Source organism: Pseudomonas nitroreducens, assembly GCF_010994165.1.
GTDB classification, from domain to species: Bacteria; Pseudomonadota; Gammaproteobacteria; order Pseudomonadales; family Pseudomonadaceae; genus Pseudomonas; species Pseudomonas nitroreducens.
This window is the reverse complement of sequence record NZ_WMBX01000003.1, coordinates 223673-339015: the sequence shown is the minus strand read 5'-3', so window position 1 is coordinate 339015 and position 115343 is coordinate 223673. Positions and strand designations below refer to the sequence as shown.

The window sequence follows — 115343 nt, the reverse complement described above, 5'->3', positions numbered from 1 at the left end:
TGCTCGCAAAGAGCTCCGCACCAACGTCACCAGGTTCGTGAGCAAGGTCGCTCCTACAAAAACGCGGGTGCACCTGAACGATTGTGGCGGCGCAGGACGCGTCGCCAGTGCTCCGTCGCCCGGGAGGCGGATGCACAAAGGGGCGCCGGAGCGCCCCTTTTCCTGCGGAGCGGCCAGGGATGGCACTCCGCAGTGAACTCTCGTGGGATCAGAGGATTTCCAGCAGCTCGACGTCGAACACCAGCACGCTGTGCGGCGGGATGCTGCCGACGGACTGGCCGCCATAGGCCAGCTCGCTCGGCACGTGCAGGCGCCATTTGCTGCCGGCGTTCATCAGTTGCAGGGCCTCGACCCAGCCGGCAATCACGCCGCCCACCGGAAATTCGGCCGGCTGGCCGCGCTCGTAGGAGCTGTCGAAGACGGTGCCATCGACCAGGGTGCCGTGGTAGTGGGTGCGCACGGTGTCTTCGCGGGACGGCTTGGCGCCGTCGCCGCTGACCAGCACTTCGTACTGCAGGCCGGACGGCAGGACAGTGATGCCTTCGCGCTTGGCGTTTTCCACCAGGTACTCGCGGCCAACGGCGGCGGCGGCTTCGGCTTTGGCCTGGGCTTCGGCCTGCATGCGCTCGCGGATTACCTGGAAGCTGGCGGACAGGGCTTCGCCCGGAACACGGCTTTCGGCGCCGGCGTAGGCGTCGGACAGGCCAGCGAGGATGGCGTCGAGGGTCATGCCCGGGACCGGGTTCTCGCGCAGCTGGTCGCCCAGCTGACGGCCGATACCGTAGCTGACGCGGGCTTCGTCGGTGGAAAGATTGAGTTCGCTCATGGCGGCGCTCCGCTGGGGGTTCAAAAAAGGGCCGCCAGCCTAGCACAGATGCACCGCCGCCCCCACCGCGCGAGCCTCGCGCAGCGGGACGGGCCCAGCGCCCGGAACCTAATGCAGCGGGATGGTCACGCCCGCGCCGATGTCGCGCTCATCGTCCATGCCGCACATCTCGTCATGCACCACGGCATGCACCAGATGGAAAGGAACATTGGGCAACGCACGGAGCACTTCTCGCGCATGGGCAACGGAGCGCACGCTGATGACGTGCCCGGCCTCGTCCTGAACCGGATAGAAACGGGCTCCCATGCGTGCTTCCAGCACGTAGATATCCCCCTCCAGCGACACCAGGTTGATCTCGTCGATGTCGCCGGCGACGGAGCGGCTGGTCAGTTCCTGCAGATTCATGTGCTGCACCTCCTGCGGATTGATCCACGCGGAAAGTCTTGACCAGCAGGCGCTCACCGCAAGGTGAAAACGCAACCGCCCGTCCGTTTTGCAACGGCCGGGCGGCGTGGATGGCGCAGCAGGGCTTCAGTGGTCGTGGCGCGTGGCCTTGTCCAGGTAGCCCATGGCGAAAGCCGAGAGGACGAAGGTGAGGTGCATGATCACGTACCACATCAGCTTGTTGTCTTCGATGTTCTTGGCGTCCATGAAGATGCGCAGCAGGTGGATCGAGGAGATCGCCACAATGGAAGCCGCCACCTTGTTCTTCAGCGAACTGGCGTCCATCTTGCCCAGCCAGCTGAGCTTTTCCTTGCCTTCGTCGATATCCAGCTGCGACACGAAGTTCTCATAGCCGGAGAACATCACCATCACCAGCAGGCCACCGACCAGCGCCATGTCGATCAACGACAGCAGCACCAGGATCAGGTCCGCCTCGGCGATGCTGAAGATGCTCGGCAGGATGTGGAAGATTTCCTGGAAGAATTTGATGGTCAGCGCCAGCAGGGCCAGCGACAGGCCGATGTAGATCGGCGCCAGCAGCCAGCGCGCGGCATACAGGGAGTTTTCGACGAAGCGTTCCATGGTTCTCGCAGGAATGGTCGTTGGGAAAGGGGCGGCCGCAGTATAGCGGATGACCTTTGCGAGTTATCCCGGCTTTCTATAGATAAATATGTCTGTGGATAAATAGGTAGGCGGCCGCGGTATGAAACCGTAGCGCCCAGGCGCCCCGCGGCTTTCAGTGAATCGTGCAGGGACTGCGCAGCTCCTCTCCCGGCCTTGAAAGCCTCAACCCTCGGGGCGGAACTGGAAGTTGCCGACATGGCACGAGCGCTCGCCGTTCAGGCGGCGCAGTTCGCCTTGCAGGTGCAACTGCCAGATGGGGGGATCGTCCGCCACGATGTAGCCCTGCTGGGCCAGGCAGTCGGAGATCGCCTCGAGCACACCTTCGGCCACGAAAGGCCCGCAGAACGGGCCCTGCGCCTTGATGGCGGTGGGCTGCGCACCGGACATGCCGGCGGCGCACAACAAGGTCCAGAGTCCATTCTCTCCGGCCAGCGGCCTGATCTCGCACTCAATGCGCGTGGTCAGCCCCAGACAGGGGCGGATAAGGCAGAGGTTACGCGGCATGGCGGCACCCTCGCGGTTGTCCTGAGATTGAGACTACACCCAGGTTCCGACACGCGAAAGTGCGGATTTATCCGGCCATCTTGCGGGCAACGGCGTGAAAATGGCGCCGGTGGAATGTCCCGCCCGGCGCCCTGCCCTGGCCGCCCTCAGTCGACGTCTTTCTTCTTGCGGGCGCGCTCTTTCTCTACGGGGGCCTTGTCCACCGGCACCTTCTCCACCTTCGGCTTGCTGACCGGCTTGGTGGCTACTGCCTCCTTCGCCGGCTTCTCCTTCTCGTCCTCATCCATGCCCAGCTCGGAAATTTCCTTCAGGCGCTCCACGACGCGGGCGTTGACGCTGCCCTTGGGGAAGTGGCCTTTGGCATCCGGCGCCCCCGCGGGCTCGCCGACCAGCAGACTCAGCGCCTCGTCGGCCTGGCGCACGGCATAGATATGGAACTGACCGTTGCGCACCGCCTGCAGCACACGCTCGTCGAGCATCAGGGTGGCGACGTTGGCGCGCGGGATGATCACGCCTTGTTCGCCCGTAAGGCCGCGGGCCTCGCAGAGGCGGAAGAAGCCTTCGATCTTCTCGTTGACCCCGCCGACCGCCTGTACTTCGCCGAACTGGTTGATCGATCCGGTGATAGCGAAACACTGGCGCAGCGGCGTGCGCGACAGGGCAGAGATCAGCGTGCAGACCTCGCCCAGGGAGGCGCTGTCGCCGTCCACATAGCCGTAGGACTGCTCCAGCGCGATGCTCGCGGAAATCTCCAGGGGGAACTCCTGGGCGTAGCGGCTGCCAAGGTAGCCAGTAAGGATCATCACGCCCTTGGAGTGGATCGGCTGGCCGAGGTTGACCTCGCGCTCGATGTCGACGATGCCGCTGCCGCCCGGATAGACGGTGGCGGAAATGCGCGCCGGCATGCCGAAGGCCGAGTCGCCGACTTCCAGTACGGTCAGGCCGTTGCACTTGCCCACCGCGGCGCCTTCGCTGTCAATCAGGATGATGCCGGCGAGGATGTCGTCGAGAATCCGCGCCGAGACGCGACCAGTGCGGGTTTCCTTGGCTTTCAGGGCACGCTCGATGTGGCCCAGGTCGGTCACTTCCTGGCCGGCCAGCTGGCGGATGAAGTCCGCTTCGCTGACCAGTTGGAACAGGTCGCCGATGCGCGCGGAAAGGCGGCCCTGGTGTTCGGCCAGGCGGGCGCTGTAGGTGGCCAGACGGGCCACGGCCTCACGGGTGAGCGGCGCCAGGCCCTCCTCCGAAGTGCGGGTCTTGAGCAACTGGGCGAACTGTTCGAGGCTGTCCTCGGCCAGCGGGATGTCCTCGTCGAAATCCACCAGTACGCGGAACATCTCCTGGAAATCCGGATCCAGGTCCTGCAGCGTGTAGTAGATCTGCCGCGAACCGATGATGATCACCTTGATGTGCAGCGGGATCACCTGCGGCGTCAGGCTCATGGCGGTCAGGCGGCCCAGTTCGGCCAGGGGCGACTCCATCTTCAGCTGTCGCGATTGTAGCGCGCGCTTGAGGGCATCCCAGACGAATGGCTCACTGAGCAGCTTCTCCGCCTCCAGCACTAGGAAACCGCCGTTGGCGCGGTGCAGCGCACCGGGGCGCAGCTGGCGGTAGCTGGTGTAGAGCGCGCCCTGGTCAGAGGCGTACTCGATACGGCCGAACAGGTTGTCGTAGGTCGGGTGAGACTCGAACACCACCGGCGCGCCACCGGTGGCATGGTGGGCGATCGCCTGGTTAGGCGCGTACTGCTCTTCCAGGCTCTGCTTGCGCTGCGGGTCGGTACGTTCGGAGTCCACCAGTTGGTCGACCACGGTCTTCAGCAGGTTGAGCTGCATGGCCTGCAGGTAGGCGCTGACCCCGGAGTTGTTGTTGTACTTCTCCACCAGCGGCGCCAGCAGCGGCTGCAGTGCGAGGGTGATGGTCTCCTCGTTGAGCTGGCGCAACTGGTTGCTGGACTCGCGCTTCCACTGCGGCAGGCTGGAGAGCTCCTCGTTGAGGTGTTCCTCCAGGTCGGCGATGTCGGCGTGGAAGCGCTCGCGCTCCTCTTCCGGCAGTTGGGCGAACTCGGCCTCATCCAGCGCCTTACCGTCCTTCATCGGGGTGAACGCGATGTTGGCACTGTCGCGGTACAGGGCGACTTCCTTCTCCAGCGCCAGGCGCTCGACGGTATCCAGGGCCTTGTCGTAGCGCTGGTTGAAGGCGCGATCGATGGCGCTCTTCTTCTGCTGGTAGGCCGGGTTCTCGAACACCGAGGGGAAGGTGGACAGCAGGTTGTCGATCAGGTGATCGATATCGGCGCCGAACTCGGCGGCACTGCCCGGTGGCAGCTCGATCACGCGCGGTTCGCGGGAGTCGTCGAAGTTGTTGACGTAGACCCAGTCGGCCGGGGTCGGCAGGCGCTTGCCCTCGGCCTTCAGGTAGCGCTGCACGAAGGAGAAGCGGCCCGTTCCGGGCTCGCCCATGACGAACACGTTGTAACCCGGACGCGGCATCGCCACGCCGAACTGCAGCGCCTCGACCGCGCGCTCCTGTCCGAGCACGCCCAGGAAAGGCTCCAGTTCTTCGGTGGTCTTGAAGGGAAACTGTTCGGGAGTGAAGGGACGGGTCAGTTCATCGGGCGCCAGGCGCAGGCCGGCAGCAACGGAATCGGGCATTGGAGGTCCTTGCTTCGAGCGGCGCGAGGCCGCGGAGATTCGTCCGCATTCTCGCGCCGCCCGCGCGCCACTGGCAAGGCAGTATTGGTGACAGTGTCAGTCCACTGCGTCGGCGCAGCGCAGGCAGTGCTCAGCGGCAGGAAGGGCACGCAGGCGCCGCTCCTCGATGGCCTCGCCGCAGCGCGCGCACTCGCCATAGGTGCCGTCGGCCAGGCGCAGGCGCGCCATGCCCACCAGGCGCATGCCCGCCTCCGCCTCGGCCAGCAGGGCGCGCAGGACATCGTCGTTCTGCCGCTGCTGGGCCTGCTCGGCGAAGTCAGGCGAGTGGCTGCGACCCAGGTCGCGGCGAATGGCTTCGGCACGCTTGGAATACTCGGCCGCCAACTGGTCCAGCGCTGGCCGCGGATCGAAATCGACCATGACTACATCCTCGCAAGGGGAACTGATTCAAGTGTGGTCGGTTCCAAGACTTCCGCCGCTGATGCCGATCAACAGCAAGCCATCCGAGCCCTTCAACCGGCCCCGGCCATACTGACTGCAGCAGCGGTTGCCTTGACACCCGCAAGGCATTGGAGAAAAGCTCTGGCAGGCGCTGTTTCGCTGTCAGCGACTGTTCAATGGTCCCCGACCTCAAAAAGAGAGAAAAACGATGAAAAGGATTCTGCTCGGTACCCTCCTCGCCACCGCCTCCCTGAGCGCTCTCGCCGATGCCCCCGGCAGCGACGGCTGCGGCTGGGGGAACATGCTGTTCAAGGGCCAGCGCGGCACTGCGACCCACGTCCTCGCCGCCACCACCAACGGCACCAGCGGCAACAACACCTTCGGCATGACCACCGGCACCAACGGCTGCCACACCAACGGCGCGCTGACCTATGGCGGCAAGCCGATGATCGTGCTCAGCAGCATGATGGACGAGCTGTCCGAAGACATGGCCAAGGGTGACGGCGAAGCGCTGACCACCTACGCCGTGGTACTGGGCGTGAAGCCCGAGGACCGTGCGCACTTCGCCCAGGTCACCCACGAGCACTTCGCACAGATCTTCAACAAGTCCGACGTCACCGCCGAGGACGTCTACGCCAACACCCAGGCCGTCCTGAAACAGGACAGCACCCTGGCCAAGTACGCCGAACAGGCCTGATGGCCAACGCGAGCCCGCCCGCTCCGGGCGGGCTCACCCTTCCCTTCCAGTAGCCCATTCGATGCCCAAACGCCTGTTGCCCTGGATGGCGCTGTGCGCCTGCACCCCACTGCTGGCTTCGCCGGCGATCGACCCACAACGCCTGCAGACGCTGGCTGACGAACCCTACTGGCTGGCCCTGGGTCACTACGAACACGCCAAGCTCGGCGGTTGGCGCAGCTTCGTCGACGACCCGAAGTTCTTCCTCGCCAAGGACGGTGATCGCCATCCGCAATCGGAACTGGCCGCCACCGTGAAGGCCCTCTACGCCCCGGCCAGCCTCGGCGACAAGCATGCCCAGTGCGTCTACCCGGCGCGCACCCGCTGGCTGCGCCAGCAGTTGCAGCTCGATGACCTGCCGGCGGTCGAGTGCAAGGAATTCACCACCTGGTACCACGACATCAACCCGCACAGCGCCGTGCTGGTGTTCCCGGCCGCCTACCTGAACAGCCCCTCCTCGATGTTCGGCCACACCCTGCTACGCATCGACCAGGCCGATGTCGACTCCGACAACACCGCCCTGCTCAGCTACGCGCTCAACTTCGGCGCCTACATCGAGGGCATGGACAACAGCATCCTCTATGCCTGGAAGGGCCTGATGGGCGGCTACCCCGGCCTGTTCGCCCTGGTGCCCTACCGCGAGAAGCTCTCGGAATACAGCCGCCTGGAGAATCGCGACCTCTGGGAATACCGCCTGAACCTGACGCCGGAAGAAACCGCGCGCATGGTCGAGCACGTCTGGGAGCTTAAGCAGATCCGCTTCAAGTACTACTTCTTCGACGAGAACTGCTCCTTCCGCCTGCTGGAGCTGCTGGAGATCGCCCGTCCCGGCACCGAGCTCACCGACCACTTCCCGCTCACCGCCATCCCCACCGACACCGTGCGCGCGGTGAAGGACGCCGGGCTGATCGATCGCGTGGACTACCGCCCCTCCCGCGAGCGCGAGCTGCTGGCCCGCGGCGAACCGCTGAGCCACGACGAGAAGGTACTGGCGCGACACATCGCCGACGACGACAGCCAGCTGCAGAGCCCCGAATTCGCCGCCCTGCCCCCTGACCGTCAGGCCCTGGTGCAGGACACCGCCTTCCGCCTGGTGCGCTACCGCGCCACTGGCCAGGAGCGTGACCAGTCCACCGCCTCGCGCAGCTACAACCTGCTCAAGGCGATCAACCGCAACCCGCCGCCGGCACTGGAGGTGGAGCGCCCCGGCCAGCCGGAGAACGGCCACGAGTCGCGCACCTGGCAACTGGGCGCCGGCAGCCGCGACGGCGAAGCCTTCGCCCAGTACGGCCTGCGCATGGCCTACCACGATCTCGACGACAACGCCTACGGCTTCCCGCTGGGCGCACAGATCGAGATCGGCCAGCTCAAGCTGCGCCAGTACGAACGCAACCGCTGGCAACTGCAGCAACTGGACCTGGTCACCATCCGCTCGATGACGCCACGCAATGAGCTGCTGAAACCGCTGTCCTGGCAGGTCGCCGGCGGCTGGGAGCGGGTGATCGGCAAGCACAGTGACAACGACCACGACACCCTGGTCGGCCACCTCAACGGCGGCGCCGGTGGCAGCTGGAAGCTCAGCGACGACCTGCAGGCCTACGCCCTGGGCACTGCGCGCATCGAGAACAACCCGGACTTCGCCGCCACCCTCGCCCCGGCCATGGGCTTCGACACCGGCGTGCTGTGGAGCAACCCGCTGGGCAATCTCAGCCTCGAAGGCAAGGGCGACTTCTTCCACAACGGCGAAGTGCGCCGCACCCTGAGCTTCGGCCAGCAGGTGGAACTGGGCCGCAACCTGGGGCTGCGCCTGTCCGCCCAACGCGAGTTCAGCCACGAGGCCAGCCCGCGCAACGAGGTGATGCTGGAGCTGCGCTGGTACCACTACTGAGGCGCATTGCGCCTCAGCCCCTCAACGACGCCCAATCCAGACCGAAGCGGGCCAGATACTTGCGCAGGCGATCGGCGTCGTTGGGGTTCTGCTTTTCCTGGCGCGAGACCGCGAACAGCTGACGACCGGCGTCAGACAGGCTGCGTGCCTCCCGACAGACGCCGATTACCGCTTCCAGTTGCAGGCGGTCGAACAGGTCCAGCGCCTCGGCGCCCTCCCCCAGCAAAGGCTGCAGCAGGCTTTCCGCCTGGGTGGCGCCCCAGGAGCGGCGTAGCCGGCCGATCTCTTCCTCGACCAGCGCCTCGTCGACCCGCCCGCTGTCGGCCAGGGTCGCCATGCGCGTGATGGACGCCGACAGCTCGCGGAAGTTGCCGCTCCACGGCGCCTGCGGCGAATTGGCGAAGGCCAGGTAGCGCATGCGCGCTTCGCGGTTGAAGCGCACCAGCCGGCCCTGCTCGCGAGCGTGGCGCTCCAGCTCGAAATCGATGTTCGGCTCGATGTCCTCGCGGCGCCCGGCCAGGCCCGGCAGGTCGAAGGTCCAGAGATTGATGCGGGCGAACAGGTCCTCACGAAACAGCCCTTCGGCGACGCGTTCGCGCAGGTCGCGGTGGGTACCGGCGATCAGCTGGAAATCGCTGCCCACCTCGCGGTCCGAGCCCAGCGGGAAGAAACGCTTCTCCTCGATGGCCTTGAGCAGCATGGCCTGCTCGTCCAGACCCAGCTCGCCGATCTCGTCGAGGAACAGCATGCCGCCGTCCGCCGCACGCAACAGCCCTTCGCGGGCGTTCTGCGCGCCGGTAAAGGCGCCTTTGGTATGACCGAACAGCGCCGACATCGCGCCATCACCGCGCAACGTCGCGCAGTTCACCTCGACGAAACGCCCCTGGAACTGGTGCCGCGCGCGCTTGAGTTCGTAGACGCGGCGGGCGAGGAAGGACTTGCCCGCGCCGGTCGGGCCGATCAGCAGCATCGGCGCGCGGGAACGCCCGGCAACCCGCTCGATCTGCTCGATGGAACGATTGAACTCGGCATTGCGCGTGGCGATACCGGACTTGAGGAACGCCAGGCTCTCCTCCTGCTCACGGCGGAAGCGCGTGGCAATGCGGTCGTACCGCGACAGGTCGAGGTCGATCACCGCGACCGTCCCTTCCGGCTGCCGCGCCTCGTCCTTGCGCCGTGACGGCGAGGCCTGCACCAGCCGCGCAGGCAGGTAGCGCGCCTCGGTCAGGAGGAACCAGCAGATCTGCGCGACGTGGGTCCCGGTGGTGATGTGCACCAGGTAGTCCTCGTGCTCGGTATCGAAGGCATAGCTGCCGACGAAATCATGCAGCGCGCCGTAGACCTCCTCGAAGTCCCACGGGTTGCGTAGCGCCATCGGCTGCAGGCGCACCTCGGTTTCCGGAGAGATATGCCGCACGTCGGCGGCGATGCGCTCGGCCAGGCTGACATCCCGCGCATCCAACCCGTGGATCAGTTCCAGGCGGTCGATCAGCAGGTCCTGCTGCTGGCACAGCCCGACCGTGGGCCGCCACTTCTGCCAGCGCGCCGCACCCTTGCCGACGCGGTCCAGGGTTGAACCGAGGAAGCCGATGGCGACCGTTTTCTTGGCTTTCATCTTTTATCCATCAAGATAAACAACGATCTCAGAATATCCATAAATATCCATAAATATCCATATCGACCAACCAGAGAAATCAGAAACACATGTGATAAAAATAAATAAATCGTTATTTATCAAAAAGTTATAAAAATACATCGCCCACCAAAAGCAAACCTGGCACGCCCCTCGCTATATCTCCCTCGACCGCATCGCTGATGCAGCCCACGGGCAGGGACTTCCACTCCCGCCGGTGCCCGAGCCCACCCCTGGTGTCGGCTTCGTGCATGCCGCTGCAGCAGTCACGGTCGATGGCGCGGTAGCTCAGCCTGGTAGAGCACTCCCTTTCGAGGGAACCGTCGCAGGTTCGAATCCTGCCCGCGCCGTTCGATAGCTCAGTCCGGTAGAGCAGCCATCGAAGGAATGGCCTGTCGCGGGTTCGACTCCCGCTCGAACACTGCCCTGTTAAGGCAGCTACTCATGAAGGCAACACCCCGCCGGTGGGCGACGGGACAGGCGCAAAGCGGCCAGGAAGGCCGGATATGCCAGGGACCCGAAGCCACCGCCGGCCCGCCCGGTACGAGGACCGGGCCTGCGACAAGACACGTGCTGGCCGATGGATTCGGCGCAATGGACAGGAAGTCCGCAGTACCTGGCTCTCGCAGGCTCCCTCCTCGCCACCCGACGGGCCGGCGAACACCGGCACCCAAGGGCAAAGAAAAGAAGGAAGAGAACGAGATGAAACTGCTGAAGCGCTTTACCGTGAAGAAGAACGAACGTGGCCTGCTGTACTCCGAGGGCGATTTCCTGGCGATCCTCGAGCCGGGTATCCACCGCCACCTGGACCTGTACAACCGCCTGAGCGTGGAAACCTTCAGCCTGAACACCCCGTTGTTCGAGCACCGCCTGGCCGGCTACCTGCGCCAGTCCGAACCTGCGCTGGTCGAACGCTATTTCACCCGCATGGACCTGGCCGAGAACGAGGCCGGCCTGCGTTTCGAGGACGGCGTGCTGGTGGAGATCCTCGCACCCGGCAGCCGCCAACTGTACTGGAAAGGCCAGACCGAGCAGCGCCTGGAACGCATCGACCTGAGCCAGGAGTACCGCGTCGCACCGTCGCTGCTGCAGCAGATGCAGGGCAACCTGCGCGGCCGCAGCGTGATCGGCGCCGAGGCGCTGCTGGTAACCCTGGTGCCGGCCTACCAGGTCGGCGTGCTGAAGGTCGATGGCGCGGTGATCGAGTTGCTGCCGGCCGGCCAGTATGGTTTCTGGCGCTACAACCGCCAGGTGAGCGTGGAGCTGATCGATACACGCATCCAGGCGCTGGAGGTCAGCGGGCAGGAAATCCTCACCCGTGACAAGGTGAGCCTGCGCCTGAATCTGGCCGCCAACTGGCGTTACAGCGATGTGCTGAAGGCGTTTTCCAGCCTGTCCAAGCCGCTGGAGCACCTCTACCGCGAGCTGCAATTCGGCCTGCGGGCGGCGGTGGGAACACGCACGCTGGATGAACTGCTGGAAAACAAGCAGGTGATCGACGAGTCGGTCGGCGCCTACTTGAAGGAGCGGCTGCAAGGCACCGGCATCGAGGTCAACGGCCTGGGCGTGCGCGACATCATCCTGCCGGGCGAGATGAAGACCCTGCTGGCCCAGGTGGTGGAAGCGGAGAAAGCCGCGCAGGCCAACGTGATCCGTCGCCGCGAAGAAACCTCGGCGACCCGCTCGCTGCTGAACACGGCCAAGGTGATGGAAGACAACCCCACCGCCCTGCGCCTGAAAGAGTTGGAAGCCCTGGAACGGGTGGCCGAACGAATCGACCGCATCTCGGTATTCGGCGGCCTGGATCAGGTATTGAATGGACTGGTAACGCTGAAGCAGGCCTGACAAGGGCCTGCTCGGCAACGAAGGAAACGGACATGAAAGAGAAAACCTTCCAACTGCTGGAAGTCGCCAACGGCAAACCGATCAAGCTCTGGACCCAGGGCGTGCCGGTGGAAGAAGACGCCAAACAGCAACTGATGAACACCGCGAAGATGCCCTTCATCTTCAAGCACATGGCGGTCATGCCGGACGTGCACCTGGGCAAGGGCTCGACCATCGGCAGCGTGATTCCCACCAAAGGCGCCATCATCCCGGCCGCCGTGGGCGTGGACATCGGCTGCGGCATGATCGCCGCGCGCACCTCGCTGGTAGCCGCGGACCTGCCGGATAACCTGCACGGCCTGCGCAGCGCCATCGAGAAGGCCGTGCCCCACGGCAAGACCTTCGGCCGCCGCGACCAGGGCGCCTGGGAAGACGTGCCCGAGCACGCCGATGACGCATGGCGTGCGCTGGCCGGGCGTTTCAAGGTGATTACCGACAAGTACCCGAAGCTGGAGAAAACCAACAACCGCAAGCACCTGGGAACCCTGGGGACCGGTAACCACTTCATCGAGGTCTGCCTCGACGAAGCCAACCGCGTCTGGTTCATGCTGCACAGCGGATCGCGCGGTGTGGGTAACGCCATCGGCAACCTGTTCATCGAACTGGCCCAGGCCGATATGCGCCAGCACATCGCCAACCTGCCCGACCGTGACCTGGCTTACTTCGAGGAAGGTAGCCAGCACTTCGACGACTACGTGGAAGCCGTCGGTTGGGCTCAGGACTTCGCCCGGCAGAACCGCGAACTGATGATGCGCGCCGTGATCGCAACGGCGCGGCAGGTGATCCGCAAGCCGTTCGAGGCCAGCCTGGAAGCGGTGAACTGCCACCACAACTACGTGCAGAAGGAACGCCACTTCGGCGAGGAGGTACTGGTAACGCGCAAAGGCGCGGTGTCAGCGCAGAAGGGCCAGCTCGGCATCATTCCGGGGTCGATGGGCGCCAAGAGCTTCATCGTCCGCGGCCTGGGCAACGAGGAAGCCTTCTGCTCCTGCAGCCACGGCGCCGGCCGGACCATGAGCCGCACCAAGGCCAAGAAGCTGTTCAGCATCGAGGACCAGGTGCGCGCCACCGCCCACGTCGAGTGCCGAAAGGATGCGGATGTGATCGACGAGATCCCGATGGCCTACAAGGACATCGACGCCGTGATGGACGCCCAGCGCGAGCTGGTAGAAGTGCTGCACACCCTGCGTCAGGTGGTGTGTGTGAAGGGATAAAGCGAGTCGGGCGCAAACCGCCCACCTCGACTGCAAGACAAGGAACAAGAACATGAACAAGGAAGACCGCCATCCACTACCCGACGCCATGCGCGAGCGAGTACTGGAGGAACTGACAAGACTGGAACAGGAGCACGAAGTCACCGTGCTCTACGCCTGCGAATCAGGCAGCCGCGCCTGGGGCTTCGCCTCTCCGGACAGCGATTACGACGTACGCTTCGTCTATGTGCAGCAACCGGACTGGTACCTGCGTGTGGACGAGCCGCGCGACGTTCTGGAGCGCCCGCTGACCGACGAGCTGGACCTCAGCGGTTGGGAATTGCGCAAGACGCTGCGCCTGCTGCGCAAATCCAACCCGACGCTGCTGGAGTGGCTGGACTCACCGCTGGTGTATCGCTGTGAATCCGCGACATCCGAGGGCCTGCGCCAACTGGGACGGGACTTCTACTCGCCCGCTGCCGCACGGGCGCACTACCTGTCGATGGCGAAGAAGAATTTTCGTGGCTACCTGCAGGGAGAGGAGGTTCGCTACAAGAAGTACCTCTACGTGCTGCGACCCTTGTTGGCGGTGCGATGGATCGACCAGGGCCTGGGCATGCCGCCCATGGTCTTCGAGACACTGATGGAGGCAACTCTCGACGATGCCGCGCAGCGCGCCGAAGTCGAGGAGCTGCTGGTGCTCAAGCGTCAGGCGGTCGAGGCCGAATACGGCCCGGCGCGCCCGGCCCTGCACCGGCTGATCGAGCAAGAGCTGCAGCGCGCGGAAAACCTCGGCGCGCCCCGCGGCGGTTGCCACAACACTGAACGCCTGGATCGCTTCCTGCGCGAGCAAGTAAGGAAACACGAAAGATGAAAAGCGACCTGATCGAACTCGACGGCGCCGAAGGCGGCGGGCAGATCCTGCGCAGCGCGCTGAGCCTGTCGATGATCACCGGCAAGGCGCTGCGCATCGTCAATATCCGTGGCCGGCGCTCGCGGCCGGGACTGCTGCGCCAGCACCTGACGGCGGTGCGCGCGGCGGCGGAAATCTGCGGCGCGGCGGTGGAAGGCGGCGAGCTGGGCTCGCGCAGCCTGACCTTCCGCCCCGGCGCGATTCGCGGCGGTGACTACCGCTTCGCCATCGGCAGCGCGGGCAGTGCCGTGCTGGTGCTGCAGACGCTGCTGCCCGCCCTGCTGTTCGCCGATGGCCCCAGCAGCCTGGCGATCAGCGGCGGCACGCACAACCCGCTGGCGCCACCGGCGGACTTCATCCAGCGCAGCTGGCTGCCGCTGCTGCGGCGCATGGGGGCGAAGGTGGACTTAGAACTGCTGCGCCATGGTTTCATGCCGGCGGGCGGTGGTGAACTGGCGGTGCGCGTGATGCCAGGTGAACTGCAACCGCTGCATCTGCCGGATGCGGGGGCCGAACGCTCACGCTCGGCCCGTGCAGTGCTGGCCGCCATCCCCGGCCACGTGGCGGACCGCGAACTGGAGAAGGTGAAGCGGCATCAGGATTGGCACGCCGCTTCCGTTCAGGTCGTCCGCCTGCCGGAGGATCAGGGCCCGGGCAATGCGCTGCTTTTGGAAATCGAGTGCGAGCATCTGAGCCTGGTGTTCTGCGCCTTCGGCCAGTCCGGGGTCAGCGCCGAGCGCGTCGCCAGTCAGGCGCTGCGCCAGGCGGACGAATGGCGCCGCAGCGGCACCAGCGTCGAGGAGCACCTCGCCGACCAGCTGCTACTGCCCATGGCATTGGCCGGCGGTGGCAGTTTCACCACGCCAGCGCTGAGCGATCACCTGCTGAGCAATCGCGCAGTGGTAGAAGCCTTCCTGCCGGTGCGCATCGACTGCACGGCACGGGCGACAACCGGCCAGCACATCCGTATCACGCAAGCTTGACGCTTTCCTCACCAAACGCCGGATAGAGTGCCGCCCAATCACCCTACCCGGCGCGTGTGCCCGCCTCCCCGGCACATGGGAGTCTCCATGGCGCACCGCGCCGCCCTCGCCCTGCTCTGCGCCGCGTTGCTCGCCGGCTGCGAAACCACCCACGAAACCCTTATCGCCCAGGGCTATCCGCCCGCCTACGCCGACGGCTATGACGACGGCTGCGGCAGCGGTCGCCAGGCGGCTGGGGCGATTACTGGTGAGTACCGCAAGAACGTGCCGCGCTACCTGGACGAACCCAAATACGCGCTGGGCTGGAACGACGGCTTCCAGCAATGCCAGGCGATGCGCGTGAGCCAGGAGCGCCAGCAGTACGAAGAGCAGCGCAACAGCGACCGGGACCGCGACTGGGAGCAACAGAAGGACCGCGCGCTCGGCCGAGCCCTGCGGGAAAACTGAGACTGCGTCAACATTCCACAGACGGCATGAACGCCCGTTTGATTTCGGTCAAGCCGGCGGCTGGCGCGCTGGCCTCTCCTTGGACTCGGAAAAACACCGAAGCCTGAGAAAAGGAGACTCCACATGCAGCCCATCAAACTGACCCTGGGCAGCCTGCTGCTGGCGGTAAGCACGGCGGCAGCCCATGCCGATGCCGACCCCCTGCGCGACCAAGCCAACAGCATCTTCAAACCGATCCCCGAACAGCCCAGCGACAAGCTCGACCCGAACCAGGTCGAGCTGGGCCGGCAGTTGTTCTTCGAGCCGCGGCTGTCCGCCAGCCATGTGATCAGCTGCAACACCTGCCACAACATCGGTACCGGTGGCGCCGACAACGTGCCCACCTCCAAAGGCCATGCCTGGCAAAAGGGCGCACGCAACTCGCCCACCGTATTCAATGCGGTCTTCAACGTCGCGCAGTTCTGGGATGGTCGCGCCAAGGACCTGGAAGAACAGGCCAAGGGCCCGGTGCAGAACCCGGTGGAAATGCACAACTCGCCGAAAAATGTCGAGGCCACGCTACGCAGCATGCCGAAGTACGTCGCCTCCTTCGAAAAAGCCTTCCCTGGCGAGAAGCAGGCGGTCAGCTTCGACAACATGGCCCGCGCGCTGCAGGCCTTCGAGTCGACCCTGATCACCCCGGACTCGCGCTTCGACCTCTATCTCAAGGGCGACGAAACCGCCCTCGACGCGAAGGAGAAGAAAGGCCTGCAGACCTTCATGAGCGCCGGCTGCATCAGCTGCCATAACGGCGTGAACCTGGGCGGTCAGGCGTACTTCCCATTCGGGCTGGTGAAGAAGCCCGACGGCAAGATCCTGCCCACCGGCGACCTGGGTCGCTTCGAGGTGACCAAGACGCAGAATGACCAGTACGTATTCCGCGCTGCGCCGCTGCGTAACATCGCCCTGACCGCGCCGTACTTCCACAGCGGGCAGGTCTGGGACCTGGAGGAAGCTGTAGCGATCATGGGCACCGCTCAGCTCGGCAAGCAGCTCAACGCGGAAGAAATCGGCGACATCGTCGCCTTCCTCAAGACCGCCACCGGCAAACAGCCGAAGGTGGAATACCCACTGCTACCGACAAGCACGGCAACTACCCCGAAGCCAGAGGATTGAGCGCGAGCGTCAAGACCTCCTTGAGACCAACGGCCCCTCACCCTGAAGGAGATGACCGGGGTGAGGGTGATGCATAGGCACGGAGCTCATCTTCGGCCACCATGAGACCGAAAAGAAAAACGGGCCCATAGGGCCCGTTCTTCCTGCTGGTTGAGCGGTCAGACGACGCCCTGGGCCAGCATCGCGTCGGCCACCTTGACGAAGCCGGCTATGTTGGCGCCCTTCACGTAGTTGATCCGGCCATTCTCCTCGCCGTAGGCGACGCAGGCATGGTGGATGTTCTGCATAATGCCGTGCAGGCGCTGGTCCACCTCACCGGCGGTCCAGGCCAGGCGCATGGCGTTCTGGCTCATCTCCAGGCCGCTGGTGGCGACGCCGCCGGCGTTGGAAGCCTTGCCCGGTGCGTAGAGGATGCCGGCCTCGAGGAAGATATCCACAGCCTCCAGGGTGGACGGCATGTTCGCGCCTTCGGCCACGCAGATGCAGCCGTTGGCCAGCAGGGTGCGCGCGTCGTTGGCGTCCAGCTCGTTCTGGGTGGCGCAGGGCAGCGCGATGTCGCAGGCGAGCGACCACGGACGTTCACCGGCAATGAAGCGCAGGCCGGGGCCGGTCATCTCGCTGAGGCGGCCGCGACGGACGTTCTTCAGCTCCATGACTTCTTCCCACTGCTCCAGGGTCAGGCCAGCTTCAAAGAACAGCGTGCCTTCGGAATCGGACAGCGAGATCACCTTGCCGCCCAGCTCCATGACCTTCTGCGCGGCGTACTGGGCCACGTTGCCGGAACCGGAGATGGCCACGCGCTGGCCGTCGAAGCCGCTCTCGCGGGCCTTGAGCATTTCCTGGGCGAAGTACACGCAGCCGTAGCCGGTGGCTTCCGGGCGGATCAGGCTGCCACCGTAGGACATACCCTTGCCGGTCAACACCGAGGTGAACTCGTTGGACAGGCGCTTGTACTGGCCGAACAGGTAGCCGATCTCGCGGGCGCCGACGCCGATGTCACCGGCCGGTACGTCGAGGTCCGCGCCAACGTGACGGAACAGCTCGCTCATGAACGACTGGCAGAAGCGCATGACTTCGGCGTCGCTCTTGCCCTTCGGATCGAAGTCCGAGCCGCCCTTGCCGCCACCCATGGGCAGCGAGGTCAGGGAGTTCTTGAAGACCTGCTCGAAGGCCAGGAACTTCAGTACGCCAAGGTTGACCGAAGGGTGGAAGCGCAGGCCGCCCTTGTATGGGCCGATGGCGCTGCTCATCTGGATGCGGAAACCGCGGTTGACCCGCACTCGCCCGGCGTCGTCCACCCACGGCACGCGGAACAGGATCGCGCGTTCGGGCTCGACGATGCGTTCGACGATGCCGGCCTGCAGGTAATGCGGGTTGGCTTCGAGGAAGGGCCAGAGGGAGCGCAGCACCTCTTCCACCGCCTGGTGGAACTCGGGCTGATCGGGGTCGCGCCGCTTGAGGCGCTCGAGGAACGAGTCAACGGATTGCGTCATGTCTACACCGGTACTTTTCTGGTTATGTGATGCTTTTTGCCGGCAGACTCTAACAACCCAAGCCGCACTCAGATAGTGCAGCGTGACGCTTTTATGAATCTTTATGGTGCAAAAATATAAATCCCACCGCTGCCGGACCAGCAGAAAACCAGATTTTTGTATACAAAATCAATATAAAGTTGCACTCAAACAACGCAACCCCTCCAGGATGATTCCGATGCACGCACGCCCCTTCGCGCTCCTCGCCGCTCTCACCTGTGCCTTCGCCCTGCCCGCCCAGGCGGCCATGAAACTGGGCAACTTCACCGAGTCCGGCGCCCTGGTGGTCGCGGATACATTCGATAGCGAAGTGATCCACAAGTCGAACTTCAGCACCGACGACCTGCAACGCATGTCGCGGCAGTTGGAGGAGCAGCAGCGCACACTGCAGGACCAGGCGCGGCAAATCGACACACTGCAGCGCCAGTTGGAGGAGCAACGGCGCACCCTGGACGATCTCAAGCGCAGTCGCTGAATAAGGCACAGAAATGAAAACGGGGCCCGAAGGCCCCGTTTTCATGGCGAAGTGGCTTACGCCAGCTTCTTGTAGCGCACGCGGTGCGGCTGCGAGGCTGCGTCGCCCAGGCGCTTCTTGCGATCGGCTTCGAACTCGGTGTAGTTGCCTTCGAAGAAGGTCACCTTGCCGTCGTCCTCGTAGGAGAGAATGTGGGTCGCGATGCGGTCCAGGAACCAGCGATCGTGGGAAATCACGATGGCGGCGCCGGGGAAGTCCAGCAGCGCTTCTTCCAGCGCACGCAGGGTTTCCACGTCGAGGTCGTTGGACGGTTCGTCGAGCAGCAACACGTTGCCGCCCTGCTTCAGGGTCAGGGCCAGGTGCAGACGGCCACGCTCACCACCGGAGAGGTCCTTGACGAACTTCTGCTGGTCGCCGCCCTTGAAGTTGAAGCGGCCGACGTAGCTGCGCGACGGGACTTCGTAGTTGCCGATCTTGATCTGCTCGAAGCCGTCGGACACCTGTTCCCATACGGTCTTGTTGCCTTCGAGGATTTCACGGCTCTGGTCGACGCTGGCGATCTGCACGGTCTCGCCGATCTCGATGGTGCCCGAGTCCGGTTGCTCCTTGCCGGTCAGCATGCGGAACAGGGTGGATTTGCCCGCGCCGTTGCCGCCGATCACGCCGACGATGGCACCCTTGGGGATGCTCAGCGACAGGTTGTCGATCAGCACGCGCTCGCCGTAGCCCTTGGTGACGTTGTGCAGTTCGATGACCTTGTCGCCCAGGCGCGGACCGGCCGGGATGTAGATCTCGTTGGTCTCGCTGCGCTTCTGGAATTCCTGCGACTGCAGTTCCTCGAAGCGTTGCAGGCGGGCCTTGGACTTGGCCTGGCGGCCCTTGGCGCCCTGGCGCACCCATTCCAGTTCGGCCTTCATGGCCTTGGCGTGGGAGGCTTCCTGCTTGGCTTCCTGGGCCAGGCGGTTGGCCTTGGATTCCAGCCAGCCGGAGTAGTTGCCTTCGAATGGAATGCCGTGGCCACGGTCCAGTTCGAGGATCCAGCCGGCGACGTTGTCGAGGAAGTAGCGGTCGTGGGTGATCGCCACCACGGTGCCGGGGAAGTCGTGGAGGAAGTGTTCCAGCCAGGCGACAGAGTCGGCGTCCAGGTGGTTGGTCGGTTCGTCCAGCAGCAGCATGTCCGGCGCGGACAGCAGCAGGCGGCATAGCGCCACGCGGCGCTTCTCACCACCGGAGAGGTGTTCGATCTTGGCGTCCCACGGCGGCAGGCGCAGGGCGTCGGCGGCGACTTCCAGCTGGCGCTCCAGGTTGTGGCCGTCGGAAGCCTGGAGAATGGCTTCCAGCTTGGCCTGCTCGGCGGCCAGGGCGTCGAAGTCGGCATCCGGCTCGGCGTAGGCGGCGTAGACCTCGTCCAGGCGAGCCTGGGCGGCCTTGATCTGGCCGACGGCCTCCTCGACGATCTCGCGCACGGTGGCCTGCGGGTCGAGCTTGGGCTCCTGCGGCAGGTAGCCGACATTGATGCCCGGCATCGGGCGGGCTTCGCCTTCGATCTCGGTGTCGACGCCGGCCATGATGCGCAGCAGGGTGGATTTACCCGCGCCGTTCAGGCCGAGCACGCCGATCTTGGCGCCGGGGAAGAACGACAGGGAGATGTCCTTGAGGATTTCACGCTTGGGCGGCACGACCTTGCCGACCCGGTGCATGGTGTAGACGTATTGAGCCATGGATACCTGACTTCTGGGATGAATTGACGATCGGGATGGCCGGAACGGACGACGGCAGCGCCGGCACTTCGGGCCGGAACGGTGGCACCGTGGGCCACCGGAGGGCGCGAACGGCCGATGGACGGCCCTTCGCGCGGGACTCTGCGGGGATGTACTTTATGCCCCGAACTCTGGCCGTACATCACGCGCGCGTGCGGCAAAGCTACCGGAATGAGTCGGGAAGGGCAAACGACGCTCGTCGGCCATACTGGCACTTAGCCGCCTTTCCGGGCATCCTAGCCTGCGCCGAATTCAGCCGTATCGCCCCAGGTCCCTAAGTCCGTGTCTATTTCTCCCCGTACCCTTCCGGACGCATTGGTCAGGCCTGGCCGCGTGGCGACCCGGACAGCCCTGGTGCTGCTGGTGCTGTTCATGCTCGGTCTGCTGGGCTGGCAGTTGCACCAGGAGCTCCGCAGCCAGGAGCGCTTCGAGCGCGAGCGGGTGGTATTGCACGGCGAACAGATGGCCCAGCGGATCTCCCTGACCCTGGAGCTCAAGGCAGTGGCGGCCCAGGCCCTGCTGCAGCAGGAGCTCTCCCGCGACCACGGCGACATCCGTGCCACGCTGATCACCGGACTCAAACACATCTATCCGTCCTTCCACAGCCTGGTGAGGCTGGATGCCGGTGGCGCCCCCCTGAGCGACTCCGCCAGCAGCATCAAGGACACGGCATTCATCGAAGCCCTGCGTCAGCGCAGTGCACAGCAGCCTTATCACTATGCATTCAGCGAGGAGAACGGCGGGCATTTCTATGTCTGGCTGAAGGCCACCGAGCCCGGTGAAGAAGACAGCGTCATCCGCCTCGACGAAAAAATCGCCCGGCGCGGCTGGGCGGCACAGATCCGCCCCGAGTCGCCGGACTGGATACTGGTCGACAGCGTCCAGCAGAAGGTCCTCGGCCGCTCCAGCGGCTACCGTCCCGGCCCGCTGTCCGCCGCCTCGCCGCTGGAGCAGGCGCAGAGCCTGGACGGCCTGGAGATCCAGAACACCGACTGGCAACTGCGCCCGCAATTCGACGACCGGCAGATCCGCGCCACCCTGCTACCGCGCCTGGGGGGTGAGCTGGCGCTGCTGCTGGTGCTGGCCGGCATCGCCGGCGCCGCCCTGCTGCGCCTGCAACGCGAGCAACAGAACCTGCGAGCGCTGACCGTAGAGTCGCAACAGAGCCTGCGCCAGGCTGCACAGGCCCTTGGCGCCATCGACGAGCGGGTGCTGGTGACCCGCGCCGACGGTCGCCTTGCCTACCTCAATCCACAGGCCGAGCAACTGTTCGGCATCGCCGCCGGCAAAGCCGGCGAGCACCACCTGCTGGAACTGCTACCCGGTCTTGGCGGCCTGCTGGCCAGCAGCGACACCTCGGCGGACAACGGCTCCGAGCTGGTTCGCGTCAATGATGCCGGCCAGGCACGCCTGTTCGCCGTCAGCCATCACTCGCTGGACGACAGCCCCCTGGTCGCGGAGCAGACCTGGGTCCTGCGTGGCAACCTGCCCCAGGGCGGACAGGTCTGGGTACTGCGCGACGTCACCGAGGAACAGCAGGCGCTGCACATCCTCGAGGAAACCCGCCGACGCTACCAGGACATCTTCGACGGCGTCGGCGTCGCCCTCTGCGTGCTCGACCTTTCCGCCCTGCGCCAGAGCCTGGTGGATCTCAACCTGCGCCGGCAGAGCGACCTGCGCGACTGGATCGCCTCGCAGCCCGAACGCCTGCCCTGGCTGCTGCGCCAAGTGCGCATCACCGAGATCAACAATGTCGCCAAACGCCTGATGCGCGTCACCAACACCGAACAGGCCTGGCAGGTGTTGATCGGCAGCGCCGGGATGCGCCCGGACGGCGTGCGCAGCAAAGTGCTCGAAGCCGTGCTGCACGGCCAGGGCATGGTCGAACTGGAAGCCTGCATCACCACCCGCCAGGGCGAGCAGCGCCATCTGTGGCTGCAACTGCGCGTTCCGGAGATGATCCAGGACTTCCACGCCGTCACCCTGAGCCTGTCGGACATCACCAGCCGCAAGCAGGTCGAGCTGTCGCTGATCGAGCGCGAAAAGTTCTGGTCCGATGCCGTGCGCGCGGTGCCCGACACCCTGTACATCCACGACATCGCCGCCCGCCGGGTGATCTTCACCAACCACAACCTCGGTTACCAGTTGGGCTACAGCGGCGACGAGCTGCGCGACATGGGCGAACGCTTCTGGGAAAAAGTGCTGCACCCGGACGATGTCGAGTACTACTGGCGCGTGCGCAACCTGCAACAGGTCGTCGGCGATGGCCTGCTGCTGGACAGCCAGCTGCGCTGGCGTCATCGCGACGGTTCCTGGCACTGGTTCGACATCCGTGAGCAGGCCCTGACCCGCGACGACACCGGCCGCGTGGCCCGCCTGATCGGCGTGGCCAAGGACATCACCGATACCGTCGAAGCACACAACTCCCTTCGTGAGAGCGGGCGCCGCTACCGCATGCTCGCCGAGAGCATCAGCGACGTCATCCTCTCCACCGACGCCCAGGTGAAGCTCAACTACATCAGCCCATCGATCCAGCAGGTGTTCGGCTACAGCCCGGAATGGGTGCTGGCCAACGGCTTCCAGCAGGTGGCCGCCAACCCGGCGCAGCTGGAGCGCCTGGAGGAGCTGCTGCACCGCGTACAGGGCGCCATCGGCGAGCCCAAGCGCCTGGCCGAATTACGCGAAAGCGCCGAACCGCAGCTGTTCAGCCTCGACTGCCTGCACGCCGACGGCCACAAGATCCCGGTGGAACTGCGCATCGCCCTGATGTGGGACGACCATGGCCGCTTCGAGGGGCTGCTCGGCGTCGCCCGCGACGTCAGCCAGCAGCGCCGCGCCGAGCGCGAGATGCGCATGGCGGCCACGGTATTCGAGCACTCCACCGCGGCGATCATGGTCACCGACCCCGCCGGCTATATCGTGCAGATCAACGACTCCTTCAGCCGCCTTACCGGCTATTCCGCCGAAGAGGTGCTGGACCAGTTGCCGCGCCTGCTCACCGCCGACCGCCAGGAGGCCAACCAGCTCAAGCACGTGCTGGAAAGCCTGCGCAAGAGCGGCAGCTGGGAAGGCGAAATCCTGCAGAAGCGCAAGAGCGGCGAGCTGTACCCGAGCTGGGTCGGCATCACCGCCGTGCACGACGATGAGGGCGATCTGGTCAGCTTCGTCTGCTTCTTCAGCGACATCAGCGAGCGCAAGGCCAGCGAGCGACGCATCCACCGCCTGGCGTACTACGACGCCCTGACCCACCTGCCCAACCGCACGCTGTTCCAGGACCGCCTGCACACCGCCCTGCTGCAGGCCGAACGGCACCAGCAGTGGGTCGTGCTGATGTTCCTCGACCTCGACCGCTTCAAGCCGATCAACGACTCCCTCGGCCACGCCGCCGGCGACCGCATGCTCAAGGAAGTGGCCGAGCGCCTGAGCCATTGCGTCAGCGACGACGACACCGTGGCGCGCATGGGCGGCGACGAGTTCACCTTGCTGTTGCCCGGCCAGAAGGACCGCGAGAAGGCGCTCCGGCAGGCGATCCAGGTGGCCGAGCAGATTCTTTCCAGCCTTGCCCGCCCCTTCACCCTGGAAGGCCGCGAGTTCTTCGTCACCGCCAGCATCGGCGTGGCGCTCTCGCCGCAGGACGGCGCCGAGCTCAGCCAGTTGATGAAGAACGCCGACACCGCGATGTACCACGCCAAGGAGATGGGCAAGAACAACTTCCAGTTCTACCAGGCCGAGATGAACGCCCGCGCCCTGGAGCGCCTGGAACTGGAAAGCGACCTGCGCCGGGCCATCGAGCAGGAAGAATTCATTCTCCACTACCAGCCACAGTTCACCGGCGACGGCCGCCGCCTGACCGGCGCCGAGGCGCTACTGCGCTGGCAGCATCCCAAGCGCGGGCTGATTCCGCCGACGGAGTTCATCCCGGTGCTGGAAGAGCTGGGCCTGGTTGCCCAGGTCGGCGACTGGCTGCTGGAGCAGGCGTGCCTGCAACTGCGAGCCTGGCACCGCGACAAGGTGCGGGTGCCGAAGATTTCCGTGAACCTCTCGGCCCGGCAGTTCGCCGACGGCCAGTTGGGCGAACGCATCGCCAGCATCCTCGCCGACACCGGCATCGCCCCGGCCTGCCTGGAGCTGGAGCTGACTGAAAGCATCCTGATGAGCGATGTTTCCCAGGCGATGCAGATACTTCAGGGCCTGAAACGTCTGGGCCTGGCGATCGCGGTCGACGATTTCGGCACCGGTTACTCCTCGCTCAATTACCTCAAGCAGTTCCCCATCGACGTACTGAAGATCGACCGCAGCTTCGTCGACGGCCTGCCCCACGGCGAACAGGACGCGCAGATCGCCCGCGCCATCATCGCCATGGCCCACAGCCTGAACCTGATGGTGATCGCCGAGGGCGTGGAGAGCCATGAGCAACTGGAGTTCCTGCGCGAACACGGCTGCGACGAGGTGCAGGGCTTCCTCTTCGGCCGCCCGGTGCCGGCGGACCAGTTCGCCGCGCTGTTCGCCAGCAACGCATTGTTCCTGCTCGGCTGACCGCACGGCGCAGCAGGCGAGCGCCCTTGCAGGATGGCGTATTCATCCTGCACCTTCGACAAGCGGCTATCCACCCCACTCTGCCGCTCGTCTCTCCCGCGATCCTGGCCTTGAACCCCGCTTGTCAGCCACATGACCGCCTTTCATGTGCCAGCACCGGCGCCTTGAGTTAGAATGCGCGCCTTTCCCCAGCACCCGATCCTTAAGAGGACCGCCATGTTCAGCCGTGATTTGACCCTCGCCCGCTACGATGCCGAACTCTTCGCCGCGATGGAGCAGGAAGCCCAGCGCCAGGAAGAGCACATCGAGCTCATCGCCTCCGAGAACTACACCAGCCCGGCGGTGATGGAAGCCCAGGGTTCGGTGCTGACCAACAAGTACGCCGAAGGCTACCCGGGCAAGCGCTACTACGGTGGTTGCGAGTACGTCGACGTCGTCGAGCAGCTGGCCATCGACCGCGCCAAGGAGCTGTTCGGCGCCGACTACGCCAACGTCCAGCCGCACGCCGGCTCCCAGGCCAACGCCGCCGTCTACCTGGCCCTGCTGTCGGCTGGTGACACCATCCTGGGCATGAGCCTGGCCCACGGTGGTCACCTGACCCACGGCGCCAGCGTTTCCTCCTCCGGCAAGCTGTACAACGCCGTGCAGTACGGCATCACCGACGCCGGCCTGATCGACTACGACGAAGTCGAGCGCCTGGCCGTCGAGCACAAGCCGAAGATGATCGTCGCCGGCTTCTCCGCCTACTCCCAGGTCCTGGACTTCGCCCGCTTCCGCGCCATCGCCGACAAAGTGGGCGCCTACCTGTTCGTCGACATGGCCCACGTGGCCGGTCTGGTCGCCGCTGGCGTCTACCCGAACCCGGTGCCGTTCGCCGACGTGGTCACCACCACCACCCACAAGACCCTGCGCGGCCCGCGCGGCGGCCTGATCCTCGCTCGCAAGAACGAAGAGATCGAGAAGAAGCTGAACTCCGCCGTCTTCCCGGGCGCCCAGGGTGGCCCGCTGGAGCACGTGATCGCCGCCAAGGCCGTATGCTTCAAGGAAGCCCTGCAGCCCGAGTTCAAGGCCTACCAGCAGCAGGTCCTGAAGAACGCCCAGACCATGGCCAGCGTGTTCATCGAGCGCGGCTTCGACGTGGTTTCCGGCGGTACCCAGAACCACCTGTTCCTGCTGTCCCTGATCAAGCAGGACATCACCGGTAAGGACGCCGACGCCGCCCTGGGTCGCGCTTTCATCACCGTGAACAAGAACAGCGTGCCGAACGACCCGCGCTCCCCGTTCGTCACCTCCGGCCTGCGTATCGGCACCCCGGCTGTCACCACCCGCGGCTTCAAGGAAGCCGAGTGCCGCGAGCTGGCCGGCTGGATCTGCGACATCCTCACCAACATGGGCGACGAGTCCGTGGTGGACGGCGTGCGCGAGAAGGTCAAGGCCATCTGCGCCAAGTTCCCGGTCTACGGCGCCTAAGCCGAACCCGCGAACCGCGAAACGAAAAAGCCCGGCAGATGCCGGGCTTTTTCATGGGCTCAGTCTCCGCTGGCCGGCGGCGAGTTTGCCGCATCACGCAGGACACAGCGGATATCCCCGTGATTCTTCGCCTCCTGGCAGTAGCGGGCGATCTCGGCCTCTGTCTGATATCTGGGTTTGGTTTCACTCGCGCTCTTGAGCACCATCGCCGCCACGACAGTCAGGGCTATGAACAGGAGTACAACGATATGCAGGTAACGCTGGTAGCGCGACCATAGCCTCGCCAGCAGTCCGGTGACTCTCCCAATGAGGCTGAAGTACTTGAACAAGTGCAGGCTCAGCAGCATTCCCGGCGCGATGATGAGTGCCTGCAACCACAAGTCAGGCAGCCTCAGCCCCGAAGCCCCGCCAACAGCCAGGGCCAGCACATAGCTGATTGCACCATGCCAAAGCGGATGGATACCCGCGCCATGCTGGTGCCAGCTCGCCGGCAAAAAGCCACTCAAGCGGTAGTCGAGCTTGGCCAGCGCGTTGCCGCTCATCCCTTGGAACCACCCGATCACCCGGTTCAGCACCCAGGCCAGGACGATTGACACCACGGGAAGGCCGATGAGCAGAACCCCATAATCCGGATTCTGCTTGGCCAACTCGGCCGGAGCCACAGTTAGGCCGCAGAACACCAGGAGGGCACCCCACAACACAGGAGTTCGCCCTACCCATGGTCCGCTCTGCTCCAGGTCACGCCAGAAGTCCTCATCCAGCGGTGCACCAGGCAGACGCTCCTGCAAGTGCGGATAGCGATAGACGAACGCCCTGGCGATGGTCGTGCCGTGTTGCCGTTCTTCTTCTCCGAAGTCAGACATGAAACGACGCCGCTGAAGTCTATCCATCGGCGCAAGCACCAGCCGGGCGGCCCGGCACTCTGCCGTCAGTTCCCAGCGTCTGGCGTTGTCCAGCACCCGCGCGTAGTAACGCTCGGCATCCCAGCGCTCCAACAGTTCGCGCCATTGATAGTCAGGGCAATTTGCTTCCCGCTGGCCTTCCTGCCAGGCGAACACGGCAGCCACCTGATCCAGGGTGTCACAGGACCAGAAGGGCATCTCCAGCAGCATCGACACCACCGCGCGCTCCAGCAGCGCCCGGCCGTCGTAGCTCTGCAGCCAGATCTGATTGAGCAGTGTCTTCAAGCCTTCGATTAGCTCTCCCGGTTCGCCACGATTGTGCAGCGAGCGCAGGCTGGCGAGGTGGGCATCCACTATCCGCTCATATACAGGCAACCGTTCGGCGGCGCTCAGAGCGGGCGCTTCGCGCATCTCCAGCCAGCCATACTCGGCGCAGGCGGCATCGCGCAGATAGGAGCCCCACTCCGCCTTCAGGCACTCGCGCAGCACGCCACGCTCGAACTCCACCGCCAGTCCGATCTTTTCGGCCTTCAGGCGACGCTCGGTGAGCAGCGAAGGTTGCAGGTCCGCCAGCAGCTCAGCAAGTTGACCCAGCCGCTGATCGACCTCCGCCACCGGGGCGACAGGCTCAACCACCGGCCGAACGGCCACCACCAGATCGCCCGCATCCACGGCCTCGATGAGGGATTCGTTTGCCCCCTCTCCCGCCCCGGCCCGCCATTGCACCCAGCACAACGCTTGCTCGTAGGCTTCCCGCAGCGCCTGGAAGGCGACGGGGTCCTCATCGGGTCGGGTGGACTTCAGCAGCCGTGCGTATTGGCGCCTGATGGCGCGCTCATCGGCCTCTTCCTCGAGACCGAGAATTTCCCAGCAGCTCATGAGTACTTCCTTTTATTGCCAGGGTGAGCGTTCCAGCTCGTCGAGTCGTTGTGCGATGTCCGCGCGCATCAGCTCAATGCGTTGCAGATCCTGGGTCGCCAGCACCTGCTGGAAACTGCCAGCCATGCTGCCAAGCATCTCCCGCACCTCGCCCAGGTGCTCCTGATACAGGCGTTCCAGGCGCGCCAGCAGCACAGTGTTGACCAACTGCTCGCGGGGATGGACCTTCAACTGCGCCAGTTCGGCGAGACGACGGCGCACTTCCTCCGGCGACAGCACGCCAGGGCTCTTCTCGATCACCAGGCTGTGCACCTCGTCGGTGGCGGGGATCTTCACTTCCGCCTCGAGGATGCCGTTGTTGTCATAGGTGAAGCGCACATCCAGCTCCACCTCGCCCGCCGAGCGCGGCGGAACGGCAATGCTCAACTCGCCCAGGGCGATGTTGTCCTTCACCATGCGGCTTTCACCCTGGAATATCTTCAGCAGCACATGGGTCTGGTTGTCGTGCAGCGTCTGGATGGTCTTCACCCGGCTGATCGGCACGACGCAGTTGCGCTCGATGATCGGCAGGTAATGGCCAGCCTCGTACATCCGTCCGAACTGCGCCGTGGTCTCGATGCCCAGCGAGTAGGGGCAGACATCGGTCAGCACCACCTCCTCCAGCGCCGCCGCCCGCTGCTTGAGCGCCGCCTGGACCGCAGCGCCCAGCGCGACGACCTCATCCGGGTTGATCTGCATGGCCGGGAAGCGCCCGAACAGGCCCGCCGCCAGCTTGCGGATCAGCGGCATGCGCGTGGCACCGCCCACCAGCAGGATTTCGTCCAGATCGGCGACGCGGATGCGCGCATCGCGCAGGGCCCGTTCGATGGGGCCGCGCAGGCGCTCCAGCAGTGGAGTGCAGAGACGCTGCAGGTCATCCTGGGTCAGCGTCAGCTCCCATTGCCGGCCGTCGTGGGCCAGGCTGAAGGTCGCGCTCGCCTGCTGCCCGAGCGCGTGCCGCACACGCTCGGCTTCCCAGCGCAGGCGGTTGCGCAGGCCGGGCGCGTCGAATTCGGGAAAGGCCTTGTCCTGACGCAGGCTGGAAACGAAATGCTGCACCAGCGCGGCGTCGAAATCCTCGCCGCCGAGGAAGTTGTCACCGGCGCTGGCGCGAACCTCCATCACCCCTTCGAAGAGCTCGAGGATCGAGACGTCGAAGGTGCCGCCGCCCAGGTCGAATACCAGGAACGAGGTCTCCCGGTCCTTCTGGTGAACACCGTAGGCCAGCGCCGCCGCCGTGGGCTCGTTGACCAGCTTCTCGACCTTCAGCCCGGCCAGTTCGCCGGCGATCCGCGTCGCCTTGCGCTGGGCATCGCTGAAATAGGCGGGAACGCTGATCACCGCCTCTTCGACCGGCTCGCCAAAAGCCCGCTCGACATCTTCCTTGAGGCTGCGCAGGACCAGCGCGGACAGTTCCTCGGGGCGGAACCGGCGAGTGCCGAGGCTGATTTCCTGGGCGCTGCCCATGTGCCGCTTGAACAGCGCCGCGGTCAGCTGTGGGTGCGTCTGCAGACGCTCGCGGGCGGCCTGGCCGACCAGCACCTGGCCCTGCTCGTCCAGCCCGACCACACTGGGCGTGATCACGCTCCCCAGGGCGTTGGCCACCAACTGCGGGGCATCATCGCGCCAAACGGCGACAAGGCTGTTGGTCGAGCCGAGGTCAATGCCGACAATCATTCTGGCGCTCTCCTTGCGGGGCACAGCGAACCCGGTCGCCTCACTGCCCGATCCATCGGAATGTAAAGCCGCTATTACAGCGATTCCCCCCTACCGGGTAAAGCCCGGCGAGGTCACATCAGGGTTGCCCTCCGGCCCCCCTGCTCCGGCTGCACCGGCACATCCCGCAAGTCGTTGAGTCGCCGCACCAGCGTCTCCGCCTCCGCCTGGCTGGCAAACCCCTTGAGCATCACCTGGCCGTCCGTCACCACCCGCGTCACCTGGGGTAGCAGTCGCAGCTGCCCGTCGATCACCACCGCCAGGGCCTTGCCCTGCTCATCCTCGGTCAGCCTGGCCAGGCGCAGGCTGGCCTCGGGGGTGAACAGCACCCGCACCGCCGGCTTGCCGTCAGCCACGCTGGCCAGCTCGGCGCGCTGCACATCGTGCTGGGTCAACACCGGATGGGTTTCCAGCAGCACCGCCTTGCCCTGCGGGTCGGCCAGGGTGCGGGTACTGGCCGTGGGCTTCTCGGCCAGGGCGTGGACATCGAAGGTGTGCTGCGGCGCCGACGGCGGTGCACCGGCGCAGGCGCCCAACAATGAGGCGAGGAGGATCGGAATAGAGCGTTTCATCGACTGCGAATCGGATCGAGCGGCCCGGGCGGGCCAGGGTTATGAAGGATCAGACCACCGTCAGCGCACAAGTTGCACTCCCTTGGTCGGCACCCGCGACTAAGCTTGCAGACGAACGGATGCTGGCGGTCCGGTCAGAAATTCTCCGGCTCAGGGCAAGCTGGTATCATGCGCGCCTTTTGCCGGCCACAAGAAAAGGCGCAGGGCCCACCTGGGCATGTACCTTGCTTTTCCCGGCCAGAACGATAACGGCGCAAGAGCGTCACGGGGAGCCAAACATGCTGGAAAAGCTGTTCCAACTCAAGGTACACAACACCAATGTGCGCACCGAGATCCTGGCGGGTATCACTACCTTCCTGACCATGGCCTACATCCTCTTCGTCAACCCGAGCATCCTCGGTGAGACGGGCATGGATAAAGGCGCGATCTTCGTCGCCACCTGCCTCGCCGCCGCCATCGGCTCGGCGGTGATGGGCCTGATCGCCAACTACCCGATCGCCCTGGCTCCCGGCATGGGCCTGAACGCCTTCTTCACCTACACCGTGGTCCTGCACATGGGCCACACCTGGCAAGTGGCGCTCGGTGCGGTGTTCCTCTCCGCGTGCATGTTCTTCATCATTTCGATCTTCCGCATCCGCGAGTGGATCATCAACAGCATCCCGCTGGCCCTGCGCTCGGCCATCGCCGCCGGCATCGGCCTGTTCCTCGCGCTGATCGCGCTGAAGGAGTCGGGCATCGTCGTTGCCAACCAGGCCACCCTGGTGGGCATGGGTGATCTCGCCAAGCCCGCACCGCTGCTGGCGATCCTCGGCTTCATCCTGATCGTCGCCCTGGAAGCGCGCCGCGTGACCGGCGCGGTGATGATCGGCATCCTGGTCGTCACCTTCATCTCCATCGCCATCGGCGTCTCCCAGTTCGGCGGCGTGGTATCGATGCCGCCGTCGCTGGCGCCGACCTTCCTCCAGTTGGATATCAAGGGCGCGCTGGACATCGGCCTGTTCAGCGTGATCTTCGCCTTCCTCTTCGTCGACCTGTTCGACAACTCCGGCACCCTGATCGGCGTGGCCAAGCGCGCCGGCCTGATGGGCAAGGACGGGCACATGCCGAAGATGGGCCGCGCGCTGATCGCCGACAGCTCCGCCGCCATGGTCGGCTCGCTGCTGGGCACTTCCACCACCACCAGCTACATCGAGTCGGCGGCGGGCGTTTCCGCCGGTGGCCGCACCGGCCTGACCGCCATCGTGGTCGCCGTGCTGTTCCTGCTGGCGCTGTTCTTCGCCCCGCTGGCGGGCAATGTGCCGGCCTTCGCCACCGCCCCGGCGCTGTTCTTCGTCGCCGTGCTGATGGCTTCGGGCCTGGCCGAGATCGACTGGGACGACCTGACCGTCGCCGCCCCCGTGGTAGTGACCGCCCTGGCCATGCCGCTGACCTTCTCCATTGCCAACGGCATTGCCTTCGGCTTCATCACCTGGACCGCCTGCAAGCTGCTGTCCGGCCGCTTCCGCGAACTGAACCCGGCGCTGGTGATCCTGTCGATTCTCTTCGTGATCAAGCTGGGCTGGTTCAACGCTTGAGTGAAGGGGGCTGCTGCGCGTCGGCCATACTGCGTTGCCAGGTCAATCCGGAATGCTCATTTACAGCCGTAAACTCCGCTTCCGAATCGACCTGGCGCCTTGTCTGACCTAGCTCGCGAGTCCCGACAGTTTCGAGTTGTCCTTAATGAAAAGCGGCCCAGCGAGTCCGGGCCCCTTGAAGAGCGTTCCCCATGAGCAGTCCGCGTTTCGATCCCTCCCACTACGACAGCCAACTGGCCGACAAGGCCGCACGCCTGCGCGAGCTGCTGGCTCCCTTCGCCGCGCCGGAACCGGAGGTGTTCGACTCGCCCCGTGAGCATTACCGCCTGCGCGCCGAGTTCCGCCTGTGGCGCGAGGGCGAGGCCCGCCACTACGCGATGTTCGAGCAGGGCGACAAGCACACGCCGATCCTGATCGAGGAATTCCCCATCGCCAGCCAGCGCATCAACGAGCTGATGCCGCGCCTGAAGGCCGCCTGGGCCGAGCCGACGCTGGGCCACAAGCTGTTCCAGGTGGAGTTCCTCACCACCCTGGCGGGCGACGCGCTGATCACCCTCTGCTACCACCGTCCGGTGGACGCCGCCTGGCAGGCCGCCGCCGAGAAGCTGGCCGCCGAACTGGGCGTGAGCATCGTTGGCCGCTCGCGCGGCAAGCGCCTGGTGGTGGGACGTGATTACGTCAGCGAGGAGCTGACCGTTGCCGGCCGCACCTTCCGCTACCGCCAACCGGAGGGCGCCTTCACCCAGCCTAACGGCGAGGTCTGCCAGAAGATGCTCAACTGGGCTTACGAAGCCCTGGGCCAGCGCGATGACGACCTGCTGGAGTTGTACTGTGGCAACGGCAACTTCACCCTGCCGCTCGCCACCCGCGTGCGCAAGGTGCTGGCCACCGAGATCAGCAAGACATCGGTGCACGCCGCACTGGCCAACCTGGCCGACAACGCCGTGGACAATGTCACCCTGGTGCGCCTCTCCGCCGAGGAGCTGACCCAGGCGCTCAACGAGGTTCGCCCGTTCCGCCGCCTGGCTGACGTCGACCTGAAGTCCTACGAGTTCGGCAGCGTGTTCGTCGACCCGCCGCGTGCCGGCATGGACCCGGACACCTGCGAGCTGACCCGCCGCTTCGACAACATCCTCTATATCTCCTGCAACCCGGAGACCCTGGCACAGAACATCGCCCAGCTGCACGACACCCACCAGGTCAGCCGCTGCGCCCTGTTCGACCAGTTCCCCTACACGCACCACATGGAAGCCGGCGTGCTGCTGACCCGCCGCTGAGCCCCCGCTACCACGACGGGCCGCCCAACCTAGGGTTGGGCGGCGCCTCCGGGTTCTGCAGCTAGGCTTGCGGAACAACGACAAGAGGCACGCCCATGTCCCGCCTGATCCTTCCCCTGCTGTTCCTGCTGCTGAGCGCCTGTGCCGGCAGCGACCCCGCCGATATCAGCGTCTCCCCCGCCGCCAATGGCCGACAAAGCACCTTCTTCATCCAGGCCGTACGCGCGCAGGGCCACCGCGAGGATCTGGAGGATCGCTTCGATCTCGCCGTACGCCGCGCGCTGGAAGCCAAGGGCTATGAATTCAAGGAAGGCTCGGGAGAGCTACGGGTGATCTATGCCGTCGGCCTGGACAGCCAGACCGGTATCGTCCAGCGACCGGTGGCGACCAGCGCGGGCGTGATGACCCAGACCCAGTTCACCGATCAGGAACAGGCGCGCCTGGCGCTGAGGATTCTCGACGAGGCTACCGGGCAGGTGCTGTACCAGGCACAAGTGGCGCGCCAGCTGCACGACCCGAAGATCACCCAGCAGGCCGTGGACGAAGGCATCGCCCGCCTGCTGAAGGATTTCCCCGCACAGGCGGGGAACTGAGGATCAGCTGAAGTTCGACGGCGACTTGCGCACGAACTTGATGCTGTACTTGAAGTCGGCCTTGCGCGTGACGCTGATGGCGCGGCGAGTGACGGTGTCGATGGTGATGTTCCAGTTGCCGGTGCTGGGCACCTTGATCTTGGCCGGGAACCGGTCGAAGGCGCCGCCGTGGTACGAATGGCGGCCACCGTTCTTGAAGCTGCGGAAGTTCGCATCGGTCATCAGGCGGATGTTGCAGGTCATGGAACACTCGATGACGACCAGATCGCCTTCGTTGAGGTGTTCACGTTGATGGACGAACTTCATGCTGGCTCCGCTGCTGCTACCGCAAAATCAATACGATAGCACGGAGCGGGGTCGGCCCGGCAGCGCCGCTGCTTGCTGGCGACGCCACTCATCCGAACTCACAACCCCTCGAAGTCGGCCTTGCGCTCCTCGGGCTCCGGCTCTTCGCGCACCACCACCTGGCGATTACGCGACTGCCGCTCCAACCAGTAGAGAGCGAAGATCGCCAGCGCCGAAATCACTCCGCGGTAGACCACGCCGGCCAGCTGTGCGTCCCACTCCATGCCCCCTTCGGTCCAGGCGATCAGCAGGCGCGACAATGTCAGGGTCAGTTGCACCAGGATCACCAGGATCAGCGCCGGCCGCACCAGCAGGCGGCGACGCAGGGCAAAGACAAGGAACAGCGCGAGGGCGAACTGATGGCCGCCATAGAACACGCGAGCGTCGCTCACCGACGACGGCTCCATCAGCAACATGCCGCTGAGGTTGGCCATCTCATAGGGACGAATCCAGTAGAGCAATCCCAGGCCACCCCAGACCAGAGCCTGGACCAGCAGGACGAGACGGGCGAAGAGCATCCGATTTCTCCTTGGCCATGCAGCCATTGCCGAGCGTCCAGACCTGCGACCGGGAGTCGCGGACGCACCACCGATCAGCTAAAGACCCCGCACGGCGCGGCAAGTTCGGGCAAGCGCGTCATATGGGGAAACAAACACCGGGTGGGGGCCGGGTACACTGGGGAGTATGCTCAATCGCGTTCGAATTTCGAGGTTCCAACCATGCGCACCCTGCTTCTGCTAACCGCCCTCGTCGCCGGCGCCGCCCAGGCTGCCGAGCCGCTGTCCATCGACGTGCACCGCGATGCCAACTGCGGCTGCTGCAAGGACTGGATCAAGCACCTGGAAAGCAACGGCTTCACCGTCAACGACCACGTCGAGGCGGACATGAGTGCAGTGAAGACCAAACTCGGCGTCCCGCACAGCATGGGCTCGTGCCACACCGGCGTGATCGACGGCAAATTCGTCGAGGGCCACGTGCCGGCAGCCGATGTGCTGAAGCTGCGTGAGCGTGCCGACCTGATCGGCGCCGCCGTGCCGGGCATGCCGATGGGCTCGCCGGGCATGGAAATGGGCGACCGGCACGACGCTTACCAGGTGGTCGGGCTGACCAGGAGCGGTCAGCGCGAAGTGATCGCCGACTACCCGGCACACTGACGCCAGGGCTATCCCTCACCCCTGAGCGCTGGCGGAGGTGGGATGGGGCTTCCGGCGCGCGGGGCACTCTCCAGGTTCCCGCGCGGCAATGCTCCGCGAGCAGGATGGGGTGGGGGACTCCAAACAAAAAGGGCGACCATTGGGTCGCCCTTTTTCATTCACACACTCGTCATTCGGCTTTGGCCGGCAACAGCCCGTCGGCACGGAACATCGCCTTGATCCCCCGCACGGCCTGACGCAGGCGATCACGGTTCTCGATCAGGGCGAAGCGCACATGGTCATCGCCGTAGTCGCCGAAGCCGATGCCGGGCGATACGGAGACCTTGGCGTCCTTGAGCAGCTTCTTGGCGAACTCCAGCGAGCCCAGGTGCGCATAGGGCTCGGGGATCTTCGCCCAGATGTACATGGAGGCCTTGGGGTTCTCCACCATCCAACCGGCTTCGTGCAGACCTTTCACCAGCACATCGCGGCGCTTCTGGTACTGGTCGGCGATGTCGCGCACGCACTGCTGGTCGCCTTCCAGCGCAGCGATGGCCGCCACCTGCAGCGGGGTGAAGGTGCCGTAGTCGTGGTAGCTCTTGATCCGCGCCAGGGCCGAGACCAGCTCCGGGTTGCCGACCATGAAGCCGATGCGCCAGCCGGCCATGTTGTAGCTCTTGGACAGGGTGAAGAACTCCACCGCGATGTCCTTGGCGCCGGGCACCTGCATGATCGACGGCGCTTTCCAGCCATCGAAGGTGATGTCCGCGTAGGCCAGGTCGTGCACCACCAGCACGTCGTAGCGCTTGGCGAGGTCGACCACGCGCTCGAAGAAATCCAGCTCCACGCACTGCGCGGTGGGGTTGGAGGGGAAGCCGAGGATCATCATCTTCGGCTTGGGGATCGATTCGCGGATCGCCCGCTCCAGCTCGTTGAAGAAGTCGATCCCCGGCACCAGCGGCACCGAACGCACCTGCGCGCCGGCAATCACCGCGCCGTAGATGTGGATCGGATAGCTCGGGTTGGGCACAAGAATGGTATCGCCGTGGTCCAGGGTGGCGAGCATCAGGTGCGCCAGGCCTTCCTTGGAACCGATGGTGACGATGGCTTCGGTTTCCGGGTCGATCTCGACCTCGTAGCGGTCGCGGTACCAGTGCGAGATGGCGCGGCGCAGGCGCGGAATGCCACGGGACGTGGAGTAGCCGTGGGTGTCTTCGCGCTGGGCGACCTGGCAGAGTTTCTCGACGATGTGCGGCGGCGTGGCCCCGTCCGGGTTGCCCATGGACAGGTCGATGATGTCCTCGCCACGGCGGCGGGCGGCCATCTTCAGTTCGGCGGTGATGTTGAAGACGTAGGGGGGCAGGCGATCGATGCGCGCAAAGCGACGAGCTGAACGGGGTTCAGTCATGGTGTCCTCTGATTAACGTAGGCGCCCGGAACCGTCCGAGCGACGCCGGCCACTGCGGTGGCCTGGAAAGCACGGCGCTGTGACCTGCGCTTTCTTGTCGGCGAACATATAGCTCGCTAGGCTGGCTGTCGAGTTTTTCTTTACGCCGCTCAAGAGCGGTATCTGGAGGCCCATGTCCGCGCAACAGTACTGGCAGCTCGACGTCTTCGCCGACCAACCGCTCACCGGCAACGGCCTGGCGGTGTTCCCCGACGCCCGCGGCATACCCGCCCAGACCCTGCTGGCGCTGACCCAGGAACTGCGTCAGTTCGAGTCGATATTCCTGTTCCCCTCGGCCACGCTGGACACCCATTCGGCGCGCATCTTCACCGTCGACGAGGAACTGCCGTTTGCTGGCCACCCGGTCCTGGGAGCCGCTGCTCTGCTTCACCACCTGCACCAGCGCGGAGAGGAAGAACACTGGACGCTAGAGCTGCCGGCGAAAGCCGTGAAGGTTGCCACCCGCCGCCGGGGCACAGGCTTCCACGCCGAGATGAACCAGGGCGCGGCTGATTTCGGCACCGTGCTGGATGACGAGGCGCGCCGCTGGTTCGCCGAAGCCTTCTCGCTGAACGCCGAGGACCTGGCCGACTATCCGGCGGCCGTGGTCAGCACCGGCCTGCCCTACCTGCTGCTGCCAGTGCGCAGCGAAGCAATGGGCCGCGTGCGCCAGCGCACGGATCTGACGGCCGAGCTGGCAAAACTCAACGCCGCCTTCGTCTTCGTACTGGATGTGGATAATCGCGAGGGCCGCACCTGGGACGGCGTCGGGATCATCGAGGACGTTGCCACCGGCAGTGCTGCCGGCCCTGTCGCGGCCTACCTGGTGGAGCTGGGCAAGGCGCGCCGCGGCGAGTTGTTCCAGCTGTCCCAGGGTCGCTTCGTGGGCCGCCCCAGCCGTCTCGACGTGCAGGTCGGCCAGGACGACGAAGTCCGCGTCGGCGGTGATGTCCAGTTGCTTGCCCGCGCCGAACTGCTGCATCGATTCGCCTGACCACTGGATAGATCGGCAGTACAGAGAGACAAACCTGGAACATCATCCCAGGAATCGTCTGATCAATATTGAGGAATCGCCTTCCTCTAAGAGTCCGATCAGGTCCGGATAATCGCGCTGACTATTTCGGAGCGCCTCGCGGCGCACCTTCCAGCAGATTTTCAGGACGCCTTTCATGTTGAATCTTTCCAATTACCGCCGCGTCGCCGTTGTTGGCGGAGGAAGCGCTGGATGGTTCGCCGCGCTCGAGCTCAGGAAACTCTTTCTCGACAATGTCGAGGTTGTCCTGATCGAGTCCGAAACACTGGGCATCATAGGCGCGGGAGAAGGCAGTCTGCCCAACTTCAACCGCGCGCTCGATCGCTACGAGATCGACCGGGCCGAGTTCATGCGCGAGACCCGATCGACCTACAAGCTTGGGTTGACGCTGGAGGGGTGGCGCACTGGAACAAAGGACGACATTTTCTTCCACCCGTTCTCGTTCCACAGCGATGGTGTGGATCTGAACGCCTGGGTCGAGCCCAACGGCAGTTATCCACTGGCCTCCATACTCCTCAACCAGAATCTGCAGCTACACCACTTCCCCGATGCGTGGCGCCTCTACCGTGATGGGGCCAGTCAGCAGCAGGCCGAGACTTACCTGCAGGAGCAGCTGAAGTACTTTGCCGTGCCGCCGATGGCTTTCCATTTCGATGCGCGAAAACTGGCGGTATACCTGCGCGAAGTGGCCCTCAAACGCGGCGTGAAGAAGATCAACGCGCGAGTCGAGTCAGTACGTTTGAACGAACACCGGCACGTAACCGACCTGATTCTGGAGAACGGTGAACTCGCGGTCGACTTCGTCATCGACGCCTCCGGCCTGCATCGTTTGATCATCGACAAAGCCTTGCACTCGCCGTGGGAGTCCTACTCCGATCATCTGCTGCTAAATCAGGCGTTACCCTTTTTCATTCCTGCGCAGACTGCCCACCCGTCGCTGGTCACTCGTGCCATCGCCATGAACAACGGCTGGATGTGGTGCATCCCGACGCAAGATCGCCTTGGCGTCGGCTATGTCTACAGCAACCAGCACACCGACAAGGAAGGCGCGCTCCGCGAAGCCCAGGCCTACTGGGGAATGGAAATCGAACCGGTCAATCACTTCGCCTTCTCACCTGGCCACTTTAAGCAGGTATGGATCGGCAACGTCATGGCCGTCGGATTATCCTCCGGCTTTGTCGAGCCCCTGGAAGCCACGTCCATCGGCCAGACACTCATCCAGCTCGCTCGGTTCAATCAGGTGGTCAGCGCCTGCGACGGCTTCATCCCACAGCAGTTGATTGACCAGTTCAACCGAGACATCACCCGTCACTGGGACGGCATTCGCGATTTTCTTTTCCTCCACTACGACACGCCGCGCCAGGACACCGAATTCTGGAGGGCGGCAAGCAGTGCCACGCCTCCCCCGGCCTATGCAGAACTCAAGCGGACGTTTGCTCTACGCCCACCCCGTGACTTGGATCTCGAACCTTATCGCGGTGGTACCTTCAGTCTTTTCGGACCAACCAGCTGGATGTCCGTAGCAGCGCCTCTGGGCGTATTGACCCGGCAAGCAACGGCTGCAGACTTGATACGGCTCACAAAAGAACAGCGCTGGAACATTGGTGAGTTCCTCGCCAAGGTGGAACCGCGCATGAGTGCGGAAGCCGCCATGACGAACTCGGGGAAAGCCTAGGGCCCTGCAGCAACGATTGCCGGTGAGTTGCAGGGAGCGCTGCGTGTCCTTGCGGGGTAGCTGTGGAAACACTTGCAGCGCCCTCTGCTTCTTGCCGATCGGCAGCGAATCAACCGAACCCGTGCGCCAAAGCTCGAAACTGGATGTTGAGGGGCAAGGCGCAACCTTACCGCGACGAATCCCCTGGCCAATTGCAAGCCTTCTTCGGCGTCACGGCATACCTCATTTTCTCAAAATAATTCCCACATATATCAAGAGCTTTTCACCAATTAAATTCCGGAAATTCTTACAGCCTCTGTTAGCGTCCTGCTCTCTTCATTTTCGCATCGCATACGGATGATGGCGGGATAGCCGGAGTGCTGCACCGCACTCCATCCCGTAGCATTCCAGGAAGTCAATGATGTTGAATTTATCCAACTGCCGCCGAGTCGCCGTAGTAGGCGGAGGAAGCGCCGGGTGGTTCGCCGCGCTCGAACTAAGGAAGCTCTTTCTCGACAAGGTCGAAGTCGTCCTGGTCGAGGCAGAATCGTTGGGCATCATTGGTGCTGGCGAAGGCAGCCTGCCGAACTTCAACCGCGCTCTGGAGCATTACGGGATCGACCGTAGCGAATTCATGCGCGCAACCTGCTCCACGCACAAGCTGGGACTGGCGCTGGAGGGTTGGCGAAGTGGCGCAAGGGACGACATTTTCCTGCATCAGTTTTCCTACAGCCACGACGGTATCGACCTGACATCGTGGGTCGAGCCCAATGGCAGCTATCCCCTGGCCTCGATCCTGATCAACCAGGGCTACCAGTTACAGCACTACCCCGCGACCTGGAAGATGTGGCGAGAGGGGGCCAGTCAGGCCACCGCGGAGGCTTTTCTCCAGAGCCTCCCGGCCAATACCCCCATGGCCTACCATTTCGACGCCCGCAAGCTGGCCTCCTATCTGCGAGATATCGCGATCAAGCGAGGAGTGCGGCACATCAACTCAATCGTCGAGAACGTACGCCTTGACGCGCGGAAGCACGTCACTGCACTGTTGCTGCCAGATCGTGAAATCGCGGTCGACTTCGTCATCGATGCCTCTGGCCTGCATCGCTTGATCATCGGCAAGTCGTTGAATGCCCCTTGGCAGTCCTATGCAGAACACCTGCTGTTGAATCGGGCCCTCCCCTTCTTCATCCCTTCACAGACGGAACACCCACCCCTGGTCACCCGCGCCATTGCCATGAAGCATGGCTGGATGTGGTGTATTCCAACCCTTGAGCGTCTGGGAGTGGGCTATGTGTATTGCGACAGGTACACCGACAAGGAGGCCGCGACAAAAGAAGTCCAAGATTACTGGGGCATGGACATCGAGCCAGCCAACGACTTCGCCTTCGAACCCGGCCACTACGATCAGGTGTGGCTGGGCAATGTCATGGCCGTCGGGCTCTCGTCCGGATTCGTCGAACCGCTGGAGGCGACGTCCATTGGACAGACACTGGACCAGCTCGCGCGATTCGGCGAAATGGTCGTGGCCTGCGACGGCATAATCACGCAACAACTGATCGACCAGTTCAATAATGAGGTCTCGAGCTATTGGGATGGCATTCGCGACTTCCTGTTCCTGCACTACGACACTCCGCGTAACGACACCGAGTTCTGGCGCGCGGCGAGCAGTGCAACCGCGCCCTCCACGTACAAGGAGCTCAAGCGAACCTTTACCCATCGCCCACCACGGCAGATGGACCTGGAGCAGTACCGCGGCGGGCCGTTCCGCATGTTCGGTGTGCCCAATTGGATGTCAGTGGCAGCTCCGCTGGGCATCGTACCCCGTGAGGCAACCTCAATGGATCTGCGCTTTCTGTCGGACGAAAAGCGCCAGCGCCTGGGCGCATTCCTCGCCAAGGTGGAAAGCCGCATGAAGGCAGAAAACGCAGCCTCCGTCTAACCCGGACATACGCCAATCTCGCCAGCCATGCAGCATTGGACGTCGCCTGTTTTGCAGGGACGTCCAGCGTACAGTACGAATACCTGCCCAGTGCCGATCCCAAAGCAATCCCTGAGATCAAGCGCAATGCCTCACTCGCCATTTCTTCTCCAGCTGCTGGTCATACTGGCCGTTTCCCGCTTGTGCGGCCTGTTGCTAGGGTTACTGAAACAACCCACCGTGATCGGTGAAATGGCCGCTGGAATAGTGCTGGGGCCGATCGTGTTCGGTGCGCTGTTCCCGGCGCAGCACGCCGAGTTGTTCGAGCCCCATTCGCTTTCGGCGCTGTCCTCCCTGTCACAACTGGGGCTGGTACTGTTCATGTTCGTCGTCGGCGCCGAACTGCGCACGCCGGATGGTGCACGTGCCCAACTCAAGTCAGCCAGCCTGGTGGGTATCCTCAGCGTCCTGGTACCAATGGTTCTCGGCTTTGTCGCGTCCGCCCTGCTCCATTCCTCCCTGGCCCCGGCCGGAGTAGGTTTCTGGCCCTTCGCGCTGTTCATGGCGGCAGCCATGTCGATTACCGCCTTCCCTGTCATGGCGCGCATCCTGAAAGAGCGCGGCATGACCCAGACACCCATGGGGCGCCTGTCGATGGCATCGGCGGCTATCGCTGACGTGCTTGCCTGGATCATGCTCGCCGCGGTCGTCGCACTGACCGGAATCGATGGCTCTACCGCCATCGTGAAGACGACACTCGGCCTGGTCGTTCTCGTGGCCGTCATCTTTATCCTGTTCAAGCCATTGTGCGCATGGCTGCTGCGGACCTACGTGAAGGACGGTTGCCCTGGATTGATGATGCTTTCGGTCCTGGCCGGCGGTGCGATAGGCTGCGCCGCTTTGACCCAGTGGCTGGGCGTCCACGCTGTGTTCGGCGCCTTCCTGTTCGGGGCCTGCCTGCCGCGGGATGATCGCCTGCTGAAAACGCTGGTCGAACGCCTGGAGTTTCCTGCGCTGGTCCTGTTGATGCCCGTGTTCTTCGCGATTGCCGGACTCAGCACCACCACCGACGCATTCACCCCGACTCATATCGGAGCCCTGATACTGGTTATCCTGGTTGCAGTCGCCGGCAAGGTACTGGGTGGCGCTGCGGGAGCTCGCGCTGGCGGACTCGCCTGGCGGGACAGCTTTGCAGTTGGCTCGTTGATGAACGCCCGTGGCCTGATGGAACTGATCGTCATGAAAGTTGGGCTCGACGCAGGCCTGATCGGCCCCGAGATGTTCACCATGTTGTTGGTGATGGCGATTCTGACCACTGCCATGACCGCCCCGTTACTCAGCCTGTTCAGTGCATCCGCCCGACTGCCCTGAACACAGAGCCGACTGGAGTGCCGCAGGGCAGATCGGGCTCAGGCGAATCGCGCAGACTTGGCATCGGCCACACGACTGAGCGATATCAGTGCATCCTGAGCTCAGTCCAACGCCTCGCCTGACGATCGGGCTGGCGGCAAACGCCTCCCAAGACAACACTCAACCCACTTATTCGATGGAGATGCCGCCATGCTCTGGCGCAAAGGACGACGCAGCGACAACGTAGTGGATGCCCGCGATGAAACCGGCGGAGGCATGGGCGGTGGCGGAGGCATGCGCATCGGCGGGCGTGGACTGAGTCTGGGCGGCGTGGCTATCGTCGTGGTGATCGGCCTGCTCTCCGGACAGGACCCGATGACCATCCTCGGCTCGCTGCTCGGTCAGATGGATGTTTCCCAGCAACAGGCACCGAGCCGCCCAGTGCAGGGCAAGCCGGCCACCGGCGCCGACCCGCAGGTGGAATTCGTCCAGTCGATCCTCGGCGATACCGAAGACACCTGGGGCGAGATCTTTGCCCGCAGCAACCAGCAGTACGAGCAACCCAAGCTGATCCTGTTCAACGGCGGGGTGAACTCGGCCTGCGGCTTCGCTTCCTCGGCGGTCGGCCCCTTCTACTGTCCCGGCGACCACCGGGTTTACCTCGACCTCGGATTCTTCCGCGAGATGGAGCAGAAGTTCTCTGCCGCCGGCGACTTCGCCCAGGCCTACGTGATTGCCCACGAAGTCGGGCACCACGTGCAGAACCTGCTGGGTATCTCCGCCAAGATCAACGCCGCACGCCAACGCGGCGCGCGCATGGAGGGAGCCAACGGCCTCTCGGTGCGCCAGGAGTTGCAGGCCGACTGCTTTGCCGGCGTCTGGGCCAACCATGCCCAGCAGCGCCTGAACTGGCTGGAGCCGGGCGACGTGGAAGAAGCGCTGAATGCTGCCAATGCCATCGGCGACGACCACCTGCAACGCCAGGCGCGCGGCACAGTGATGCCCGACTCCTTCACCCACGGTTCCTCCGCGCAGCGTGTTCGCTGGTTCAAGCTCGGCTTCGAAAGCGGCTCGCCGGGCAAGTGCGATACCTTCAAGGCGCAGACGCTGTAAGGCACCGAGACGTATCGGCTTGGAGTCTGCGCCTAGAAACTGCGGCTTAACGCGCTCACGAACAGCACTGGATCCACAGGTTTAGGCAGGAAGTCCAGCACGTTCAGGGGCGGCTCCAAGCGCGATTCACCGAGCGGCATCGGCGCGGACAGGACGATGATGGGCAGAAAGCTGCCGCTCCGGTTCAGTTCGCGAATGAACGCAAGTCCGGGGCCATCGGGCTCCAGGCCCAGGCCGCTGACCAGCAGGTCGAGGGCCGACTCATCGCGGAGAATGCGGCGCAATGCCTCCGCTGCACTGCTGGCCGTCACGCAGCGCATTCCGGCGCCCTCCACCAGCCGGCGAAGCCGGGCCAGCGCGGCGCGATCATTGTCCACCACCAGGATCACCGGCTTGCGCGGTGCCACGGAGGCGATATCGCGCAGCGCTTCGAGTTCGTCATCATCGAGTGAATGGCGGTTGATCATGGCGCGATACGACCAGTAGAGGCACGGTGCCATTATCTTAGATGGCAACACGTCTTTATTCCTGCCGGACCAAGGTTGGGGCGATGTATGGGCAAGCCGGGCGGACAAAAAAAGGGCCGCAACGCGTGCGGCCCTGGAAATACGCCGGTCATGCCGGCGTCGTGGGATTTCAGCCGGCCTTCGCCAAGCCTGCCTGGCCCAGGCGCTCGGCGATCTCGCCGAGGATGGCTGGATCATCGATGGTCGAAGGCGGCACGTAGCTTTCGCCGTCGGCGATCTTGCGCAGTACGGCGCGGAGGATCTTGCCCGAGCGGGTCTTCGGCAGCCGCTTCACCACCACCGCACGCTGGAAGCAGGCCAGTGCGCCGAGGCGCTCGCGCACCAGCGCCACCAGCTCACGCTGCAGGTGGCCCTCGGTGACCTGTACGCCGTCCTTGAGCACCACCAGTCCCACCGGTACATGGCCCTTGAGGTCGTCCTGCACGGCGATCACCGCGCACTCGGCGACAGCATCGTGCAGCGCCAGCAACTCCTCCATCTCACCGGTGGACAGGCGGTGACCGGAGACGTTAATCACGTCGTCGGTGCGCCCCATGATGTAGACGAAGCCTTCCTCGTCCACGTAGCCACCGTCGCCGGTGTGGTAGTAGCCGGGATAGGTCTTCAGGTAGGCCTGCAGGTAGCGCGGATGATCGTTCCAAAGCGTCTGCGCACAACCGGGGGGCAACGGCAGGGCGATGACGATGGAGCCCTGTTCGTTCGGTCCCAGCAGTCGGCCTTCGTCGTCCACGACCTTCACGTCGTAGCCGGGCACCGCGCGGTTGGTGGAGCCGGCGCGCAGGTCGTGGTCGCCATGGCCCGTGCAAGGCGCCGTCACCGGCCAGCCGGTCTCGGTCTGCCACCAGTGGTCGTGCACCGGTTTGCCGGTCAGCTCCTCGAGCCAGTGCTGGGTGGTGCTGTCGAGCTTCTCGCCGGCCAGGAACAGGTGCCGCAGCGAGCTCAGGTCATGGCGCTTGAGCAGCTCGCCCTGCGGGTCTTCCTTGCGGATCGCGCGGATCGCCGTGGGCGCGCAGAACAGGCTGTTGACCTTGTGCTCCTCGATCACCCGCCAGTAGCTGCCGGCGTCCGGCGTGCGTACCGGTTTGCCCTCGTAGAACACCGTGGTGCAGCCGTTCATCAAGGGGCCGTAGACGATCAGCGAGTGGCCGACCACCCAGCCGACGTCGGAAACGCCCCACCAGACATCCCCCGGCTGCAGACCGAAGATGGTCGGCAGCGCATAGCTCAGCGCCACGGCGTGGCCGCCGTTGTCACGCACGATGCCCTTGGGTTTTCCCGTGGTGCCGGAGGTGTACATGATGTACAGCGGGTCGCCGCTGGCCACTTCCACCGGGTCAGCCGGCTGCGCGTGGACCAGTGTCTCGCGCCAGTCCAGGTCTCGGCCGGCGCGCAGCTCGGCCATCGCCTGCGGACGCTGCAGCACCAGCACGTGCGCCGGTTGATGGGTGGCCAGTTCCAGGGCCTTGTCCACCAGCGGCTTGTATTCGATGACCCGCTCGAACTCCAGCCCGCAGGAGGCGGTGAGCACCAGCTTGGGCCTCGCGTCATCGATACGCAGCGCCAGTTCGTGCGGCGCGAAGCCACCGAATACCACCGAATGCACGGCGCCCAGCCGGGCGCAGGCCAGCATCGCCATGGCCGCCTGGGGCACCATCGGCATGTAGATGATCACCCCGTCGCCTTTCTCCACGCCGAGCGCGCGCAAGGCGCCGGCCAGGCGTGCGACCTCATCGCGCAACTCCAGGTAGCTGAAGCGCTGCTGGGTCTGGGTCACAGGGGAGTCGTAGATCAGCGCGGCCTGGTGGCCGCGGCCCAGTTCGATCTGCCGATCGAGGGCGAGGTAGCAGGTGTTCAGGCGGCCATCGGCGAACCAACGGTGGCTGCCGTCGGGCAGGGCTTGCAGGGTATCCTGCGGCGCGCGGTACCAGGCCACGCGGCCGGCCTGCTCGGCCCAGAAGGCGGAGGGATCCGCGATGGAACGGTCATGGGACTGCCGGTAACTCATCGTCACTGCCTCTTATTGTTGTTATCGAGGTCGAACAACGAGTATGGACGGGGATCGCGGCCCCACCATCAACCTTTGGTCGTAGTTCCGTCGTCGCCCTGGTAGCAGATCCGGCGCCATTGCTTTTCAGGATTTTTCAGCGAAGCGGCACGTCGGCGGCCGAGGCTGTCTACCACGGGGCTGAAGGAAGAATCGGGCACGGCGCCACCGCATGTCGGCGACCACAGGTCGCACCTGCTACCGCCATATGACAGGACTACACTGAGGGTCCCTTTTCACCTGACTGCACAGGGGTGAGCACCATGAACATCCTCGTCCGTCCGTCCAGCCTCCGCAAAGACCAGCCGTGGGAAGTCTGCCTCGACCAGCAGGCGGTACGCTTCCGCAGCGAGCTCGAGGCGCGAAGTTTCGTCGCTACCCTCGAGGCGCGCCTGAAGGCGCCGCACCAGTTGCCCGAGTTGGTGCAACGCGCCAGTTGATCAGGCGGCGCGCTCGCTGATCTGCCCGCTCAGCCAGCCCAGCACCGCAGCCACCAGGCTGCAGGTGGTGATGACGACCGCCATGGGCAGCGCGGTGCCGTCGTGCAGCGCACCGACCAGCGCCGAGGCGCCGGCCGCTACGGTGAACTGCAGGCTGCCCATCAGCGCCGAGGCGCTGCCCGCGTGGCGGCCCTGGCTGGCCATGGCGCAGGCCGAGGAGTTGGGCATCAGGAAGCCCAGGCTGGCAATGGCGCCGAAGAGCGGAATCAGCAACGGCCACAGGTGCTCGGGCCGGAACAGGGTGATCACCAGCAGTGCGGCCCCGCAACCTAAGTACACCCACACCGCCCGGCGCAGCCAGAATCCCGGCCCGCGATAGCGCAGCAGCCGTGCGTTGACCTGTGCCATCAGGATGAAGCCGGCGGCATTGCTGCCGAAGATCCAGCCATAGTGCTCGGCCGGCACGCCGTAGAGTTGGATGAAGATGAAAGGCGACCCGGCGATGTAGGAGAACATCCCGGCGATGGCCACCCCGCCGGTGAGTGCATAGGTAATGAAGGAACGGTCGCGGAACAGCGCCCGATACTGCCCCAGCGCGCCCCGCAACGGAGCGCGCGGCCCGGCCGGAATCGTCTCCGGCAGCCACAGCGCGATGGCCCCACCAGCGAGGGCGCTGAACAGCGTGAGCGTCAGGAAGATCGATTGCCAGCCGGACAGGCTGAGCAGCAATCCGCCTCCCAATGGCGCCAGGATCGGCGCCAGCCCCATCACCAGCATCAGTTGCGAGAAGGCCTTGGCGGCGGCGACCGGGTCGCACAGGTCACGCACCACCGCCCGCGAGATCACCATCCCCGCGCAGCCGCCCAGTGCCTGGACGAAGCGCGCGCCGATCAGCCATTCCAGATTCGGCGCGACGGCGCAGGCAACGGACGCCAGGGTAAAGATGCTCACCCCCAGCAGCAGCGGGATGCGCCGGCCGACGCGGTCGGCCAGCGGGCCGTAGAGCAATTGGCCGATGGCGAGGCCGGCGAAGTAGGCGGACAGGCTCAACTGCACATGCTCGACGTCGGTACCGAAAGCCTGCGCCAGCGTGGGGAAACTGGGCAGGTAGAAGTCGATGGCCATGGGCCCGAAGGCGCTCAGGGCGCCGAGGATCAGCAGGATGCGGAGGTTCATGGATCACCTGATCACGCCGGGTCGCCGAATGGCGCTGCGCAGCGCGGGCAGTTCGGTGTGGATAACGGGTTGGCGCGCACGGATGGCGCAGCGAAGCCATGCATTGTGGCGAGCGCCGGGAAATTAGCAAGCTCCCTAAGCAACTCCCGGAACAAAGGGAGGGACAGGCCCGGCTGGCGCAGCCGGACCTGTCGGCACCTCAGGCCTCGTGCGCCCCCTCTGCGGCGGGCTTGGCCTTGTTCTTGCGGCCGCTGAGTTTGTCGGCAGCCGACTCCACCAGCATGTAGAACATCGGGATGAGGAAGGTGGCCAGCAGGGTCGCGGCCAGCATTCCGCCGATCACCCCGGTACCGATGGAGTGGCGGCTGGCCGAACCGGCCCCGGTGCTGATGGCCAGCGGCACGCAACCGAGGATGAACGCCAGCGAGGTCATGACGATCGGGCGGAAGCGCAGCTTGGCCGCCTCCAGTGCCGCTTCCATCGGGCCCATGCCCTGCTCTTCGCGGCACAGCACGGCGAACTCGATGATCAGGATGGCGTTCTTCGCCGCCAGGCCGATCAGGGTTACCAGGCCGACCTGGAAGTACACGTCGTTGTCCAGACCACGGATCCAGATCGCCAGGATCGCCCCGAATACCGCGAAGGGCACCGCGGTGACCACTGCCAGCGGCAGGGTCCAGCGCTCGTACTGCGCCGCCAGGATGAGGAACACCAGGATCAGGCCGAAGATGAACGCGGTACTGCCCGAGCCCTGGGTCGCCAGTTCCTGGTAGGCCGAGCCGATCCACGCCAGCGAGTAGTCCTCGCCCAGCACCTGGTCCGCCACCTCCTGCATCGCCGCCAGCGCCTGGCCCGAGCTGTAGCCCGGCGCCGGGCCGCCAAGCAGCTTGGCCGCCGGGAACACGTTGAAGCGCGCGTAGGAATCCGGACCAAGGACGCGCTTGACCGAGACCAGCGTCGACAGCGGCACCAGATCGCCGGTGGAGGCACGCACGAAGACCTGGCTCAGGTCCTCCGGCTTACGGCGGAACTCCGGCTCCGACTCCAGGGTGACCTGCCAGGTCCGCCCGTAGAGGGTGAAGTCGTTGACGTAATAGCTGCCGAAGGTGGACTGCATGGCGGTGAACACGTCGTTGATCGCCACGCCCAGCGAACGCGCCTTGGTGCGGTCCAGATCGATGTAGTACTGCGGCACGTTGGCGTTGAAGGTGGTATTGACCCCCGCCAGCTCCGGGCGCTTGGCCGCGGCGGCGAGGAACTTCATGGTCACCTCCTCGAGCTGCTCGGAGGTGCCGCCGCTGCGGTCCTGGATGTAGGCCTCGAAGCCGCCGGTGGTGCTCATGCCGGTGATGGGCGGCGGGTTGAACGACATGACGACGCCGTCTTCCTGCGAAGCACCCATCTTCATGAATTCATGGGTCAGGTTGCGCGCGTCGGTTTCCGGCGTGGTGCGCTCTTTCCAGTCCTTGAGCGGAACGAAAGAGACCCCGGCGTTGCTGCGGGTGCCGAAGGTCAGGATGTCGAAACCAGCGAAGGTCACCACGTCCTGCACCGCAGGATTCTTCATCAGTTGCTGGGTCACGTCGCCGGTGAGCTTCTCGGTGCGGCTCAGCGAGGCGGCCGGCGGCAGGAAGTAGGCGTTGATCACGTAGCCCTGGTCTTCATCGGGGACGAGCGAGCCAGGCACGCGGCCGAAAAGGACCACCAGCAACGCCACCATTCCGGCGAACAGTACCAGGCCGAGGATGGCGCGCTTGAGGAAGAACTGCACGCCCGCACCGTAACCGTTGGTGGCCCGCTCGAACACCCGGTTGAACCAGCGGAACGGCGCGGCAGGCTCCTTGTGCTCCGGCTTGAGGATCAGCGCGCAGAGCGCGGGCGACAGCGTCAGAGCGACGATGCCGGAAATCACCACGGAAACCGCGATGGTGATCGCGAACTGCTGGTACATCTGTCCGGCCAGACCGCCGAGGAAGCCGACAGGAATGAATACCGCACAGAGCACCAGCACGATGGCGACGATCGGTCCGGTCACTTCCTCCATCGCCTTGATCGCCGCCTCCTTAGGTCCGAGCTTCTCGGTGCGCATGACCCGCTCGACGTTCTCCAGCACCACGATGGCATCGTCCACCACGATGCCGATGGCCAGCACCATGCCGAACAACGACAGCAGGTTGATGGAGAAGCCCAGCAGGTACATGCCGGCGAAGGTGCCGATCAGGGACACGGGAATCGCCAGCACCGGGATCAGTGTGGCGCGGAAGCTCTGCAGGAACACGTAGACGACGATCATCACGAGGATCAGCGCTTCGATGAAGGTGTGGATCACTTCCTCGATGGAGACCTTCACGAAGGTAGTGGTGTCGTAGGGAATCTTGAAGGTGATGCCCTCGGGAAAGCGCTTGGCCAGCGCCGCCATGTGATCACGCACGGCCTGGGCGGTGTCCAGCGCGTTGGCGCCCGGTTGCAGGTAGATGCCGAAGGCAGCGTTCTGCTGACCATTGAGCGAGGTCACCAGGGAGTAGTCCTGCGCCCCCAGCTCCACCCTCGCCACGTCCTTGAGCAACAGGCTGGCGCCAGTCTGGTCGCTGCGCAGGATGACGTTCTCGAACTCCTTGGGATCGGTGAAACGACCCTGGGCCGTGGCCATGTAGGTGAAGTCCTGCGGCTCCTTCATCGGCTGCTGGCCGAAGCTGCCGGCGGCGAACTGCGAGTTCTGCTCGCGGATCGCATTCACTACATCCGTGGGCGTCATATTGTACTGCGCCAGCTTGTCCGGCCGCAGCCAGATGCGCATGGAGTAGTCCTTGGAGCCGAACTGGCTGACATCGCCGACGCCGGGGATCCGCTTGAGGTCGTCGATGACGTTGATCAGCGCGTAGTTGCTGATGAAGATCGGGTCGCGGGAGTTGTCCGGCGAATACAGGGTCACCACCTGCAGGATGTCGGAGGACTTCTTCTCCACCTGCACGCCCTGCCGGCGCACTTCCTCGGGCAGCTTGGCCAGCGCGGCCTGCACCTTGTTGTTGACGTCGATGGTGGCCTGGTCGGGATCGGTGCCGACCTCGAAGTACACGGTCAGACTCATGGCGCCGCTGCTGTCGGAGTTCGACAGCTGGTAGATCATGCCTTCCACGCCGTTGATTTCCTGCTCCAGCGGCGCAGCCACGGTTTCGGCGATTACCTGGGAGCTGGCGCCGGGATAGGCCGCGGTCACCGAGACCTGCGGTGGCACGATTTCCGGGTACTGGGCGATGGGCAATGCGCGCATGGCGACAAGGCCGGCGAGCAGGATCACGATGGAAATCACCATCGCGAACACGGGACGTTCAATGAAGAAGCGCGAGATCACGATGAGCGCTCCTTAGGACTGTGCCTGGGCGGGTTGCGGCGCGGGTGCCTGCGGTGCTGCCTCGCTGGCCTTGACCGGCTGGTCGGGCCGCACTTTCGGAATGCCCTCGACGATGACGTGGTCACCGTCATCCACGCCGGCATCGATGATCCAGCGACCGTTCACGGTCTGGTTGGTGGTCACCTGGCGCACACGGGCGAAGCCGTCCTTGTCCACGACATAGACGAAGGTGCCGCGTGGCCCCTGGGCCAGGGCGCGCTCGGGAACGGTCACGGCGGCCTTGCGGGTGATGCCCTTGATCAGCACGCGGACGAACTGGCCGGGAATCAGCTGGTTATCCGGATTGGGCACCACGGCGCGGGCATTTACCGTGCCGGTGCCGGTGTTGACGAAGCTGTCGGTGAAGTCGACCACGCCGTCGATGGGGTATTTGCTGCCGTCGCCGAAGCGCAGCTCAGCCGCCAGCTTGCCCCCGCTCGGCAGACTCAGCTTGCCGCTCTGCACCCCGTCGCGCAGGCGCGCGGCCTCGGTGTCCGGGTAGGCGAAGTTGACATAGACCGGATCGAGCTGGGTGAGCTTGGTCAGCAGGCTGGAATTGGGGTCGGCGGCGGCCACCAGGCTGCCTTCGGAGCGCACTTCCTTGCTCGCCATGCCGGAGATCGGCGCGGTCACGGTGGTGTAGTTGAGGTCGATCTGCTTGGCCTGCACGTTGGCGCGGGCGGCTTCGACATCGGCCTTGGCCTGCTCGAAGTTGGAGATGTAGCGATCCAGTTCGCTCTCGCTGGCGAAGCCCTTCTTCTGCAATTCACGGATGCGCCGCAGGTCGCGGTCGGTCTGGCGGTAACGCGCCTGGGCCTGGGCCAGCGAGCCCTGGGCCTGGCCGAGCGCCGCCTGGTATGGGCGTGGATCGATACGGAACAGTACTTGCCCCGCCTTCACCGGCCGACCTTCCTCGTAGGTACGCCGCTGCAGGATGCCGCTGACCTGCGCCCGCACTTCCACCTCGCGATAGCCGGCGGTACGTGCCGAATATTCCAATGTCATCGGCACCGGCGCGCTCTTCGCCACTTCGATGGTCACCGCGGGAGGGGGTGGTGCCGCTGCTGCGGGCTTGTCGTCCGCCCGTACTCCGCTGGCGAACAGGACTGGCAACCCAACGACAACAAGCGCGACGGGCAAACGGCGGGCAAACGGCATGTAACCTCTCCATGGAATTGACTGACGGCGGAACTCAGAAGATCGACGATTGCACGACGTTTACCTACGCCAGTGTCTGTAAAGCACTGTTCGCGCTATAAAATCAGTAAACTGCCCGTCACTCAGTGATCCTAGCCTGTATACCAACAAGCGCCATGAGAAGAACTAAAGAAGATTCGGAACGTACACGCCAGACGATTCTTGACTCGGCTGAGGGCCTTTTTTTCGAGAAAGGCGTCTCCAATACCAGCCTGGAAGAGATCGCTCGCGCCGCCGGAGTTACCCGCGGAGCGGTGTACTGGCATTTCCAGAACAAGGCGCATCTGTTCAACGACATGCTCAACCAGGTTCGCCTGCCACCGGAGCAACTCGCCCAGCGGTTGTCCGGTTGCGATGGCCACGATCCGATCGAGTCGTTGTTCCAGCTCAGCGTGGAGGTCGTCGAGAACCTCGCCCGCGACGAGCAGCGTCGGCGTATCCTCACCATCCTCCTGCAACGCTGCGAGTTCACCGACGAGCTGCGCGACGCGGAAGAGCGCCACAATCATTTCGTTCGCCAGTTCATCGAACTCTGCGAGCAACTGTTCAGCCGCGAGGATTGCCGCACGCGGCTGATGTCGGGTGTGACGCCCAAGATAGCCTCGCGCGCGGTGCACGCCATGATCTTCGGCCTGCTCAGCGATTGGCTGCGCGACCCAGCCCTGTTCGACCCACTGCAGGAAACCCGCGAACTGTTCGACGCCGTGTTCCGTGGCCTGGTGCGCGACTGGCACCCGGCGCTGGCATAAGGGCCGGCAGGACGCCGGCCCGGAAAGGATAAAGCCTCAGGCCGCCTCGGCCTCGTAGCCCTCCTCGCGGATCGCCGCGAGGATCGCGCTATCGTCCAGCCGGCTGGCCACCCGAACCTCGCCGGCGCCCAGGTCGACCTGTACGTCCGCCGCAGCGTCCAGCGCCTGTACCGCCTGGGTGATAGCCCTGACGCAGTGACCGCAGCTCATGCCTTTGACAGTGAAGGTATGCATGGAATGTCTCCTCTGATGGGTTGAAGCACTGGATGCAGTCTCGACCTTGCCACGGTGGCAAGGTCAAGCCTTTCTCGTCGACGTCGTCTTGTACTTGTCCTACGTCAGGCTCTAAGCCAAGCTGCGGAAAAAGCTGACACATCGGAGAACGCCCATGCGCCGTTCCCTTCTGCTCGCAACCGCTTTCGTCGCCACCCTGCCCTGGTTCGCCTGCGCCGATGGCATGCCCGACGAACCCGCCGCGCCCGCAACACCCTCGGCTCCGCCAGCGAGCACGCCCGGCTCCTGGCCGGTACCCGACGCCCAGCCGGTGGCCTACGCCGTGCTGATCGTCAGCCGTGAACGGCTGGATACCGGTACCGCCTGCGACATCGACCTCTACGTGCAGGACGAAAAGGTCTCGCGCCTGCAGCCTGAAGGCGAAGTCGCCCTCAACCTGCCACCGGGCGAAGTCTCCCTGCGCCTGCAGACAGCCAACTCCGGCCTCTGCCGCAGCGGCATCCAGCCGCTGCGCGCACAATCCGTCCAACTGCATGCCGGCGAAGTGCGCAAGTTCCGCATCGCCAACAGCGAAAGTGGCCTTTACCTGATGCCGGTCTCCAGCGGCAGTTGATAAAGGGGCAGCTGAAATGCGGCCGCGGATTTGACCTGCGGCAAGATGACAGCGAACGAGGGTTGACCTTACCCTCGTGTCAAGGTTGATGCTATCGGGGAACTTCAGGGAGAAAGCCCCATGAGCAGCGCCAACCCCATCGAACTCGACCTGCCCGTCTCCGGGATGACCTGCGCCAGCTGCGCCGGTCGGGTCGAGCGCGCCCTGCGCAAAGTACCCGGCGTGCAGGAAGCCAGCGTCAATCTCGCCAGCGAACAGGCCCGCGTCCAACTGGCCTCGCCGTCCAGCGATGCAACACTGCCGGCGCTGGTCGCCGCGGTCGAGCAGGCCGGTTATCAGGTGCCGTCCCACGGCCTGGAGTTGGCTATCGAGGGCATGACCTGCGCCAGTTGCGTCGGTCGTGTCGAACGTGCGTTGAACAAGGTTCCTGGCGTGCGCTCGGCCAGCGTCAACCTGGCCAGCGAACGCGCCCACGTCGAGTTGCTCGGCGCCGTGGATACCGCCACCCTGATCAGCGCCGTCGACAAGGCCGGCTACAAGGCCCGTCCGATCGAACCCGACCAGCCTGCTGTGGACCCCGCCGTGGCCCGCCTGGCGCGCGAGCGCTGGTGGCTGGCCGCGGCCATCCTGCTGTCGCTGCCGCTGGTGCTGCCGATGGTGGGCGACTGGTTCGGCCAGCACTGGATGCTCCCCGCCTGGGCGCAATTCCTCCTCGCCACACCCGTGCAGTTCCTCATCGGCGCGCGCTTTTATGTCTCGGCCTACAAGGCAGTGCGCGCCCGCAGCGGCAACATGGACCTGCTGGTCGCCCTCGGCACCAGCGCCGGCTACGGCCTGAGCCTGTACCTCTGGTACGCCGCCGCTCCGGGGCAGATGCCGCACCTGTACTTCGAAGCCAGCGCCGTGGTGATCACCCTGATCCTGCTCGGCAAGTACCTGGAAAGCCGCGCCAAGCGCCAGACCGCCGCCGCTATCCGAGCACTGGAAGCCCTGCGCCCCGAGCGAGCGACCCGTGTGCGAGACGGCATGGAAGAAGACGTCGCCATCGCCGAGCTGCGCCTGGGCGACGAAGTGCTGGTACGCCCCGGTGAGCGCTTCCCGGTGGACGGCGAAGTCCTCGCCGGCCAGAGCCATGCGGATGAAGCCTTGATCACCGGCGAGAGCCTGCCGGTGCCCAAGGACATCGGCGACCCGGTCACCGGCGGCGCCATCAACGGCGAAGGCGTGCTGCGCGTGAAGACCACCGCACTGGGCGGCGAAACCGTGCTCGCGCGGATCATCCGCCTGGTGGAGGACGCCCAGGCCGCCAAGGCGCCGATCCAGAAGCTGGTGGACAAGGTCAGCAACGTGTTCGTCCCGGTGGTGATCGGCATTGCGCTGGTCACCCTGGTCGGCTGGCTGATCGCCGGCGCCGGCTGGGAACACGCACTGATCAACGCCGTGGCCGTGCTGGTCATCGCCTGCCCCTGCGCCCTCGGCCTTGCCACACCGACCGCGATCATGGCCGGCACCGGCGTGGCGGCCAAGCACGGCATCCTGATCAAGGATGCCGAGGCCCTGGAGGTCGCCCACGCGGTGACTGCCGTGGCCTTCGACAAGACCGGCACTCTCACCTCCGGTCAGCCGCGCATCACCAATCTCGCGGCGCCAGGCGACGAAGCCGAAGCCCTGGCCCTCGCGGGCGCCCTGCAACGCGGCAGCGAGCATCCGCTGGCCAGGGCCGTGCTGGATGAGTGTGCCGAGCGCGGGCTCAACCCCGCTGCTGCCGAGGCTACCCAGGCGCTCACCGGGCGCGGCATCCAGGGACGAGTGGGAGACCGCCTGCTCGCCCTGGGCAACCGGCGGATGCTCGACGAAGCGCAGTTGCCACCCGGCGCGCAGGCCGACTCCGCCGCGCAATGGGAAGCAGAGGGCCGCACCTTGTCCTGGCTGATCGAGCGCGAGCCGAAGGCCCGCGTGCTTGCCCTGTTCGCCTTCGGCGACAGCCTCAAGGAAGGCGCCAAAACCGCCATCGACGCCCTGCGTGAACGCGGTATCGACAGCCACCTGATCACCGGCGACAACCGTGGCAGCGCCAAGGTCGTGGCCGATGCCCTGGGCCTGGACGATGTGCACGCCGAAGTACTGCCCGGCGACAAGGCTGCCGTGGTCGGCGCGCTGCGCAAGGAAGGGAAAGTCGTGGCGATGGTCGGCGACGGCATCAACGACGCCCCGGCACTGGCCGCGGCGGACGTCGGCATCGCCATGGGCGGCGGCACCGACGTGGCCATGCATGCCGCCGGCATCACCCTGATGCGCGGCGACCCGCGCCTGGTCCCGGCGGCGCTGGACATCTCCCGGCGTACCTACGCGAAGATCCGCCAGAACCTGTTCTGGGCCTTCATCTACAACCTGGTGGGCATCCCGCTGGCCGCCTTCGGCCTGCTCAACCCCATGGTCGCCGGCGCGGCGATGGCCGCCTCCAGCGTCAGCGTGGTGAGCAACGCCCTGCTGCTCAAGCGCTGGAAACCACAGGATCAGAAATGACCTTGCCGCCCCCGAACCATCGGGGGCGGCCGTTCAAGAGGAATCGGCATGAACATCGGCGAAGCGGCGAAGAAGAGCGGCCTGACCGCGAAGATGATCCGCTACTACGAATCCACCGGCCTGCTCGCCCCCGCCGGCCGCAGCGCCAGCGGCTACCGGCACTATAGCGAGCAGGACCTGCACACCCTGGCCTTCATCCGCCGCTCGCGGGACTTTGGCTTCTCCCTGGAGGAGGTCGGCCAACTGCTCGCCCTCTGGCAGGACCGCCAGCGCGCCAGCGCTGACGTCAAGGCCCTGGCCGCCCGGCACATCGATGAGCTGAACCGCAAGATCGCCGAGCTGAGCAGCCTGCGCGATACGTTGCAGGAGCTGAGCGACCACTGCCAGGGCGACCATCGCCCGGACTGCCCGATCCTCAAGGACCTGGAGTCGGGAGCGTGCTGTCACTGACTATGATTTCAAACGAGCCTCGAGTGCCGCAACGGCACTTTTTGCACCTTCGCAATCTCGCTCCATAGCCAATCGCAGGTAACGCAACCGCTCCTCCTGCCCTCTGCGACTTACGGCCTTTGTGCGACGCGCTAGCTCAAAGTAGGCCTCCGCTTCGAATTCCGCTTGGGTCAGTTCGGGGAGTGGGAAGGCAGCACGCTGATTGTGCACACAAAGGCGGTAGGCAGGAGATTGCATCGGATAATACGCAGCGTGGCGCGGTGCCTGCTCAATGGCTTGCTTCAGGCCCCCCTGCATATCCTGCGGCGCCATCTGTTCCTGGCAGATACTCGGGCCAACCAAGGCCGCTGGCAGGAAATTCTGCTTCGCGCTGCGCATCAGTAGATCGCAGACAGCTTCCTGCTTCTCCGACGGCCCCACCGAGGGAATCCTGAGCGTCATCGCCAGCAAGTACTGGCCAGCGGCATTTCCCTCCTCAGCGGAGCGTCGCAACGCAGGCAACGCCTCCCTGGCGAAGGTCACATAGTTGACGAACTGGGTCTGCAAGGCCGGATCCGTCCCCCCCTGCGTCGTCAGGAGGTCGTAATCCTTGATCGAGCTTTGCGAAAGGGACAGCAACTCGCGCGCCTGCGCCAGGTCGCTGTCACCTGGTGCGGCATGCGCGGCCAACGGTAGCAATGAGAGGAGCCAAGCCGCCGCGGCGAATTTCGAACGCATATCCAGATATCCCTTCCAGAAGATCAAGTCGCGAGTGTGTACCAGGCGCTCGCCCCCGGCAATTCAACCGCTCCGCTTACGCGCTGGCCACCGCCCGGCGACGCCAGATCGATGCCGGCAGCACCGTCACGGCGAGGCCGATGAAGACCAGCACGCAGGCCATCCAGTCCTGGGCGGTGAGGTCTTCACCCAGGAACAGCCAGCCCGACAACAGCCCGGACACCGGCACGGCCAGCGCAAAGGGCGTGACCTGGCTGGCCGGGTAGCGGCGCAGCAGGAAGCTCCACAGGCCGAAGCCGACGGTAGTGGCGAGAAAGGCGATGTAGAGCAGCGCACCTACCCCGTTCAAGCTGATGTTCACGACGGCGTGCTCGATGGCCTCGGGGCCTTCGAAGATCCACGACAGCACCAGCAGTGGCAGCGGCGGGATCAGGCTCACCCAACTGATCAGGCGCAGCATGTCGCTGGCGCCGGAGCGCTTGGTGGCGATGTTGGAGAAGGCCCAGGCAAGTGCGGCGGCGATCACCAGCAGGAAGGCCACCAGGCTGTCGCCCATGGGACGCTCCAGGCCAATCAGCAGCAGGCCGCCGGCGGCCAGCGCCAGGCCGATCAGAGCGCGCGCGCTGGGACGCTCGCCGAGGAAGGCGGCGGCGATCAGCACGGTGAAGAACACCTGGCTCTGCAGCACCAGCGACGACAGGCCCGCCGGCATACCGATATGCATGCCGACGAACAGCAGGCCGAACTTGACCACGCCCAGCAGCACACCGATCTGCACGATGCGCCAGAACGGTGCCGGCAGCGGGCCGCGCAGGAAGATCAGTGGCAACGCCGCCAGGGCGAAGCGCAGGGCGCAGAACAGCAGAGGCGGGAAGTCATGCAGGCCGACCTTGATCACGACGAAGTTGACGCCCCAGATCAAGGTGACCAGCAAGGCGAGGAGAACGTGGCGAAGGGGCATGGCAGAGCGCTCGGGGTGGGATACCGGAAAACTACCAGCCCACGCCTGAAATGTATGGATACAGTTGCGGCCTTACAGTTTTCCGAGATGATCTTCGTGGGATCTTTCATCCCGCCACGTGCACCGGAACGCCAGAGCTCGCGAGCAAGCCCGCTCCTACAAGGGCTCGATACGTAGTTTCGGCCAGCGCGCCGGCCAGTTCTTGGCGGCGAGGCGTGCGCGGTAGATGTCCGGCTTGCCGCGGAAGTGCTCGGTGGGCCTGACGCGCAGTTCCCAGATGTCATCGATGCCCAGCGGCGCCAGTAGTTGCAGGGACTCGTCGCTCAGCCGAACGGCCACAACGGTGCAGACTTCCGGCCAATGGATCATGGCGTCGGCGCAATCTCGGTAGGGCGAGTCGCCGTTGCGCAGATGCATCCGCGCCTGGTTACGCACGGACCAGGGTACATCCGTGCAGACGCCCAGCAGCCGACGCTCCCAGGCGTAATCCGCTTCGGGCTCCAGGCAGTCGGCAGAGAAATACAGCACATCGATATCGCTCAACGGCGTGGGTTCGCCATAGCCATGCAAGGCGTCCCACACCGCGTTGCGCACGAAGCCCGCCGCAATCCAGGCGCCCGCGGGGCCGTGATCCCGCACGACGCGCAGCAGGTGCATGCGTTCAGGTTGCCCGGCGATCAGCGCGAGAAGCTTCCTCTCGCCGGGCGGTGGCATCAGGCCTGCTCCCAAGGCGGAGGCGGTGGCTCGTCGCTCTTCTGCGGGGAATCCTGGGCAGCGCGGCCAGCTTCGCGACGTTCCTGCTCGCGCATGGCGTCGGCGATCTCCCGCAGCACGGAGTCCACATCCGCCTCGTCTTCCGGGTCGTCGAAATGCCCGGTCAACTCGGTATCCGGCAGCAACTTGCCGTCCTCGTAGAGCGCCCACATTTCCTTGGCGTAGTGCGTGTACCTGAGCTCCGGGGCGAAGCGGCCGAAGTAGGCAGCCATGTTGCCCACGTCGCGCTCCAGCATACGGAAGGCGTGGTTGTTGCCGGCGGCATCGACGGCCTGCGGCAGGTCGATGATCACCGGGCCATCCGGGCCGACCAGTACGTTGAACTCCGACAGGTCGCCGTGCACCAGGCCCGCGCAGAGCATCATGACGATCTGGCGGATGAGGAATTCGTGGAAGTCGCGGGCCAGCTCCGGCTCCATCACCACGTCGTTCAGACGCGGCGCGGCGTCACCGTCTTCGTCGGCAACCATCTCCATCAGCAGTACGCCGTCAAGGAAGTCGTAGGGCTTGGGCACCCGCACTCCGGCGTTGGCCAGGCGGAACAGCGCAGCCACCTCGGCGTTCTGCCAGGCGTCTTCCTGCTCCTTGCGGCCGTACTTGGTGCCCTTGGCCATGGCGCGCGCCTGGCGGCTGTTGCGCACCTTGCGGCCTTCCTGGTACTCGGCGGCCTGGCGGAAGCTGCGCTTGTTCGCTTCCTTGTAGACCTTGGCGCAGCGCAGCTCTTCGCCGCAGCGCACTACATAGACCGCTGCTTCCTTGCCGCTCATCAGCGGCCGCAATACTTCGTCGATCAGGCCGTCTTCGATCAACGGCTCTAGGCGTTTCGGGGTCTTCATCGGGCTTCCTGGCGTACCTCTCTGGGGCGCTGCGCTCCTTATACGGCAATCATCGACAACCGCCCAGTACGATCAGGGCTCAGGCGGCGTCAACTCGATACTTTCGGTCACGGCATCTTCCAGGCGCTGCAGTTCCAGCCCCAGCGCTTCGTCACTGTCGGCGTAACGCTGGGCAATGTTGGCAAAGCCTTCGGCGACTTCCCCGAAAGCCTCCACCACGCGCGGGTCGAACTGGCTGCCGGCGCCGGCCTTGATGCGCTCGGCGGCTTCGTCCGGGGTCAGCGAGGTGCGATAGGCATGGCGGCAAGTGAATTCGTCATAGCAATCGATCAGCGAGAGCATCCGCGCGCCCAGGGGAATCTGCTCGCCAGCCAGGCCCGCCGGGAAGCCGCTGCCATCCCAGTGCTCGTGGTGGCTGTAGGCGATTTCCTTGGCGAAACGCAGGAAATCCGCCGGGGAGCCCAGCTTGCGCTCGGCCGCCGCCAGGGCATCTCGACCAACGGTGGTGTGGCTTTCGAGAATCAACCGGTCGGCCTCTTCCAACTGGCCGGGGCTGTGCAGGATTCGGTCGGGCACGGCGACCTTGCCGATGTCGTGCAGCTGCGCCGAGCGCACCAGCAACTCGATGTTCTCCACTGACAGCTCGGCGGCGAACTCGCTGTGCAGCGACAGCGCGCTGCCCAGCAGGCGCATGTAGTGCTCGATGCGCACCAGGTGGTTGCTGTGCGGGTTGTCGCGCAGGTCGCAGAGGGTCGCCATGGCTTCCAGGGTGGCGTCCTGGATGGCCTGCAGCTCGCGGGCGCGGCGACGCACCTCGAGTTCCAGGTACTCGCTCTTGTCGCGCAGGAAATCGGAATTGGCTTTCAGATTCAGGTGCGCGCGGATGCGCGCCAGGGTCACCGGCGGGCTGATCGGCTTGGTCAGGTAGTCCACCGCCCCCAGGTCCAGGCCCTTCTGCTCGTCGGCGGGGCTGACCATGCCGGTAAGGAAGATCACCGGGATGTCGCGGGTCAGCGGGTCGGCCTTGAGCTGGCGGCAGACTTCGTAGCCGTCCATCTCCGGCATCATGATGTCGAGCAACACCAGGTCCGGGCGCGGATCGCTCTGCATCAGGCGCAGCGCCTTCGGCCCGCTGGCGGCGACGCGCACCTGGTAACGGTCCATCAGCAGTTCGCTCATGAGCATCAGATTGTCCGGCTGATCATCCACCACCAGGATCATCTCCTGCTCCGGCCGGTCCAGCATGCTATCCATCGCAACTCCTCGCATCGGTCAGATTCGTGACATGCCATGGGGGATCGGACCACCGCCCTGTCCGCGTGTTCCTGTCCCGCATTTCCCTATCTGCCACTTCATATACGGATATCGCGCTCCCTCGCGAGATTCACCAGACTCTCCAGGGCCCGCTCGAACTCGAAGCGCCGCACGCTCGTGGCGATGCCCTCATAGCCCTCATTGAAGACGCTGCGCAGCAGGCTTGCACGTTCGCCGAGCAACCTCCCTGCGCGCGGGTCGTCGGCGGCCAGCAGGTGCGCCAGGCGCCGGCAGACCTGTTCGACCTCGGCGTCGTTGCCGCTCTCCAGCAGCGCAGGCGCCGCCGCCGCGGCCGGCAGCATGGGCACCGGCAGCGGTTCGTGGCTGATGTTCTGCAGACTCAGGCTGGCCGAGTCGTCGACCCGCCCCATGGGCAGCCGGCACCAGAACAGGCTGCCACGGTTCGGCTCGCTCTCCACGCCGACGCTGCCGCCCATCGCCTCTGCCAGTTTCCTGCAGATCGCCAGGCCCAGGCCGGAGCCGCCGTACCGGCGGGTGATCGAGCTGTCCGCCTGCTGGAAGGATTCGAACAGGCGCTCCTGCTGCGGCTCGGAGATGCCGATGCCGGTATCGCGGAAGGCGAAGTAGAGTTGCAGGCTGTCTTCGTCCTCGTCCTCCAGGCGGACGATCAGCACCACCTCGCCCTGCTCGGTGAATTTCAGTGCGTTGTTGCCGTAGTTCATCAGGATCTGCCGCAGGCGCAACGAATCCCCCACCACCTGGGCCGGCACCCGCGGGTCGATCTCGCAGCGCACCGCCAGGCCCTTGCTCGCGGCGCGGATGTTGAACAGGTCGAACAGCTCGCCGAGCAGACGCTCCAGGTCGAAGGGGATGTGCTCGAACTCCAGCTTGCCCGCTTCCACGCGCGACAGGTCGAGGATGTCGCTGATCAGCTCCAGCAGGTACTGGCCCGAGCCCTGGATCTTGCCCAGGTAGTCCACCTGTTGCGGGTCCAGGGTGGTCTCCTGGAGCAGGTGCGCCAGGCCGATGATGATGTTCAGCGGCGTGCGGATCTCATGGCTCATGTTGGCCAGGAAGTCGCTCTTGAGCTGCGCCGCCTCTTCCGCCAGGTCGCGGGCCTCGGCCAGCGCCAGTTCGGTGGCCTTGCGCGCGGTGACGTCGCGGCTGACGCCGACCAGGCCGAGCTGCCGCCCGTGGTCGTCGTGGAAGGCACTGCGCAGGGTATCGAAGAGCACCCGCCGGCCATCCGGATAGACCACCCAGCCTTCGCTGGCATAGGGCTCGCTCTCGTTGAGCGCCTGGCGGTCGCGCTCCTGCCGGCCGGCGCCGGCCGCGCGGCTGAACATCTGCTGGTCGCTGCGCCCGACGATGTCCTCCGGCGCGCGCCCCAGGCAGTCGGCGAAGGCCTGGTTGACCCCCAGGTAACGGCCCTGGGTGTCCTTGAACCAGATCGGGTCGGGGATCGAGTTGATCAACGCCAGCAGAGTGCTGCGCTGGCGCCGCTCCTCTGCTTCGGCGCGCGCGCGCTCGGCCACCTGGATCGACAGCCGGCGGTTCCACACCAGCACGAAGGTCAGCAGGGCCAGCACGCCCACAACCCAGGGCCAGGCGATCTGCAGCAGGTGCATCCAGTCGAAGACGTCCAGCGACGGCAACCAGCGCGCCTGGATCGCCTCCTGCTCATTGCGGGTGATGTTGTTCAGTGCGCGGTCCAGCAGCGGCACCAGCGGCTCCAGCTCCTTGCGCGTGGCGAAGCGCACCTGGCTATTGCCCAGCCCGCTATCGCCGCGCACTTCCATGTTGGACAGGCCGAGCTGCTCGATCAGGAAGGTCGAGGTGATGAGGTTGCCCACATAGGCATCGGCACGCCCGATGGAGACGGCCTTGAGCGCGCTGGGCGAATCCTCCGCCAGCACGAAATCGATCCCCGGCACCGCCTTGGCCAGCAGCTCATGGACGGCATAGCCCTGCTCCACCGCGACCCGGCGGCCGGACAGGTCGTCCAGCGTGCGGATGGTGCTGTCGCGCCGGGCGAAGATCAGGCTGCTGGTGGTGACGTAGGGCTGGGTAAAGCTCAGGAAGCGCTGGCGCTCGTCGGTGGCCGCCATGGACGGCAGCAGGTCCACCTCGCCTGCCTTCACCGCGGCCAGCACCTCTTCCCAGGTGTTGTACAGCACCGGCTGGACCTTCATGCCCAGGCGCTCGGAGATCAGCTGCAGGTAGTCGGCGCTGATGCCATGGAACTGGTCGAACTCGTCGATCACCTCGAACGGCGGCCAGCCGGCGCGGAACAGGCCGACACGGATCGGCTCGTGGGCCGTGACGAAGGCACGCTCCTCATCGGACAGCGCCAGGCTTGCTGCTCGGGCCTGGACGCACAGCGCAACGAGCAGCAGAAGGCAGCACAGGCAGAATCGGCGCAAGGGCATGGAGGTCTCTCTGGGAATACCCTGCAAGCGTAGCCCGGCCGGCGACAACGAGTTTGAAAACGCGATGCGGATTGCTGCTCCGCCAGGCCCGACGGAGAATCTCCCCAACGGCCATTGCCCCGGAGACAGCCATGACGACCACCCGACTTGACCCCGAGCGCTGCTGGCAGGCGGTCTGCGAGCGCGATGCGCGTTACGAGGGACGTTTCGTCTTCAGCGTGCGCTCCACCGGCGTCTACTGCCGGCCGAACTGCCCGGCACGCCGGCCATCACGGGAGAACGTGGCCTTCTATAGCGCCGCCGAGGCGGCCGAAGCTGCCGGTTTCCGCCCCTGCAAGCGCTGCTCGCCGCGCGGCCCGAGCCCGCGCGAGCAACTCGATGCGCTGGTTGCTGCGGCCTGCGAGCTGCTCGACAAGGCCGATAAGCCCCCGACCCTGGACGAACTGGCCAGCCGTATCGGTCTCTCCGCCTCGCACCTGGCCCGCGCCTTCAAGGCCCGCACCGGCCTCACGCCCCGAGCCTGGGCGGAATCCCGCCGCGAGCAGCGCCTGGCTGCCGCCCTGCCGCAATCGCGCTCGGTGCTCGACGCCGCGCTGGAGGCCGGCTACTCCGGCACCCGTGCCCTGTACGAAAGCGCCACGCCACTGAGCCCGGCACAACGCCGGCAGAAAGGCGCGGGTGAACGACTGCGCTATGCCATCGCGCCCTGCCCGCTCGGGCTGGTGCTGCTGGCGGCCACCGACAAGGGCGTCTGCGCCCTGCTCTTCGCCGACAACGCCAGCGAGCTGGAACGCCAGTTGGCCGATCGCTTCGCCGCCGCCGAGCGAACCCGCGACGACACGGGGCTGGGCGACTGGCTGCGCGAGGTGATCATCCAGCTGGAAGAGCCCGAACAGGCCGCCCACCTGCCGCTGGACCTGCACGGCAGCGCCTTCCAGCTGCGCGTCTGGCGCGCCCTCACGCGCATTCCCAGCGGCGAGACGCGGCGTTACGGCGAGCTGGCCGAGGAGCTGGGCACGCATCCGCGCGCCATCGCCCGCGCCTGCGCCAGCAACAACGTCGGCCTGCTGGTGCCGTGTCATCGCGTGGTCGGCGGCACCGGCGAAGGCGGCTATCGCTGGGGCCTGCCGCGCAAGCGCGAACTGCTGCGACGCGAGGGCGGCTCAGGCGACGCCGGCGAACTCCGCCACCGAGCCGATCAGGATCAGCACCCAGAGTAGGCCGCCGAGGATCAGGAAGGGCACGTTGTAGCGGGTCAGCGAGGCGTTGCCCTGGCCCAGCGGATCGCCGCTGGCCTCGTTGGCGCGGCGCTGGATGTTCGTCAGCGGAATGAGTGGCACCAGACCGAGGATGAGGAACGGCAGGCTGTAGTGGCTGAGTTCGGGAATCCGGCTGGTGAGCTTGTCGGCGACATTGGAGAGGATCAGCAGCACCACCGCCCAGGTGGCGTCGCTGCCATAACGCCAGGCCCTGCGCTGTTCCTCCGGCAGCGCTTCGTGCACGCGTCGGGCGAGGGAATGGATATAGAAGATCATGAACAGGCTGCGCAGCGGCGGGTTGATCTTGCGCGGCATGTGCGGCTTCTGGATCGACCAGTGCTTGTACATCCAGTAGAGGTTGAACAGCCCCAGCGTCGCCACATACAGCACGACCATCTTGGTGATGGAGATGACGAAGAACCGGCTGGCCTGTTCGGCGCCAGCATGCGTCTCGACCAATGGGGCTTCGGGGGCGCGGTAGGGATTTTCCATTTCCATGGCGAACATTCCTTTGAACTGAAGGCGCCATTGTGGGCCAGGGCTGGCGCCGGGGCCAAGCTGGCGCATGCGCACAGGCTCGCATCCCGTCGCACGGCTCTCGGGGACGGCACCGGGCTGTGCTAACGTTGCCCGCCTCAGCCCCGCCTTCCCATGCCCATGTCCTTCTGGCCAATGATTACCCGCCTCGGCGACAGCTCCCTGCTGGCGCCGGCCGCCGTGCTCGTCTTCTGCTGGCTGCTGTATCGCCGCCAGACCGCAAAGGCCGGGCTGTGGCTGCTGCTGTTCGGATTCTCGACCGCGCTGGTGGTGGGTTCGAAGCTGGCGTTCATGGGCTGGGGAATCGGAATTCCGAACCTGAACTTCACCGGCTTCTCCGGGCACAGCATGCTGGCCGGTGCCGTGCTGCCGACGCTGGCCGCGCAGCTCTTCACCACGCGCCGCGCCGGCCTGGCCGCCGCCGCGCTGGCGGCAGTGATCGCCGTGCTGGTCGGTCTCTCGCGGCTGGCGATCAACGTTCACTCGCCCTCCGAGGTCTACGCCGGCCTGGCGTTGGGCCTGGGCACCAGCGCGGCCTTCCTCGCCGCCACCCGTGCGCAGTTGCCGGCCTTCCATCCGGCCGCCCTGCTGCTGATCCTCGCGCTGGCTCTCGGGCAGACCGTCACTGGCGTACGCGCTCCGACGCACCAATTGCTCGAGCGCATCGCCGCGCACCTGGCCGATCGCGATCAGCCGTTCCAGCGCGGGCAATGGGGCGGTCAGCCGGACGTCTGACCCTGTTTGTCGTTCGGTTTTCCGAACGAGGAATCCGGAAAAATCCGGATATCCGAATGACGGGGGACTTTTCGCTCACCGCCATTCTAAAAATAACTGTTTAAATTCAAATAGTTAAATAAAAAAGACAGCCTTGGCACGGAGCCTGCTCTGCTCCTCCTCGAACATGCGACCGGCCTGGAGTGAGCCTCGCCGGCGCAGGACTGAATAACAAACACAACCAGTCGAGGTAGTCTCCATGCGTTTCGCACCCCGTGCGTTGGGCGTCGCCATTGTCGCGGCCCTGCTCGCCACTCCCGTCGTCGCCGAAGAACTGACCGGTACCCTGAAGAAGATCAAGGACTCCGGCACCATCGTCCTCGGCCACCGTGACGCCTCCATCCCCTTCTCCTACCTCGGCAGCGATCCGCGTCAGCCGGAAGGTTATTCCCACGACCTGCAGATCAAGGTCGTCGAGGCCCTGAAGAAAGAGCTGAATGCTCCCGACCTGAAGGTTCGCTACAACCTGGTGACCTCCCAGACCCGTATCCCGCTGGTGCAGAACGGCACCGTGGACATCGAGTGCGGCTCCACCACCAACAACCTCGAGCGCCAGAAGCAGGTCGACTTCTCCGTCGGCATCTTCGAGGTCGGCACCCGCCTGCTGACCAAGACCAGCTCGGGCATCAACGACTTCCCGGATCTGAAGGGCAAGAACGTGGTGACCACCGCCGGCACCACTTCGGAGCGCCTGCTCAAGCAGATGAACGCCGATCAGAAGATGGGCATGAACATCATCTCGGCCAAGGACCACGGCGAGTCCTTCCTGATGCTCGAATCCGGCCGTGCCGTGGCCTTCATGATGGACGACGCGCTGCTCTATGGTGAAATGGCCAAGGCCAAGAAGCCGGACGACTGGCACGTGGTCGGCAAGCCGCAGTCCTACGAGATCTACGCGTGCATGGTGCGCAAGGGCGACGCGCCGTTCAAGAAGGTCGTCGACAAGGCCATCTCCGACACCTTCGCCTCGGGTGAGGTCAACAAGATCTACGACAAGTGGTTCATGCAGCCCATTCCGCCGAAGAACCTGAACCTCAACTTCCCGATGAGTGATGAGCTCAAGAAGCTGATCGCCAATCCGACCGACAAGTCTGCCGAGCAGATGTAACGGTCGCGCCGGGTGCCGCCCACAAGGCGGCACCCGGCGGGGGATCGGGAGCGCACGCCATGCGCTCCCGGCCCACCTTTCCTGATGACGATGCCGGAACACCCGCTACCCGCGGGTGGCGGGCGGCCTTGCGCCCGCGTCCGGCCCCGTGCCGTACAAAGCCACCGTGAAACGCAATCGAGGGGAAACCCGTCATGGATTACAACTGGGACTGGGGCGTGTTCTTCAAGTCCACCGGGATTGGCGACGAGCGCTACCTGGACTGGTACATCACCGGCCTGGGCTGGACCATCGCCGTCTCGCTCGCGGCCTGGGTCATCGCCCTGGCGCTCGGCTCGCTGCTGGGCGTGATGCGCACCCTGCCCAACCGCTGGTTGTCGGGCATCGCCACCGCCTACGTGGAGCTGTTCCGCAACGTGCCGCTGCTGGTGCAGTTGTTCATCTGGTACTTCCTGGTGCCGGACTACCTGCCGCAGCCGATCCAGGACTGGTTCAAGCTGGGCATCGCCCCGGAAACCTCGGCCTTCATCAGCGTCGTCGTGTGCCTGGGCCTGTTCACCGCCGCGCGGGTCTGCGAGCAGGTGCGCACCGGCATCCAGGCGCTGCCCAAGGGCCAGCTCGCCGCCGCCAGTGCCGTTGGCTTCCGCCTGCCGGCGATCTACCGCCACGTGCTGCTGCCGCAGGCCTTCCGGATCATCATTCCGCCGCTGACCTCGGAATTCCTCAACGTCTTCAAGAACTCCTCGGTGGCCTCGCTGATCGGCCTGATGGAGCTGCTGGCGCAGACCAAGCAGACCGCCGAATTCAGCGCCAACCTGTTCGAGGCCTTCACCCTCGCCACCGCGATCTACTTCACCCTGAACATGAGCCTGATGCTGATCATGCGCATGGTCGAGAAGAAGGTCGCCGTGCCGGGCCTGATCTCCGTGGGAGGTAAATGATGGACTTCAGCCAGATCGTCCCCGCCCTCCCCGGCCTCTGGGAAGGCATGCTCACCACCCTGCAGCTGATGGTGCTGGGTGTGCTGGGCGGCGTGGTGCTGGGCACCATTCTCGCGCTGATGCGGCTGTCCAACAGCAAGCTGCTGTCGAACATCGCCGGCTTCTACGTGAACTACTTCCGCTCGATCCCGCTGCTGCTGGTGATCACCTGGTTCTACTTCGCGGTTCCGTTCATCCTGCGCTGGATCACCGGCCAGGACACCCCCGTGGGCGCGTTCACCTCGTGCCTGGTGGCCTTCATGATGTTCGAGGCGGCGTACTACTGCGAGATCGTCCGCGCCGGCATCCAGGCCATTCCGAAGGGCCAGATTGGCGCGTCCTACGCACTGGGCATGACCTACGGCCAGTCCATGCGCCTGATCATCCTCCCGCAGGCGTTCCGCAAGATGACCCCGCTGCTGCTGCAGCAGAGCATCATCCTGTTCCAGGACACCTCGCTGGTGTACTCGGTGGGCCTGATGGACTTCCTCAACGCCGCCCGCTCGCGTGGCGACATCATCGGCCAGCCCCATGAATTCCTGATCTTCGCCGGTCTCGTCTACTTCGTCATCAGCTTCGCCGCGTCCCTCTGCGTGAAGCGCCTGCAGAAAAGGTTAACCGTATGATCTCCATCGATAACGTCAGCAAGTGGTACGGCGACTTCCAGGTTCTCACCGACTGCAACACCAAGGTCGCCAAGGGTGAAGTGGTGGTGGTCTGCGGGCCGTCCGGCTCGGGCAAGTCGACCCTGATCAAGTGCGTCAATGCGCTGGAACCCTTCCAGAAGGGCGACATCACCGTCGACGGCACCTCCATCGCAAACCCCAAGACCGACCTGCCGAAACTGCGCTCCCGGGTCGGCATGGTGTTCCAGCACTTCGAGCTGTTCCCGCACCTGACCATCACCGAAAACCTCACCATCGCCCAGCGCAAGGTGCTGGGACGGAGCAAGGAAGAGGCGATGGACAAGGGCCTGGCGCTGCTCGACCGCGTCGGCCTCAAGGCCCATGCGCACAAGCACCCCGGCCAGCTCTCCGGCGGCCAGCAGCAGCGCGTGGCGATCGCCCGCGCGCTGGCCATGGACCCGATCGTCATGCTGTTCGACGAGCCGACCTCGGCGCTCGACCCGGAGATGGTCAACGAGGTGCTCGACGTGATGGTCCAGCTCGCCCACGAAGGCATGACCATGATGTGCGTGACCCACGAGATGGGCTTCGCCCGCAAGGTCGCCGACCGGGTGATCTTCATGGACCGCGGGCAGATCGTCGAGGACTGCGCCAAGGAAGAATTCTTCGGCGACCTGCAGAACCGCGCCGAGCGCACCCAGCAGTTCCTCGCCAAGATCCTGCCGCACTGATTCCGCTGTTGTTCTACCCGAGTGCCCTGGCTCGCCGGGGCACTCAACCTCACCGCAAGCACAAGAATAAATAAGGAAGTCCCATGCGCGTGTTCCACTTCAGCAAGCTGCCCCTGGGCGTCGCGATCCTCGCGGCGAGTTCGTCGGTCTTCGCCGTCACCCTCGACGGCGGCGCGGTTGCCGCGCCCGATCAGTACGGCGCGAAAGTCGCCGCCGAGATCCTCAGGAAGGGCGGCAACGCCGTCGACGCCGCGGTCGCCACCGCCTTCACCCTCGCAGTTACCTACCCCGAAGCCGGCAACATCGGCGGCGGTGGTTTCATGACCCTGTACGTCGACGGCAAGCCGTACTTCCTCGACTACCGCGAGATCGCGCCGAAGGCCGCGACCAAGACCATGTACCTGAACGAGAAAGGCGAGGTGATCGAGAACCTCAGCCTGGTCGGCGCCAAGGCCGCCGGCGTGCCGGGTACCGTGATGGGCCTGTGGGAAGCGCACCAGCGCTTCGGCAAGCTGAAGTGGAGCGAGCTGCTGACCCCGGCCATCGGCTACGCGCAGACCGGCTTCAAGGTCGCCGACCAGCAGTACCAGTATCGCCAGGACGCCATCGCGCTGTTCAACGGCAAGACCAATTTCGGCGACTACTTCGGCACCATGAAACCGGGCGAAGTGTTCAAGCAGCCGGAACTGGCCAAGACCCTGGAGCGCATCGCCGACAAGGGCCCGGACGATTTCTACAAGGGCGAGACCGCCAAACTGCTCATCGCGCAGATGAAGCAGGATGGCGGCCTGATCACTTCCGACGACCTGGTCGACTACCAGGCCAAGTGGCGCGAGCCGATGCGCATCGACTGGCAGGGCAACACCCTCTACACCGCGCCGCTGCCCAGCTCCGGCGGCATCGCCCTGGCCCAGCTGATCGGCATCAAGGAACAGCGCGCCGCCGACTTCAAGGGCGTGGAGCTGAACTCCGCGAAGTACATCCACCTGCTCTCGGAGATCGAGAAGCGCGTGTTCGCCGACCGCGCCGACTACCTCGGTGACCCGCAGTTCTCCAAGGTGCCGGTGGCCCAGCTGACCGACCCGTCTTACATCGCCAGGCGCGCCAGGGAAGTGAACCCGGACGCCATCTCGGCCACCGAGAAAGTCCGCCCCGGCCTGGAGCCGCACCAGACCACGCACTTCTCCATCGTCGACAAGGACGGCAACGCCGTCAGCAACACCTACACCCTCAACTGGGACTTCGGCAGCGGCGTGGTGGTCAAGGGCGCCGGCTTCCTGCTCAACGACGAGATGGATGACTTCAGCTCCAAGCCGGGCGTGGCCAACGCCTTCGGCGTCGTGGGCAGCGACGCCAACGCCATCGAGCCGGGCAAGCGCATGCTCTCCTCCATGAGTCCGAGCATCGTCACCCGCGACGGCCATGTCAGCCTGGTGCTGGGCACGCCCGGCGGTTCGCGGATCTTCACCTCGATCTTCCAGGTGCTGAACAACGTCTACGACTTCCACCTGCCCCTGGAGAAGGCCGTGGCCGCGCAGCGTGTGCATCACCAACTGCTGCCGAAAGACACCATCTATTACGACGCGTACGCACCGCTCACCGGCAAGGTCGCCGATGAGCTCAAGGCCATGGGCTACACCCTTGAAGACCAGGGCTGGAACATGGGTGACATCCAGGCCATCCGTGTGAACGGCAAGGCACTGGAAACCGCCTCCGATCCGCGCGGCCGCGGCGTCGGGATGGTGGTCAAACCCTAAGCCCCGGCAGACGCACCGTGTGGTACCCGAGCCAGTCCATCGCCGCCCCCCGGCGTTGGGCTGGCTCGGCCCCGGCGACTGTGCTGCAATGCGCTTCCAGCCCATTGCCGCCGCCGCTCACCGTGAAGCCACGCCTCGTGCGCAACTACCTGCTGCCCTTCCTGCTGCTCCTGCTCACCCTGGGCTTCGGCTACGGCGGCTACCTGATCAGCGAAGGCGCCGGCACCCGCAGCCTGATCGAGTCCGGCGAGCGCCAGCTGGAACTGCACGCCCGTGGCGTGGAAAGCGAGATCAGCCGCTACACCTACCTGCCCAGCCTGCTGGAACTCGAAGGCAGCGTCAGCCGCCTGCTGGTGGACCCCACGCCGCTGCACCGCGACCGCGTCAATCATTACCTGGAAGGTCTCAACCGCCGCGCCGGCAGCCGCGCCGTGTACCTGCTGGACACCTCCGGCCGCGTGCTGGCCACCAGCAACTGGCAGGACGCCGACAGCTACCTGGGGGAGGACCTGTCCTTCCGCGCCTATTTCCAGGAAGCCGTACAGGGCCGCCCCGGCCGCTTCTACGGCATCGGCAGCACCACCGGCGAACCCGGCTACTACCTCGCCCACGGCCTGGTACATGGCGGCAGGATCGTCGGCGTGGCGGTGGTCAAGGTGAAGATGGAATCCCTGGAAGAGCGCTGGGAGAAGGCTCGACTACAGGCCTTCGTCAGCGACGAGAACGGCATCATCATCCTTTCCAGCGACCCGACCCTGCGCCTGAAGGCCGTGCGCCCGCTCAGCGATGCGGACAAGGAACGCCTGGCCCGCAGCCTGCAGTACTACTGGTGGGCGAAGGCGTCGAGGAAATCAGCTTCGCGCCGGGCGAGCACGCCGACAGCCACAAGCCGCTCAGCTACCTGATGCAGACGCGCCAGCTCAGCGACACGCCGTGGAACTTCACCCTGCTCACCCCGCTGGCCGACCTGCGCCGCGAGGCGATGATCCACGGCATGCTCGCCGCCGCCGGCTTCGCCCTGTTCGCCTTCCTGCTGATTGCCTGGAACGAGCGGCGCAAGGTCATCGCCACCCGCCTCGCCGCCCGCGAAGCGCTGGAGCAAGCCAACAATGCGCTGGAGCGCCGCATCGCCGAGCGTACCGCCGACCTGCGCGCCAGCAACCAGCACCTGCGCGAACAGATCCGCGAGCGCCGCCAGGCCGAGGACACCTTGCGCAAGGCCCAGGACCGACTCGTACAGGCCGGCAAGCTGGCGGTGATCGGGCAGATGTCCACCAGCATCGCCCATGAACTCAACCAGCCGCTGGCAGCACTGCGCACTCTGTCGAGCAACAGCGTGCGCTTCCTCGAACGCGGTAAGCTGGACGTCGCCAGCAGCAACCTCGAAGCCATCGCCGAGATGGTCGACCGCATGGGCCGCATCACCGCCAGCCTGCGCGCCTTCGCCCGGCGCGCCGACGACCACGGCCAGGCGACCTTGAGCAAGGCGGTGGACGCCGCCGTGATGGTGCTGCAGGGGCGGCTTTCCGAAGTGCCGGTAACCCTGCACCGCGATTACCCCGATGCGCACCTGGCCATCGACCAGACGCGCCTGGAACAGATACTGGTCAACCTGATCGCCAACGCCCTCGACGCCATGAGCGGCCAGAGCGACCGCCAGCTCTGGCTGGAAGGGCGTATCGAAGGTGACAACCACTACCGCCTCGTGGTGCGCGACAACGGTCCCGGCATTCCGCCGGACGCCCGCGTGCACCTGTTCGAGCCCTTCTTCACCACCAAGCCCGGCGAACTCGGCCTGGGCCTGGGCCTGACCCTTTCCGCCAGCCTCGCCACCGCCGCCGGCGGTTCCCTGGGCGTGGCCTACCCGGAAACCGGCGGCACCGCGTTCGAACTGCACCTGCCGCTGCTGCCCGCCCTGGAGACACCCGCATGAGCGATCCATCCCTGCGCGTCCTGATCGTCGAGGACGACCCGCACGTACGGCTCGGCTGCCAGCAGGCGCTGGCCCTGGAAGACATCGAGACCGACAGCGTGGGCAGCGCCGAGGAAGCGCTGAAGAAAGTCGGCGCCGACTTCCCCGGCATCGTCGTCAGCGACATTCGCATGCCCGGCATGGACGGCCTGCAGCTGCTGGAGAAGCTCAAGGAACGCGACCCCAGCCTGCCGGTGGTGCTGATCACCGGCCATGGCGACATCGCCATGGCGGTCAAGGCCATGCGCGACGGCGCCTACGACTTCATGGAAAAGCCCTTCTCCCCCGAGAAGCTGGTGGACACCGCGCGCCGTGCCCTGGCCCAGCGCGCCCTGACCCGCGAAGTCAGCCAACTGCGCCGCCAGCTCGCCGGCAAGCAGGCCCTGGAAAGCCGGCTGATCGGCCGCTCGCCGGCCATGCAGGCGCTGCGCGAGCTGATCGCCAACGTCGCCGACACCTCCGCCAACGTGCTCATCGAAGGCGAGACCGGCACCGGCAAGGAACTGGTCGCACGCTGCCTGCACGACTCCAGCCGGCGCCAGCCCAAACCCTTTGTCGCGCTCAACTGCGGCGGCCTGCCGGAAAGCCTGATCGACAGCGAAATCTTCGGCCACGAGGCCCACGCCTTCACCGGCGCCGGCAAGCGGCGGATCGGCAAGATCGAGCACGCCGACGGCGGCAGCCTGTTCCTCGACGAGATCGAGAGCATGCCGCTGAACCTGCAGATCAAGCTGCTGCGCGTGCTGCAGGAACAGCAGCTGGAACGCCTGGGCTCCAACGAACTGATCCGCGTGGATTGCCGGGTGATCGCCGCGACCAAGTCCGACCTCGCCGCCATGGGCCGTGAAGGCACTTTCCGCAGCGACCTCTACTACCGCCTCAACGTCATCACCCTGAACCTGCCGCCGTTGCGCGAACGCCGCGAAGACATCCTGATGCTCTTCGAGCACTTCCTGCAGCAATCCTCGCTGCGCTTCGACCGCCCCGCGCCCAGCATCGACAACGCCACCGCCGCCACCCTGATGGCCCACGACTGGCCGGGCAACGTGCGCGAACTGCGCAACGTCGCCGAACGCTTCGCCCTTGGCCTGCCGGTGCTGGCCGGCGGCAACCTCGGCCCGGACGCCGGCGAGCCGCGCTTCGCCGAAGCCGTGGAAGCCTTCGAGAAGAGCCTGCTGTCCACCGCCCTGGAACGCCACGCCGGCAACCTCAGCCAGGCGGCGCATGCATTGGGGATGGCCAAGACCACGCTGTTTGACAAGGTGAAGAAGTACGGCCTCAAGGGCGAGTGATACGGCGCGCGCACCACAATCCCACGTCGGTTCCCGTTGTGCTTCATCGCACACCCGAGCCGGTACCCAAGCGACGCGCAGGCCACTAGTATTGTGGCCTCGCAGCAGTCCATCGGTCGCTTGCAGTCCGCCATGAAAATTCAGCCGCTTCCTCCGCTCAACAGCCTGCTCGCCTTCGAGGCGGCCGCGCGCCATCTGAGCTTCACTCTTGCCGCCAAGGAGCTGAACGTCACCCAGGGGGCGATCAGCCGTCAGGTGCGCTTGCTGGAGGACTACCTGGGCAAGACGCTGTTCCAGCGGACCACGCGCACCATCAACCTGACCCCGGCCGGCGTCCAGTACCACGAGACGGTTCGCGACTGTCTGCAGCATCTCGCCCGCGCTACCGGCGAGGTTCGCCAATGGCGCGGCGACCAGCAGGTGACGGTGGCCACCAGCACCGCGATGGCGTCGCTCTGGTTGCTGCCACGGGTGGCGGAGTTCCAGAGCCTGCACGAGGACATCGACCTGCGCATCATCGCCCATGACCACGTGAAGGACTTTTCGCGTCTGGAGAGCGACCTGGCGTTGTACTACTGCAGCACGCCGCCCAAGGGTATGGACGTGACGCCGTTGTTTTCCGAGGAAATCTTCCTGGTCTGCAGCCCGGCCTACCTGGCGAAGCATCCGCAACTCGCCTCGCTCGACGGACTTTCTTCCTGCACCTGGCTGTGGCTGGAGGACTCGCAACGCGACTGGATCGGCTGGCCCGAATGGTTCGCTCGGGTGGGCCACCCGCCCTTGATCCCCAAGCATCGGATCAACATCAACAGCTACAGCATGCTGATTCAGTCGGCCATCGCCGGGCAGGGCGTGGCGCTGGCCTGGAACAATCTGGTCGATGCCCCGCTGGCCAGTGGCGCGCTGGTCAGACCTAACGACACGATGTTGCAGACCGACGCGAAGTTCTGCCTGCTCGAAGCCGTGGATGGACGCGGGCCAAGGCACAGCGTGCGGCTGTTCCGCGACTGGTTGATGACCCAGTTGTCCGTGGCGGATTAAACCCTGAAACGACCGAAGCCGACCGCTTGTGACGGTCGGCTTCGGTGCTGTCAGGTGGCGCGATGGCCAATGCCAGCGGACGTCACACGGCGGGCACCAGCCCACTGGCCATCCCGCCCAGTACCGGCTCGCGACTCGGCGAGGCACCCTGCTGGGAATACTCCTGGGCGGGCGCACGGTCGTCCCGGGGTGACCGGGGCGCACCGTCGAGCGACTCCTGGCGCAGGCTGCGGATCAGGGTGTAGCTCATCGCGGTCATCAGGAGTGCGATCGGCAGGCCGACGACGATGCTCGCCATCTGGATCGCCTTGAGTCCGCCCGCCAGCAGCAGCCCCGCGGCCACCGCCCCTTCCAGGATGCACCAGAGCAGCCTGATCCAGTTGGGCGGGGTGATGCTGCCCATGGCGTTCAAGGTGCACAGCACCTGGGTGCCGGCATCCGCCGTGGTGACGAAGTGCACCGCCAGCAGCAGGCAGACCAGCACGCAAAGCAGGGCGCCGACGGTCGGCCCCTTCAGCGAACCGAGCAGGGTGAAGGTGGCCGCCGTGGTTTCCTTCTGGGTCGCTTGCAGCACGCTGCCGCCTTCGAATTTCACCGGCTCGCGGACTTGCTCGGCACTGGCGACCGGCGGCTGGAACTGCTGGCGCGCGGTCAGTTCGCTCTTCAACGCCGCGCCGCCGAACACCGACATCCACAGGATGGTCACCATGGTAGGCACCACCAACGCACCGATCACCAGCTCACGAATGGTGCGGCCCTTGGAAATGCGCGCGATGAACAGGCCCACGAACGGTCCCCAGGTCATCCACCAGGGCCAGTAGAACGCCGTCCACCAGTTCTGCCAGCCGCTGTCCTTCTGGGTATCCATCCACAGGCTCAGGCCGACCAGGTTCTGCAGGTAGTCCCCGGTGGACTCGAACATCAGGTTGAGGATGTAGCGGGTCGGCCCGATGGCCAGCACGATCAGCATCAGCGCGAACGACAGGTACATGTTGAGGGTCGAGAGTCGCTTCATGCCCCTGGAGAGGCCGGCGAGCAGCGACACGCAGGCGATGATGGTCACCGCCAGGATGATGGCGAGCTGGAAGCCGACACTGATGGGCAGCCCGAAGACCTGATGCAGCCCGGTATTGATCTGTGCGACACCCAGGCCCAGGGATTGCGAGACACCAAAGGCGGTGATGGCCACGCCGAGGATGTCCACCACATGGCCGATCCAGCCGTAGATGCGTTCGCCGATCAACGGGTAGAGCAGCGAGCGTAGCGCCAGCGGCAAGCCTTTGCGGTAGGCGAAATAGGCCAGGCACAGGCCGATCAGGCTGAAGATCGCCCAGGGATGCAGCCCCCAGTGATAGAGGGTGATCCGCATGGCCACGGTCGCCGCCTCGTCGCTCAGGCCCGCCGAGAAGGGATTGCCGGCGTAATGCAGCATCGGCTCGGCCACCGACCAGAAGATCAGGCCGATGCCCATGCCGGCGCTGAACAGCATGGCGATCCAGGCGGCGAAGCTGAATTCGGGCTGGTCGTGTTCCGCGCCCAGTTTCAGCGCGCCGAAGCGGCTGATGCTGACGTAGAGCAGCAAGCACAGCGCACCGCTCACCAGCGCCAGGTAGTACCACTTGAAGTTGTCGAGGATGAAGGTAGAGGCTGATTCGAACGTCTTCGCCGCCTGTTCGTTCTGGATCGCGCAGAACAGCACGAACAGGATCACGGTGGCGATGGACGTCAGGGTGACACTCGGATTGAGGCCTTTGAGCAGGCCCGACTCTGCACGCATGGTTATCCCCTATTATTTTTGTTCAAGGGTTGAGGATCTCGCGGCGGGTTCGCGGCTCAGGTATCCGCTCCTGGCAGCCATTACGGCACGCCTGCCACAAGATGATCGCCAGCCTGTCGCGGCCGGAGAACGTGACTACACCATGGTGGAGGCAGGTCGTTCGGACAACTCATTTATCCTCATCGACTCATTACCTTAACGCATCAATCGAGAAACCCGGCGTTCTCTGCCAAAGCCTCTTGCTTCGCGCTCATCCCTTCGCTTCCGATCAACAAATTAATGATAAAAACTAATAAATAGAGGCGAAAAAATCGTTTGTCCGCCGCGTCATCTCTTGCCGACACTCGCCGCCAGGCCGTGGGAACACCCACCGAGCCCTTCCTTTCCGTGCCAGCAAGAGAAAACAACAATGACGACGACAACCGCCCCTTGCCTGATTGCCACCCATAACCTGGAAACCGTACTGGCGCCCATTCATCAAGCCCACGGCCTGACCAACGAGTACTACACCGAGCAACGCCACTTCGAACTGGAGCGCGATCAACTGCTCGGCCGCAACTGGGCCTGCGTGGGTTTTGCCAGCGACCTGCCGAACAACAGCTACGTGAAACCGGTGGACTTCATGGGCCTGCCGTTGCTGCTGATGCGCAACCGCGAAGGCCTGGTGCAGGTGTTCCACAACGTCTGCAGCCACCGCGGCGTGAAGCTGGTGCAAGAGGCTGGCGACGTGCAGGGCGTGATCCGCTGCCCCTACCACTCCTGGACCTACGACCTGAATGGCGGCCTGAAAGGCACGCCGCACATTGGCGGCATCAACCAGCACAAGGACGAGCGCTTCGCCTGCGAGAAGCACGGCCTGAAGGCGCTGCGCAGCGCGATCTGGATGGACATGGTGTTCGTCAACCTGTCCGGCGATGCCCCGGCATTGGAAGAACAGCTCGCGCCGCTGACCGAGCGCTGGGCGCAATTCCTTGGCACTGACGGCCTGTCGCTGCTGCGTCGTGAGGCCAACAGTGGCGCCTTGAACATCAAGGTCGAGTGCAACTGGAAGCTGGCGGTGGAGAACTACTGCGAGGCCTATCACCTGCCCTGGGTGCATCCGAGCCTGAACAGCTACTCGCGCCTGGAAGACCACTACAACATCCTGTTCGACCAGTTCGCCGGCCAGGGCAGCCATGCCTACAACCTGTCCGACGTCGCCGGCACCCACCTGCCGATGTTCCCGTCCTGGCCGAAGGACCGTCTGCGCACCGCCGAATACGTGGCGTTCTTCCCCAACGTGCTGCTGGGCATCCAGGCCGACCACGCCTTCGCCATGATGCTGGAGCCGGTCGCACCCGGTAAGACCGTCGAGCACCTGCGGGTGTTCTATGTCGGCGACGAGGCGCTCGACGACAGCTACGAAACCGCGCGCAACGCGGTCCTGGAATCCTGGCGCGTGGTGTTCGCCGAAGACATCGCCTCGGTCGAGGGCATGCAGCAGGGTCGCCATTCCCCTGGCTACAGCGGCGGCGCCTTCTCCCCGGAGATGGACCTGCCCACGCACTACTTCCACCAGTGGGCCGCGCGCCAGTTGCTCGATTACGCCCAGAACGCCTGAGGGAATCGCCATGCAGAAGATCCCCCCGCACTGGCTGAACTTCATCGACGGCCAGTGGTGCGACAGTGAGCAGCGCCTGGTCGTCAACAATCCCGGCACCGGCGAGCCGGTGGCCAGCATCGCCCAGGCCGGCGTGGCCGATGCCCAGCGCGCGCTGCAATCGGCGCGGCGCTGCGTCGACAGCGGCGAGTTGACCCGCCCGCGTCCGGCGCAACGGGTCGCCTGGCTGCTGGCAATCGCCGCGCAGATTCGCGCGGTGATCGACGACGGCGCCTGGGTGCTGTGCCAGGAGAACGGCAAGGCCCTGCGCGATGCGCGCGACGAGTTCATCGAGGCGGCGCGCTACTTCGAGTACTACGCCGGCATGGCCGACAAGATCGAGGGCACCTCGATTCCGCTGGGCAACGGCTACATGGACTTCACCGTCTACGAACCGATGGGCGTGTCGTTGCAGATCGTGCCGTGGAACTTCCCGGTGTCGATCTGCGCCCGCTCGCTGGCACCGGCCCTGGCGGCCGGCAACGCGGTAGTGATCAAGTCGCCGGAGTTGTCGCCGCTGGGCCTCTGCGTGCTGCTGCAAGCCATCGAACGCGCCGGTCTGCCGCACGGCGCGGTCAACCTGCTGTGCGGCCGTGGGCGGGAAATCGGCGCATACCTGGCGGGGCATCGCGACGTCGACCAGATCGTCTTCACCGGCTCGGTCCCCACGGGCCAGAGCATCCTCCGTGGCGCCGCCGAGCGGGCCATTCCCAGCGTCATGGAACTGGGCGGCAAATCGGCCGCGCTGGTGTTCGCCGATGCCGACCGCGCGCAACTGCTGAGCAGTGTGCGCAACGGCATCTTCTTCAATGCCGGCCAGGTGTGCTCAGCCATGTCGCGCTTGCTGGTGCAGCGCTCGGTGTACGAGGAGGTCATCGCGGACGTGGTGGCCATGGCCGAAGGCCTGAGCGTCGGCCTGGGCCAGGACGATCCCGACCACACGCCGGTGATCTCGGCGGGCCAGTTGCAGGGCATCCAGGCCCTGTGCCGACGCGCCCAGGAACAGGGGGCGGTGGTCGCCACCGGCGGCGAGGCGCTCAGTGGCCGGCGCGGGCACTACATGGCGCCGACTGTGTTGCGCGACGTGCGCCCGGAGATGGAAATCGCCCAGACCGAGGTGTTCGGCCCGGTGCTCGCGGTCATGCCGTTCGACACCGAGGAGGAAGCCATCGCCATCGCCAACGGCACCGACTTCGGCCTGGTCGCCGGGGTCTTCACCCAGGACCTGAACCGGGCGTTGCGCTGCGCGCGGCGCCTGCGCGCCGGCCAGGTGTTCGTCAACGAATGGTACGCCGGCGGCATCGAAACGCCTTTCGGCGGTGTCGGGCTCTCCGGTTTCGGCCGGGAGAAGGGCCAGGAAGCGCTCTACAGCTACGTGCGGACCAAGAACCTGGCCGTACGTATCCAGGGCGAGTGAGGAGATGCCGCGATGAAGAAATGGCTCTGTGTTATCTGTGGCCTGATCTACGACGAGGCCCTGGGCTGGCCGGACGACGGCATCGTCGCCGGCACCCGCTGGGAGGACGTGCCCGAAGACTGGCTGTGCCCCGAGTGCAAGGTCGGCAAGGCCGATTTCGAGATGATCGAGATCAGTGAGCCGGTGAAGGCCGTGGCTGCTTCAGCGGTCATTAGCACGCAGCCGTCGAAGGCCACACCGACCACGCAACCGACCGCTCAGCCCATCGTCATCATCGGCAGCGGGCATGCCGGTTATGGTCTGGCCCAAGCGCTGCGCAAGGCGGATCCGCAACTGGACATCCGTGTGCTGACCGAGGAATCCGGGCACCTCTACGCCAAGCCGGCGCTGTCCATCGCGCTGGCGCAACAACGCGACGCGGCCTCCCTGGCGACGGAAAGCCCGCTGGCGCTGGAGCGCCGCCTGGGCATCCGCATCTACCCGCACTGCCGGGTCGAGCGCATCGACGCCCAGGCCCGGCGCCTGCACACCAGCCTCGGCGACATCGACTACGGCCAATTGGTGCTGGCCACCGGCGCCTCGCCGCTGCGCCTGCCCATCGAGGGCTGTGCCGAGGCGCTGCTGAGCGTCAATAACCTGCGCGACTACCAGACCTTCCGCGCACGCCTGGACAGCGGTGCACAGCGCATCGCCATTCTCGGCGACGGGCTGATCGGTTGCGAGTTCGCCAACGACCTGGCGAGCAGCGGGTATGCCGTGCGGGTGATCGGCCTGGGCGACTGGCCGATGGAACGCCTGCTGCCCGAAACGGCGGGTCGGCACCTCCAGCAGGCACTCGCCGAACTGGGCGTGCAGTGGCACTTGCGCACGACCTTGCAGCGCATCGAGACCACCGCCAACGGCTATCGATTGAACCTGGCCGATGGCCAGAGCGTCGAGGCCGACCTGGTGCTGTCGGCGGTGGGCCTGCGCCCCAACCTGGAGTTGGCACAAACCGCCGGCCTCGAGTGCGGCCGCGGGATCAAGGTCGACGCCCATCTGCGCACCTCGCAGCCGGGTATCTTCGCCCTGGGCGACTGCATCGAAATCGACGGTCAACTGCTGCCTTACCTTGCGCCGATCAACGAGGGCATCCGCGCCCTGGCCAGGACCCTGCTGGGCCAGCCCACACCGGTCAGCTACCCGCTGATGCCGGTGACGGTGAAGACCCCGGCGGCGCCGCTGTGCCTGTTGCCGCCCGCACCGGATTGCCCCGGCGACTGGCACTGCGAGAGCACCGGCGATGGCCTGAGCGCGGCCTTCCACGACAGCGCGGGCGCGCTGCGCGGCTTCGTCCTCCTCGGGCGCCAGGCGCAATTGAACCGAAATGCCTGGCTGCAGAACTGCCAGGCCACCCAACAGCACGTGGCGTGAGAGCCGACCCATGAACAGTTTCGTCAACCTGCCCCACGATGATCAGAGTTGCGGCTGGTACGCCGCCTTGCCCGCTCCCCTGCCCTGCCAACGCCTGAGCGGCGAGCAGAACGCCGACGCGGTGGTGATCGGCGCCGGCTTCGCCGGGCTGGCCGCCGCACGGCGCCTGGCCGAGCTCCAGCCGCAGTCGCGCATCCTGCTGGTGGATGCCCAGCGCGTCGGCTACGGCGCCTCCGGGCGCAACTCCGGCTTCGTCATCGACCTGCCGCACAAGTTCGCCCTGGAACATCCCGATCCCCAACACAAACAACGCCTGCTCGGCCTCAACCGCGCCGCCATCGCGCAACTGCAAACCCTGATCGGCCGCCACGGCATCGACTGCCAATGGTCCCACGCGGGCAAGTACCAGGGCGCGGTGGGCGCGCGCGGGCTTGCCTACCTCGAACACTTCCAGAAGCTGATGAGCGAGCTGGGCGAACCCTATCGCCTGGTGGAACGCGACGAACTGGCCGGCGTGCTGGGCAGCCCCTACTACAGCCGCGCCATCTTCACCCCCGGTTGCTACCTGATGCAGCCGGCGGCCCTGGTGCGCGGCCTGGGCAGCTCGCTGCCGGGCAACGTCGAGTTGCTGGAAGAGTCACCCATCCGCCGCCTGGAGCGCGACGCCAGCGGGCGCTGGCTGCTGCATGGCGATGCCGGGCTGATCCGCACGCCACGGGTGTTACTGGGCACCAGCATCTTCACCCAGGAGTTCGGCTTCCTGCGCAACCGCCTGCTGCCGGTGATGACCTTCGCCAGCTGGACACGCCCGCTGAGCGACGCCGAAATGGCCAGCAGCGGCCTCCAGGCCGACTGGGGCCTGACCCCCGCCGACCACGCCGGCACCACGGTGCGGATGACCCAGGACCGCCGGCTGATCATCCGCAACACCTACAAACACGTACCGCGCTACGGCCGCAGCGTTGGCGACGGCACCCGCGAAAAAATCCGCGCGGACCACCGCAAGGCCTTCCTGGCGCGTTACCCGCAGCTCACCCAGGTGCCCTTCACCCACACCTGGGGCGGGGTCTATGCCATCTCGCGCAACTTCACCAACTTCTTCGGCCAACTGGACGACGGACTCTTCGCCACCGCCTGCGACAACGGCGTCGGCGCCGCCTGGGGCACCATCTCCGGAACGCTGCTGGCCGACCTGGCGGCGGGCGCGCAGTCCACTCAGCTCGACGACATTCGCGCGGTCACCGGCATGCCCTCGCTGAACCCACCGGAGCCACTCCTCGGCCTGGGCGTGCGCACGCGCATCCGCTGGGCGGCATGGAACAGCCGGAGCGAACTATGAGCCAGACAACCAGCGGGCGCGGACCGGTGCTCTTGGTCGATCACCGCGACCTGGCATTCACCCCGCGCGGCGGCCCTCCCGGTGCCGCCAGCGTGGCCCGCGCCATCAGCAACGAGGTGTCGCCGAACCTGGGCATCGGCTTCGCCCGCTGGGAAGGCGCGGAGGTCGCCTGGAGCCTGCTCTACGACGAAGTGATCTTCGTCATCGAGGGCTGCTTCGAGCTGCGCGCGAACGGCGAGTTGTACCGGGTGCAGCCCGGGCAACTGCTGTGGATTCCCGAGGGCACCGAGCTGGTCTACGGCGGCCATGCGCTGTTCGGCTACGTCGTCCACCCCGGCGACTGGAAGCAGCGCCACGGCCTCGACTGAGCAGCGCGCGTTCGATCAACCTGGAGCCCTCCCTTGCTAGCACTCACCCGAACCTTCGGCACGCTCTACCTGGCGACCTTGCTGATGCAACTGGGCTCCAGCCTGCTGATGACCTACCTGGCCCTGCACCTGGATGCCGGCGGTGTCGCCGAGCGCTGGGGCGGGGCGCTGATGGCCGCCAATGCGCTGGGAATGGTCCTGGGCGGCCGTGTCGGTTACTGGCTGATCGGCCGCGTCGCCCATGTCCGGGCATTCGTGGCCGGCGCCGGGGTGATCGTCAGCGCCGCGCTCTGCCACCAGCTCAGCGACTGGCTGCCGCTCTGGCTGCTGCTGCGCTTCATCGTCGGCGCGGCGATGATGTGCCAGTTGATGGTCATCGAAAGCTGGCTCAACGGCTGCGCGCCAGGGGAGCGTCGGGGCGGCGCCCTCTCGCTGTACATGGTGGCCAGCTATGTCGGGATGATGCTGGGGCAACTATTGCTCAGCCTCGGCGACGGGCTCGATGCACGGACCCTGAGTGGCGTGGCCATCGCCTTCGCCATCGGGCTGCTGCCGATGGCCCTGCATCGCGGCGCGCAGCCCAGCGCCCTGCAGCATGCCAGGGTCTCGCCGCTGCTCTACCTGCGGCGCCTGCCGCAGGCGCTCGGCACGGTATTCGCCTCGGGCCTGCTCAATGGCTGCTTCTACGGCCTGACGCCGATCTTCGCCGCGCACCTGGGCTTCACGCCCGCCCAGGTCGGCCAGTTCATGGCGCTGACCATCGCCGCCGGGCTGCTCGCCCAACTGCCGCTGGGCAAACTGTCGGACCGGGTTTCCCGCGTCACCCTGGTACGCCTGATCGCCCTCTTGCTGGTGGTGGTCTTCCTGCCGCTGGCCTTGCTGAAGACGCCCGCGCACAGCGTCGTGCTGCTCGCCGGAGCGCTCATCGGCTTCCTGCAGTTCTGCCTCTACCCGCTGGGCATTGCCCATGCCAACCACAGCCTGGAGCCGCAACTGCGCGTCTCGGTCTCGGGCGTGCTGCTGGCCACCTTCGGCATCGGCGCCACGCTCGGCCCGCTGCTCGCCGGGCTGCTGATGGAGCATGCCGGCCCGCAGGCGCTCTATCTGTTCGGCATCGCCGTGGCCGCGAGCGTCGCCTGCCTGGTCAGGCAGCGGCGCAACGGCAGCGACTCGGAGATCACCTACAACCAGTGCGGTGAAAAACGATGGTGGTCCGGGACGCCCGTCGACTTATCTGCTGGCTCGCCCCAAGTCCTTGAGTCAACCTCCCGACTAATGCCCCCTGCCACTCCGGTCGTCAGCATCGGCAGCCCCGGTCAATGAAGACCTTTCCCATTGCTCTCCCTCGCCGGCTCCCCGAAACTATCACCCTTTGAACCGGCCGCACGAGCGGGAGCCACCATGTCCATCCAAGCCGAAACCCTCTGGAACCAGCTCTGCGCCGACGCCGGCGTCGACCCGCAGCAGCGCATGGCCGCGCGTCGCGCCATCCTCGCCGACAGCAACGCGCTGGACGCCACCGTCTACCGTCCTGACGACAACGACCCTGACGCCGAAGAACTGGACATGGGCGACGCCAAGGTGCTGTTCATCGGCTCCTTCGAGGCGCCCACCGAGTGGGACGCCGCCGAGCGCGAGGACTTCTTCGACGACGCCGACCCGGCGCTGTTCTTCAGCGTCCGCATCGAGTGCGAAGCCGAGCCGGGCACCTCGGGATTCTTCGTTCCGGAAGTGGGCGACTACCTGGCGGTGATGGACGCCGGCAAGATCCAGATGTACTTCCTCCACGACTGGCGCGAAGACGAGGACGGCTGCACCTGCGTGCTGATCCGCGACGATATCCAGCTCTGACGTCCAGCCCGGAAAATGAAAAAAGCCCGTTCAACTGAACGGGCTTTTTTGTCGGCGCGCGGAGCGCCCTCAGCGCTTGGCCGACAGCTGGTCCTGCTTCATCTTGCTGGTGTCCAGGTGCAGCAGGCCGAACGCTGTGCCATAGAAGATGTTGCCCTTGGTATCGACCTTGATCGGCGCGTACATGCCGTTGTAGATCGGATCGCTACCCTCGCGGATGGTCAGCACGGTCTTGCCGGTGTCCAGGTCCATGCCGATGTGATGGCGATCGTTCCAGGCGTTGTTGAAGTACCCATCGACAAGGGCCATATGGCCTTCGCCGGAAATCATCGGCACCACGGAAATCGACGATACGTCGTTGCGTCCCCACAGCTGCTTCCACTCATGGGTCTGGCTGTTCCAGCGGAAGCTCGCTGCACCCAACGGTCCCGGGCGCGTCGCGCCGAGCAGGGTGCTGACGTAGTAGGGGCTCGGATCGAGGGTCTTCTCGTCGGCGCTGCGGATGTTGTTCACCACGAAGGCGTAGTCGCCGTAGACCGCCACCGACTGCTCTGACTGCACCGTGTCGGTACCGGGGATTTCCACCTTGCGCTGGTCGGCGATGCGCGGGCTGGCGGTGCCCGGCTTCTGCTTCCAGCCGGCGGGAATCTGGTCGCGCCAGAAGGCGACCATGCTCATGTTCTTCGCGCCGTCGGTGATCACCACCAGCTTGTCTTCATCGGGCCCGAAGCCCATCAGCGTCGGCGTGGCGCCGGTGCCATCGGCCAGCTTGGGCGCCGGCATGCGGATGCCGCGCTCGTACCCGGCCTTCCAGGCGCCGCTGGCTTCGTCGTCGTGGATCTTGCCATCCTTGTCCACCACCAGTCGGTACATGGTGGTGTTCGAGGCGACATAGATGGCGCCTCCGTTCGCTTCCGGGCCGGTGGCGAAACTGTTGAGGAAGAGTTCGTCATCGCCGGCGACGGTGTAGCTGTCGATCACCTCCAGCGTGTCGCGGTTGAGCGTGATGATCTTGCCGCCCTGGGTGTTGACCACGACGAAGCCGTTGTAGCTCATGCTCATGCCGAACAGCATGTCGCCGGGGAAGCGGGTACCGCGCTTGACCTTCTCGTTGTCGAACAGGCCTACCGGAATCGCGCTGACCTTGCCCAGCTTCATCGCCGAATCGGCCCGCTTGGGGTCGGCCTGGTCGATGCGGAATATCTGCCGGCCGTTGCAGCCGACGAAGGCATCTTCCCGGGTCAGCAGCGCATAGACAGAGCCGTTGAGCGCCTGGTCCGAGGCAGCGGTGAGCATGCGGTTCGGCTGCGCCTTCATGTAGTCGAGCAGGCCCTTCTCGTCCTTCGCATCGAGGAACTTCTGCACCGCCCTGGACTGCTCGACGCGCTGCTGGGCAGTAACGGGCGTGTAGTTGGGCAGCTTGACCGGAATATCGGCACGCGCCAGCTCGGTGAGCTTGCCGCCCTCCAGGCTGACCTTGCGCAACGCAAAGCCCGACCACCAGAAATACACCGGCTTGCCGTCCACGGTGTCGGAGAAGATCGGCAGGCCCACGCCTTCGCCGGGCAGGAACTGCACCGACTCGGGGGTAACGTCGTACGCACCGCGGGCCACCGGGAAGCCGACGCTGTCGGTGGCGCCATCGTTCCAGTGCGTCTGGTTGTTGTAGGACTGGGCGAGGTACGGATTCTGCGCGGGCCACGCAGGCTCGGCGGCGTGGGCCAGCCCGCCGCACAGGGCGAGCGCAACGGAAAACGGAAGCAGACGAAGGGAAGGCATGCAACGACGGGACATCGACGGACTCCTGCGAATGAGCGGCGCCATGGATCACTTCGGGAGAGCGAGCGCCGACTGACCGAATCACCGTACGGGTGCCGCAAACGGGTAGTGACCACCCGAATCAGGGAGCAGAGCGGAAAACGACGCGTCCGGTCGCGCGGAGACATTCGTCCGTCAGACGGCTGCCTTCATAAGGCTCGCGAAGCAGCACGCCTCACACTGCCGGGAGCAATCCCGATGCAGCGCTTGAACGCCCGGCTGAACGCCGCTTCGGACTGGTAACCCAGGCGCTCGGCCAATTCCGCCACCGCGATCTCGCGCTCCTGCAGCCAGCTCAGCGCCACGTGCATGCGCCAGCGGGTGACGTACTGCATGGGCGGCATGCCGACCCGCTCGGCAAAGCGTGCGGCAAAGGCGGAGCGCGACATGGCCGCCGCATCCGCCAGCGCCGGCAGGTTCCAGTCCCGCGCCGGCTCGCGGTGGATCAGGCTCAGTGCGCGGCCTAATTGGCGATCCTGCAGGGCGCCGAGCCAGCCGGACTGGGCGGCGGGGTCCTGCTCGATCCAGGCGCGAATGGCCTGGATCACCAGGATGTCAGCCAGGCGGGTGATCACCGTCTCGCCGCCGGGGCGCATGGCCCGAGCCTCGTTCTCCATCAACTGCAGGGTGCTCATCAGCCAGTCGCGCTGGCCGGGGTCACGCACCTGCGCTTCCAGCACGCGCGGCAGCAGGCGCACCAGTTGCAGCGCAGCGGGGTGGTCGAAGCGCACCGCGCCACAGATCATCGCCGTCGGCTCGCCACCGCCGCCCTGGCGCAGCACTTCGTAGCGGTCACTGGCGTAGGCGCGTGTCAGGTCGAACAACCCCGCCGCAGGCTCACCCGGCGCGCTCACCAACCGGTGGCCCTCACCGTGGGGCACCAGCACCAGGTCGCCCGGCGCCAGACAACGTGGCTCATCTCCCTCGGCTTCCAGCCAGCATTCGCCGACGGTCAGCACATGGAACATCAGGCACTGCGGCATCGCCGGCAGATCCAGCCCCCAGGGCGCAGTGAACTCCGAGCGGCAATAGAAGGTGCCGCTCATGCGCAGGAAATGCAGAGCCTCACCCAGGGGATCGGTGGAGGCCCAGGCGTCGGTGAGGTCCGGTATGGCGGTAGGAGCGTTCATGGCCCTGAGACTGCTACGGCAGTTGGACGGCGTCCAGCAGGTCTGGACGAATGAGCATGAAGCGTCGATTTTCAGGCATTAACCGTCCAGCAATTCAGCGAGAGACTGAACCCAGGCCAACGATCCTACGGCGGGCGCCGCGGGACGGCCAAAGCGAGGACACTGCCATGATCACCGTAATGGGAGCCACCGGCCGCACCGGTTCGAGAATCTGCCAGAACCTGCTGGATGCCGGCGTGCCGGTTCTTGCCCTCGGCCGCAACGCCGAACGCCTGGAGGCACTGGCCGCCGCCGGGGCCCGGATTGCCGTGGGCGAGCCGCATGACGCCGCCTTCCTCACCAAGGCCTTCCACGGCGCCGACGCGGTCTACACCCTGCTCGCCTAGGGGCCCGACACCGAGGACTACCGCCGCCAGCAGGCCGCCCAGGGGGAAGCGATACTCCAGGCCATTAGCGCCAGCGCTGTGCGCCGGGTGGTCTTCCTCAGCAGCGTGGGTGCCGAGGTGGCTTCCGGTACCGGGCCGATCATCAGCATGCACGACCAGGAGCAGCGCCTGCGCCAGTTGCCCCGGCAAGTGAATGTACTGATGCTGCGCTCCGGCGCGCTGTTCGAGAACCTGTACGGCGCGCTGGAAATCGTCCGCGCCTACGACTGCTACAGCGACGCGGTGGCAGCGGATGTGCCAGTCCCGATGGTCGCCACGCAGGATGTCGCCGATGCCGCCAGCCATGCCCTGCTGGACCGCAGTTGGCAGGGGGTGCTGACCCGCGAAGTACTCGGCCAGCGCGATATCAGCTACGCCGAGGCGACCCGCCTGCTGGGGGCAGCCATCGGCCGTCCGGAGCTGCCCTACGTAGCGGTGTCGCCGCAGGAACTGAGCGGCGCCCTGCAGGAGGCCGGCTATTCCCCCAGCGTCGCCGCGTGCTACGCCGAACTGGGCGAGGCGATCAGCAACGGACGGGTACGGGCGCAGGAAGCACGCTCGCCGGCCAATACGACGGCGACCCGCTTCGAGGACTTCGCCCAGGCCTGGGCCAAAGCTTACCGGGCCTTGCCCTGAGGCGATGCCTTCGGTCAGAGCAACATAATTTCCTACAAATATCTCGGAAGACCCTGATGAATTTGGCGCTGGTCCGCTGTCTAGAGTACTCGCCCATTTGCAAACGGCCGGACCACCGCCATGAACCACGCTCCCGACAGTCTCTGGGTCGATGTGCAGACCTGGTCTCCCTACCACCCGCAACGCATCCTTCACGGCCGCATCAGCCGCGAGGATTACCTGGCCCTGCGCAACGGTCGCGCGCCCTTGGAGGTACGCCTGGGCGACTGCCAGAGCCGTCACTGCCCTACCGGCCCGGTGCAGGACCTGTTCCTCAGCGGCTCGCACATCCTCAATGTCACCCCGGCCGAACGGGTGGCCTGAACGACGAGGGACAGTCGCACCGCTCAATCAGAAGAACCTGACAGAGGCAGCGCGGAGCGAACGCTATGGTTCGCCACCTCTTTTCACCTTCCTTCGAGCGCCGTGGCAATGAACGAACATCTCAAGGTCGAAGTCGTGGTTCGCGCGCACAACCGCGAATCCTCAGTGCTCCAGGGCTGGATCAGCCAAGGCGACTATATCGCCCTGTGTGATGGCCACGCCCCCACCGTGGTGCGGCTGAACGACTGCCAGTCCGCCTCGGGGCTGGTGCAGCATACGGAAGACCTGTTCCTGCGCAGCGCCTACATCCTGAGCATCGAGCTGCTCGAGCGTCTGCCGCGCTATCAGTCGGCCATGCCTCGATAGACGTAGGTCATCGGCCGCGGCCCCGGAAGGTAATCCTGGCTCAGTTCGCGTAGCTGGAAGCCGCCGGACTCGATCAGCGCCGGCATGTCGCGATCCAGGTGACAGCCTCCGGCCAGCGGCCTCCAGACCGGCGTCAACCGGTGCTGCCAGGCGCGGACACCGGCATCCGGCGCCAGGCCATGTTCGCAGAAGAGGAACTCGCCGCCGGGCTTGAGAACCCGGCGCATCTCCCGCAGTGCGGCCAGCGCATCGGGGATGCTGCACAGGGTGAACGTGCAGACGATGCTGTCGAAGCTGCCTGCGTCGGCGCGGATCTGCCCGAGTTCCAGCGCCACCATTTCCACCGGAATTTGAATCGCTTCGGCACGGCTGCCGGCGAGCTTCTGCATCTGCGCCGCGGGGTCGACGCCGACGATTGTCGACACTTTCGCCGGATCGTAGAACGACAGGTTCAGCCCGGTGCCCATGCCGATCTCCAGCACGCGGCCGCGGGCGCGGGGCACCAGCAGCGAGCGCTGCTTCATCACATCGCCCATGCCGCAGGCGAAATCGATCAAGCGGGGCAGAGCATGGCGGTCATACCAGGTTCGGATCATGTCGCGTCCTCAGGCTTGGCAGGCTCCAGGCCAGCAGGTTCAGCAAGGTCGCCAGCGACAGAGGCCAGGCACATACCACCGCCACTTCCATCACCAGCTCCGCCAGAGTGTAGGTACTCCAGCCGGCCACGCGGCTTTCATAAAGGCACAGGTCTACCCAGAACCAGCCCGCCAGGAACGCAAGGGACGACAATGACGCACGCCAGGTCGGGGCAATCCAGCGTGCCCTGGCCAGCACCGCGATGAGCGGCACCCAGACCAGCAGCAGCGGCAACATCTCGCCCGTCAGGCCGACATCGCGCATATCGGCCGGCAGGGTGTCCCGGTAGGAATTCAGCCCCCATGACGCCTGGCCCCAGCCCAGCAGCAGAAACCCAGTCATGCTGGTCGCTGCCCGGCCTGTTCGTCCTTTCAATATCACGTCCTTCTCCCTGATGCGCCAGGCGACATCCTCTCACGTCCGGCTGGGTTCGCGGCAGAGACAACCGCACGGCAAATATCAGCCTTCCACTAGACGATTGTCGACAATTCATCAGATCTCGATTGACCCATAGGGTTTACAGGGGTAGCTTTCGCCGCACACCCAGAAGATTGTCGACACCATGAGCGATAGCCTGATTCTGCCCACTCCCGCCAGCGACGACAGCGAGACCCTGTCGGAACACGTGTTCCGCAAGATCCAGTCGGCCATCGTCAAGGGCGAGATCGCCCCCGGCAGCAAGATTTCCGAGCCGGAACTGGCGCGTACCTATGGCATCAGCCGTGGGCCGCTGCGGGAGGCGATCCACCGCCTGGAAGGTCAGAAGCTGCTGGTACGCGTACCGCACGTCGGCGCGCGCGTGGTCTCGCTCAGCCATGAGGAGCTGCTGGAGCTCTACGAGATCCGCGAATCCCTCGAAGGCATGGCCTGCCGCCTGGCCGCCGAGCGCATGACGCCGGCCGAGATCGACGAACTGCGCCGGGTGCTCGACACCCACGAGCGCGACGAAGCCTTCCAGGCCGGCCGTGGCTACTACCAGCAGGAAGGCGACTACGACTTCCACTACCGGATCATCCAGGGCAGCGGCAACCGCACCCTCACCCGCATGCTCTGCGGCGAGCTGTACCAGCTGGTGCGCATGTACCGCCTGCAGTTCTCGGCGACGCCCAACCGCCCGCGCCAGGCCTTCGCCGAGCACCACCGGATTCTCGATGCCATCGCCGACCGTGACGGCGAACTGGCCGAGTTGCTGATGCGCCGTCACATCGGCGCGTCGAAACGCAATATGGAGCGCCATTACCTGGACGCCCACGCCAAGACAGCCAACGAACGAGGTGAACAATGAGCTACAAGACCGCCGGCCAACGTTTCCGCGAAGCCCTTGCCGAAGAAAAGCCGCTGCAGGTGATCGGCGCGATCAACGCCAACCACGCGCTGCTGGCCAAGCGCGCCGGCTTCAAGGCCATCTACCTCTCCGGTGGCGGCGTGGCGGCGGGTTCCCTCGGCCTGCCGGACCTGGGCATCAACACCCTGGATGACGTGCTCACCGACGTGCGCCGCATCACCGACGTCTGCGACCTGCCGCTGCTGGTGGACATCGACACCGGCTTCGGCCCCAGCGCCTTCAACATCGAGCGCACCGTGAAGAGCCTGATCAAGGCCGGCGCCGCCGCCGCCCACATCGAGGACCAGGTCGGCGCCAAACGCTGCGGTCACCGTCCAGGCAAGGAAATCGTCTCCACCCAGGAGATGGTCGACCGCGTGAAGTCGGCCGCCAATGCCAAGACCGACCCGAACTTCTTCCTGATCGCCCGCACCGACGCCATCCAGGCCGAAGGCGTGGACGCCGCCATCGAGCGCTGCCAGCGCTACGTCGAGGCCGGCGCCGATGCGATCTTCGCCGAAGCCGCCTACGACCTGCCGACCTACAAGCGCTTCGTCGATGCGCTGAACGTGCCGATCCTGGCCAACATCACCGAGTTCGGCGCCACCCCGCTGTTCACCCGCGACGAGCTGGCCTCGGTCGGCGTGGCCATCCAGCTGTATCCGCTGTCGGCCTTCCGCGCCGCCAACAAGGCCGCTGAAGCCGTGTACACCGCGATCCGCCAGGAAGGCCACCAGCAGAACGTGATCGAGCTGATGCAGACCCGCGCCGAGCTGTACGACCGCATCGGCTACCACGCCTTCGAGCAGAAGCTCGATGCGCTGTTCGCCGCTGGCAAGAAGTGATCTGAGGCAAAAACGGCGGATAACGCTAGGCGTTATTCGCCCTACGTCCCAGCCTGAAACACCGTAGGGCGCATAACGCCACAGGCGTTATCCGCCGACCAGATTCGAACCGAAATCCCGGCCCGCGCCGGGGGACAAGAACAAGCAACCGGATTTGATGAGGAGACACGCGATGAGCGCTACCGCAGAAACCACCACCGGCTTCAAGCCGAAGAAGTCCGTGGCCCTGAGTGGCACCGCCGCTGGCAACACCGCCCTGTGCACCGTCGGCCGTACCGGCAACGACCTGCACTACCGTGGCTATGACGTACTGGATTTCGCCAACCGCTGCGACTTCGAGGAAATCGCCCACCTGCTGGTCCACGGCAAGCTGCCCAACGTCGCCGAACTGGCCGGCTACAAGGCCAAGCTCAAAGCCCTGCGCGGCTTGCCGGCCGGCGTGAAAGCCGCCCTGGAAACCCTGCCGCCGTCGGCCCACCCGATGGACGTGATGCGCACCGCCGTGTCCGTGCTCGGCTGCCTGTCGCCGGAGAAGGATGACCACAACCATCCGGGCGCCCGTGACATCGCCGACAAGCTGATGGCTTCGCTCGGTTCCGCGCTGCTCTACTGGTACCACTTCAGCCACAACGGCAAGCGTATCGAGGTCGAGACCGACGACGACTCCATCGGCGGCCACTTCCTGCACCTGCTGCACGGGCAGAAACCGCGCGAGTCCTGGGTGCGCGCCATGCACACCTCGCTGAACCTGTACGCCGAGCACGAGTTCAACGCCTCCACCTTCACCTCCCGGGTGATCGCCGGTACTGGTTCGGATATCTACTCCTGCATCGCCGGCGCCATCGGCGCGCTGCGCGGTCCGAAACACGGCGGCGCCAACGAGGTGGCCTTCGAGATCCAGAAGCGCTACGACAACCCGGACGAAGCCGAGGCTGACATCCGCGCCCGCGTCGAGCGCAAGGAAGTGGTGATCGGCTTCGGCCACCCGGTCTACACCGTGTCCGACCCGCGCAACAAGGTGATCAAGGAAGTCGCCCACCAGCTGTCGAACGAGCAGTCCAACACCAAGATGTACGACATCGCCGAGCGCCTGGAAACCATCATGTGGGACATCAAGAAGATGTTCCCCAACCTCGATTGGTTCAGCGCCGTGAGCTACCACATGATGGGCGTGCCCACCGCGATGTTCACCCCGCTGTTCGTCATCGCCCGCACCGCCGGCTGGTCCGCCCACGTCATCGAGCAACGCATCGACGGCAAGATCATCCGCCCGAGCGCCAACTACACAGGCCCTGAAGACCTGAAGTTCGTGCCGCTCAAGGACCGCAAATAACCATGACTACTACCGTGAACAGCCAATACCGCAAGCGCCTGCCCGGCACCGCGCTGGATTACTTCGACGCCCGCGAGGCAGTCGAGGCGATCCAGGCCGGCGCCTGGGACAAACTCCCCTACACCTCCCGCGTACTGGCCGAACAACTGGTGCGCCGCTGCGACCCACAGGACCTGACGGCTTCGCTGGAGCAGCTGGTCTACCGCAAGCGCGACCTCGACTTCCCCTGGTACCCGGCGCGCGTGGTCTGCCACGACATCCTCGGCCAGACCGCGCTGGTCGACCTCGCCGGCCTGCGTGACGCCATCGCCGAGCAAGGCGGCGACCCGTCCAAGGTCAACCCGGTGGTGCCGACCCAGCTGATCGTCGACCACTCGCTGGCCGTGGAAGCCGCCGGCTTCGACCCGGACGCGTTCGAGAAGAACCGCGCCATCGAGGACCGCCGCAACGAGGATCGCTTCCACTTCATCGACTGGACCAAGACCGCGTTCAAGAACGTCGACGTGATCCCGGCCGGCAACGGCATCATGCACCAGATCAACCTGGAGAAAATGAGCCCGGTGATCCAGGCACGCGGCGGCATCGCGTTCCCTGACACCTGCGTCGGCACCGACTCGCACACCCCGCATGTGGACGCCCTGGGCGTGATCGCCATCGGCGTCGGCGGCCTCGAAGCCGAGACCGTGATGCTCGGCCACCCGTCGATGATGCGCCTGCCCGACATCGTCGGTGTGAAGCTGACCGGCAAGCGCAAGCCGGGCATCACCGCCACCGATATCGTCCTGGCGATCACCGAGTTCCTGCGCAAGGAACGCGTGGTCGGCGCCTACGTCGAGTTCTTCGGCGAGGGGGCGGACAGCCTGTCCATCGGCGACCGCGCGACCATCTCCAACATGTGCCCGGAATACGGCGCCACCGCCTCGATGTTCTACATCGACGGCCAGACCATCGACTACCTCAAGCTCACCGGCCGCGAGCCCGAGCAGGTGGAATTGGTGGAGAACTACGCGAAGACCCTCGGCCTGTGGAGCACCGCGCTGGAAACCGCCGAGTACGAGCGCGTGCTGGAGTTCGACCTGGGCAGCGTGGTACGCAACATGGCCGGCCCGTCCAACCCGCACCGCCGCCTGCCGACCTCGGCACTGGCCGAGCGCGGCATCGCCGACGAAGCCAAGCTTGCGTCCGGCCGCGTCGAGGAAGCCGAAGGTCTGATGCCCGATGGCGCGGTGATCATCGCCGCCATCACCAGTTGCACCAACACCTCCAACCCGCGCAACGTCATCGCCGCCGGCCTGGTGGCGAAGAAGGCCAACGCGCTGGGCATGGTCCGCAAGCCGTGGGTGAAGACGTCGTTCGCGCCCGGCTCGAAAGTCGCCAAGCTGTACTTGGAAGAAGCCGGCCTGCTGCCGGAACTGGAGAAGCTCGGCTTCGGCATCGTCGCCTATGCCTGCACCACCTGCAACGGCATGTCCGGCGCGCTGGACCCGGCGATCCAGAAAGAGATCATCGACCGCGACCTGTACGCCACCGCCGTGCTTTCGGGCAACCGCAACTTCGACGGCCGTATCCACCCCTACGCCAAGCAAGCCTTCCTCGCCTCGCCGCCGCTGGTGGTCGCCTACGCCATCGCCGGCACCGTGCGCTTCGACATCGAGCAGGACCCACTGGGTACCGACAAGAACGGCAACCCAGTCACCCTGAAGGACCTCTGGCCGTCCGACGAAGAGATCGACGCCATCGTCGCCGCCAGCGTCAAGCCCGAGCAGTTCAAGCAGGTCTACATCCCGATGTTCGACCTGGGCAGCGTGCAGGAAGCCGAGAGCCCGCTGTACGACTGGCGCCCGATGTCCACCTACATCCGCCGCCCGCCGTACTGGGAAGGCGCACTGGCCGGCGAGCGCACGCTCAAGGGCATGCGTCCGCTGGCGATCCTGCCGGACAACATCACCACCGATCACCTGTCGCCGTCCAACGCCATCCTGGCGGACTCGGCCGCCGGTGAGTACCTGGCAAAAATGGGCCTGCCGGAGGAGGACTTCAACTCCTACGCCACCCACCGCGGCGACCACCTGACCGCCCAGCGCGCCACCTTCGCCAACCCGCAGCTGGTCAACGAAATGGCCGTGGTCAACGGTGAAGTGAAGAAAGGTTCGCTGGCCCGCGTAGAGCCCGAAGGCAAGGTGATGCGCATGTGGGAAGCCATCGAAACCTACATGAACCGCAAGCAGAACCTGATCATCGTGGCCGGCGCCGACTACGGCCAGGGCTCGTCCCGCGACTGGGCGGCCAAAGGCGTGCGCCTGGCGGGCGTGGAAGTGATAGTCGCCGAAGGCTTCGAGCGCATCCACCGCACCAACCTGGTGGGCATGGGCGTACTGCCGGTGGAGTTCAAGCCGGGCACCACGCGGCTGACCCTGGGCCTGGACGGCACCGAGACCTACGACATCAGGGGCGAGGTCTCGCCGCGCTGCGACCTGACCCTGGTGGTCAATCGCCGCAATGGTGACGTGGTCGAAGTCCCGGTCACCTGCCGCCTGGACACCGCCGCCGAAGTGAAGGTGTACAACGCCGGCGGCGTGCTACAGCGCTTCGCCAAGGACTTCCTGGAAGGCGCGGTAGCGTGATGTAACAGCCAGCCCGCCTCACGGCGGGTCGGCACTAATCCTGTAGGAGCGAGCTTGCTCGCGAACCAACCCCACTGCGGGGCTGTTCGCGAGCAAGCTCGCTCCTACAACAAATTTCAGGACCCGACCCATGCCCCACGTACCCCAAGTGAAGATCCCCGCCACCTACATCCGCGGCGGCACCAGCAAGGGCGTGTTCTTCCGCCTGCAGGACCTGCCCGAGCGTTGCCAGGTGCCCGGCGCGGCCCGCGACCAGCTGTTCATGCGCGTGATCGGCAGCCCCGATCCCTACAGCGCACACATCGACGGCATGGGCGGCGCGACCTCCAGCACCAGCAAGTGCGTGATCCTGTCGAAAAGCACCCAGCCCGACCACGACGTCGACTACCTCTACGGGCAAATCTCCATCGACAAGGCCTTCGTCGACTGGAGCGGCAACTGCGGCAACCTCTCCACCGCCGCCGGATCCTTCGCCATCCACGCCGGCCTGGTCGATCCGACGCGCATCCCGGACAACGGCACCTGCGTGGTGCGCATCTGGCAGGCGAACATCCAGAAGACCATCATCGCCCACGTGCCGATCACCAACGGCCAGGTCCAGGAAACCGGTGACTTCGAACTGGACGGCGTGACCTTCCCCGCCGCCGAGATCATGCTGGAGTTCCTCGACCCGTCCGACGATGGCGACGAAGGCGGCTCAATGTTCCCCACCGGCAACCTGGTGGACGACCTGGAGGTCCCCGGCATCGGCACCTTCAAGGCGACCATGATCACCGCCGGCATCCCGACCATCTTCGTCAACGCCCAGGACATCGGCTACACCGGTGCCGAGCTGCGCGAAGCGATCAATGGCGACCCCGAGCAACTGGCGCGCTTCGAGAAATTCCGCATCGCCGGCGCCCTGCGCATGGGCCTGATCAAGACCGCCGAAGAAGCCGCCACCCGCCAGCACACGCCGAAGATTGCCTTCGTCGCGCCAGCCAAGGACTACGTCACCTCCAGCGGCAAGCAAGTGCAGGCCGGCGACATCGACCTGCTGGTCCGCGCGCTGTCCATGGGCAAGCTGCACCACGCCATGATGGGCACCGCCGCCGTGGCCATCGGCACTGCCGCCGCCATCCCCGGCACCCTGGTGAACCTCGCCGCCGGCGGTGGCGAACGCAGCGCCGTGCGCTTCGGCCACCCCTCCGGCACCCTGCGCGTGGGCGCCGAGGCGAAGCAGGTGAACGGCGAGTGGACCGTGACCAAGGCCATCATGAGCCGCAGCTCGCGCATCCTCATGGAAGGCTGGGTGCGGGTGCCGGGGGATTCGTTCTGATCCTTCGCCAGACCCGTGAATACACAAGGTCCGCACATGCGGGCTTTGTCGTTTCAGGTCGTGTCGGAGCGGATTCATCCGCGATGGTTTTGCGCGGCAGCGGGGCAGATCGCGGACGGAGTCCGCCCCCACGCAAGCCACACCGAAAGGCAATCCCGGTAGGAGCGAGCTTGCTCGCGAACAGAGTTAACCGGCGGTGACGGCGCTGGGCGGGTTCGCGAGCAAGGGCTAGGCGCCCTCCTCGATCCTACAAAAGCTGCTGGGTCAGGCGACGAAATCGCCCTGGAGTTGTTCCAGCAATACCTGGATCCGCGCCAGGCGCACGGTGGGATCGTTCATCTCCAGCAGCACCTGCTTCTGGTCTCGCTCGAAGGGCAGCAGATAGGCGAGCTGGCAGGCCAGTTCCTGCTGGCCATTGACCTCGCCACCCATCTCCAGCGCCGACACCATGGGGTGCATGGACAGCGCTTCGAGCAGCGCGGCGAGATCGTCGTGTTCCTTGGTCAGCGGCTGGTTCGGCTGCTCGTCCAGCCACTCCACCTCAGCCACCGTCAGCTGGTCCGTCTGCACGTTGGCGGAGAGCACGCGGAAGCGCCGGCCCCCCTCAACACGGATGCCCAGCAAGCCGTTGGACTGCTGCTTCCAGTCCTTGATATGCGCTTCGCAGCCGACCAGGCTGTAGCGCTCCGGTGCATCGCCGACTTCCTCGCCCTCGACGATGGCCACCACGCCGAATCCGCCGTTCTGCTTCATGCAGCGGCCGATCATGTCCAGGTAGCGCGCCTCGAAGATCTGCAGGTCGAGGCGGCAGCCGGGGAACAGCACGGTATTGAGGGGGAAGAGCGGAAAACTCATGGGTACTCCCATTTTCGATCAGAGCCTGTTTACAATCGTGCGAGCTAGAGCCGTAGTAGGCGGCAAGCGCCTGAAGAGCGGAGTTTACTGCTGTAAATGAGCATCTGAGGGCGTTTGTCAACGCCCTACAGCCGACGCGCAGCAGATCGTCAACAGGCTCTCAGGCGATCAGCGCTACCGCCAACGGTAGCAGCACAGCCGTGGCCACGCCCATCAGGCTCATCGCCAGGGCGGCGAAGGCGCCGCATTCCTCGCCCTCCTGCAAGGCGCGGGAGGTGCCCACGGCATGGGCGGTCATGCCCAGCGCCATGCCTTGCGCAGCCGGATGGTGGACGCCGAAGCGGCGCAGCAGTTCCGGGCCGAGGATGGCGCCGAGCACGCCGGTAATCAGCACGAACACCGCCGCCAGCGCCGCCACGCCGCCGATCTGGCTGGCCACCAGCATGGCGATGGGCGAGGTCACCGACTTGGGCGCCAGGCTCATCAGCAATTCGTGGTCGACGCCGAACAGCCAGCCCAGGCCGATGCCCAGCGCGGTGGCGAACAGGCCGCCGACCAGCAGGGTAATCAGCGTCGGCCAGAACAGTTGGCGGATGCGCTTGAGGTTGAGGAACAGCGGTACGGCGAGGGCGACGGTCGCGGGGCCGAGGAGGATGGTCAGCACCTTGGCACTGTTGCTGTACTCGCTGTAGTCGATGCCGCACGCCAGCAGCACCGCGATAACGATCAGCATCGACACCAGCACCGGCTGCAGGAATACCCAGCGTGTACGCTCATAGGCGGCCAGCGCCAACTGATAAGCGCCCAGGGTGACGCCAACGCAGAACAGCGGATGGTGGATAACGGAGTCCACCGCGCCTTGCCAGTCGAACATCAGGCGTTCTCCTTCTGCTTGCGCTGGCGGTCGATGAGCTTCTGCATCAGCCAGCCGGCGAACACGAAGGACACCAGCAGCGACAACGCCAGTGCGCCGGCGATCGCCCAGAAGTCCGCGGCGATCTGCTTCGCGTAGGCCATAACACCGACCGCCGCCGGCACCAGCAACAGCGGCAGGTAGCGCAGCAGCGAGGCAGCCGCCTCGTTGACCGGCTTGCTCACCTCGCCGTTCCACACCAGGAAGGCGAACAGCAGCACCAGCCCAATGATCGGGCCGGGGATCATGTGCAGGATGAGAGCATTCAGGCCCGTGCCGAGCAGTTGGAACAGCACCAGCCAGGTCAGGCCGCGTAGCAACATCAGAAAGATCTCCAGCGCAATATGCCGACATTATGCCCGCCCAGCGCCCGCTATGGCGCGGCATTCGCCCAAAGCATGAATGCTTGACCGCTCCTGGGCGCCATGCTGATCTACAGGCGGATTTCACGTAGGCCGTACTAGAAGAACAACGCATTCCCCGGAGGAAACATGGCATTCGTACCCGTAAGCGCACTGAAGGACTACATCGGCAAGGACCTGGGCCATTCGCAGTGGATCACCATCGATCAACAGCGCATCAACCAGTTCGCCGAGTGCACCGAGGACCACCAGTTCATCCACGTCGACCCGGAAAAGGCGAAGAAGACGCCCTTCGGCGGCACCATCGCCCACGGCTTCCTGTCGCTGTCGCTGATCCCGAAACTCTGCGAGGGCCTGCTGGTCCTGCCGGAAAACCCGAAGATGGTGGTCAACTACGGCCTGGACAGCGTGCGTTTCATCCAGCCGGTACCGGTGGATTCGCGCGTGCGCCTGCAGGTGACCATCACCGACATCACCGAGAAGAACCCCGGCCAGTGGTTGATCAAGGCGCGCTGCACCCTGGAGATCGAAGGCCTGCCCAAGCCGGCCTACATCGCCGAATCCCTGAGCCTGTGCTTCGTCTGACGGTCCGCTCGCAGCGATGAGAAAAAAGCCCGCGACCGCGGGCTTTTTTGCGTCACACTGCCAGTGCGCCCCTCCGCCGATTCGAGCCTCCCGATGCCACGCCACCTCCTTCCCCTGAGCCTCGTCCTGTTCCTCGCTGCCTGCGGCGAGGGCGAACCACTGACGCCACCGGACGCCCGCCTGCCCGACGGCGCGCGCTACCGCGGCGAGCTGGTGAACGGTCAACTGCAGGGGCCGGGGCGGCTCGATTACAGCAACGGCGCCTGGTACGAGGGCGGCTTCGACAAGGGCCTGCAGAGCGGCCAGGGCAAATGGAACGACGGCAACGGTACAAGCTACGAAGGTGAGTTCCGCAACGGAATATTCGAAGGGCGCGGCCGCCTGCAATATGCCGACGGCAGCGTCTACGAAGGCCAGTTCAAGCGCGGCGAGTTCGACGGCGAAGGCCGCCTTGCGCAGGGCGGCACTACCTACAGCGGCGGTTTCCGCAAGGGTCGCTACGAAGGCCTGGGCAGCCTCGAACAGCCCGACGGCACCCGCCACCAGGGTGCCTTCGCCAAGGGCGAGGCCAACGGCGAAGGCGCCCGTCGGGACAGCCTGGGCAACCAGTACAGCGGCACCTTCAGGAACGGCGTGCTGGAGGGTAAGGGCATCTTCCGCGACGAGGCGGGCGACCAGTACAGCGGCGAGTTCCGCAACGACCAGTTCGAGGGGACCGGGCGCTTCCAGAATGCCGACGGCGATGTCTGGTTCGGCCGCTTCAAGGCTGGCGCGCTGAGCGGGCCGGGCGAGTTCATCGGCACCGACGGCAGCCGTTACCAGGGCGAGTTCCGCTTCTGGCGCTTCGACGGCAAGGGCACGCTGACGCGCTCCGATGGCCAGGTCTACAGCGGAGGCTTCGCCCGCGGCGAATACTCGGGCGAAGGCACCCTCACCCGCAGCGACGGCAGTCTGCAGAAAGGCGTCTGGAATGCCGGGCAACTGCGCCAGGATGCCACCGGCAAGCGGCTGCCCAATCCACTGGAAGTCGGCTTGCTGGAACAGGGCGCGTTGCTGGAGAAGGAACTGGCCGCCATCCCGCCATCCACTCCGGCGATCGAGCTCTATGGCGTCAGCCTCGGCGGCGACGGCAAGCAGAGCGTGTTCCTGCGCGAGGCCGACTACGTCGCCAACCTGCTCGGCGAACGCTTCGGCGCGCGCGGCGTGGTGCGCCTGGTGAACCATCGCGACCACCTCGCCGACCGCCCCATGGCCACCCGAGAAACCCTGGCCCGCACCCTGCGCACCATCGCCGAACGCAGCGGCCCGGAAGACCTGGTGTTCATCTACCTGACCAGCCATGGCTCCCATGACCACCAGCTGGTGCTGGACATGCCGGGGCTCAAGCTCGACGACCTGCCGGCCAGCGAACTGGCCAGCCTGCTCGCCCCGCTCAAGGACCGCGACAAGGTGCTGGTGATTTCCGCCTGCTACAGCGGTGGCTTCATCCCCGCGCTCAAGGACGACAAGACCCTGATCATGACCGCCGCACGCAGCGACCGGGTGTCCTTCGGCTGCTCCGAGGAGGCCGACTTCACCTACTTCGGCGACGCGCTCTTTGCCAAGGCCCTCCGGCAGACCGACGACCTCAAGCAAGCCTTCACGCTGGCCAGCGCTACCGTGGCCAAGCGCGAGAAGGAGGAAGAGTTCGAACCATCGGAGCCGCAACTCTGGGCGCCGAAGGCGGTCATTACTCGCTGGCAGGCCCTGCGCGCGCAGCAGTCGCACGGAGAGCTGGCGCTCGGCAATACCGATGCGCAGGCAAAACGACAGGGTGGCAACTAAGCTGGAAAGTGTGTCAGAGGGGAAACACAGATGTACTCGAAACCGACGAATATCCTGCTAGCGGGCGCCACCGGCCTGACCGGTGAACATCTGCTCGACCGCATGCTCAACGAGCCCACGGTCAAGCGCGTCATCGCTCCGGCCCGAAGGAAGCTGGCGGAGCACCCACGCCTGGAAAACCCCATCGGCCCGCTGGCCGAGCTCATCCCGCACCTGGTCCAGCCGGTGGACACGGTGTTCTGCTGCCTGGGCACCACGCTCAAGGAAGCCGGCTCCGAGGAGGCCTTCCGCAGTGTCGACTTCGACCTGCCGCTGGCCCTGGGCGAGCGTGGCCTGGCACTCGGCGCGCGGCACTATATCGTGGTCAGCGCACTGGGCGCGGACAGCAAGTCGTCGATCTTCTACAGCCGGGTCAAGGGCGAGTTGGAGGATGCCCTGCGCCAGCAAGGCTGGCCGCAGCTGACCATCGCACGGCCATCGCTGCTACTGGGTCAGCGTGAGGAAATCCGCCTCGCCGAACTGCTCGCCGCGCCCTTCTCGCGCATCCTGCCGGGCAAGCTGCACGGCATCGAAGCCATCGCCCTGGCCCGCGCGCTCTGGCGCCTGGCGCTGGAAACCGGCAAGGGTAGCCGCGTCGTCGAATCGGACGAGTTGCGCAAGCTGGGCAAGTGACCTTCCTGGCCGGTAGGGCAATGGTCTTCTTCTGGAAAAACGATGTCCAGGCCTTCCCCTCACCCCAACCCTCTCCCAATGGGAGAGGGAGCAGTCCTCCGCGACAAGTAACGGCCACAGTTCTCCTGATGTTTCAGGGAGCGATGCGCTGCCCGGACAGCACCGATCAGTCCCCTCTCCCTTTGGGAGAGGGTTAGGGTGAGGGCCGGCCACCGCACCAAACCCCGTTCGCAAGCAAGCTCGCTCCTACAGGATCGGGCTCAGTTCCCGCCCCACACCTGCAGGCCAACCCCCAGTTCCGCGGCGATCGACAGAGGCAGCAGCAAGGTGTCGAGCAGCGCGCTGCCGGGCAGGTCGAGGCCGGGATAGGCCGGCGCGTCGGTGCCGAAATGATCCTTCGGGCAGCAGCCGCCATTCAGCGAATACCAGTCCAGCCGGGTGCCGGCGTAGATCAGCGGATCGCCGGGGCGGCTGTCGTTGAGGGTCTTCACGGTGGCGCAACCGCCCAGTTGCAGCAGCAGCAGGGCGGCGAGGAGCTTATTCGTCACTGACAAGATGGTGTTCGCCCCAGCGCGGCAGCATGTCCTGGGGGATGCCCAGTTGATTGAGGATGCGCGCGACGACGAAGTCGATCAGGTCGTCCACCGTCTGCGGCTGGTGATAGAAGCCCGGAGCGGCCGGCAGGATCACCGCGCCCATATTGGACAGCTTGAGCATGTTCTCCAGGTGGATGCTGGAGAACGGTGCCTCACGCGGCACCAGGATCAGCTGGCGGCGCTCCTTCAGTGCCACGTCGGCGGCGCGTTCGATCAGGTTGTTGCAGGCGCCGGTGGCGATGGCCGAGAGCGTCCCCGTCGAGCAGGGCACCACCACCATCGCGCTGGGCGCGCCGGAGCCGGAAGCCACCGGGGCCATCCAGTCTTCCTTGCCGTAGACGCGAATCTGCCCCGGCGCGGCGCCGGTGTACTCGCTGAGAAAGGCCTGCATCGCCTGCGGCTTGCTCGGCAGGGTCACGTCGGTCTCGGTGGCCACCACCAGTTGCGCGGCCTTGGAGATGAGGAAGTGCACCTCGCGGTCTTCCTGCACCAGGCAGTCGAGCAGTCGCAGGCCGTACTGGGCACCGGAGGCACCGGTCATGGCGAGGGTGACGCGTTCGGCTCCCCCCATGCTCAGCCCTCCAGCGCCTGGGCCAGCTTGCCGTGCAGGCCGCCGAAACCGCCGTTGCTCATGACCACCACCTGGGTGCCCGGCGTGGCGATGGCCTTCACACCCTCGATGATGGCCTCCAGCGAATCGCACACTTGGGTGGGCACGGTGGAGCCGGCCACGGTGGCGGCCAGGTCCCAGCCGAGGTTCGGCGGGGCGTACCAGAACACGTTGTCGGCCTGCACCACGGACTCCGGCAGGCCGTCGCGGTGGGCGCCGAGCTTCATGGAGTTGGAGCGCGGCTCGACCACGGCAATGACCTTGGCATCACCGACGCGCTTGCGCAGGCCATCGAGGGTGGTGGCGATGGCAGTCGGGTGGTGGGCGAAGTCGTCGTAGATAGTCACGCCGTTGACCTCGGCGACCTTCTCCATGCGCCGCTTGACGCTCTTGAAGGCCGACAGCGCAGCACAGCCCAGCTCCGGCACCACACCGACATGACGGGCCGCCGCGAGGCAGGCCAGCGCGTTGGCGACGTTGTGCTGGCCGGTCAGTTCCCAGTCCACGGTGCCCTGGGGTTTGCCGTCGAACAGGACTTCGAAGTGCGAGCCGTCTTCGCTGAGCAGGCGCGCCTGCCACTGGCCGCCTTCGCCGGTGGTCTGCACCGGCGTCCAGCAACCCATGTCGATCACCCGCTTGAGCGCGGTTTCGGAGGTGGGGTGGATGACCAGGCCTTCACCGGGAATGGTCCGCACCAGGTGGTGGAACTGCCGCTCGATGGCGGCGAGGTCGGGGAAGATGTCCGCGTGGTCGAATTCCAGGTTGTTCAGGATCGCCGTGCGCGGGTGGTAGTGGACGAACTTCGAGCGCTTGTCGAAGAAGGCGCTGTCGTACTCGTCGGCCTCGACCACGAAGAACGGCGTGCCGCCCAGGCGCGCGGAGACGCCGAAGTTCTGCGGCACACCGCCGATCAGGAAGCCCGGGCTCATGCCCGCATGTTCCAGCACCCAGGCCAGCATGCTGCTGGTGGTGGTCTTGCCGTGAGTGCCGGCGGCGGCCAGGACCCAGCGGCCCTGCAGCACGTGGTCGGCCAGCCACTGCGGGCCGGAGACGTAGGGCAGGCCCTTGTTCAGCACGTATTCTACGGCGGGGTTGCCGCGCGACAGCGCGTTGCCGACCACCACCAGGTCCGGAGCCGGCTCCAGGTGCGCGGGGTCGTAGCCCTGCATCAGCTCGATGCCCTGGGCTTGCAGCTGGGTGCTCATGGGCGGGTAGACGTTGGCGTCGGAACCGGTCACGCGGTGGCCCAGCTCCTTGGCCAGGACGGCCAGCGAGCCCATGAAGGTGCCGCAGATGCCGAGGATGTGGATATGCATGCAGACTCCTGCAATCAAGCCTTTCCAGGCGCTTCGAATGGGCGGCAGAGTAGCACAGCGCGCCCCCGCGCGGCCCGCCGCCGGGGCATCAGACGACGAGGTGGGGAGGCGGTTCCCGGTGAGCAGCGAAAGCCGTCACAGACGAGGACCGCAGGATGGGTGGAGCGAAGCGATACCCATGCTGTTTCGGCCGCGCTGCCTTGATGGGTATCGCTGCGCCTCACGCCATCCTACGAAAGAGTTCTCCGGTTCAGGCCGTGGCGATTGAGCTTGCGGTACAGCGTGTTACGGCTGATGCCCAGCTGCTGCGCGGCGCGGCTGACGTGCCAGCGCTGCGCTTCCAGCACTGCCAGCAGTGCGTCGCGCTCGGCGGCGCCGAGGGTGTCGCCGCCCTCCTCGCTCACCGGTACCGCAACAAGAACGGGAGCCGAAGTACGTCGCAGGTCCGCCGGCAAGTCGGTCATATGGATGCGTCCGCCCTCGCACAGCGCACAGAGCGTGCGCAGCACGTTGCGCAGCTGGCGCACGTTGCCCGGCCAGGGGAAATCGAGCAGGTGCCGGCGCACGTCGTCGTCCAGTCGCACCGAGCGGCCCTTGCTCTCCTCGGCCAGCAGGTGATCGAGCAACGCACCACGGTCTTCGCGCTCGCGCAGCGGCGGCAATGCGACGACCAAACCATTGAGGCGATAGTAGAGGTCTTCACGGAACTGCCCGGCGGCCACCAGCGCTTCCAGGTCACGGTGGCTGGCGCTGATCAGGCGGATGTCGACGTCCAGCGGCTCGCCGCCGATGGGCACTACCTGGCGCTCCTCCAGCACGCGCAGCAGGCGCGTCTGCAACGCCAGCGGCATGTCACCGATCTCGTCGAGGAACAGCGTGCCGCCGTCGGCCTGCTGCAACTTGCCGCGCATGCCTTCCTTGCGCGCGCCGGTGAAGCTGCCGCCGCGGTAGCCGAACAGCTCGCTCTCGATCAGGGTCTCGGGGATCGCCGCGCAGTTCAGCGCGACGAAAGCCTTGCCGGCACGTTCGCCACCCAGGTGCACGGCGCGGGCGAAAGCTTCCTTGCCGGTGCCGGTCTCGCCCTGCAGTAACAGCGGCACGTCGTGGGCGTAGACCTTCAGCGCCCGGCGGAAATCATGGGCCAGTTGCGGATCCTCGATGCACAGCCCTTTCGCCAGCGGCGCACGCGGCAGCACCGGCGCGGCGGCGATGGGGCGCCGGCCGCGCAGCAGCGCATAGAGAGTGCGCCCGGCGTGGGTGCGCAACGGCCAACTGGCATTGGGCTGCGGGTCGGCGCGGCTGAACAGGTCGTCCAGCCGGCAATCGAAGAACTGTTCCAGCGAGCGGCCGACCAGGCTGTCCCGGCGGCTGCCGAGCAGGTTGATCGCGCTCTGGTTCGCCGCGCGGATTCGCCCGTCAGCGCCGAAAGCCAGCAGGCCTTCGCTGAACAGGCCGAGGCCGTCCGGCTGCAGGTGGAAGCGCAGCAGCCACTGGTCCTCGAAATGCCGCAGGAAGTAGCAGCTCTCGATGGCCTTGGCCGACAGGTTGACCAGCGCCATGGTGTGGAACTGGCTCTGCCGCGACACGTCGCGGCGCGCGGAGGAAACGTCGAGCACCGCCAGCAGCTCGCCCTGCGGGTCGAACACCGGGCTGGCCGAGCAGGTCAGCCCGGTGTGGCGGCTGCGGAAATGTTCGTCCTGGTGAATGGTCAGCGCCTGACGCTCCACCAGGCAGGTCCCGATACCGTTGGTGCCCTCGCGCGCTTCGCTCCAGTCGGCGCCGAGCCACAGCCCGGCCTGCTCGAACGTGCGGCGCTCGGCGGCTTCGCTCACGCAATTGAGAATGACGCCACGGGAATCGGTGAGCAGCACCGCATGGCCGGCGCCGGAGAGCTGCTGGTGCAGGCTGTTCATCTCGCCGCTGGCGATTTCCAGCACCTGGCGATGGTGCTCGCGGACCTCGAGCATGCGCGCATGTTCCAGCACCGTCGGCGCCATGGGTTGCGCCGGGTCGAGGTGGTACTGCTCCAGGCAGCGCATCCAGGAGCGGGCGATCGATGGGTCCGCACCGGGCGCTCCGGCGCGGGCCTTGCCCTCGGCCACGGTCATGACCTGGCGGGCGTGGCGGCTCAAATCGTTGGCGCGCATTCTTGTTGTTCTCCGCTTGGGGGACGGGGAGGCAGCCCCGGATTCCAGCGACTGTTTGTCAGACAATTCGGCGGAACGCAGAACAGCATCCCCCACGCGTCAAACCAATGCAACGCCTGTCCGACCGTCAGGTCACGACTGTCACGAATACGGGACAAAGTGTCACCCAGCCGTGTGCCAGGGGCGTTACAGGGCGATTTCCGGCGCCCGGCTCGATTCGCCGCAACCCAAGCGGCGCGGGGCTTTCACTGGCATGGCCCGGCCCTTGCTCTACGCTTGATCAACGTCCTCCCCAACAAGCACAAGACCCAGGAGATCCGACCATGCGTTATGCCCATCCCGGTAGCGAAGGCGCCATCGTTTCGTTCAAGGCGCGCTACGGCAACTACATCGGCGGCGAATTCGTCCCGCCGGTGAAGGGTCAGTACTTCACCAACACCTCGCCGGTGAATGGTCAGCCCATCGCCGAATTCCCCCGCTCCACCGCCGAGGATATCGACAAGGCGCTGGACGCCGCCCATGCCGCCGCCGACGCCTGGGGTCGCACCTCGGTGCAGGACCGCTCGCTGGTGCTGCTGAAGATCGCCGACCGCATCGAACAGAACCTGGAACTGCTGGCCGTCACCGAGACCTGGGACAACGGCAAGCCGGTGCGCGAAACCCTCAACGCCGACATCCCGCTGGCCGCCGACCACTTCCGCTACTTCGCCGGCTGCATCCGCGCGCAGGAAGGCAGCGCCGCCGAGATCAACGACAGCACCGTCGCTTACCACATCCATGAACCGCTGGGCGTGGTCGGGCAGATCATCCCGTGGAACTTCCCGCTGCTGATGGCCGCGTGGAAGCTCGCCCCGGCGCTGGCCGCCGGCAACTGCATCGTGCTCAAGCCGGCCGAGCAGACCCCGCTGGGCATCTGCGTGCTGATGGAGCTGATCGGCGACCTGCTGCCCAAGGGCGTGCTCAACGTCGTCCAGGGCTTCGGCAAGGAGGCTGGTGAAGCGCTGGCCACCAGCAAGCGCATCGCCAAGATCGCCTTCACCGGCTCGACCCCGGTGGGCTCGCACATCCTCAAGTGCGCCGCCGAGAACATCATTCCGTCCACCGTGGAGTTGGGTGGCAAGAGCCCGAACATCTACTTCGAAGACATCATGCAGGCCGAGCCGACCTTCATCGAGAAGGCTGCCGAGGGCCTGGTGCTGGCCTTCTTCAACCAGGGCGAGGTGTGCACCTGCCCGTCCCGCGCACTGGTGCAGGAATCCATCTACCCGCAGTTCATGGACGTGGTGATGAAGAAGGTGAAGGCGATCAAGCGCGGCGACCCGCTGGACACCGACACCATGGTCGGCGCCCAGGCCTCGCAGCAGCAGTACGAGAAGATTCTCTCCTACCTCGACATCGCCCAGCAGGAAGGCGCTCAGATCCTGGTCGGCGGCTCGGTCGAGAAGCTCGATGGCAACCTGTCCACCGGCTATTACATCCAGCCGACGCTGCTCAAGGGCAGCAACAAGATGCGCGTGTTCCAGGAAGAAATCTTCGGGCCGGTGGTGGGCGTCACCACCTTCAAGGACGAAGCCGAAGCACTGGCCATCGCCAACGACACCGAGTACGGCCTCGGCGCCGGCGTCTGGACCCGCGACATCAACCGCGCCTACCGCATGGGTCGTGGCATCAAGGCTGGCCGCGTATGGACCAACTGCTACCACCTGTACCCGGCGCACGCCGCCTTCGGTGGCTACAAGAAATCCGGCGTGGGCCGCGAGACCCACAAGATGATGCTCGACCACTACCAGCAGACCAAGAACCTGCTGGTCAGCTACGACATCAACCCGCTGGGCTTCTTCTGATTGCGCGCTGCTGATTGACCCCGCCCGGCTCGCCGGGCGGTCTCCCCCGAATCGATCTTTGCGCGGCTTTCGAGCCGCGCTTTTTTATTCCTGAGGGAAATCTGTGGCTGATCATCGCAGACGGTGCCCGCTCCAGAGCAGGATGCTGAACCTGCAAGAACAACGATCTCCTTCTGGTTAGTCCGAGTGAACACCTCCCCCTCACCCCAACCCTCTCCCTCAGGGAGAGGGGGCAGCTCGAGTCGACTGACGCTATGGTTTCATCCTGCTCCGAACGGTCCCCTCTCCCCCTGGGAGAGGGTTAGGGTGAGGGTAATCCCGAGCGCAGATTTCACCTCTAGAGCGGGGAATATCAGCCCACATCACTCCGCCACTGCCGAGGACTCACGCCGAACCAGCGGCGAAAGGCGCGGGAGAAGGCACTGGTCTCGGAATAACCCAGCAACGGCGCCAACTCGGAAATCGGTCGCTGCGGCTGACGAAGGTAATGCAGTGCCAATTCGCGGCGGGTGTTTTCCACCAGTTGGCTGAAGCTCAGCCCAGCCTCGCGCAGGCGGCGCTGCAGGCCGGCGCTGGTGAGTTCCAGTTGCTCGGCGATCAGTTCCAGCGAAGGCTCGCCATCGGCCAGCGCCAGGCGAATCTGCGTGCCGGCGTCCTCGACCAGGTTGGGCGCGCCACTTTGTTCGCCCAGACGACGAATCACGTCCTGCACCAGGAACAGCAGGTTGGCATCGCGCTCGGGCATCTGCCGGCCGTAGAGGTCGCGCTTGGGAATCAGCATCGAGTTGCAGCCGCGCTGGAACAGCACCGGCGCGTCGAACACCCGGCCATGTTCCTGCCAGCCTTCGGGCCGTGCATGCTCGAAGCTCACCGCACGAGGCGCCCACTCGGGGCCGAGCGCATGGCGCATCAGGTTCAGCGCCATGCCCAGGGTCAGCTCGGCGTCCTGGCGGCGGTCGAGGATCGCGCCGTGGCGGACCTGGTAGTCGAAGCGGTAGCACTCGCCGCAATCCACCAGGCGGATCAGCGTGTCGTGCTGGTGATAGGGAAAGGCGGCGGCGAAGTTCTTCAGCGCGTCTTCCAGCGTCTCGGAACACAGCCCGACGTAGCCCAGCAGGCCCAGTTCGCGCGGGCGGAACTGCTCGCCGTAGCGCAGCCCGAAGTTGTCACAGCCCGACTGTCGCGCGGCTTCTTCCAGCACCTGGCAATAGTTGGTCAGCGCCAGGCTCAGGGTGGGATGCAGCAGGCGTTCCGGGTCAATGCCGGCACGGCCGAAGACGCGGTCGATATCACCGCCCTGGTCGCCGATGAAACGACCCAGGCCGCTGGCGGCAGCAGACAGCACGCCGATATTGCTGGCCAGGGGCAGGCTAAGGCCGGACGGAGAAAACAGAGGCTGGCTCATGTCGGTTACCGATCTTGTTTTGAGACGCGCAAGGCACATGTCTCCCGGAAGGTAGGGAACGAATAAACAAAGCAATTCCCGTGCCTCGCCATGCATTACCGATCAGCCGGACACGGCGCCACGCCTGGCCTGCAGCTGCCACCGCAGAGGGCAGATGCGAGGAATTGGGCACCAGAAACGGGCACCGGGCGCCGTGTGGGGCAATGGGTAACAGCCAGTTGACCCTGCGCGGCGAAAGCCGATTCCAGCGGTCAAGTCTTGCGCGGCAGTGCGCCACTACCATCGAGGCTCAGGTATCCGTCCACGCCCCTGCGGCCCGCCATCTGCGGCCTACCCCTTGCGGAGAGAGGAACAACAACAATGAGCGCATCACAACTCAAACCAACGCTGGGCACCCTGCACCTCTGGGGGCTCGCCGTGGGCCTGGTGATCTCCGGCGAGTACTTCGGCTGGAGCTACGGCTGGGCCGCCGCCGGCACCCTGGGTTTCCTCGTCACCACGCTGATGGTCGCGGTGATGTATACCTGCTTCATCTTCAGCTACACCGAACTGACCACCGCCATCCCCCACGCTGGCGGGCCGTTCGCCTACAGCCTGCGGGCGTTCGGCAAGACCGGCGGGATGATCGCCGGCATCGCCACCCTGATCGAATTCGTCTTCGCCCCGCCGGCCATCGCCATGGCCATCGGCGCCTACCTCAACGTGCAGTTCCCCGGCCTCGATCCGAAGTGGGCCGCGACCGGCGCCTACGTGATCTTCATGACCCTGAACATCCTCGGCGTGAGCATCGCCGCCACCTTCGAGCTGGTGGTGACGGTGTTGGCGGTGGCCGAGCTGCTGGTGTTCATGGGCGTGGTGGCGCCGGGCTTCAGCTTCAGCAACTTCGTGCTCAACGGCTGGGCCGGCTCGGACGTGTTCGGCGCCCCGGCCATGGCCGGCATCTTCGCGGCGATTCCCTTCGCCATCTGGTTCTTCCTCGCCATCGAGGGCGCGGCCATGGCTGCCGAAGAGGCGAAAGACCCGAAACGCACCATCCCGCGCGCCTACATCGCCGGCATCCTGACCCTGGTGACGCTGGCCATCGGCGTGATGATCTTCGCCGGCGGCGTGGGCGACTGGCGCGCGCTGTCGAACATCAACGACCCGCTGCCGCAGGCGATGAAAGCCGTGGTCGGCAACAATTCCACCTGGATGCACATGCTGGTGTGGATCGGCCTGTTCGGCCTGGTGGCGAGCTTCCACGGCATCATCCTCGGTTACTCGCGGCAGTTCTTCGCCCTGGCTCGCGCGGGCTTCCTGCCACGTAGTCTGGCCAAACTCTCGCGCTTCCAGACCCCGCACCGCGCCATCCTCGCTGGCGGTGTCGTGGGTATCGCAGCGATCTTCAGCGACAGCCTGATCAGCCTGCAGGGCATGACCCTGACCGCGGCGATGATCACCATGAGCGTGTTCGGCGCCATCGTCATGTACATCATGAGCATGTTCAGCCTGTTCAAGCTGCGCCGCAGCGAGCCGGACCTGGAGCGCAGCTTCCGCGCGCCGGGCTACCCGTTGGTCCCGGCCATCGCCCTGGTGCTGGCGCTGGTCTGCCTGGCCGCGATGCTATGGTTCAATAGCGTCATCGCCTCAGTGTTCCTGGTGCTGATGATCGGCGGCTGCTCCTGCTGCAGCATCGTCATCAGCCTCAACCGCGGCACCGAAGCATCCTTCGCCAGCCAGGGCTGAGAGAGGTCAGCATGTCCGGATTCGCCCACAGCATCGGTGGCCAGACCTGGCGCTTCGACAGCCTGCGCGAGGTGATGGCCAAGGCCAGCCCGGCGCGCTCCGGCGACCGCCTCGCCGGGGTCGCCGCCGGCAGCGACGCCGAGCGCGTGGCCGCGCAGATGGCGCTGGCCGATATCCCGCTCAAGCACTTCCTCGACGAGGCGCTGATCCCCTACGAGAGCGACGAGGTCACCCGGCTGATCATCGACAGCCATGATCGCGAAGCCTTCGCCCCGGTCAGCCACCTCACGGTCGGCGGCCTGCGCGACTGGCTGCTCGGCGATGCCGCCGACGAAACCAGCCTGCGCGCCCTGGCGCCGGGGCTGACGCCGGAAATGGCAGCCGCGGTATCGAAGATCATGCGCGTGCAGGACCTGGTGCTGGTGGCGCAAAAAATCCGCGTGGTCACCCGTTTCCGCAACACCATGGGGCTGCGCGGGCGCATGTCGACGCGGCTGCAACCCAACCACCCCACGGATGACCCGGCGGGCATCGCCGCCAGCGTGCTCGACGGCCTGCTCTACGGCAACGGCGATGCCATGCTCGGCATCAACCCGGCCACCGACAGCCTGCAGTCGATCTGCACGCTGCTGGAGATGCTCGACGCGATCATCCAGCGCTACGAGATTCCCACCCAGTCCTGCGTGCTCACCCACGTCACCAGTTCCATCGAGGCGATCAACCGTGGCGCGCCGCTGGACCTGGTGTTCCAGTCCATCGCCGGTACCGAAGCGGCCAACGCCAGCTTCGGCGTGAGCCTGTCGATCCTCCAGGAAGGCTACGAGGCGGGACTGTCGCAGAAGCGCGGCACCCTGGGCGACAACCTGATGTACTTCGAAACCGGCCAGGGCAGCGCGCTGTCGGCCAACGCCCACCACGGCGTCGACCAGCAGACCTGCGAGACCCGCGCCTACGCGGTGGCGCGGCACTTCAAGCCGTTCCTGGTGAACACCGTGGTCGGCTTCATCGGCCCGGAATACCTGTACAACGGCAAGCAGATCATCCGCGCCGGGTTGGAGGATCACTTCTGCGCCAAGCTGCTCGGCGTGCCCATGGGCTGCGACATCTGCTACACCAACCACGCCGAGGCCGACCAGGACGACATGGATATGCTCCTGACCCTGCTGGGCGTGGCCGGCATCAACTTCATCATGGGCATCCCGGGTTCCGACGATGTGATGCTCAACTACCAGACCACCTCCTTCCACGACGCGCTCTACGCGCGCCAGACGCTGGGCCTGCGGCCGGCGCCGGAGTTCGAGGCGTGGCTTGCGCGCATGGAAATTCTCCACCAGCAGGACGGCCGCGTGCACATGGCCAGCCAGCTTCCCGGCGCCTTCCGCCATGCGCTTGCGCAACTGTCCTGAGGGCCGCTCGCCTGAGGAGTCTTCGATGAGCGACAGCTTCACCCCCAATCCCTGGCAGGAGCTGCGCCGGCTGACCTCCGCGCGCATCGCCCTGGGCCGTGCCGGCACCAGCCTGCCGACCAGTGCGCAGCTGGATTTCCAGTTCGCCCATGCCCAGGCGCGTGACGCCGTGCACCTGCCGTTCGACCGCGACGGGCTCGCCGCGCAACTGTCTGAACACGGCCGCGAGACGCTGCTGCTGCACAGCGCCGCCGCCGACCGCGACACCTATCTGCAACGCCCCGATCTCGGCCGCCGCCTGAACGAAGATTCGGCAGCGATCCTGCGCCGCCATGCCGAGCGCCATCCACAAGGCTACGACCTCGCCGTGGTGATCGCCGACGGGCTTTCCTCGCTGGCCGT

The 115343-nt window shown here is 65.6% G+C and carries 97 protein-coding genes, 1 tRNA gene and 4 pseudogenes (1 of these 102 cut by a window edge); 60 read left to right on the top strand and 42 right to left on the bottom strand.

Annotated features, from left to right (window positions below):
• Window positions 1-208: 208 nt before the first annotated feature.
• From bamJ to GJV37_RS14920, 6 genes are all read right to left on the bottom strand, one after another.
• Window positions 209-826, bottom strand: a complete 618-nt coding sequence (gene bamJ / locus GJV37_RS14945) for a BamJ family beta-barrel-assembly machinery protein (protein WP_170859258.1) — start codon at window positions 824-826, stop codon at window positions 209-211.
• Between the two features lie 108 nt (window positions 827-934).
• On the bottom strand, window positions 935-1231 hold the full coding sequence (locus GJV37_RS14940; RefSeq protein WP_037014909.1) for a DUF6482 family protein: 297 nt from the start codon (window positions 1229-1231) through the stop codon (window positions 935-937).
• 126 nt (window positions 1232-1357) lie between these two features.
• Complete coding sequence (locus GJV37_RS14935; protein WP_017521628.1) at window positions 1358-1852, bottom strand: TIGR00645 family protein; 495 nt, start codon at window positions 1850-1852, stop codon at window positions 1358-1360.
• Window positions 1853-2056: 204 nt separating this feature from the next.
• Window positions 2057-2398: a PA4575 family protein gene (locus GJV37_RS14930; protein ID WP_170859257.1), complete on the bottom strand. Its 342-nt coding sequence runs from the start codon at window positions 2396-2398 to the stop codon at window positions 2057-2059.
• 146 nt (window positions 2399-2544) lie between these two features.
• Entirely contained in the window at window positions 2545-5052 is a 2508-nt protein-coding gene (locus tag GJV37_RS14925; protein ID WP_170859256.1) for a Lon protease family protein, read from the bottom strand.
• Window positions 5053-5148: 96 nt separating this feature from the next.
• Window positions 5149-5472 carry a TraR/DksA family transcriptional regulator gene (locus GJV37_RS14920; protein ID WP_024763072.1) on the bottom strand — a complete coding sequence of 108 codons (324 nt, stop codon included), beginning with the start codon at window positions 5470-5472 and terminating at the stop codon, window positions 5149-5151.
• Window positions 5473-5701: 229 nt separating this feature from the next.
• On the opposite strand from GJV37_RS14920, the gene GJV37_RS14915 reads away from it, so the two are divergent.
• Together GJV37_RS14915 and GJV37_RS14910 are read left to right on the top strand one after the other, a co-directional pair.
• A complete protein-coding gene (locus GJV37_RS14915; protein ID WP_038803701.1) occupies window positions 5702-6190 on the top strand; it encodes a DUF3015 domain-containing protein in 489 nt (162 codons plus the stop codon).
• A gap of 61 nt (window positions 6191-6251) precedes the next feature.
• On the top strand, window positions 6252-8117 hold the full coding sequence (locus tag GJV37_RS14910; RefSeq protein ID WP_193452697.1) for an Lnb N-terminal periplasmic domain-containing protein: 1866 nt from the start codon (window positions 6252-6254) through the stop codon (window positions 8115-8117).
• Window positions 8118-8130: 13 nt separating this feature from the next.
• On the opposite strand, the gene rtcR is transcribed toward GJV37_RS14910, so the two are convergent.
• Window positions 8131-9732 carry an RNA repair transcriptional activator RtcR gene (gene rtcR, locus GJV37_RS14905; RefSeq protein WP_193452696.1) on the bottom strand — a complete coding sequence of 534 codons (1602 nt, stop codon included), beginning with the start codon at window positions 9730-9732 and terminating at the stop codon, window positions 8131-8133.
• A gap of 295 nt (window positions 9733-10027) precedes the next feature.
• Here rtcR and GJV37_RS14900 point away from each other — a divergent pair.
• The 7 genes from GJV37_RS14900 (at window position 10028) to GJV37_RS14870 (ending at window position 16325) form a co-directional block, all read left to right on the top strand.
• Window positions 10028-10100, top strand: a tRNA-OTHER gene (locus GJV37_RS14900).
• Between the two features lie 352 nt (window positions 10101-10452).
• Window positions 10453-11595: a slipin family protein gene (locus GJV37_RS14895; protein WP_193452695.1), complete on the top strand. Its 1143-nt coding sequence runs from the start codon at window positions 10453-10455 to the stop codon at window positions 11593-11595.
• 32 nt (window positions 11596-11627) lie between these two features.
• On the top strand, window positions 11628-12848 hold the full coding sequence (locus tag GJV37_RS14890) for an RtcB family protein (RefSeq protein WP_193452694.1): 1221 nt from the start codon (window positions 11628-11630) through the stop codon (window positions 12846-12848).
• A 52-nt stretch (window positions 12849-12900) separates the two neighbouring features.
• A complete protein-coding gene (locus GJV37_RS14885) occupies window positions 12901-13701 on the top strand; it encodes a nucleotidyltransferase domain-containing protein (RefSeq protein ID WP_193452693.1) in 801 nt (266 codons plus the stop codon).
• Window positions 13698-14723 (top strand): RNA 3'-terminal phosphate cyclase, encoded by a 1026-nt coding sequence (rtcA, locus tag GJV37_RS14880; protein ID WP_037012711.1) that lies wholly within the window; start codon window positions 13698-13700, stop codon window positions 14721-14723. Before GJV37_RS14885 ends, rtcA begins: the two co-directional genes overlap by 4 nt.
• Before the next feature lie 87 nt (window positions 14724-14810).
• Window positions 14811-15170 carry a hypothetical protein gene (locus GJV37_RS14875; RefSeq protein WP_193452692.1) on the top strand — a complete coding sequence of 120 codons (360 nt, stop codon included), beginning with the start codon at window positions 14811-14813 and terminating at the stop codon, window positions 15168-15170.
• A gap of 123 nt (window positions 15171-15293) precedes the next feature.
• Window positions 15294-16325 carry a cytochrome-c peroxidase gene (locus GJV37_RS14870; protein WP_193452691.1) on the top strand — a complete coding sequence of 344 codons (1032 nt, stop codon included), beginning with the start codon at window positions 15294-15296 and terminating at the stop codon, window positions 16323-16325.
• 158 nt (window positions 16326-16483) lie between these two features.
• Here GJV37_RS14870 and gdhA read toward each other — a convergent pair whose 3' ends face one another.
• Window positions 16484-17818, bottom strand: coding sequence for an NADP-specific glutamate dehydrogenase (gene gdhA / locus GJV37_RS14865; protein WP_024763064.1), 1335 nt, complete (start codon window positions 17816-17818; stop codon window positions 16484-16486).
• Between the two features lie 217 nt (window positions 17819-18035).
• Between gdhA and GJV37_RS14860 the strand changes: the two genes are divergently transcribed.
• Complete coding sequence (locus GJV37_RS14860) at window positions 18036-18332, top strand: prefoldin domain-containing protein (protein WP_240157957.1); 297 nt, start codon at window positions 18036-18038, stop codon at window positions 18330-18332.
• A 56-nt stretch (window positions 18333-18388) separates the two neighbouring features.
• On the opposite strand, the gene ettA is transcribed toward GJV37_RS14860, so the two are convergent.
• The gene (ettA, locus tag GJV37_RS14855; protein ID WP_024763062.1) at window positions 18389-20053 is read right to left on the bottom strand and encodes an energy-dependent translational throttle protein EttA; all 1665 of its coding nucleotides are present in this window, start codon (window positions 20051-20053) and stop codon (window positions 18389-18391) included.
• Window positions 20054-20464: 411 nt separating this feature from the next.
• Between ettA and GJV37_RS14850 the strand changes: the two genes are divergently transcribed.
• Together GJV37_RS14850 and glyA are read left to right on the top strand one after the other, a co-directional pair.
• The gene (locus GJV37_RS14850) at window positions 20465-24628 is read left to right on the top strand and encodes a GGDEF and EAL domain-containing protein (RefSeq protein WP_170859284.1); all 4164 of its coding nucleotides are present in this window, start codon (window positions 20465-20467) and stop codon (window positions 24626-24628) included.
• A 216-nt stretch (window positions 24629-24844) separates the two neighbouring features.
• Window positions 24845-26098 carry a serine hydroxymethyltransferase gene (gene glyA, locus GJV37_RS14845; RefSeq protein WP_024763060.1) on the top strand — a complete coding sequence of 418 codons (1254 nt, stop codon included), beginning with the start codon at window positions 24845-24847 and terminating at the stop codon, window positions 26096-26098.
• Window positions 26099-26157: 59 nt separating this feature from the next.
• On the opposite strand, the gene GJV37_RS14840 is transcribed toward glyA, so the two are convergent.
• From GJV37_RS14840 to GJV37_RS14830, 3 genes are all read right to left on the bottom strand, one after another.
• Window positions 26158-27879: a J domain-containing protein gene (locus GJV37_RS14840; RefSeq protein ID WP_170859250.1), complete on the bottom strand. Its 1722-nt coding sequence runs from the start codon at window positions 27877-27879 to the stop codon at window positions 26158-26160.
• A gap of 12 nt (window positions 27880-27891) precedes the next feature.
• Window positions 27892-29595, bottom strand: coding sequence for a molecular chaperone HscC (locus GJV37_RS14835; RefSeq protein ID WP_170859249.1), 1704 nt, complete (start codon window positions 29593-29595; stop codon window positions 27892-27894).
• A gap of 113 nt (window positions 29596-29708) precedes the next feature.
• Entirely contained in the window at window positions 29709-30206 is a 498-nt protein-coding gene (locus GJV37_RS14830; protein ID WP_170859248.1) for a SecDF P1 head subdomain-containing protein, read from the bottom strand.
• A gap of 278 nt (window positions 30207-30484) precedes the next feature.
• Between GJV37_RS14830 and GJV37_RS14825 the strand changes: the two genes are divergently transcribed.
• The 3 genes from GJV37_RS14825 to GJV37_RS14815 all read left to right on the top strand — a co-directional run bounded on the left by GJV37_RS14825 (window position 30485) and on the right by GJV37_RS14815 (window position 33650).
• On the top strand, window positions 30485-31780 hold the full coding sequence (locus GJV37_RS14825; RefSeq protein WP_170859247.1) for an NCS2 family permease: 1296 nt from the start codon (window positions 30485-30487) through the stop codon (window positions 31778-31780).
• Window positions 31781-31971: 191 nt separating this feature from the next.
• Window positions 31972-33057, top strand: a complete 1086-nt coding sequence (trmA, locus tag GJV37_RS14820; protein ID WP_024763058.1) for a tRNA (uridine(54)-C5)-methyltransferase TrmA — start codon at window positions 31972-31974, stop codon at window positions 33055-33057.
• Between the two features lie 95 nt (window positions 33058-33152).
• Complete coding sequence (locus GJV37_RS14815; protein ID WP_065084202.1) at window positions 33153-33650, top strand: DUF4136 domain-containing protein; 498 nt, start codon at window positions 33153-33155, stop codon at window positions 33648-33650.
• A 3-nt stretch (window positions 33651-33653) separates the two neighbouring features.
• Here the strand turns inward: GJV37_RS14815 and GJV37_RS14810 are convergent, their stop codons facing one another.
• Both GJV37_RS14810 and GJV37_RS14805 read right to left on the bottom strand, forming a co-directional pair.
• Entirely contained in the window at window positions 33654-33956 is a 303-nt protein-coding gene (locus GJV37_RS14810) for a DUF1883 domain-containing protein (RefSeq protein WP_024763056.1), read from the bottom strand.
• Between the two features lie 98 nt (window positions 33957-34054).
• Window positions 34055-34513: a DUF4345 family protein gene (locus GJV37_RS14805; protein ID WP_024763055.1), complete on the bottom strand. Its 459-nt coding sequence runs from the start codon at window positions 34511-34513 to the stop codon at window positions 34055-34057.
• Window positions 34514-34697: 184 nt separating this feature from the next.
• Between GJV37_RS14805 and GJV37_RS14800 the strand changes: the two are divergent.
• Window positions 34698-35149, top strand: a pseudogene (locus GJV37_RS14800) (DUF411 domain-containing protein).
• A gap of 169 nt (window positions 35150-35318) precedes the next feature.
• Here the strand turns inward: GJV37_RS14800 and alaC are convergent.
• Window positions 35319-36536 (bottom strand): alanine transaminase, encoded by a 1218-nt coding sequence (gene alaC / locus GJV37_RS14795; RefSeq protein ID WP_170859245.1) that lies wholly within the window; start codon window positions 36534-36536, stop codon window positions 35319-35321.
• A 172-nt stretch (window positions 36537-36708) separates the two neighbouring features.
• On the opposite strand from alaC, the gene GJV37_RS14790 reads away from it, so the two are divergent.
• From GJV37_RS14790 to ypfJ, 5 genes are all read left to right on the top strand, one after another.
• Window positions 36709-37569, top strand: coding sequence for a PhzF family phenazine biosynthesis protein (locus GJV37_RS14790; protein WP_193452690.1), 861 nt, complete (start codon window positions 36709-36711; stop codon window positions 37567-37569).
• A gap of 175 nt (window positions 37570-37744) precedes the next feature.
• Complete coding sequence (locus GJV37_RS14785; protein ID WP_170859244.1) at window positions 37745-39283, top strand: tryptophan halogenase family protein; 1539 nt, start codon at window positions 37745-37747, stop codon at window positions 39281-39283.
• Window positions 39284-39683: 400 nt separating this feature from the next.
• A complete protein-coding gene (locus GJV37_RS14780; protein ID WP_170859243.1) occupies window positions 39684-41201 on the top strand; it encodes a tryptophan halogenase family protein in 1518 nt (505 codons plus the stop codon).
• Between the two features lie 126 nt (window positions 41202-41327).
• A complete protein-coding gene (locus tag GJV37_RS14775; RefSeq protein ID WP_169888661.1) occupies window positions 41328-42551 on the top strand; it encodes a cation:proton antiporter domain-containing protein in 1224 nt (407 codons plus the stop codon).
• 189 nt (window positions 42552-42740) lie between these two features.
• Window positions 42741-43643, top strand: a complete 903-nt coding sequence (ypfJ, locus tag GJV37_RS14770; RefSeq protein ID WP_037012719.1) for a KPN_02809 family neutral zinc metallopeptidase — start codon at window positions 42741-42743, stop codon at window positions 43641-43643.
• A gap of 32 nt (window positions 43644-43675) precedes the next feature.
• Here ypfJ and GJV37_RS14765 read toward each other — a convergent pair whose 3' ends face one another.
• Both GJV37_RS14765 and GJV37_RS14760 read right to left on the bottom strand, forming a co-directional pair.
• The gene (locus GJV37_RS14765; protein ID WP_037006697.1) at window positions 43676-44110 is read right to left on the bottom strand and encodes a response regulator; all 435 of its coding nucleotides are present in this window, start codon (window positions 44108-44110) and stop codon (window positions 43676-43678) included.
• Between the two features lie 169 nt (window positions 44111-44279).
• Window positions 44280-46175 (bottom strand): propionyl-CoA synthetase, encoded by a 1896-nt coding sequence (locus GJV37_RS14760; protein ID WP_084358149.1) that lies wholly within the window; start codon window positions 46173-46175, stop codon window positions 44280-44282.
• 302 nt (window positions 46176-46477) lie between these two features.
• Between GJV37_RS14760 and GJV37_RS14755 the strand changes: the two genes are divergently transcribed.
• Complete coding sequence (locus tag GJV37_RS14755; RefSeq protein WP_089285816.1) at window positions 46478-46654, top strand: hypothetical protein; 177 nt, start codon at window positions 46478-46480, stop codon at window positions 46652-46654.
• Here the strand turns inward: GJV37_RS14755 and GJV37_RS14750 are convergent, their stop codons facing one another.
• The 3 genes from GJV37_RS14750 to GJV37_RS14740 form a co-directional block, all read right to left on the bottom strand.
• The gene (locus GJV37_RS14750) at window positions 46655-47830 is read right to left on the bottom strand and encodes a multidrug effflux MFS transporter (RefSeq protein WP_170859242.1); all 1176 of its coding nucleotides are present in this window, start codon (window positions 47828-47830) and stop codon (window positions 46655-46657) included.
• A 199-nt stretch (window positions 47831-48029) separates the two neighbouring features.
• Window positions 48030-51182 (bottom strand): efflux RND transporter permease subunit, encoded by a 3153-nt coding sequence (locus GJV37_RS14745; protein ID WP_038803698.1) that lies wholly within the window; start codon window positions 51180-51182, stop codon window positions 48030-48032.
• Window positions 51183-51194: 12 nt separating this feature from the next.
• Window positions 51195-52379, bottom strand: a complete 1185-nt coding sequence (locus GJV37_RS14740; protein WP_024763046.1) for an efflux RND transporter periplasmic adaptor subunit — start codon at window positions 52377-52379, stop codon at window positions 51195-51197.
• A gap of 155 nt (window positions 52380-52534) precedes the next feature.
• On the opposite strand from GJV37_RS14740, the gene GJV37_RS14735 reads away from it, so the two are divergent.
• A complete protein-coding gene (locus GJV37_RS14735) occupies window positions 52535-53167 on the top strand; it encodes a TetR family transcriptional regulator (protein WP_037013785.1) in 633 nt (210 codons plus the stop codon).
• A 36-nt stretch (window positions 53168-53203) separates the two neighbouring features.
• On the opposite strand, the gene GJV37_RS14730 is transcribed toward GJV37_RS14735, so the two are convergent.
• Window positions 53204-53401, bottom strand: coding sequence for a heavy-metal-associated domain-containing protein (locus GJV37_RS14730; RefSeq protein WP_024763044.1), 198 nt, complete (start codon window positions 53399-53401; stop codon window positions 53204-53206).
• Window positions 53402-53555: 154 nt separating this feature from the next.
• On the opposite strand from GJV37_RS14730, the gene GJV37_RS14725 reads away from it, so the two are divergent.
• The 3 genes from GJV37_RS14725 (at window position 53556) to cueR (ending at window position 56990) form a co-directional block, all read left to right on the top strand.
• Entirely contained in the window at window positions 53556-54014 is a 459-nt protein-coding gene (locus GJV37_RS14725) for a hypothetical protein (protein ID WP_024763043.1), read from the top strand.
• Between the two features lie 120 nt (window positions 54015-54134).
• On the top strand, window positions 54135-56540 hold the full coding sequence (locus GJV37_RS14720) for a heavy metal translocating P-type ATPase (protein ID WP_084358145.1): 2406 nt from the start codon (window positions 54135-54137) through the stop codon (window positions 56538-56540).
• Window positions 56541-56588: 48 nt separating this feature from the next.
• Window positions 56589-56990 carry a Cu(I)-responsive transcriptional regulator gene (gene cueR, locus GJV37_RS14715; RefSeq protein ID WP_024763041.1) on the top strand — a complete coding sequence of 134 codons (402 nt, stop codon included), beginning with the start codon at window positions 56589-56591 and terminating at the stop codon, window positions 56988-56990.
• Here the strand turns inward: cueR and GJV37_RS14710 are convergent, their stop codons facing one another.
• The 6 genes and pseudogenes from GJV37_RS14710 to GJV37_RS14685 all read right to left on the bottom strand — a co-directional run bounded on the left by GJV37_RS14710 (window position 56991) and on the right by GJV37_RS14685 (window position 63982).
• Complete coding sequence (locus GJV37_RS14710; RefSeq protein ID WP_024763040.1) at window positions 56991-57707, bottom strand: hypothetical protein; 717 nt, start codon at window positions 57705-57707, stop codon at window positions 56991-56993.
• Between the two features lie 63 nt (window positions 57708-57770).
• A pseudogene (locus GJV37_RS14705) lies at window positions 57771-58668 on the bottom strand (EamA family transporter).
• 156 nt (window positions 58669-58824) lie between these two features.
• Entirely contained in the window at window positions 58825-59382 is a 558-nt protein-coding gene (locus tag GJV37_RS14700; RefSeq protein WP_024763038.1) for a nucleotidyltransferase family protein, read from the bottom strand.
• Window positions 59382-60278 carry a PA4780 family RIO1-like protein kinase gene (locus GJV37_RS14695; RefSeq protein ID WP_024763037.1) on the bottom strand — a complete coding sequence of 299 codons (897 nt, stop codon included), beginning with the start codon at window positions 60276-60278 and terminating at the stop codon, window positions 59382-59384. Before GJV37_RS14695 ends, GJV37_RS14700 begins: the two co-directional genes overlap by 1 nt.
• Window positions 60279-60350: 72 nt before the next feature.
• Complete coding sequence (locus GJV37_RS14690) at window positions 60351-61532, bottom strand: response regulator (protein WP_024763036.1); 1182 nt, start codon at window positions 61530-61532, stop codon at window positions 60351-60353.
• Window positions 61533-61630: 98 nt separating this feature from the next.
• Window positions 61631-63982, bottom strand: a complete 2352-nt coding sequence (locus tag GJV37_RS14685) for an ATP-binding protein (protein ID WP_193452689.1) — start codon at window positions 63980-63982, stop codon at window positions 61631-61633.
• A gap of 131 nt (window positions 63983-64113) precedes the next feature.
• Here GJV37_RS14685 and ada point away from each other — a divergent pair, with 131 nt between their 5' ends.
• The gene (gene ada, locus GJV37_RS14680) at window positions 64114-65202 is read left to right on the top strand and encodes a bifunctional DNA-binding transcriptional regulator/O6-methylguanine-DNA methyltransferase Ada (protein ID WP_024763034.1); all 1089 of its coding nucleotides are present in this window, start codon (window positions 64114-64116) and stop codon (window positions 65200-65202) included.
• Here the strand turns inward: ada and GJV37_RS14675 are convergent.
• On the bottom strand, window positions 65146-65739 hold the full coding sequence (locus tag GJV37_RS14675; RefSeq protein ID WP_169888649.1) for a hypothetical protein: 594 nt from the start codon (window positions 65737-65739) through the stop codon (window positions 65146-65148). The two genes, ada and GJV37_RS14675, sit on opposite strands and share 57 nt — an antisense overlap.
• A 174-nt stretch (window positions 65740-65913) precedes the next feature.
• Here GJV37_RS14675 and GJV37_RS14670 point away from each other — a divergent pair, with 174 nt between their 5' ends.
• From GJV37_RS14670 to GJV37_RS14630, 9 genes and pseudogenes are all read left to right on the top strand, one after another.
• Window positions 65914-66513, top strand: coding sequence for a phosphatase PAP2 family protein (locus tag GJV37_RS14670; RefSeq protein ID WP_226045964.1), 600 nt, complete (start codon window positions 65914-65916; stop codon window positions 66511-66513).
• A 238-nt stretch (window positions 66514-66751) separates the two neighbouring features.
• The gene (locus GJV37_RS14665) at window positions 66752-67660 is read left to right on the top strand and encodes a glutamate/aspartate ABC transporter substrate-binding protein (RefSeq protein WP_065084484.1); all 909 of its coding nucleotides are present in this window, start codon (window positions 66752-66754) and stop codon (window positions 67658-67660) included.
• Window positions 67661-67854: 194 nt separating this feature from the next.
• The gene (locus tag GJV37_RS14660; protein WP_017521678.1) at window positions 67855-68601 is read left to right on the top strand and encodes an amino acid ABC transporter permease; all 747 of its coding nucleotides are present in this window, start codon (window positions 67855-67857) and stop codon (window positions 68599-68601) included.
• Window positions 68598-69266: an amino acid ABC transporter permease gene (locus tag GJV37_RS14655; RefSeq protein ID WP_024763030.1), complete on the top strand. Its 669-nt coding sequence runs from the start codon at window positions 68598-68600 to the stop codon at window positions 69264-69266. The genes GJV37_RS14660 and GJV37_RS14655 overlap by 4 nt, the downstream gene beginning before the upstream one ends.
• Window positions 69263-69997, top strand: coding sequence for an amino acid ABC transporter ATP-binding protein (locus tag GJV37_RS14650; RefSeq protein ID WP_170859238.1), 735 nt, complete (start codon window positions 69263-69265; stop codon window positions 69995-69997). Before GJV37_RS14655 ends, GJV37_RS14650 begins: the two co-directional genes overlap by 4 nt.
• 83 nt (window positions 69998-70080) lie before the next feature.
• Window positions 70081-71754 carry a gamma-glutamyltransferase gene (gene ggt, locus GJV37_RS14645; RefSeq protein WP_170859237.1) on the top strand — a complete coding sequence of 558 codons (1674 nt, stop codon included), beginning with the start codon at window positions 70081-70083 and terminating at the stop codon, window positions 71752-71754.
• 80 nt (window positions 71755-71834) lie between these two features.
• Window positions 71835-73687, top strand: a pseudogene (locus tag GJV37_RS14640) (sensor histidine kinase).
• Window positions 73684-75018: a two-component response regulator AauR gene (aauR, locus tag GJV37_RS14635; RefSeq protein ID WP_170859236.1), complete on the top strand. Its 1335-nt coding sequence runs from the start codon at window positions 73684-73686 to the stop codon at window positions 75016-75018. The pseudogene GJV37_RS14640 and the gene aauR overlap by 4 nt, the downstream one beginning before the upstream one ends.
• 132 nt (window positions 75019-75150) lie before the next feature.
• Entirely contained in the window at window positions 75151-76059 is a 909-nt protein-coding gene (locus GJV37_RS14630; RefSeq protein WP_169888641.1) for a LysR substrate-binding domain-containing protein, read from the top strand.
• A gap of 82 nt (window positions 76060-76141) precedes the next feature.
• On the opposite strand, the gene GJV37_RS14625 is transcribed toward GJV37_RS14630, so the two are convergent.
• Together GJV37_RS14625 and GJV37_RS14620 are read right to left on the bottom strand one after the other, a co-directional pair.
• Window positions 76142-77836, bottom strand: a complete 1695-nt coding sequence (locus GJV37_RS14625; protein ID WP_170859235.1) for a BCCT family transporter — start codon at window positions 77834-77836, stop codon at window positions 76142-76144.
• A 203-nt stretch (window positions 77837-78039) separates the two neighbouring features.
• Entirely contained in the window at window positions 78040-78207 is a 168-nt protein-coding gene (locus GJV37_RS14620) for a hypothetical protein (RefSeq protein ID WP_193452688.1), read from the bottom strand.
• Window positions 78208-78245: 38 nt separating this feature from the next.
• Between GJV37_RS14620 and GJV37_RS14615 the strand changes: the two genes are divergently transcribed.
• The 8 genes and pseudogenes from GJV37_RS14615 to GJV37_RS14585 all read left to right on the top strand — a co-directional run bounded on the left by GJV37_RS14615 (window position 78246) and on the right by GJV37_RS14585 (window position 85863).
• Entirely contained in the window at window positions 78246-79436 is a 1191-nt protein-coding gene (locus GJV37_RS14615) for an aromatic ring-hydroxylating oxygenase subunit alpha (protein ID WP_065084481.1), read from the top strand.
• Window positions 79437-79446: 10 nt separating this feature from the next.
• Window positions 79447-80892, top strand: coding sequence for an aldehyde dehydrogenase family protein (locus GJV37_RS14610; RefSeq protein WP_193452687.1), 1446 nt, complete (start codon window positions 79447-79449; stop codon window positions 80890-80892).
• A 12-nt stretch (window positions 80893-80904) separates the two neighbouring features.
• Window positions 80905-81066, top strand: a pseudogene (locus GJV37_RS29535) (rubredoxin); the annotation flags it as partial.
• Complete coding sequence (locus tag GJV37_RS14605) at window positions 81055-82305, top strand: FAD-dependent oxidoreductase (RefSeq protein ID WP_246228366.1); 1251 nt, start codon at window positions 81055-81057, stop codon at window positions 82303-82305. The pseudogene GJV37_RS29535 and the gene GJV37_RS14605, both read left to right, overlap by 12 nt.
• A gap of 10 nt (window positions 82306-82315) precedes the next feature.
• On the top strand, window positions 82316-83644 hold the full coding sequence (locus GJV37_RS14600; protein ID WP_193452685.1) for an NAD(P)/FAD-dependent oxidoreductase: 1329 nt from the start codon (window positions 82316-82318) through the stop codon (window positions 83642-83644).
• Window positions 83641-84012, top strand: a complete 372-nt coding sequence (locus tag GJV37_RS14595) for a cupin domain-containing protein (RefSeq protein WP_037012352.1) — start codon at window positions 83641-83643, stop codon at window positions 84010-84012. The genes GJV37_RS14600 and GJV37_RS14595 overlap by 4 nt, the downstream gene beginning before the upstream one ends.
• Window positions 84013-84045: 33 nt before the next feature.
• Window positions 84046-85335 (top strand): MFS transporter, encoded by a 1290-nt coding sequence (locus tag GJV37_RS14590; protein WP_193452684.1) that lies wholly within the window; start codon window positions 84046-84048, stop codon window positions 85333-85335.
• A gap of 78 nt (window positions 85336-85413) precedes the next feature.
• Entirely contained in the window at window positions 85414-85863 is a 450-nt protein-coding gene (locus GJV37_RS14585; protein WP_193452683.1) for a hypothetical protein, read from the top strand.
• A 69-nt stretch (window positions 85864-85932) separates the two neighbouring features.
• On the opposite strand, the gene GJV37_RS14580 is transcribed toward GJV37_RS14585, so the two are convergent.
• The gene (locus GJV37_RS14580; protein WP_223121866.1) at window positions 85933-87657 is read right to left on the bottom strand and encodes a hypothetical protein; all 1725 of its coding nucleotides are present in this window, start codon (window positions 87655-87657) and stop codon (window positions 85933-85935) included.
• 173 nt (window positions 87658-87830) lie between these two features.
• Window positions 87831-88811 (bottom strand): AraC family transcriptional regulator, encoded by a 981-nt coding sequence (locus tag GJV37_RS14575; protein ID WP_024763018.1) that lies wholly within the window; start codon window positions 88809-88811, stop codon window positions 87831-87833.
• Window positions 88812-88978: 167 nt separating this feature from the next.
• Between GJV37_RS14575 and GJV37_RS29530 the strand changes: the two genes are divergently transcribed.
• The 4 genes from GJV37_RS29530 to GJV37_RS14560 all read left to right on the top strand — a co-directional run bounded on the left by GJV37_RS29530 (window position 88979) and on the right by GJV37_RS14560 (window position 90601).
• Window positions 88979-89197, top strand: a complete 219-nt coding sequence (locus GJV37_RS29530) for an NAD(P)H-binding protein (protein WP_246228349.1) — start codon at window positions 88979-88981, stop codon at window positions 89195-89197.
• 87 nt (window positions 89198-89284) lie between these two features.
• Entirely contained in the window at window positions 89285-89872 is a 588-nt protein-coding gene (locus GJV37_RS14570) for a Rossmann-fold NAD(P)-binding domain-containing protein (RefSeq protein WP_246228347.1), read from the top strand.
• 120 nt (window positions 89873-89992) lie between these two features.
• Window positions 89993-90235 (top strand): hypothetical protein, encoded by a 243-nt coding sequence (locus tag GJV37_RS14565; RefSeq protein ID WP_024763016.1) that lies wholly within the window; start codon window positions 89993-89995, stop codon window positions 90233-90235.
• Between the two features lie 108 nt (window positions 90236-90343).
• Complete coding sequence (locus GJV37_RS14560) at window positions 90344-90601, top strand: hypothetical protein (protein ID WP_084358128.1); 258 nt, start codon at window positions 90344-90346, stop codon at window positions 90599-90601.
• On the opposite strand, the gene GJV37_RS14555 is transcribed toward GJV37_RS14560, so the two are convergent.
• Both GJV37_RS14555 and GJV37_RS14550 read right to left on the bottom strand, forming a co-directional pair.
• A complete protein-coding gene (locus GJV37_RS14555; RefSeq protein WP_024763014.1) occupies window positions 90580-91197 on the bottom strand; it encodes a class I SAM-dependent methyltransferase in 618 nt (205 codons plus the stop codon). The genes GJV37_RS14560 and GJV37_RS14555 overlap by 22 nt on opposite strands.
• Window positions 91178-91579, bottom strand: a complete 402-nt coding sequence (locus tag GJV37_RS14550; protein WP_193452682.1) for a hypothetical protein — start codon at window positions 91577-91579, stop codon at window positions 91178-91180. The genes GJV37_RS14555 and GJV37_RS14550 overlap by 20 nt, the downstream gene beginning before the upstream one ends.
• Before the next feature lie 220 nt (window positions 91580-91799).
• Between GJV37_RS14550 and GJV37_RS14545 the strand changes: the two genes are divergently transcribed.
• The 5 genes from GJV37_RS14545 (at window position 91800) to prpF (ending at window position 98681) form a co-directional block, all read left to right on the top strand.
• Window positions 91800-92522 carry a GntR family transcriptional regulator gene (locus GJV37_RS14545; RefSeq protein WP_024763012.1) on the top strand — a complete coding sequence of 241 codons (723 nt, stop codon included), beginning with the start codon at window positions 91800-91802 and terminating at the stop codon, window positions 92520-92522.
• Window positions 92519-93406, top strand: a complete 888-nt coding sequence (gene prpB / locus GJV37_RS14540) for a methylisocitrate lyase (protein WP_024763011.1) — start codon at window positions 92519-92521, stop codon at window positions 93404-93406. Before GJV37_RS14545 ends, prpB begins: the two co-directional genes overlap by 4 nt.
• Window positions 93407-93578: 172 nt before the next feature.
• Window positions 93579-94739, top strand: a complete 1161-nt coding sequence (prpC, locus tag GJV37_RS14535; protein ID WP_024763010.1) for a bifunctional 2-methylcitrate synthase/citrate synthase — start codon at window positions 93579-93581, stop codon at window positions 94737-94739.
• A 14-nt stretch (window positions 94740-94753) separates the two neighbouring features.
• Window positions 94754-97363, top strand: coding sequence for a Fe/S-dependent 2-methylisocitrate dehydratase AcnD (gene acnD, locus GJV37_RS14530; protein WP_167632561.1), 2610 nt, complete (start codon window positions 94754-94756; stop codon window positions 97361-97363).
• Window positions 97364-97493: 130 nt separating this feature from the next.
• Window positions 97494-98681, top strand: coding sequence for a 2-methylaconitate cis-trans isomerase PrpF (gene prpF / locus GJV37_RS14525; RefSeq protein ID WP_065084473.1), 1188 nt, complete (start codon window positions 97494-97496; stop codon window positions 98679-98681).
• A 264-nt stretch (window positions 98682-98945) separates the two neighbouring features.
• On the opposite strand, the gene GJV37_RS14520 is transcribed toward prpF, so the two are convergent.
• From GJV37_RS14520 to GJV37_RS14510, 3 genes are all read right to left on the bottom strand, one after another.
• Complete coding sequence (locus GJV37_RS14520; protein ID WP_024764693.1) at window positions 98946-99536, bottom strand: LON peptidase substrate-binding domain-containing protein; 591 nt, start codon at window positions 99534-99536, stop codon at window positions 98946-98948.
• A gap of 160 nt (window positions 99537-99696) precedes the next feature.
• Complete coding sequence (locus tag GJV37_RS14515; RefSeq protein ID WP_081754013.1) at window positions 99697-100410, bottom strand: LrgB family protein; 714 nt, start codon at window positions 100408-100410, stop codon at window positions 99697-99699.
• Window positions 100410-100772 (bottom strand): CidA/LrgA family protein, encoded by a 363-nt coding sequence (locus GJV37_RS14510; RefSeq protein ID WP_024764691.1) that lies wholly within the window; start codon window positions 100770-100772, stop codon window positions 100410-100412. Before GJV37_RS14510 ends, GJV37_RS14515 begins: the two co-directional genes overlap by 1 nt.
• A 168-nt stretch (window positions 100773-100940) precedes the next feature.
• Between GJV37_RS14510 and GJV37_RS14505 the strand changes: the two genes are divergently transcribed.
• From GJV37_RS14505 to GJV37_RS14495, 3 genes are all read left to right on the top strand, one after another.
• Window positions 100941-101396 carry a MaoC family dehydratase gene (locus tag GJV37_RS14505; protein WP_017521697.1) on the top strand — a complete coding sequence of 152 codons (456 nt, stop codon included), beginning with the start codon at window positions 100941-100943 and terminating at the stop codon, window positions 101394-101396.
• Between the two features lie 93 nt (window positions 101397-101489).
• On the top strand, window positions 101490-103220 hold the full coding sequence (locus GJV37_RS14500; RefSeq protein ID WP_024764690.1) for a C13 family peptidase: 1731 nt from the start codon (window positions 101490-101492) through the stop codon (window positions 103218-103220).
• A gap of 30 nt (window positions 103221-103250) precedes the next feature.
• On the top strand, window positions 103251-103892 hold the full coding sequence (locus GJV37_RS14495) for an oxidoreductase (RefSeq protein WP_024764689.1): 642 nt from the start codon (window positions 103251-103253) through the stop codon (window positions 103890-103892).
• Window positions 103893-104152: 260 nt separating this feature from the next.
• On the opposite strand, the gene GJV37_RS14490 is transcribed toward GJV37_RS14495, so the two are convergent.
• The 4 genes from GJV37_RS14490 to GJV37_RS14475 form a co-directional block, all read right to left on the bottom strand.
• Window positions 104153-104440 carry a YceK/YidQ family lipoprotein gene (locus GJV37_RS14490; RefSeq protein ID WP_024764688.1) on the bottom strand — a complete coding sequence of 96 codons (288 nt, stop codon included), beginning with the start codon at window positions 104438-104440 and terminating at the stop codon, window positions 104153-104155.
• On the bottom strand, window positions 104430-105059 hold the full coding sequence (gene ubiX, locus GJV37_RS14485) for a flavin prenyltransferase UbiX (protein WP_084358119.1): 630 nt from the start codon (window positions 105057-105059) through the stop codon (window positions 104430-104432). The genes GJV37_RS14490 and ubiX overlap by 11 nt, the downstream gene beginning before the upstream one ends.
• A gap of 2 nt (window positions 105060-105061) precedes the next feature.
• Window positions 105062-106414, bottom strand: coding sequence for a UDP-N-acetylmuramate:L-alanyl-gamma-D-glutamyl-meso-diaminopimelate ligase (gene mpl, locus GJV37_RS14480; protein ID WP_084358117.1), 1353 nt, complete (start codon window positions 106412-106414; stop codon window positions 105062-105064).
• Between the two features lie 230 nt (window positions 106415-106644).
• Window positions 106645-108561, bottom strand: coding sequence for a sigma-54-dependent Fis family transcriptional regulator (locus GJV37_RS14475; protein ID WP_170859221.1), 1917 nt, complete (start codon window positions 108559-108561; stop codon window positions 106645-106647).
• A gap of 323 nt (window positions 108562-108884) precedes the next feature.
• Between GJV37_RS14475 and exaC the strand changes: the two genes are divergently transcribed.
• A complete protein-coding gene (gene exaC, locus GJV37_RS14470) occupies window positions 108885-110405 on the top strand; it encodes an acetaldehyde dehydrogenase ExaC (RefSeq protein WP_045217053.1) in 1521 nt (506 codons plus the stop codon).
• A gap of 352 nt (window positions 110406-110757) precedes the next feature.
• Here exaC and qhpR read toward each other — a convergent pair whose 3' ends face one another.
• Window positions 110758-111810 carry an AraC-like transcriptional regulator QhpR gene (gene qhpR / locus GJV37_RS14465; protein WP_037018254.1) on the bottom strand — a complete coding sequence of 351 codons (1053 nt, stop codon included), beginning with the start codon at window positions 111808-111810 and terminating at the stop codon, window positions 110758-110760.
• A 360-nt stretch (window positions 111811-112170) separates the two neighbouring features.
• Here qhpR and eat point away from each other — a divergent pair, with 360 nt between their 5' ends.
• The 3 genes in view from eat to eutC are tightly spaced (at most 25 nt apart) and all read left to right on the top strand, a layout consistent with a single transcriptional unit that may run on beyond the window.
• Window positions 112171-113535 (top strand): ethanolamine permease, encoded by a 1365-nt coding sequence (gene eat / locus GJV37_RS14460; protein WP_024764682.1) that lies wholly within the window; start codon window positions 112171-112173, stop codon window positions 113533-113535.
• Between the two features lie 11 nt (window positions 113536-113546).
• The gene (locus GJV37_RS14455; protein ID WP_193452681.1) at window positions 113547-114941 is read left to right on the top strand and encodes an ethanolamine ammonia-lyase subunit EutB; all 1395 of its coding nucleotides are present in this window, start codon (window positions 113547-113549) and stop codon (window positions 114939-114941) included.
• A 25-nt stretch (window positions 114942-114966) separates the two neighbouring features.
• Window positions 114967-115343 carry the beginning of an ethanolamine ammonia-lyase subunit EutC gene (gene eutC / locus GJV37_RS14450; RefSeq protein ID WP_170859220.1) on the top strand. Its footprint extends 430 nt past the window's final position, so the window shows 377 of its 807 coding nt (coding positions 1-377); its start codon is at window positions 114967-114969; the stop codon falls past the right edge of the window.

Coding starts and splice junctions, on each gene's coding strand:
- bamJ (WP_170859258.1), bottom strand. CDS start 826: ATGAGCGAACTCAATCTTTCCACCGACGAAGCCCGCGTCAGCTACGGT.
- GJV37_RS14940 (WP_037014909.1), bottom strand. CDS start 1,231: ATGAATCTGCAGGAACTGACCAGCCGCTCCGTCGCCGGCGACATCGAC.
- GJV37_RS14935 (WP_017521628.1), bottom strand. CDS start 1,852: ATGGAACGCTTCGTCGAAAACTCCCTGTATGCCGCGCGCTGGCTGCTG.
- GJV37_RS14930 (WP_170859257.1), bottom strand. CDS start 2,398: ATGCCGCGTAACCTCTGCCTTATCCGCCCCTGTCTGGGGCTGACCACG.
- GJV37_RS14925 (WP_170859256.1), bottom strand. CDS start 5,052: ATGCCCGATTCCGTTGCTGCCGGCCTGCGCCTGGCGCCCGATGAACTG.
- GJV37_RS14920 (WP_024763072.1), bottom strand. CDS start 5,472: ATGGTCGATTTCGATCCGCGGCCAGCGCTGGACCAGTTGGCGGCCGAG.
- GJV37_RS14915 (WP_038803701.1), top strand. CDS start 5,702: ATGAAAAGGATTCTGCTCGGTACCCTCCTCGCCACCGCCTCCCTGAGC.
- GJV37_RS14910 (WP_193452697.1), top strand. CDS start 6,252: ATGCCCAAACGCCTGTTGCCCTGGATGGCGCTGTGCGCCTGCACCCCA.
- rtcR (WP_193452696.1), bottom strand. CDS start 9,732: ATGAAAGCCAAGAAAACGGTCGCCATCGGCTTCCTCGGTTCAACCCTG.
- GJV37_RS14895 (WP_193452695.1), top strand. CDS start 10,453: ATGAAACTGCTGAAGCGCTTTACCGTGAAGAAGAACGAACGTGGCCTG.
- GJV37_RS14890 (WP_193452694.1), top strand. CDS start 11,628: ATGAAAGAGAAAACCTTCCAACTGCTGGAAGTCGCCAACGGCAAACCG.
- GJV37_RS14885 (WP_193452693.1), top strand. CDS start 12,901: ATGAACAAGGAAGACCGCCATCCACTACCCGACGCCATGCGCGAGCGA.
- rtcA (WP_037012711.1), top strand. CDS start 13,698: ATGAAAAGCGACCTGATCGAACTCGACGGCGCCGAAGGCGGCGGGCAG.
- GJV37_RS14875 (WP_193452692.1), top strand. CDS start 14,811: ATGGCGCACCGCGCCGCCCTCGCCCTGCTCTGCGCCGCGTTGCTCGCC.
- GJV37_RS14870 (WP_193452691.1), top strand. CDS start 15,294: ATGCAGCCCATCAAACTGACCCTGGGCAGCCTGCTGCTGGCGGTAAGC.
- gdhA (WP_024763064.1), bottom strand. CDS start 17,818: ATGACGCAATCCGTTGACTCGTTCCTCGAGCGCCTCAAGCGGCGCGAC.
- GJV37_RS14860 (WP_240157957.1), top strand. CDS start 18,036: ATGCACGCACGCCCCTTCGCGCTCCTCGCCGCTCTCACCTGTGCCTTC.
- ettA (WP_024763062.1), bottom strand. CDS start 20,053: ATGGCTCAATACGTCTACACCATGCACCGGGTCGGCAAGGTCGTGCCG.
- GJV37_RS14850 (WP_170859284.1), top strand. CDS start 20,465: ATGCTCGGTCTGCTGGGCTGGCAGTTGCACCAGGAGCTCCGCAGCCAG.
- glyA (WP_024763060.1), top strand. CDS start 24,845: ATGTTCAGCCGTGATTTGACCCTCGCCCGCTACGATGCCGAACTCTTC.
- GJV37_RS14840 (WP_170859250.1), bottom strand. CDS start 27,879: ATGAGCTGCTGGGAAATTCTCGGTCTCGAGGAAGAGGCCGATGAGCGC.
- GJV37_RS14835 (WP_170859249.1), bottom strand. CDS start 29,595: ATGATTGTCGGCATTGACCTCGGCTCGACCAACAGCCTTGTCGCCGTT.
- GJV37_RS14830 (WP_170859248.1), bottom strand. CDS start 30,206: ATGAAACGCTCTATTCCGATCCTCCTCGCCTCATTGTTGGGCGCCTGC.
- GJV37_RS14825 (WP_170859247.1), top strand. CDS start 30,485: ATGCTGGAAAAGCTGTTCCAACTCAAGGTACACAACACCAATGTGCGC.
- trmA (WP_024763058.1), top strand. CDS start 31,972: ATGAGCAGTCCGCGTTTCGATCCCTCCCACTACGACAGCCAACTGGCC.
- GJV37_RS14815 (WP_065084202.1), top strand. CDS start 33,153: ATGTCCCGCCTGATCCTTCCCCTGCTGTTCCTGCTGCTGAGCGCCTGT.
- GJV37_RS14810 (WP_024763056.1), bottom strand. CDS start 33,956: ATGAAGTTCGTCCATCAACGTGAACACCTCAACGAAGGCGATCTGGTC.
- GJV37_RS14805 (WP_024763055.1), bottom strand. CDS start 34,513: ATGCTCTTCGCCCGTCTCGTCCTGCTGGTCCAGGCTCTGGTCTGGGGT.
- alaC (WP_170859245.1), bottom strand. CDS start 36,536: ATGACTGAACCCCGTTCAGCTCGTCGCTTTGCGCGCATCGATCGCCTG.
- GJV37_RS14790 (WP_193452690.1), top strand. CDS start 36,709: ATGTCCGCGCAACAGTACTGGCAGCTCGACGTCTTCGCCGACCAACCG.
- GJV37_RS14785 (WP_170859244.1), top strand. CDS start 37,745: ATGTTGAATCTTTCCAATTACCGCCGCGTCGCCGTTGTTGGCGGAGGA.
- GJV37_RS14780 (WP_170859243.1), top strand. CDS start 39,684: ATGTTGAATTTATCCAACTGCCGCCGAGTCGCCGTAGTAGGCGGAGGA.
- GJV37_RS14775 (WP_169888661.1), top strand. CDS start 41,328: ATGCCTCACTCGCCATTTCTTCTCCAGCTGCTGGTCATACTGGCCGTT.
- ypfJ (WP_037012719.1), top strand. CDS start 42,741: ATGCTCTGGCGCAAAGGACGACGCAGCGACAACGTAGTGGATGCCCGC.
- GJV37_RS14765 (WP_037006697.1), bottom strand. CDS start 44,110: ATGATCAACCGCCATTCACTCGATGATGACGAACTCGAAGCGCTGCGC.
- GJV37_RS14760 (WP_084358149.1), bottom strand. CDS start 46,175: ATGAGTTACCGGCAGTCCCATGACCGTTCCATCGCGGATCCCTCCGCC.
- GJV37_RS14755 (WP_089285816.1), top strand. CDS start 46,478: ATGAACATCCTCGTCCGTCCGTCCAGCCTCCGCAAAGACCAGCCGTGG.
- GJV37_RS14750 (WP_170859242.1), bottom strand. CDS start 47,830: ATGAACCTCCGCATCCTGCTGATCCTCGGCGCCCTGAGCGCCTTCGGG.
- GJV37_RS14740 (WP_024763046.1), bottom strand. CDS start 52,379: ATGCCGTTTGCCCGCCGTTTGCCCGTCGCGCTTGTTGTCGTTGGGTTG.
- GJV37_RS14735 (WP_037013785.1), top strand. CDS start 52,535: ATGAGAAGAACTAAAGAAGATTCGGAACGTACACGCCAGACGATTCTT.
- GJV37_RS14730 (WP_024763044.1), bottom strand. CDS start 53,401: ATGCATACCTTCACTGTCAAAGGCATGAGCTGCGGTCACTGCGTCAGG.
- GJV37_RS14725 (WP_024763043.1), top strand. CDS start 53,556: ATGCGCCGTTCCCTTCTGCTCGCAACCGCTTTCGTCGCCACCCTGCCC.
- GJV37_RS14720 (WP_084358145.1), top strand. CDS start 54,135: ATGAGCAGCGCCAACCCCATCGAACTCGACCTGCCCGTCTCCGGGATG.
- cueR (WP_024763041.1), top strand. CDS start 56,589: ATGAACATCGGCGAAGCGGCGAAGAAGAGCGGCCTGACCGCGAAGATG.
- GJV37_RS14710 (WP_024763040.1), bottom strand. CDS start 57,707: ATGCGTTCGAAATTCGCCGCGGCGGCTTGGCTCCTCTCATTGCTACCG.
- GJV37_RS14700 (WP_024763038.1), bottom strand. CDS start 59,382: ATGCCACCGCCCGGCGAGAGGAAGCTTCTCGCGCTGATCGCCGGGCAA.
- GJV37_RS14695 (WP_024763037.1), bottom strand. CDS start 60,278: ATGAAGACCCCGAAACGCCTAGAGCCGTTGATCGAAGACGGCCTGATC.
- GJV37_RS14690 (WP_024763036.1), bottom strand. CDS start 61,532: ATGGATAGCATGCTGGACCGGCCGGAGCAGGAGATGATCCTGGTGGTG.
- GJV37_RS14685 (WP_193452689.1), bottom strand. CDS start 63,982: ATGCCCTTGCGCCGATTCTGCCTGTGCTGCCTTCTGCTGCTCGTTGCG.
- ada (WP_024763034.1), top strand. CDS start 64,114: ATGACGACCACCCGACTTGACCCCGAGCGCTGCTGGCAGGCGGTCTGC.
- GJV37_RS14675 (WP_169888649.1), bottom strand. CDS start 65,739: ATGGAAATGGAAAATCCCTACCGCGCCCCCGAAGCCCCATTGGTCGAG.
- GJV37_RS14670 (WP_226045964.1), top strand. CDS start 65,914: ATGATTACCCGCCTCGGCGACAGCTCCCTGCTGGCGCCGGCCGCCGTG.
- GJV37_RS14665 (WP_065084484.1), top strand. CDS start 66,752: ATGCGTTTCGCACCCCGTGCGTTGGGCGTCGCCATTGTCGCGGCCCTG.
- GJV37_RS14660 (WP_017521678.1), top strand. CDS start 67,855: ATGGATTACAACTGGGACTGGGGCGTGTTCTTCAAGTCCACCGGGATT.
- GJV37_RS14655 (WP_024763030.1), top strand. CDS start 68,598: ATGATGGACTTCAGCCAGATCGTCCCCGCCCTCCCCGGCCTCTGGGAA.
- GJV37_RS14650 (WP_170859238.1), top strand. CDS start 69,263: ATGATCTCCATCGATAACGTCAGCAAGTGGTACGGCGACTTCCAGGTT.
- ggt (WP_170859237.1), top strand. CDS start 70,081: ATGCGCGTGTTCCACTTCAGCAAGCTGCCCCTGGGCGTCGCGATCCTC.
- aauR (WP_170859236.1), top strand. CDS start 73,684: ATGAGCGATCCATCCCTGCGCGTCCTGATCGTCGAGGACGACCCGCAC.
- GJV37_RS14630 (WP_169888641.1), top strand. CDS start 75,151: ATGAAAATTCAGCCGCTTCCTCCGCTCAACAGCCTGCTCGCCTTCGAG.
- GJV37_RS14625 (WP_170859235.1), bottom strand. CDS start 77,836: ATGCGTGCAGAGTCGGGCCTGCTCAAAGGCCTCAATCCGAGTGTCACC.
- GJV37_RS14615 (WP_065084481.1), top strand. CDS start 78,246: ATGACGACGACAACCGCCCCTTGCCTGATTGCCACCCATAACCTGGAA.
- GJV37_RS14610 (WP_193452687.1), top strand. CDS start 79,447: ATGCAGAAGATCCCCCCGCACTGGCTGAACTTCATCGACGGCCAGTGG.
- GJV37_RS14605 (WP_246228366.1), top strand. CDS start 81,055: ATGATCGAGATCAGTGAGCCGGTGAAGGCCGTGGCTGCTTCAGCGGTC.
- GJV37_RS14600 (WP_193452685.1), top strand. CDS start 82,316: ATGAACAGTTTCGTCAACCTGCCCCACGATGATCAGAGTTGCGGCTGG.
- GJV37_RS14595 (WP_037012352.1), top strand. CDS start 83,641: ATGAGCCAGACAACCAGCGGGCGCGGACCGGTGCTCTTGGTCGATCAC.
- GJV37_RS14585 (WP_193452683.1), top strand. CDS start 85,414: ATGTCCATCCAAGCCGAAACCCTCTGGAACCAGCTCTGCGCCGACGCC.
- GJV37_RS14580 (WP_223121866.1), bottom strand. CDS start 87,657: ATGTCCCGTCGTTGCATGCCTTCCCTTCGTCTGCTTCCGTTTTCCGTT.
- GJV37_RS14575 (WP_024763018.1), bottom strand. CDS start 88,811: ATGAACGCTCCTACCGCCATACCGGACCTCACCGACGCCTGGGCCTCC.
- GJV37_RS29530 (WP_246228349.1), top strand. CDS start 88,979: ATGATCACCGTAATGGGAGCCACCGGCCGCACCGGTTCGAGAATCTGC.
- GJV37_RS14565 (WP_024763016.1), top strand. CDS start 89,993: ATGAACCACGCTCCCGACAGTCTCTGGGTCGATGTGCAGACCTGGTCT.
- GJV37_RS14560 (WP_084358128.1), top strand. CDS start 90,344: ATGAACGAACATCTCAAGGTCGAAGTCGTGGTTCGCGCGCACAACCGC.
- GJV37_RS14555 (WP_024763014.1), bottom strand. CDS start 91,197: ATGATCCGAACCTGGTATGACCGCCATGCTCTGCCCCGCTTGATCGAT.
- GJV37_RS14550 (WP_193452682.1), bottom strand. CDS start 91,579: ATGACTGGGTTTCTGCTGCTGGGCTGGGGCCAGGCGTCATGGGGGCTG.
- GJV37_RS14545 (WP_024763012.1), top strand. CDS start 91,800: ATGAGCGATAGCCTGATTCTGCCCACTCCCGCCAGCGACGACAGCGAG.
- prpB (WP_024763011.1), top strand. CDS start 92,519: ATGAGCTACAAGACCGCCGGCCAACGTTTCCGCGAAGCCCTTGCCGAA.
- prpC (WP_024763010.1), top strand. CDS start 93,579: ATGAGCGCTACCGCAGAAACCACCACCGGCTTCAAGCCGAAGAAGTCC.
- prpF (WP_065084473.1), top strand. CDS start 97,494: ATGCCCCACGTACCCCAAGTGAAGATCCCCGCCACCTACATCCGCGGC.
- GJV37_RS14520 (WP_024764693.1), bottom strand. CDS start 99,536: ATGAGTTTTCCGCTCTTCCCCCTCAATACCGTGCTGTTCCCCGGCTGC.
- GJV37_RS14515 (WP_081754013.1), bottom strand. CDS start 100,410: ATGTTCGACTGGCAAGGCGCGGTGGACTCCGTTATCCACCATCCGCTG.
- GJV37_RS14510 (WP_024764691.1), bottom strand. CDS start 100,772: ATGTTGCTACGCGGCCTGACCTGGCTGGTGCTGTTCCAACTGCTCGGC.
- GJV37_RS14505 (WP_017521697.1), top strand. CDS start 100,941: ATGGCATTCGTACCCGTAAGCGCACTGAAGGACTACATCGGCAAGGAC.
- GJV37_RS14500 (WP_024764690.1), top strand. CDS start 101,490: ATGCCACGCCACCTCCTTCCCCTGAGCCTCGTCCTGTTCCTCGCTGCC.
- GJV37_RS14495 (WP_024764689.1), top strand. CDS start 103,251: ATGTACTCGAAACCGACGAATATCCTGCTAGCGGGCGCCACCGGCCTG.
- ubiX (WP_084358119.1), bottom strand. CDS start 105,059: ATGGGGGGAGCCGAACGCGTCACCCTCGCCATGACCGGTGCCTCCGGT.
- mpl (WP_084358117.1), bottom strand. CDS start 106,414: ATGCATATCCACATCCTCGGCATCTGCGGCACCTTCATGGGCTCGCTG.
- GJV37_RS14475 (WP_170859221.1), bottom strand. CDS start 108,561: ATGCGCGCCAACGATTTGAGCCGCCACGCCCGCCAGGTCATGACCGTG.
- exaC (WP_045217053.1), top strand. CDS start 108,885: ATGCGTTATGCCCATCCCGGTAGCGAAGGCGCCATCGTTTCGTTCAAG.
- qhpR (WP_037018254.1), bottom strand. CDS start 111,810: ATGAGCCAGCCTCTGTTTTCTCCGTCCGGCCTTAGCCTGCCCCTGGCC.
- eat (WP_024764682.1), top strand. CDS start 112,171: ATGAGCGCATCACAACTCAAACCAACGCTGGGCACCCTGCACCTCTGG.
- GJV37_RS14455 (WP_193452681.1), top strand. CDS start 113,547: ATGTCCGGATTCGCCCACAGCATCGGTGGCCAGACCTGGCGCTTCGAC.